The organism is Nocardioides humilatus (assembly GCF_008373755.1).
GTDB classification, from domain to species: Bacteria; Actinomycetota; Actinomycetes; order Propionibacteriales; family Nocardioidaceae; genus Nocardioides; species Nocardioides humilatus.
In genome coordinates, this window is sequence record NZ_VUJV01000007.1 from 1 (window position 1) to 112,730 (window position 112,730).

The 112,730-nt window shown below is 69.6% G+C and carries 114 protein-coding genes (1 of these 114 running past the window's edge); 77 read left to right on the forward strand and 37 right to left on the reverse strand.

Annotation, left to right across the window (positions count from 1 at the left end; all coding sequences use genetic code 11):
* Positions 1-78 precede the first annotated feature (78 nt).
* On the reverse strand, positions 79-1,437 hold the full coding sequence (locus tag F0U44_RS18425; protein WP_149729848.1) for a DNA polymerase IV: 1,359 nt from the start codon (positions 1,435-1,437) through the stop codon (positions 79-81).
* Positions 1,438-1,553: 116 nt separating this feature from the next.
* Here F0U44_RS18425 and F0U44_RS18430 point away from each other — a divergent pair, with 116 nt between their 5' ends.
* Positions 1,554-2,570 carry a DUF4192 domain-containing protein gene (locus F0U44_RS18430; protein WP_149729849.1) on the forward strand — a complete coding sequence of 339 codons (1,017 nt, stop codon included), beginning with the start codon at positions 1,554-1,556 and terminating at the stop codon, positions 2,568-2,570.
* Positions 2,571-2,592: 22 nt separating this feature from the next.
* Positions 2,593-4,053 (forward strand): glutamate-cysteine ligase family protein, encoded by a 1,461-nt coding sequence (locus tag F0U44_RS18435; protein WP_149729850.1) that lies wholly within the window; start codon positions 2,593-2,595, stop codon positions 4,051-4,053.
* Positions 4,054-4,071: 18 nt separating this feature from the next.
* On the opposite strand, the gene F0U44_RS18440 is transcribed toward F0U44_RS18435, so the two are convergent.
* Genes F0U44_RS18440 through F0U44_RS18450 form a run of 3 tightly spaced genes read right to left on the reverse strand, consistent with a single transcriptional unit; the run spans position 4,072 to position 6,135 of the window.
* A complete protein-coding gene (locus tag F0U44_RS18440; RefSeq protein WP_149729851.1) occupies positions 4,072-4,503 on the reverse strand; it encodes a hypothetical protein in 432 nt (143 codons plus the stop codon).
* A 55-nt stretch (positions 4,504-4,558) separates the two neighbouring features.
* Positions 4,559-5,728, reverse strand: a complete 1,170-nt coding sequence (locus tag F0U44_RS18445) for an RNA polymerase sigma factor (RefSeq protein ID WP_223163752.1) — start codon at positions 5,726-5,728, stop codon at positions 4,559-4,561.
* Positions 5,728-6,135: a YciI family protein gene (locus F0U44_RS18450; RefSeq protein ID WP_149729852.1), complete on the reverse strand. Its 408-nt coding sequence runs from the start codon at positions 6,133-6,135 to the stop codon at positions 5,728-5,730. Before F0U44_RS18450 ends, F0U44_RS18445 begins: the two co-directional genes overlap by 1 nt.
* A 136-nt stretch (positions 6,136-6,271) precedes the next feature.
* Here F0U44_RS18450 and F0U44_RS18455 point away from each other — a divergent pair, with 136 nt between their 5' ends.
* Both F0U44_RS18455 and F0U44_RS18460 read left to right on the forward strand, forming a co-directional pair.
* Complete coding sequence (locus F0U44_RS18455) at positions 6,272-6,664, forward strand: universal stress protein (protein ID WP_149729853.1); 393 nt, start codon at positions 6,272-6,274, stop codon at positions 6,662-6,664.
* Positions 6,661-7,476 (forward strand): sulfurtransferase, encoded by an 816-nt coding sequence (locus F0U44_RS18460; protein ID WP_223163753.1) that lies wholly within the window; start codon positions 6,661-6,663, stop codon positions 7,474-7,476. Before F0U44_RS18455 ends, F0U44_RS18460 begins: the two co-directional genes overlap by 4 nt.
* A gap of 15 nt (positions 7,477-7,491) precedes the next feature.
* Here F0U44_RS18460 and F0U44_RS18465 read toward each other — a convergent pair whose 3' ends face one another.
* From F0U44_RS18465 to F0U44_RS18490, 6 genes are all read right to left on the reverse strand, one after another.
* A complete protein-coding gene (locus tag F0U44_RS18465) occupies positions 7,492-9,561 on the reverse strand; it encodes an SDR family oxidoreductase (RefSeq protein ID WP_149729854.1) in 2,070 nt (689 codons plus the stop codon).
* 90 nt (positions 9,562-9,651) lie between these two features.
* Positions 9,652-10,569 carry a septation protein SepH gene (gene sepH / locus F0U44_RS18470; RefSeq protein WP_149729855.1) on the reverse strand — a complete coding sequence of 306 codons (918 nt, stop codon included), beginning with the start codon at positions 10,567-10,569 and terminating at the stop codon, positions 9,652-9,654.
* 152 nt (positions 10,570-10,721) lie between these two features.
* Positions 10,722-11,066 carry a hypothetical protein gene (locus F0U44_RS18475; protein ID WP_149729856.1) on the reverse strand — a complete coding sequence of 115 codons (345 nt, stop codon included), beginning with the start codon at positions 11,064-11,066 and terminating at the stop codon, positions 10,722-10,724.
* A gap of 11 nt (positions 11,067-11,077) precedes the next feature.
* Positions 11,078-11,461 (reverse strand): YchJ family protein, encoded by a 384-nt coding sequence (locus F0U44_RS18480; RefSeq protein WP_281292653.1) that lies wholly within the window; start codon positions 11,459-11,461, stop codon positions 11,078-11,080.
* A gap of 1 nt (position 11,462) precedes the next feature.
* On the reverse strand, positions 11,463-12,794 hold the full coding sequence (locus F0U44_RS18485; RefSeq protein ID WP_149729858.1) for a D-arabinono-1,4-lactone oxidase: 1,332 nt from the start codon (positions 12,792-12,794) through the stop codon (positions 11,463-11,465).
* Positions 12,748-13,992, reverse strand: a complete 1,245-nt coding sequence (locus F0U44_RS18490) for an MFS transporter (protein ID WP_149729859.1) — start codon at positions 13,990-13,992, stop codon at positions 12,748-12,750. The genes F0U44_RS18485 and F0U44_RS18490 overlap by 47 nt, the downstream gene beginning before the upstream one ends.
* Before the next feature lie 32 nt (positions 13,993-14,024).
* On the opposite strand from F0U44_RS18490, the gene F0U44_RS18495 reads away from it, so the two are divergent.
* The 3 genes from F0U44_RS18495 (at position 14,025) to F0U44_RS18505 (ending at position 16,308) form a co-directional block, all read left to right on the forward strand.
* Complete coding sequence (locus tag F0U44_RS18495; RefSeq protein ID WP_306461723.1) at positions 14,025-15,059, forward strand: ferrochelatase; 1,035 nt, start codon at positions 14,025-14,027, stop codon at positions 15,057-15,059.
* On the forward strand, positions 15,056-15,868 hold the full coding sequence (locus F0U44_RS18500) for an inositol monophosphatase family protein (RefSeq protein WP_149729860.1): 813 nt from the start codon (positions 15,056-15,058) through the stop codon (positions 15,866-15,868). The genes F0U44_RS18495 and F0U44_RS18500 overlap by 4 nt, the downstream gene beginning before the upstream one ends.
* Positions 15,869-16,017: 149 nt before the next feature.
* Positions 16,018-16,308, forward strand: coding sequence for a DUF4193 domain-containing protein (locus tag F0U44_RS18505; protein WP_149729861.1), 291 nt, complete (start codon positions 16,018-16,020; stop codon positions 16,306-16,308).
* A gap of 49 nt (positions 16,309-16,357) precedes the next feature.
* Here F0U44_RS18505 and F0U44_RS18510 read toward each other — a convergent pair whose 3' ends face one another.
* Both F0U44_RS18510 and F0U44_RS18515 read right to left on the reverse strand, forming a co-directional pair.
* Positions 16,358-16,645: a DUF4235 domain-containing protein gene (locus F0U44_RS18510; RefSeq protein WP_149729862.1), complete on the reverse strand. Its 288-nt coding sequence runs from the start codon at positions 16,643-16,645 to the stop codon at positions 16,358-16,360.
* A gap of 10 nt (positions 16,646-16,655) precedes the next feature.
* Complete coding sequence (locus tag F0U44_RS18515) at positions 16,656-17,117, reverse strand: DUF3093 domain-containing protein (RefSeq protein WP_149729863.1); 462 nt, start codon at positions 17,115-17,117, stop codon at positions 16,656-16,658.
* 102 nt (positions 17,118-17,219) lie between these two features.
* Between F0U44_RS18515 and dut the strand changes: the two genes are divergently transcribed.
* From dut to F0U44_RS18535, 4 genes are read left to right on the forward strand one after another with little or no spacing between them, the layout of a single operon-like run.
* Positions 17,220-17,672 carry a dUTP diphosphatase gene (dut, locus tag F0U44_RS18520; RefSeq protein WP_438616534.1) on the forward strand — a complete coding sequence of 151 codons (453 nt, stop codon included), beginning with the start codon at positions 17,220-17,222 and terminating at the stop codon, positions 17,670-17,672.
* Positions 17,669-18,376 (forward strand): DUF3710 domain-containing protein, encoded by a 708-nt coding sequence (locus tag F0U44_RS18525; protein ID WP_149729865.1) that lies wholly within the window; start codon positions 17,669-17,671, stop codon positions 18,374-18,376. The genes dut and F0U44_RS18525 overlap by 4 nt, the downstream gene beginning before the upstream one ends.
* Before the next feature lie 42 nt (positions 18,377-18,418).
* On the forward strand, positions 18,419-18,778 hold the full coding sequence (locus tag F0U44_RS18530) for an OB-fold nucleic acid binding domain-containing protein (RefSeq protein ID WP_149729866.1): 360 nt from the start codon (positions 18,419-18,421) through the stop codon (positions 18,776-18,778).
* Complete coding sequence (locus tag F0U44_RS18535) at positions 18,775-19,557, forward strand: DUF3159 domain-containing protein (RefSeq protein ID WP_246160644.1); 783 nt, start codon at positions 18,775-18,777, stop codon at positions 19,555-19,557. The genes F0U44_RS18530 and F0U44_RS18535 overlap by 4 nt, the downstream gene beginning before the upstream one ends.
* Here F0U44_RS18535 and F0U44_RS18540 read toward each other — a convergent pair.
* From F0U44_RS18540 to F0U44_RS18550, 3 genes are read right to left on the reverse strand one after another with little or no spacing between them, the layout of a single operon-like run.
* Positions 19,554-20,237 (reverse strand): potassium channel family protein, encoded by a 684-nt coding sequence (locus tag F0U44_RS18540; protein WP_149729867.1) that lies wholly within the window; start codon positions 20,235-20,237, stop codon positions 19,554-19,556. The two genes, F0U44_RS18535 and F0U44_RS18540, sit on opposite strands and share 4 nt — an antisense overlap.
* Positions 20,238-20,248: 11 nt before the next feature.
* Positions 20,249-20,899, reverse strand: a complete 651-nt coding sequence (locus F0U44_RS18545; protein ID WP_438616535.1) for a potassium channel family protein — start codon at positions 20,897-20,899, stop codon at positions 20,249-20,251.
* A 51-nt stretch (positions 20,900-20,950) separates the two neighbouring features.
* Positions 20,951-21,898, reverse strand: coding sequence for a helix-turn-helix transcriptional regulator (locus F0U44_RS18550; RefSeq protein ID WP_149729869.1), 948 nt, complete (start codon positions 21,896-21,898; stop codon positions 20,951-20,953).
* Between the two features lie 86 nt (positions 21,899-21,984).
* On the opposite strand from F0U44_RS18550, the gene F0U44_RS18555 reads away from it, so the two are divergent.
* From F0U44_RS18555 to F0U44_RS18565, 3 genes are read left to right on the forward strand one after another with little or no spacing between them, the layout of a single operon-like run.
* On the forward strand, positions 21,985-22,275 hold the full coding sequence (locus tag F0U44_RS18555; protein ID WP_149729870.1) for a hypothetical protein: 291 nt from the start codon (positions 21,985-21,987) through the stop codon (positions 22,273-22,275).
* Between the two features lie 43 nt (positions 22,276-22,318).
* Complete coding sequence (locus F0U44_RS18560; protein WP_223163754.1) at positions 22,319-24,355, forward strand: APC family permease; 2,037 nt, start codon at positions 22,319-22,321, stop codon at positions 24,353-24,355.
* The gene (locus tag F0U44_RS18565; protein ID WP_149729872.1) at positions 24,352-25,455 is read left to right on the forward strand and encodes a class I SAM-dependent RNA methyltransferase; all 1,104 of its coding nucleotides are present in this window, start codon (positions 24,352-24,354) and stop codon (positions 25,453-25,455) included. The genes F0U44_RS18560 and F0U44_RS18565 overlap by 4 nt, the downstream gene beginning before the upstream one ends.
* A gap of 10 nt (positions 25,456-25,465) precedes the next feature.
* On the opposite strand, the gene F0U44_RS18570 is transcribed toward F0U44_RS18565, so the two are convergent.
* On the reverse strand, positions 25,466-26,122 hold the full coding sequence (locus tag F0U44_RS18570) for a hypothetical protein (RefSeq protein ID WP_149729873.1): 657 nt from the start codon (positions 26,120-26,122) through the stop codon (positions 25,466-25,468).
* Positions 26,123-26,245: 123 nt separating this feature from the next.
* Positions 26,246-29,395, reverse strand: coding sequence for an Ig-like domain-containing protein (locus tag F0U44_RS18575; RefSeq protein WP_188113553.1), 3,150 nt, complete (start codon positions 29,393-29,395; stop codon positions 26,246-26,248).
* Positions 29,396-29,650: 255 nt separating this feature from the next.
* Here F0U44_RS18575 and F0U44_RS18580 point away from each other — a divergent pair, with 255 nt between their 5' ends.
* On the forward strand, positions 29,651-30,382 hold the full coding sequence (locus tag F0U44_RS18580; RefSeq protein WP_149729875.1) for a TetR/AcrR family transcriptional regulator: 732 nt from the start codon (positions 29,651-29,653) through the stop codon (positions 30,380-30,382).
* A gap of 17 nt (positions 30,383-30,399) precedes the next feature.
* On the opposite strand, the gene F0U44_RS18585 is transcribed toward F0U44_RS18580, so the two are convergent.
* The 5 genes from F0U44_RS18585 to F0U44_RS18605 are packed head-to-tail and all read right to left on the reverse strand — an operon-like array spanning position 30,400 to position 34,093.
* The gene (locus F0U44_RS18585) at positions 30,400-31,095 is read right to left on the reverse strand and encodes a TetR/AcrR family transcriptional regulator (RefSeq protein ID WP_149729876.1); all 696 of its coding nucleotides are present in this window, start codon (positions 31,093-31,095) and stop codon (positions 30,400-30,402) included.
* Between the two features lie 35 nt (positions 31,096-31,130).
* Positions 31,131-32,093: a carboxypeptidase-like regulatory domain-containing protein gene (locus tag F0U44_RS18590; RefSeq protein ID WP_149729877.1), complete on the reverse strand. Its 963-nt coding sequence runs from the start codon at positions 32,091-32,093 to the stop codon at positions 31,131-31,133.
* Entirely contained in the window at positions 32,086-32,595 is a 510-nt protein-coding gene (locus F0U44_RS18595; protein ID WP_246160645.1) for an RNA polymerase sigma factor, read from the reverse strand. The genes F0U44_RS18590 and F0U44_RS18595 overlap by 8 nt, the downstream gene beginning before the upstream one ends.
* A gap of 60 nt (positions 32,596-32,655) precedes the next feature.
* The gene (locus F0U44_RS18600; RefSeq protein ID WP_149729878.1) at positions 32,656-33,504 is read right to left on the reverse strand and encodes a DUF4232 domain-containing protein; all 849 of its coding nucleotides are present in this window, start codon (positions 33,502-33,504) and stop codon (positions 32,656-32,658) included.
* 13 nt (positions 33,505-33,517) lie between these two features.
* Positions 33,518-34,093, reverse strand: coding sequence for a dihydrofolate reductase family protein (locus F0U44_RS18605; RefSeq protein ID WP_149729879.1), 576 nt, complete (start codon positions 34,091-34,093; stop codon positions 33,518-33,520).
* Between the two features lie 140 nt (positions 34,094-34,233).
* Here F0U44_RS18605 and F0U44_RS18610 point away from each other — a divergent pair, with 140 nt between their 5' ends.
* Positions 34,234-36,114 (forward strand): ABC transporter ATP-binding protein, encoded by a 1,881-nt coding sequence (locus F0U44_RS18610; protein WP_149729880.1) that lies wholly within the window; start codon positions 34,234-34,236, stop codon positions 36,112-36,114.
* 7 nt (positions 36,115-36,121) lie between these two features.
* Here the strand turns inward: F0U44_RS18610 and F0U44_RS18615 are convergent, their stop codons facing one another.
* Positions 36,122-36,424, reverse strand: a complete 303-nt coding sequence (locus F0U44_RS18615) for a response regulator transcription factor (protein WP_149729881.1) — start codon at positions 36,422-36,424, stop codon at positions 36,122-36,124.
* Between the two features lie 325 nt (positions 36,425-36,749).
* On the opposite strand from F0U44_RS18615, the gene acnA reads away from it, so the two are divergent.
* The 4 genes from acnA (at position 36,750) to F0U44_RS18635 (ending at position 41,132) form a co-directional block, all read left to right on the forward strand.
* On the forward strand, positions 36,750-39,422 hold the full coding sequence (gene acnA, locus F0U44_RS18620) for an aconitate hydratase AcnA (RefSeq protein WP_149730012.1): 2,673 nt from the start codon (positions 36,750-36,752) through the stop codon (positions 39,420-39,422).
* A gap of 79 nt (positions 39,423-39,501) precedes the next feature.
* A complete protein-coding gene (locus F0U44_RS18625; RefSeq protein WP_149729882.1) occupies positions 39,502-40,194 on the forward strand; it encodes a hypothetical protein in 693 nt (230 codons plus the stop codon).
* Between the two features lie 18 nt (positions 40,195-40,212).
* Positions 40,213-40,515, forward strand: coding sequence for a thiamine-binding protein (locus F0U44_RS18630; protein WP_149729883.1), 303 nt, complete (start codon positions 40,213-40,215; stop codon positions 40,513-40,515).
* Positions 40,512-41,132, forward strand: a complete 621-nt coding sequence (locus F0U44_RS18635) for a thioredoxin-like domain-containing protein (RefSeq protein WP_149729884.1) — start codon at positions 40,512-40,514, stop codon at positions 41,130-41,132. Before F0U44_RS18630 ends, F0U44_RS18635 begins: the two co-directional genes overlap by 4 nt.
* A gap of 1 nt (position 41,133) precedes the next feature.
* Here F0U44_RS18635 and F0U44_RS18640 read toward each other — a convergent pair whose 3' ends face one another.
* Complete coding sequence (locus F0U44_RS18640; RefSeq protein WP_149729885.1) at positions 41,134-41,925, reverse strand: helix-hairpin-helix domain-containing protein; 792 nt, start codon at positions 41,923-41,925, stop codon at positions 41,134-41,136.
* Positions 41,926-41,974: 49 nt separating this feature from the next.
* Between F0U44_RS18640 and F0U44_RS18645 the strand changes: the two genes are divergently transcribed.
* From F0U44_RS18645 to F0U44_RS18670, 6 genes are all read left to right on the forward strand, one after another.
* Positions 41,975-42,430 carry an NUDIX domain-containing protein gene (locus tag F0U44_RS18645; RefSeq protein ID WP_149729886.1) on the forward strand — a complete coding sequence of 152 codons (456 nt, stop codon included), beginning with the start codon at positions 41,975-41,977 and terminating at the stop codon, positions 42,428-42,430.
* A gap of 18 nt (positions 42,431-42,448) precedes the next feature.
* Complete coding sequence (gene dxs / locus F0U44_RS18650) at positions 42,449-44,377, forward strand: 1-deoxy-D-xylulose-5-phosphate synthase (RefSeq protein ID WP_149729887.1); 1,929 nt, start codon at positions 42,449-42,451, stop codon at positions 44,375-44,377.
* Positions 44,340-45,647: a hypothetical protein gene (locus F0U44_RS18655; RefSeq protein WP_149729888.1), complete on the forward strand. Its 1,308-nt coding sequence runs from the start codon at positions 44,340-44,342 to the stop codon at positions 45,645-45,647. The genes dxs and F0U44_RS18655 overlap by 38 nt, the downstream gene beginning before the upstream one ends.
* 102 nt (positions 45,648-45,749) lie before the next feature.
* Positions 45,750-46,691, forward strand: coding sequence for a proteasome assembly chaperone family protein (locus F0U44_RS18660; RefSeq protein ID WP_246160647.1), 942 nt, complete (start codon positions 45,750-45,752; stop codon positions 46,689-46,691).
* Positions 46,688-47,557, forward strand: coding sequence for an acyl-CoA thioesterase (locus tag F0U44_RS18665; RefSeq protein WP_246160649.1), 870 nt, complete (start codon positions 46,688-46,690; stop codon positions 47,555-47,557). The genes F0U44_RS18660 and F0U44_RS18665 overlap by 4 nt, the downstream gene beginning before the upstream one ends.
* A 91-nt stretch (positions 47,558-47,648) precedes the next feature.
* Positions 47,649-49,277: an MBG domain-containing protein gene (locus F0U44_RS18670; protein ID WP_149729889.1), complete on the forward strand. Its 1,629-nt coding sequence runs from the start codon at positions 47,649-47,651 to the stop codon at positions 49,275-49,277.
* 67 nt (positions 49,278-49,344) lie between these two features.
* Here F0U44_RS18670 and F0U44_RS18675 read toward each other — a convergent pair whose 3' ends face one another.
* A complete protein-coding gene (locus F0U44_RS18675) occupies positions 49,345-50,190 on the reverse strand; it encodes a MaoC family dehydratase (protein ID WP_149729890.1) in 846 nt (281 codons plus the stop codon).
* Position 50,191: 1 nt separating this feature from the next.
* Entirely contained in the window at positions 50,192-51,526 is a 1,335-nt protein-coding gene (locus F0U44_RS18680; RefSeq protein ID WP_149729891.1) for a 3-oxoacyl-ACP reductase, read from the reverse strand.
* 173 nt (positions 51,527-51,699) lie between these two features.
* Between F0U44_RS18680 and F0U44_RS18685 the strand changes: the two genes are divergently transcribed.
* Entirely contained in the window at positions 51,700-52,983 is a 1,284-nt protein-coding gene (locus tag F0U44_RS18685; protein ID WP_149729892.1) for an acetyl-CoA C-acetyltransferase, read from the forward strand.
* A 61-nt stretch (positions 52,984-53,044) separates the two neighbouring features.
* Here the strand turns inward: F0U44_RS18685 and F0U44_RS18690 are convergent, their stop codons facing one another.
* From F0U44_RS18690 to F0U44_RS18700, 3 genes are all read right to left on the reverse strand, one after another.
* Entirely contained in the window at positions 53,045-53,731 is a 687-nt protein-coding gene (locus tag F0U44_RS18690; RefSeq protein WP_149729893.1) for a TetR/AcrR family transcriptional regulator, read from the reverse strand.
* A gap of 67 nt (positions 53,732-53,798) precedes the next feature.
* On the reverse strand, positions 53,799-55,316 hold the full coding sequence (locus tag F0U44_RS18695) for an ATP-dependent DNA ligase (RefSeq protein ID WP_149729894.1): 1,518 nt from the start codon (positions 55,314-55,316) through the stop codon (positions 53,799-53,801).
* Between the two features lie 52 nt (positions 55,317-55,368).
* Positions 55,369-55,956 carry a TetR/AcrR family transcriptional regulator gene (locus F0U44_RS18700; protein WP_188113554.1) on the reverse strand — a complete coding sequence of 196 codons (588 nt, stop codon included), beginning with the start codon at positions 55,954-55,956 and terminating at the stop codon, positions 55,369-55,371.
* A gap of 79 nt (positions 55,957-56,035) precedes the next feature.
* Here F0U44_RS18700 and F0U44_RS18705 point away from each other — a divergent pair, with 79 nt between their 5' ends.
* From F0U44_RS18705 to uvrB, 15 genes are all read left to right on the forward strand, one after another.
* On the forward strand, positions 56,036-56,977 hold the full coding sequence (locus F0U44_RS18705; protein ID WP_246160651.1) for a DNA-3-methyladenine glycosylase family protein: 942 nt from the start codon (positions 56,036-56,038) through the stop codon (positions 56,975-56,977).
* A 76-nt stretch (positions 56,978-57,053) separates the two neighbouring features.
* The gene (locus F0U44_RS18710) at positions 57,054-57,569 is read left to right on the forward strand and encodes an SCP2 sterol-binding domain-containing protein (RefSeq protein WP_149729896.1); all 516 of its coding nucleotides are present in this window, start codon (positions 57,054-57,056) and stop codon (positions 57,567-57,569) included.
* 64 nt (positions 57,570-57,633) lie between these two features.
* Entirely contained in the window at positions 57,634-58,461 is an 828-nt protein-coding gene (locus F0U44_RS18715; RefSeq protein WP_149729897.1) for an MlaE family ABC transporter permease, read from the forward strand.
* A 3-nt stretch (positions 58,462-58,464) separates the two neighbouring features.
* Positions 58,465-59,337 carry an MlaE family ABC transporter permease gene (locus F0U44_RS18720; protein WP_246160653.1) on the forward strand — a complete coding sequence of 291 codons (873 nt, stop codon included), beginning with the start codon at positions 58,465-58,467 and terminating at the stop codon, positions 59,335-59,337.
* 48 nt (positions 59,338-59,385) lie between these two features.
* Positions 59,386-60,387, forward strand: coding sequence for an MCE family protein (locus F0U44_RS18725; RefSeq protein ID WP_188113555.1), 1,002 nt, complete (start codon positions 59,386-59,388; stop codon positions 60,385-60,387).
* A complete protein-coding gene (locus F0U44_RS18730) occupies positions 60,384-61,424 on the forward strand; it encodes an MCE family protein (protein ID WP_188113556.1) in 1,041 nt (346 codons plus the stop codon). Before F0U44_RS18725 ends, F0U44_RS18730 begins: the two co-directional genes overlap by 4 nt.
* Positions 61,421-62,398, forward strand: coding sequence for an MCE family protein (locus tag F0U44_RS18735; RefSeq protein ID WP_149729900.1), 978 nt, complete (start codon positions 61,421-61,423; stop codon positions 62,396-62,398). The genes F0U44_RS18730 and F0U44_RS18735 overlap by 4 nt, the downstream gene beginning before the upstream one ends.
* Positions 62,398-63,507, forward strand: a complete 1,110-nt coding sequence (locus F0U44_RS18740) for an MCE family protein (protein ID WP_149729901.1) — start codon at positions 62,398-62,400, stop codon at positions 63,505-63,507. Before F0U44_RS18735 ends, F0U44_RS18740 begins: the two co-directional genes overlap by 1 nt.
* Positions 63,507-64,727 carry an MCE family protein gene (locus tag F0U44_RS18745; RefSeq protein ID WP_149729902.1) on the forward strand — a complete coding sequence of 407 codons (1,221 nt, stop codon included), beginning with the start codon at positions 63,507-63,509 and terminating at the stop codon, positions 64,725-64,727. The genes F0U44_RS18740 and F0U44_RS18745 overlap by 1 nt, the downstream gene beginning before the upstream one ends.
* A gap of 1 nt (position 64,728) precedes the next feature.
* The gene (locus F0U44_RS18750; protein WP_149729903.1) at positions 64,729-65,826 is read left to right on the forward strand and encodes an MCE family protein; all 1,098 of its coding nucleotides are present in this window, start codon (positions 64,729-64,731) and stop codon (positions 65,824-65,826) included.
* Complete coding sequence (locus F0U44_RS18755; RefSeq protein ID WP_149729904.1) at positions 65,823-66,389, forward strand: Rv1363c family protein; 567 nt, start codon at positions 65,823-65,825, stop codon at positions 66,387-66,389. Before F0U44_RS18750 ends, F0U44_RS18755 begins: the two co-directional genes overlap by 4 nt.
* A gap of 49 nt (positions 66,390-66,438) precedes the next feature.
* Positions 66,439-67,701 (forward strand): phospholipase D-like domain-containing protein, encoded by a 1,263-nt coding sequence (locus tag F0U44_RS18760; RefSeq protein ID WP_246160654.1) that lies wholly within the window; start codon positions 66,439-66,441, stop codon positions 67,699-67,701.
* A gap of 4 nt (positions 67,702-67,705) precedes the next feature.
* A complete protein-coding gene (locus F0U44_RS18765) occupies positions 67,706-68,590 on the forward strand; it encodes an SDR family oxidoreductase (RefSeq protein ID WP_149729905.1) in 885 nt (294 codons plus the stop codon).
* A complete protein-coding gene (locus F0U44_RS18770; protein ID WP_149729906.1) occupies positions 68,587-69,129 on the forward strand; it encodes a carboxymuconolactone decarboxylase family protein in 543 nt (180 codons plus the stop codon). Before F0U44_RS18765 ends, F0U44_RS18770 begins: the two co-directional genes overlap by 4 nt.
* Positions 69,130-69,162: 33 nt before the next feature.
* Entirely contained in the window at positions 69,163-71,292 is a 2,130-nt protein-coding gene (gene uvrB, locus F0U44_RS18775; protein WP_149729907.1) for an excinuclease ABC subunit UvrB, read from the forward strand.
* A 10-nt stretch (positions 71,293-71,302) separates the two neighbouring features.
* On the opposite strand, the gene F0U44_RS18780 is transcribed toward uvrB, so the two are convergent.
* A complete protein-coding gene (locus F0U44_RS18780) occupies positions 71,303-71,983 on the reverse strand; it encodes an ion channel (RefSeq protein ID WP_149729908.1) in 681 nt (226 codons plus the stop codon).
* Positions 71,984-72,231: 248 nt separating this feature from the next.
* Here F0U44_RS18780 and F0U44_RS18785 point away from each other — a divergent pair, with 248 nt between their 5' ends.
* The 15 genes from F0U44_RS18785 (at position 72,232) to F0U44_RS18855 (ending at position 85,893) form a co-directional block, all read left to right on the forward strand.
* A complete protein-coding gene (locus tag F0U44_RS18785) occupies positions 72,232-72,954 on the forward strand; it encodes an MlaE family ABC transporter permease (protein WP_188113557.1) in 723 nt (240 codons plus the stop codon).
* A gap of 1 nt (position 72,955) precedes the next feature.
* On the forward strand, positions 72,956-73,795 hold the full coding sequence (locus F0U44_RS18790; protein WP_149729910.1) for an MlaE family ABC transporter permease: 840 nt from the start codon (positions 72,956-72,958) through the stop codon (positions 73,793-73,795).
* Positions 73,795-75,108: an MCE family protein gene (locus tag F0U44_RS18795; protein WP_149729911.1), complete on the forward strand. Its 1,314-nt coding sequence runs from the start codon at positions 73,795-73,797 to the stop codon at positions 75,106-75,108. The genes F0U44_RS18790 and F0U44_RS18795 overlap by 1 nt, the downstream gene beginning before the upstream one ends.
* Positions 75,105-76,193 (forward strand): MCE family protein, encoded by a 1,089-nt coding sequence (locus F0U44_RS18800; RefSeq protein WP_149729912.1) that lies wholly within the window; start codon positions 75,105-75,107, stop codon positions 76,191-76,193. The genes F0U44_RS18795 and F0U44_RS18800 overlap by 4 nt, the downstream gene beginning before the upstream one ends.
* Positions 76,190-77,179: an MCE family protein gene (locus F0U44_RS18805; protein WP_149729913.1), complete on the forward strand. Its 990-nt coding sequence runs from the start codon at positions 76,190-76,192 to the stop codon at positions 77,177-77,179. The genes F0U44_RS18800 and F0U44_RS18805 overlap by 4 nt, the downstream gene beginning before the upstream one ends.
* On the forward strand, positions 77,179-78,411 hold the full coding sequence (locus F0U44_RS18810) for an MCE family protein (protein ID WP_149729914.1): 1,233 nt from the start codon (positions 77,179-77,181) through the stop codon (positions 78,409-78,411). Before F0U44_RS18805 ends, F0U44_RS18810 begins: the two co-directional genes overlap by 1 nt.
* Before the next feature lie 5 nt (positions 78,412-78,416).
* Positions 78,417-79,763 (forward strand): MCE family protein, encoded by a 1,347-nt coding sequence (locus F0U44_RS18815; RefSeq protein ID WP_149730018.1) that lies wholly within the window; start codon positions 78,417-78,419, stop codon positions 79,761-79,763.
* Positions 79,760-81,028 (forward strand): MlaD family protein, encoded by a 1,269-nt coding sequence (locus F0U44_RS18820; RefSeq protein ID WP_188113558.1) that lies wholly within the window; start codon positions 79,760-79,762, stop codon positions 81,026-81,028. Before F0U44_RS18815 ends, F0U44_RS18820 begins: the two co-directional genes overlap by 4 nt.
* Positions 81,029-81,087: 59 nt before the next feature.
* Positions 81,088-81,687, forward strand: a complete 600-nt coding sequence (locus F0U44_RS18825) for an Rv1363c family protein (RefSeq protein ID WP_149729916.1) — start codon at positions 81,088-81,090, stop codon at positions 81,685-81,687.
* Positions 81,688-81,694: 7 nt separating this feature from the next.
* Complete coding sequence (locus F0U44_RS18830; protein ID WP_149729917.1) at positions 81,695-82,498, forward strand: hypothetical protein; 804 nt, start codon at positions 81,695-81,697, stop codon at positions 82,496-82,498.
* Between the two features lie 73 nt (positions 82,499-82,571).
* Complete coding sequence (locus F0U44_RS18835) at positions 82,572-83,549, forward strand: NAD(P)/FAD-dependent oxidoreductase (RefSeq protein ID WP_246160655.1); 978 nt, start codon at positions 82,572-82,574, stop codon at positions 83,547-83,549.
* Positions 83,550-83,553: 4 nt separating this feature from the next.
* Positions 83,554-84,021, forward strand: coding sequence for a pyridoxamine 5'-phosphate oxidase family protein (locus F0U44_RS18840; protein ID WP_149729919.1), 468 nt, complete (start codon positions 83,554-83,556; stop codon positions 84,019-84,021).
* A gap of 11 nt (positions 84,022-84,032) precedes the next feature.
* Positions 84,033-84,233, forward strand: a complete 201-nt coding sequence (locus F0U44_RS18845; protein ID WP_149729920.1) for a ferredoxin — start codon at positions 84,033-84,035, stop codon at positions 84,231-84,233.
* A complete protein-coding gene (locus tag F0U44_RS18850; RefSeq protein ID WP_149729921.1) occupies positions 84,230-85,126 on the forward strand; it encodes a 3-oxoacyl-ACP reductase in 897 nt (298 codons plus the stop codon). Before F0U44_RS18845 ends, F0U44_RS18850 begins: the two co-directional genes overlap by 4 nt.
* An 11-nt stretch (positions 85,127-85,137) precedes the next feature.
* Positions 85,138-85,893 carry a glucose 1-dehydrogenase gene (locus F0U44_RS18855; RefSeq protein ID WP_149729922.1) on the forward strand — a complete coding sequence of 252 codons (756 nt, stop codon included), beginning with the start codon at positions 85,138-85,140 and terminating at the stop codon, positions 85,891-85,893.
* Here F0U44_RS18855 and F0U44_RS18860 read toward each other — a convergent pair.
* The 3 genes from F0U44_RS18860 to F0U44_RS18870 are packed head-to-tail and all read right to left on the reverse strand — an operon-like array spanning position 85,827 to position 89,811.
* Positions 85,827-87,701 (reverse strand): N-acyl-D-amino-acid deacylase family protein, encoded by a 1,875-nt coding sequence (locus F0U44_RS18860; RefSeq protein WP_149729923.1) that lies wholly within the window; start codon positions 87,699-87,701, stop codon positions 85,827-85,829. The two genes, F0U44_RS18855 and F0U44_RS18860, sit on opposite strands and share 67 nt — an antisense overlap.
* Before the next feature lie 14 nt (positions 87,702-87,715).
* Positions 87,716-88,966, reverse strand: a complete 1,251-nt coding sequence (locus F0U44_RS18865; RefSeq protein ID WP_149729924.1) for a hypothetical protein — start codon at positions 88,964-88,966, stop codon at positions 87,716-87,718.
* Positions 88,963-89,811, reverse strand: coding sequence for an LLM class F420-dependent oxidoreductase (locus F0U44_RS18870; protein ID WP_149729925.1), 849 nt, complete (start codon positions 89,809-89,811; stop codon positions 88,963-88,965). The genes F0U44_RS18865 and F0U44_RS18870 overlap by 4 nt, the downstream gene beginning before the upstream one ends.
* Positions 89,812-89,879: 68 nt before the next feature.
* On the opposite strand from F0U44_RS18870, the gene F0U44_RS18875 reads away from it, so the two are divergent.
* From F0U44_RS18875 to F0U44_RS18915, 9 genes are read left to right on the forward strand one after another with little or no spacing between them, the layout of a single operon-like run.
* Entirely contained in the window at positions 89,880-90,467 is a 588-nt protein-coding gene (locus F0U44_RS18875) for a TetR/AcrR family transcriptional regulator (protein ID WP_149729926.1), read from the forward strand.
* Entirely contained in the window at positions 90,467-91,741 is a 1,275-nt protein-coding gene (locus F0U44_RS18880) for a cytochrome P450 (protein ID WP_149729927.1), read from the forward strand. The genes F0U44_RS18875 and F0U44_RS18880 overlap by 1 nt, the downstream gene beginning before the upstream one ends.
* Positions 91,741-92,517, forward strand: a complete 777-nt coding sequence (locus tag F0U44_RS18885; protein ID WP_149729928.1) for an SDR family oxidoreductase — start codon at positions 91,741-91,743, stop codon at positions 92,515-92,517. Before F0U44_RS18880 ends, F0U44_RS18885 begins: the two co-directional genes overlap by 1 nt.
* The gene (locus F0U44_RS18890) at positions 92,514-93,911 is read left to right on the forward strand and encodes a cytochrome P450 (protein WP_246160656.1); all 1,398 of its coding nucleotides are present in this window, start codon (positions 92,514-92,516) and stop codon (positions 93,909-93,911) included. The genes F0U44_RS18885 and F0U44_RS18890 overlap by 4 nt, the downstream gene beginning before the upstream one ends.
* A complete protein-coding gene (locus F0U44_RS18895) occupies positions 93,908-94,114 on the forward strand; it encodes a ferredoxin (RefSeq protein WP_149729929.1) in 207 nt (68 codons plus the stop codon). Before F0U44_RS18890 ends, F0U44_RS18895 begins: the two co-directional genes overlap by 4 nt.
* 1 nt (position 94,115) lies before the next feature.
* The gene (locus F0U44_RS18900; protein WP_188113559.1) at positions 94,116-94,769 is read left to right on the forward strand and encodes a nuclear transport factor 2 family protein; all 654 of its coding nucleotides are present in this window, start codon (positions 94,116-94,118) and stop codon (positions 94,767-94,769) included.
* A complete protein-coding gene (locus tag F0U44_RS18905) occupies positions 94,766-96,226 on the forward strand; it encodes an aldehyde dehydrogenase (protein WP_149729930.1) in 1,461 nt (486 codons plus the stop codon). Before F0U44_RS18900 ends, F0U44_RS18905 begins: the two co-directional genes overlap by 4 nt.
* Before the next feature lie 25 nt (positions 96,227-96,251).
* The gene (locus F0U44_RS18910) at positions 96,252-97,007 is read left to right on the forward strand and encodes an SDR family oxidoreductase (protein WP_149729931.1); all 756 of its coding nucleotides are present in this window, start codon (positions 96,252-96,254) and stop codon (positions 97,005-97,007) included.
* Between the two features lie 11 nt (positions 97,008-97,018).
* On the forward strand, positions 97,019-97,402 hold the full coding sequence (locus tag F0U44_RS18915; protein ID WP_149729932.1) for a carboxymuconolactone decarboxylase family protein: 384 nt from the start codon (positions 97,019-97,021) through the stop codon (positions 97,400-97,402).
* Positions 97,403-97,415: 13 nt separating this feature from the next.
* On the opposite strand, the gene F0U44_RS18920 is transcribed toward F0U44_RS18915, so the two are convergent.
* Positions 97,416-98,036 (reverse strand): TetR family transcriptional regulator, encoded by a 621-nt coding sequence (locus F0U44_RS18920; RefSeq protein ID WP_149729933.1) that lies wholly within the window; start codon positions 98,034-98,036, stop codon positions 97,416-97,418.
* A 207-nt stretch (positions 98,037-98,243) separates the two neighbouring features.
* Here F0U44_RS18920 and F0U44_RS18925 point away from each other — a divergent pair, with 207 nt between their 5' ends.
* From F0U44_RS18925 to F0U44_RS18935, 3 genes are read left to right on the forward strand one after another with little or no spacing between them, the layout of a single operon-like run.
* A complete protein-coding gene (locus F0U44_RS18925; RefSeq protein ID WP_149729934.1) occupies positions 98,244-99,545 on the forward strand; it encodes a glycosyltransferase family 4 protein in 1,302 nt (433 codons plus the stop codon).
* Positions 99,532-100,290 carry a class I SAM-dependent methyltransferase gene (locus F0U44_RS18930; protein ID WP_149729935.1) on the forward strand — a complete coding sequence of 253 codons (759 nt, stop codon included), beginning with the start codon at positions 99,532-99,534 and terminating at the stop codon, positions 100,288-100,290. The genes F0U44_RS18925 and F0U44_RS18930 overlap by 14 nt, the downstream gene beginning before the upstream one ends.
* On the forward strand, positions 100,287-101,456 hold the full coding sequence (locus F0U44_RS18935) for a prenyltransferase/squalene oxidase repeat-containing protein (protein WP_246160657.1): 1,170 nt from the start codon (positions 100,287-100,289) through the stop codon (positions 101,454-101,456). Before F0U44_RS18930 ends, F0U44_RS18935 begins: the two co-directional genes overlap by 4 nt.
* Here F0U44_RS18935 and F0U44_RS18940 read toward each other — a convergent pair.
* Complete coding sequence (locus F0U44_RS18940) at positions 101,430-102,092, reverse strand: class I SAM-dependent methyltransferase (RefSeq protein WP_246160658.1); 663 nt, start codon at positions 102,090-102,092, stop codon at positions 101,430-101,432. The genes F0U44_RS18935 and F0U44_RS18940 overlap by 27 nt on opposite strands.
* A gap of 54 nt (positions 102,093-102,146) precedes the next feature.
* Between F0U44_RS18940 and F0U44_RS18945 the strand changes: the two genes are divergently transcribed.
* A complete protein-coding gene (locus F0U44_RS18945; RefSeq protein WP_149729936.1) occupies positions 102,147-104,135 on the forward strand; it encodes an acyl-CoA dehydrogenase family protein in 1,989 nt (662 codons plus the stop codon).
* Here the strand turns inward: F0U44_RS18945 and F0U44_RS18950 are convergent.
* A complete protein-coding gene (locus tag F0U44_RS18950; RefSeq protein ID WP_149729937.1) occupies positions 104,132-105,376 on the reverse strand; it encodes an alpha/beta hydrolase in 1,245 nt (414 codons plus the stop codon). The genes F0U44_RS18945 and F0U44_RS18950 overlap by 4 nt on opposite strands.
* Positions 105,377-105,435: 59 nt before the next feature.
* Here F0U44_RS18950 and F0U44_RS18955 point away from each other — a divergent pair, with 59 nt between their 5' ends.
* Positions 105,436-106,851: a WS/DGAT/MGAT family O-acyltransferase gene (locus tag F0U44_RS18955; protein ID WP_149729938.1), complete on the forward strand. Its 1,416-nt coding sequence runs from the start codon at positions 105,436-105,438 to the stop codon at positions 106,849-106,851.
* Between the two features lie 6 nt (positions 106,852-106,857).
* Here the strand turns inward: F0U44_RS18955 and F0U44_RS18960 are convergent, their stop codons facing one another.
* Positions 106,858-107,778, reverse strand: coding sequence for an alpha/beta fold hydrolase (locus tag F0U44_RS18960; protein ID WP_149729939.1), 921 nt, complete (start codon positions 107,776-107,778; stop codon positions 106,858-106,860).
* Between the two features lie 34 nt (positions 107,779-107,812).
* Here F0U44_RS18960 and F0U44_RS18965 point away from each other — a divergent pair, with 34 nt between their 5' ends.
* The 6 genes from F0U44_RS18965 to F0U44_RS18985 form a co-directional block, all read left to right on the forward strand.
* Entirely contained in the window at positions 107,813-109,996 is a 2,184-nt protein-coding gene (locus F0U44_RS18965; protein ID WP_149729940.1) for an acyl-CoA dehydrogenase family protein, read from the forward strand.
* Positions 109,993-110,502 (forward strand): FAS1-like dehydratase domain-containing protein, encoded by a 510-nt coding sequence (locus F0U44_RS23100; protein ID WP_188113561.1) that lies wholly within the window; start codon positions 109,993-109,995, stop codon positions 110,500-110,502. The genes F0U44_RS18965 and F0U44_RS23100 overlap by 4 nt, the downstream gene beginning before the upstream one ends.
* Positions 110,502-110,891, forward strand: coding sequence for a Zn-ribbon domain-containing OB-fold protein (locus F0U44_RS23105; protein ID WP_246160659.1), 390 nt, complete (start codon positions 110,502-110,504; stop codon positions 110,889-110,891). The genes F0U44_RS23100 and F0U44_RS23105 overlap by 1 nt, the downstream gene beginning before the upstream one ends.
* Positions 110,888-111,286 (forward strand): MaoC family dehydratase, encoded by a 399-nt coding sequence (locus F0U44_RS18975; protein ID WP_281292654.1) that lies wholly within the window; start codon positions 110,888-110,890, stop codon positions 111,284-111,286. Before F0U44_RS23105 ends, F0U44_RS18975 begins: the two co-directional genes overlap by 4 nt.
* Positions 111,283-112,455 carry a lipid-transfer protein gene (locus F0U44_RS18980; protein WP_149729941.1) on the forward strand — a complete coding sequence of 391 codons (1,173 nt, stop codon included), beginning with the start codon at positions 111,283-111,285 and terminating at the stop codon, positions 112,453-112,455. The genes F0U44_RS18975 and F0U44_RS18980 overlap by 4 nt, the downstream gene beginning before the upstream one ends.
* A 69-nt stretch (positions 112,456-112,524) precedes the next feature.
* Positions 112,525-112,730, forward strand: partial view of an ATP-binding protein gene (locus F0U44_RS18985; protein WP_149729942.1) — the 5' portion only. It continues 1,780 nt past the right edge of the window; 206 of the gene's 1,986 nt are visible here — the first part of the coding sequence; it begins with the start codon at positions 112,525-112,527; its stop codon lies beyond the right edge, outside the window.

Genomic DNA, 112,730 nt, shown 5'->3' on the forward strand with positions numbered 1-112,730 from the left:
CATTCTGGCCGCTAACCCCTTTTTTGCGAGCGTGTCGCTGGGACCATGGTCGCGGTTGAGCGGCCCCGGGGCAATGCACTAGTCGTGACGGTCGTGTGAACTCTGGTCATGGGAGTTCTGGACCCAGCGTTCGAGGGCGGGGTCGTCGGCGGGGAACGACCGCACGGGTCCCGGCGGAGTCTCGGCCGTCTCGAAGCGCACCGTCACGACCCCCTTGCCGGCCCCCCACACCCAGCCGCGTCCGTGCTCGGCGTGGACGACGTCCATCCCGGGGCGGTAGCCGCCGGACGGGTCGGGGGCGGCCGATCCGGGCTCCTCGGGAGCGGGTGGCGCGTCGATGTCCTCCTCCGCCTCGGGCTCCTCGTCGGTGCCGAACAGCTCGTCCTGCACCCAGTCGGCGAGTCCGGAGACGCCGACCCCCAGAAGTCGTACGCCGCCGGAGGTGTCGAGGTCCTCCAGCAATCGTCGGGCCAGCCGGCCGATGGCGGTCTCGTCGTCGGTCGGGGACGGCAACGTGCTCGACCTGCTGAGGGTCGTGAAGTCGTAGAGGCGGACCTTGATCGACACGGTGCGCCCCGAGAGTCCGTGCTTGCGCATCCGGCGGGCGACCTCTGATGCCTGGCGGGTGAGCAGGCTCTCCATCAGCTTGCGGTCGGTCAGGTCCTGCTCGTAGGTGCCCTCGACGCTCACCGACTTGGTCTCGCGCTCGGACTCGACGCGGCGGTTGTCGCGAGCGAAGGCGAGCTCGTGGAGGACGTGCCCGTGGGCCTTGCCGAGGATCCGGACCAGCTCCTCCTCGCTGATCTCCTGCAGGTCGGCGATGGTGTGGACCCCGGCCCTGCGCAGCCGGTCGACGGTGGCTGGCCCAACGCCGGGGATGACCGACACGTGCATCGGGCGGAGGAGGTCGAGCTCGGTGCCCGGGGCGACGACGACGAGGCCGTCGGGCTTGTCGAGGTCGCTGGCGACCTTGGCGAGGAACTTCGAGCTGGCGACCCCGACCGATGCCGTGAGGCCACCGGTGACCTCGTGGACGCGCTCGCGGAGCCGCTCGGCGAACGCCGACACCGTCGCGACCTCGAGATCGGGGAGGTCGGCATGGAGGAGGTCGACGAAGGCCTCGTCGAGCGACAGCGGCTCGACCAGGGGCGAGCAGGAGCGGAGCAGTTCCAGCACGGCCTGGCTCGTGGACCGGTAGGCCTCGAACCGTCCCGAGAGGTAGGCCGCGTGCGGACAGCGCGCCCGCGCCTCCCTGGTGGACATCGCAGAGCGGACGCCGAAAGCGCGCGCCTCGTAGGAGGCCGTCGAGACGACGCCCCGCATGCCGACACCACCGACGACCACGGGCTTGCCGCGAAGCGACGGTTTGTCGCGCTGCTCGACGGCGGCGAAGAACGCGTCGAGGTCCAGGTGGAGGACCGAGGCCTGCGCGCGCACGGACGAACCGTACGACGGCCCACCTACCGTCCACAGCGCCGCTCCCGGCGCGGGTGGTCCACAGGCCCGCCTCGTGACAGGCGCCAGGGTCGGGCCTGCCCACCAGCGTGGGCTCCATGAACTCGACACCGACCTCGACACCGACCTCGACACCGATGACCCTCCGCGCCCGTTGCGCGGACGACCTGATCGCCGCCGCACCGCTCGTGCTCGGCTTCCACCCCACCCACTCGGTCATGATCATGACCAGCGACGGCGACCGGCCGTTCCACGCGCGCACCGACCTCCCGGGCGCCCCTGCCCCCGTCGAGGACCAGCGGGCGGTCGCTGCGATGCTCGTCGACGCCGCGCGACGCAACGGAGTGCGATCCCTGGCCGTGCTGCTCTACGGCGGCGAGCGCGCGACCCGGCCGACCTGGCAGGCGCTGCGTCGAGCCTGCCGCCAGTCTCGCTTGCAGATCGTGGCAGCGTTGCGGGTCGACGATCGTCGCTACTTCCCCCTGCTGGGCGATCGGGCCGCGCGGGAGATCGGGATCGCCTACGACATCTCGGCGCACCCGTTCCTGGCCGAGGCGATGTTCAGGGGCATGGTCATCCAACCTGACCGTGCGTCGTTGGCGACGACCTTGGCCCCTGACGCCGTGGCGCAGGCCGCAGTGCAGGCCATGCTGGACGACCGCCCGGTGCCGCGGATGGCGACGCCCGGTGAGCGGAGCGACCAAGTGGCGTGGCTGTCGGGCTTCGTGAGCACCTTCGTCTCCGGCGGGCAGCGGCCCAGCGACGAGGACGTGGCGCGGGCCCTGTGGCTGGTGCAGGACGTCCGGCTCCGCGACCACGCGTGGGCGCTGGTCCTGCGGGACAACGCGAGCAGGCACCAGGAGCTCTGGCTCGACGTCGTACGGCGCAGCCCTGATCGCTACCTGCCGGCGCCGGCGGTGCTGCTCGCGTGGGCGGCCTACCGCGCGGGCAACGGGGCGATGGCGTGGTTGGCCATCGACCGCTGCCAGACGGTCGATCCCGACCACCGGTTGGCCGACCTCCTGGCTCGCTGCCTCGACGGCGCGCTGCCTCCGGACGCCTTCGACGACCACGCCGACGACCACCTGGAGCGGGAAGAGGGGTTGCCAGCCTGAGGATGGGCACTAGCCTCGCGACATGGGCCAGGAGGTCGACGCACAGGAGTTCACCGGCGCGGATCGCACCCGCCACCGGGAGAAGGTGCGGCGCTGCCTCGACGTGTTCGAGCGGATGTTGCGCGAAGCGGCGTTCGACACCGACGACCCGATGACCGGTCTCGAGGTCGAGCTCAACCTGGTCGACGAGGTCGGGGACCCGGCGCTGCGCAACAACGAGGCGCTCGAAGCGATCGCAGACCCCGACTTCCAGACCGAGCTGGGCCGCTTCAACGTCGAGATCAACGTGCCGCCCGCGACCCTGCGGGAAGGCGGGCTCGAAGGATTCGAGGCGGGCCTGCGGCGCAGCCTCAACGAGGCCGAGCGTCGCTCCGCGGAGATCGGCGCCCACCTGGTGATGATCGGCATCCTGCCGACCCTCGCCGACGCCCACCTCTCGCTCGACGCGATCAGCGACAACCCGCGCTACCGGCTGCTCAGCGATCAGGTCCTGCGGGCGCGGGGCGAGGACATCAGTATCGACATCAGTGGTGCCGAGGTGCTCCGCACCACCGCGGACTCGATCCTGCCGGAGGCGGCGTGCACGAGCACGCAGTTCCACGTCCAGACCCCTCCAGAGCGCTTCGCGGCCTACTGGAACGCCTCGCAGGCGATCGCCGGGGTGCAGCTGGCCCTGGCCGCCAACTCGCCGTACCTGCTCGGGAAGCAGCTGTGGCGCGAGACCCGGGTGCCCCTCTTCGAGCAGGCCACCGACACGCGCAGCGAGGAGCTCAAGGCCCAAGGCGTACGGCCACGGGTCTGGTTCGGCGAGCGGTGGATCACCTCGGTCTTCGACCTGTTCGAGGAGAACGTGCGCTTCTTCCCCGCGCTGCTCCCGGTGACCGACGACGAGGACCCGCTGACGGTGCTCGAGGCTGGCGGCACCCCGAACCTCTCCGAGCTCCGGCTCCACAACGGCACGATCTACCGGTGGAACCGGCCGGTCTACGACATCGCGGGCGGGCGCCCGCATCTGCGCGTCGAGAACCGCGCGCTCGCCGCAGGTCCCACGGTCGTCGACATCGTCGCCAACGCGGCGTTCTACTTCGGCCTGGTGCGCAGCCTGGCCGAAAGCGAGCGGCCGCTGTGGTCGCAGATGTCCTTCAGCGCCGCCGAGGAGAACTTCCACATCGCCGCGCGCGACGGCATCGAGGCCGAGGTCTACTGGCCCGGCGTCGGTCGCGTCCGCGCCACCGAGCTGGTGCTCCGGCGGCTGCTGCCGCTCGCCCGGGAGGGCCTGGTCGCCTGGGGCGTCGCCTCGGAGACCATCGAGCGCTACCTCGGGATCATCGAGGGCCGGTGCCTGAGCCACACCAACGGCGCCGAGTGGTTCATCCGCCGGATGGCCGATCGTGAGGACAGCGACCGCTACGACGCGATCCGCGCGGTGCTCGCGGAGTACCGCGAGCGGATGCACGCCAACGCGCCGGTGCACACCTGGTGATCTGCGCGTCGGCCAGCGTCAACGCTCGCGGATCCGCTTCCAGGTGCGACTGACGCCGGTGCGCGGGTCGTGCCAGCTGTGCCGGGTCACGATGACCAGGCCCAGCGTCAGTCCGAGCTCACCGCCGGCCGCCTGCACGGCTGCCGACCACTCCGCGTCGACGTCGTGCGGCTCGGTGTCGCCACGACGGGTGAGCCACAGCAGCGGCACCACGCCCTTCCCGACCGCCGGCCGCAGCATCGCCTCGACGGCATCGGTGCGCAGGGTGTGGTCGAGCGGCGCCTCGATCTCGAACTGACGGGACCGGACGCCGGGCACGCCCACGTGGAGCACCGGCGGGTAGAGCTTGCGGTGCTCGTTGGTGGCGTGGTCGAGCACGGCGCGGCGCAGCAGTCGCTGGACGGTCCGGTCGATCGGCTCGCGGAGTCCACCTGCTCCGTCGTACCCCATGCGTCCAGCCTGCCGGATCGGGCCGCCCGGCAGGGGTGCCCCTCCACAGGGGCGGTCAGCCTTGCAGCGCTGCGTTGAGCCGCGCGGCCTGGCGGGTCAGATGGTCGCGCTCGGCGAGGTTGGAGGCGGCGGCTGCGGCGTCGACGTAGAGCCGCGCCGCGGTCGCGAGGTCACCGCTGCGCTCGTGGAGGTACGCCGACACCGCCGTGTAGCGCGGGAGGGCGGTGTCGAGCCCGACCAGTGCCCGCAGGCCGGCCTGGGGGCCGTCGGCCTCGCCGACGGCGACGGCCCGGTTGAGACGGGCGATCGGGCTGTCGGTGAGGCGGACCAGCTCGTCGTACCACTCGACGATCTGGACCCAGTCGGTCTCCTCGGCCCGGGGCGCGTCGGCGTGGAGCGCGGCGATCGCGGCCTGCGCCTGGAACTCGCCCAGGCGGTCGCGTGCCAGTGCTGTCTGGAGGACGTCGACACCCTCGGCGATCAATGCGGTGTCCCAGCGGGACCGGTCCTGGTCGACCAAGGGCACCAGGCTGCCGTCGGGCCGGGTGCGGGCGGCGCGTCGGGCGTGGTGGAGCAGCATCAGTGCCAGGAGGCCCGCTACCTCGGGATGGTCGGTGAGCGTCGTGAGCTGCCGGGTCAGGCGGATCGCCTCGGCCGCCAGGTCGACATCGCCCGAGTAGCCCTCGTTGAAGACCAGGTAGAGGACCCGGACGACCGTCGCGACGTCGCCGTTCTGGTCGAACCGGACGTCGGCGACGGTGCGCTTCGCTCGACTGATCCGCTGCGCCATCGTCGCCTCGGGCACCAGGTAGGCCTGGGCGATCTGCCGGGTCGTCAGGCCGCCGACGGCCCGCAGCGTGAGGGCGACGGCGGAGGCGGGCGTGAGCGAGGGGTGGGCGCACAGGAAGTAGAGCTGGAGGGTGTCGTCGGTCGCGCCCCCTGCGCCTGGTGACGGCTCGGCCTCGACCCGCTCCTCACGTCGGCGTCGCGAGGCGTCGGCGCGTGTCGCGTCGATGAACTTGCGCCAGGCGACCTTGACGAGCCAGGGCTTGGGATCCCGGGGCGGAGCGTCCGGCCAGACGCGCAGCGCCTCGAGGAGGCTCCCCTGCACCGCGTCCTCGGCCGCCGCGAAGTCGGCGCCACGGCGGACGAGGATCCCGATGACGGCAGGGGTGAGCGAGCGCAGGAGCGCCTCGTCCACCTGAACCGCCACCCGCCCTGCCATCAGTCGGTGACCGAGGGCGGCTCGTGCATGAAGGGCCGGATCTCGAGCCACTCGTGGATCGGCTCGCCTCCGGCGCCGGGCGCTGCGGACAGCTGGCCGGCGAGCTCGAGAGCGCGGTCGTAGCTGTCGACGTCGATGACCATCCACCCGGCGATCAGGTCCTTGGTCTCCGCGAACGGGCCGTCGGTGACCGGCGGCCGGCCTTCGCCGTCGTAGCGGACCCAGGTGCCCTCGGCGGCGAGTGCCTGCCCGTCGACGTATTCGCCGGTGCTCTCCAGCTGGGCGGCGAAGTCGCGCATGTACTGGATGTGGTCGGAGATCTCCTCCGGCGTCCACCGGTCCATCGGCACGTCGTTGACCGCCGGGGGAGCGCCTCGGTAGTGCTTGAGCAGCAGGTACTTGGCCATCGTGTGTCTCCTCGGGTGCGGTACGGCCCATTCTGGCCGCGTCTGCACCAAGGACGGAGCAGCGGACGGCTTCTCGACATCGTCGCGGAGAAAATTTCTGGCGACCTGTTCAGGCGGCCCGCCTAAGGTGACTGGCATGGCGACGGTGGTGATCGGGTACGTCCCGAAGCCGGAGGGAGACGCGGCCCTGCTGGCCGGCATCGAGGAGGCGCAGCGCCGCAGTGCGCGTGCGGTGGTCGTGCACGCGATGCTCGACCACGAGGAGGACGAGCCGGCCTACGTCGGCGAGGTCCGTTCGGTCCTCGACCACTCGGGGGTCGACCACGACCTGCGCGTGCTCGACCGTGGCGTGGAGGCGTCCGACGGGCTGATCGGGGTCGCGGAGGAGGTGGAGGCGGAGCTGATCGTCATCGGGCTGCGCCGGCGCTCCCCGGTCGGCAAGCTCATCCTCGGCACGAACGCGCAGCGGGTCATGCTCGACGCCCCGTGCCCGGTGTTGACGGTCAAGCCGCGAGCGGGGCGGCATTGAACGCCGGACCCCTCGTGGGCGTCGACGAGCTCGCAGCGCTGCTCGGCACGGTCACCGTCCTCGACGTGCGCTACAAGATGGGCGGGCCTGCCGGCCCGGAGGAGTACGACGCCGGCCACGTCCCCGGCGCTGCCTACGTCGATCTCGACAGCGCGTTGGCTTCCGCGCCCGGTGTCCGGGGCCGCCACCCGCTGCCGGAGGCAGCGGTCTTCGAGCCCGCGATGCGTGCCGCGGGTGTCTCGGCCAACTGTCCGGTGGTGGTCTACGACGACTGGGCCGGCCACGCCGCAGCGCGCTGCTGGTGGCTGCTGCGCTACCACGGCCATCACGACGTGCGCGTGCTCGACGGCGGCTGGGCGGTCTGGCGGGCCGCGGGGCAGCCGGTCGAGACCGGGCCCTCGCCCGCCGTCGCGCCGGGTGACTTCGTCGCCACACCCGGAGGAATGTCCGTGGTGTCGGCCGAGGATGCGCAGGACGTCGACGTACTCATCGACGCGCGAGCGCCCGAGCGCTATCGGGGCGAGGTCGAGCCGATCGACCCGGTGGCCGGTCGGATCCCGGGGGCGGTCAACGTGCCGACCGGGCGCAACCTCGCCGCCGACGGCCGCTTCAGGTCGGCCGAGGAGCTGCGCGAGATCTACGCCGCAGTCGGCGCGGTCGACGGCGCATCGGTCGCGGCCTACTGCGGCTCCGGCGTCACGGCCGCGCACGACGTGCTCGCCCTGGAGGTCGCGGGCCTGCGGGCAGCGCTCTACCCGGGCAGCTGGAGTGAGTGGATCGCCGACCCCAGCCGTCCGGTCGAGACCGGCTGAATCAGTCGGTGCGGGTCACCAGTGCACGCCCGGGAACAGCCGGGCCATGAGGATCTGCTCGGACTCGCGACCCCCGGCTCCCTCGGTGCCGGCCTCGGGAGCTGGCGCGACCTCTGGGGCGGCCTCGGTCGGGCCGGTCTTGGCCTTCGCCGCGGCGCTGTCCGGGAAGACCTGGTAGGCGAGGTTGAGCACGCGGAACGCGGCCTTCGGCGCGAAGGTGTGGGCCACCGCGCCTGCGTTGCCCGCCAGCGTGTTGATCTCGTGCGGCTTCTCGACCATCGCCTTGATGACCAGGTCGGCGGCCTGCGCGGGGGAGAGCGTGGGGAACTTGTCGTACATCTTGGTAGGGGCGATCATCGGCGTCCGCACCAACGGCATGTGGATGTTGGTGAACGAGATGCCGTGGCCGACGACCTCGGAGGCCACCACGTTGCTCCACGCGTCGAGCGCGGCCTTGGAGGCGACGTAGGCAGAGAACCGCGGCGGGTTGGTCTGCACGCCGATCGAGGAGATGTTGACGATGTGGCCCGAGCGCTGCTCGTGGAGCTTCGGCATCAGGCCCATGATGAGCCGGATCGCACCGAAGTAGTTGAGCTGCATCGTGCGCTCGAAGTCGTGGAAGCGGTCGTGCGACAGCTTGAGCGAGCGCCGGATCGACCGGCCCGCGTTGTTGACGACGAAGTCGACCGAGGGCAGCTCGGAGGACAGCCGCTCGCACAGGTCGTCGATGGCGCGCAGGTCGGACAGGTCGCACGGGAACACGTGGGCCTGACCGCCGCGAAGCTCGATCGTCGCCTTGGTCTCCTCGAGCTTGTCCTTGCCGCGCGCGACGAGGACCGGGATGCCGCCGGCCTGGGCGACCTTCAGGGCGGTCACCTTGCCGATGCCGGACGAGGCGCCCGTGATGACGACGTGCTTGCCCTTGAGGGCCGAGCGGGTCTTCTTGTCCTTGGCGGTCGAGTCGTCGAGGTTCTCCTCCCAGAACGACCACAGGGCGCGGGCGTAGGACTCCAGGTCCGGTACGTCGATCCCGCTGCCGGCGAGCGCCTTGGTCGTCGCCTTCGAGTCGAAGACGGCGGAGAACGAGGAGTGTCCGACGACCTCGGCGGGGATGCCGGCACGGCCGAGGGTCTGGTCGAGGATCAGGTGGGCCGGCGCGGTGCGCACCAGGGCGTTGAAGATCCGGTTGGGCCGCAGCGCGCTCGGCAGCAGGCCGGTCGCACCGGCGGTGAGGCTCCGGTCGATCGGCGTGGCGAAGCGAGGAGCGCCGGCGGCCGCGCAGAACGAGTTGATCATCTCGATCGTCGACTGCGGCTCGGGGTTGACCAGGTGGAAGGCCTCGCCGTTGCGGTCGGGGAGGTGGGCGATGTGGTCCATCGCCTTCGCGACGTAGTCGACCGGCACCAGGTTGGTGTCACCCAGGTCAATGCCGACCAGCGGCAGCCAGGAGGGCAGGTTGTCGCGCATTCGCTTGATCAGCGGGAAGAAGTAGTAGGGCCCGTCGATCTTGTCCATGGCGCCGGTCTCGGAGTGCCCGACGACGATCGCCGGGCGGTAGACGCGCCACGGGACCTTCGACTCCTCGCGGACGATCTTCTCCGACTCGTACTTCGTCCGGTGGTAGGGCGACGGGAGCGGCTGGCCCTCGTCGAACATCGACTCGTCGAACCGGCCGTGGTAGTCGCCGGCGGCGGCAACCGAGGAGACCTGGTGGAAGCACTTCACGTCGAGCGCCTCGGCGAGCTCCAGCGCGTAGCGGGTGCCGTCGACGTTCATCGCGTCGTTGGTCGCGTCGTCGGCGGTCATGTCGTAGATCGCCGCGAGGTGGAAGAAGTGCTCGATCTTGTTGGCGTGCTCGGCCACCCAAGCGGGGTCGACCCCGAGCCCGGGCTGGCTCAGGTCGCCGACGACCGGGATGACCTTCGTCTTGGTCGACCCGGCGGTCCACTGCTGGATGAGCGTCTCCATGCGGTGGATCGAGGACTGGCGCACCAGCACGAAGATCGGGCCTTCGCGGTGGTCGACCAGTTCACTGACGAGAAAACGACCGATGAAGCCGGTGGCGCCGGTCACGAAGGAGGACATGCGGGCAGCGTAGTCCGGTTGACCGCGCTTGAGGGCGGGTGTCGACAGACGTCTCAGCGGTGCTGGACAAGGCGCCCCGCCGCGTCAAGATCAGTCGCCCGAGCCGCCGAACATGATCTCGTCCCAGGTCGGCACGGAGGCGCGACCACGCTTCTTCGACACCGGCCGACGGTGCTTCGACCCGTCGCCCACCGCCTCGTCTGACGCCTCCGCTACGGCGGCGGCCTCGGGCTCGACCGCCGCGGACGTGTCGCGCAGCGGGTCGTCGTAGGTCGGGCGCGCCGGCGGCTCGTCGAGGAACATCTCGGCGGTCTCGCTGATCGCCAGGTCGAGGGCGTCGTCGCCGAGCGGCAGCTCGTCGGTGACGACGACCGCAAGGCGACGCTCGCGCACGTGCTGGAGGTCGTCGCGCTGCGGCTCGGTGTGGATGACGAGGTCACCGACCAGCCAACGAGCGTCGTCGTTGTCGGCCACGACGTAGTTGCCGGGAGGGTCGAAGGTGAAGCGTGCGGTGCCGCTGCGCGGGCCGGTCTCGAAGGCGCCCGCGAGTTCCCAGCGCCCGTCGTCGCGGCGGAAGGCGTCCCAGGTCACGGCCTCGACCTTGACCTGGTTGTTCGCGAGGTGGGTCGCGACCGCGTCGCCCAGCTTGCGGGTGCCGCCGGTGCCGTCGCCCACGGGGCGTCGCAACGAGGACTTCTGAGCCCGCTCAGCGATGTGTTCGCGCTCGGCGAGCACCGGCGCGACGAACGGCATGATCGCCTCGACCGTGGTCTGAGCCGCGGTAGCCACCGCTTCGGGCGTCTCACCGCCCCGGATCCGGATCTGGATCTCGCGGGGGCGCAGGGTGCTCGTCATCTGGATCTCCAACTGGCCGATGCGGGTGGTCTCGCCGCGGAGCGCGGCACGCAGAGCAGGGGTGATGGCGAGCGTGAACTCCTCGCCCTGCTGACCCACGAGGAGCAGACGTCGACCATCGGCGCTGACTCCTGCGAGATCGAGGTGCGCCATGCTCCGTCCTTCCGGACCCGGTCGCGGGCCCGTCGTGCTCTTCAGTGGTGATACTCCGGTGCCGCCGAGATTACGCCCGGGGGCCGCGCGATTCGGGATGCCTCTCCGGCGTGTGGCGATGTGTCGACAATTACTGCCGACGCCGCCGAGGACTATCCGCTGAGCGACCAGCGGTCGGCGGCGACGAACGGGATCGGCAGCAGGGCTGCCACCAGGCCGCCGCCGAGGCCCACTTTCGGGATCGACAGCGTGCCGACCACGACGTCGATGCTGTCGCTCGCCATCGCGGCCTTGGCCCACAGCCGCCCGCCCGGTTCCGCCCCGCCGAGCAGGGCGCCGGTGCCGAGCACCAGGTCCCGCACGCCGATCGTCCGCATGAGCAGCGTGAAGTCAGCGTCGTCGTTGCGGGAGATCGCCTTGGGCGCCGCGAGCAGGGCGATGCCGACGGCTGCCCGCACAGCGCCGACGGCACGGATCCGGGAGCCAGAGTTCGCCATGGCTGGGGACCCTACGACCGGCCGCGGACGTAGGTCCAGGCCCCGTCGTGCCGGCGGAACCGGCTGACCTCGTGGAGCACCGCAGGGTCACCGCCCATCGTGTGGTGGGCGCGGAACTCCACGACGCCGTTGACGTCGTCGGGGCCGCCCGCCTCTGTCGCGAGGACCTCGAGGCCGGTCCAGCGCAGGTCCGGGTCGAGGTCGAGGGACGCCGGGCGGGTCGCCGGGTGCCAGCTGCGCAGCAGGTAGTCGACCTCGTGCAGCACGAACGCGCTGTAGCGCGACCGCATCAGCTGCTCAGCAGTCGCCGCCGCCCGATCGCCGCGGTGCAGCGGGGCGCAGCAGTCGTCGTACGACATGCCTGTCCCGCAGGGACAGATCCGGTCTCTGGCCACGCTACGAACCCAGGACCTGGCGCAGGTAGTCGTTGGTGAAGACCCGGGCGGGGTCCAGCCGGTCGCGGAGGGCGAGGAAGTCGCTGAAGCGCGGGTAGAGGGCGGCGAGGTCGTCGGCGGTGCGGGTGTGGAGCTTGCCCCAGTGGGGTCGGCCGCCGTGGTCGCGCATGACGGCCTCCATCAGGGCGAAGTAGCGCGCGTGTTCGGCGGCGTGATGAGTGTGGAAGGCCAGGTAGAGGGAGTCGCGCCCCGAGGCGGTCGACAGGGGTACGTCGTCGGCGGGCGCGACCCGGATCTCGACCGGGAACGACACCGTCTGGCCGGATGCCTCGAGCATCCGCCGGGCCTCGCGCAACGCGGTCAGGCCGGCTTCGCGGGGGACGGCGTACTCCATCTCGCGGAAGACGACGCGTCGCTCGGCGGTGAAGACCTTGTGGGCGACGTCGGTGTAGGTGCGCGCGCCGAGGAGGCGTGAGGCGAACCGGTTGGCGCGGGGGATCGCCCGCGGGACCCGGTTGAGAGCAGCGGTCTGGAGGCCGAAGACAGTGTTGGAGAGGAGCTCGTCGTCGAGCCAGTGGCGCCAGCGGGGGAGCGGTGCGGCCTGGGAGAGGTCGGTGCCGACGCGGGTGTTGCGCTTGGTGAGGAGCCGGTCGGAGTGGGGGAACCAGTACAGGTCGACGTGGTCGTGCGCCGCGACGATCTCGTCGAAGGTCGCCAGGCCCTCGTCCCAGCTCATCGGCTTCTCCTCGGCGCGGAGGAGGAAGAGCGGCTCGACGGCGAAGGTGACCGAGGTGATGACGCCGAGGGCACCGAGCCCGACCCGGGCGACCTCCAGGATCTCGGGGTGCTCGGTGGCCGATGTCGTCACGCGCTCGCCGGAGCCGGCGACGAGCTCGAGCCCGACCACCTGCGCCGCGAGCCCGGCGGCCCGACCGCCGGTGCCGTGGGTGCCGGTCGAGATCGCACCGGCGAGGGTCTGCTCGGCTATGTCGCCCATGTTGTGCAGGCTCAGGCCCCGTCGCTCGAGCTCGGCGTTGAGCACCTTCAGCTGCGTGCCGGCGTGGGCGGTGACGGTCATCGCGTCGCGATCGACCTGGGTGATGCCGGTGAGCCCGGGCAGGAGCATCGTGTGGCGGGGACGGGCGATGCCGGTGAAGCTGTGACCGGTCCCGGCGACCTTCAGAGTCTCGCCGAGGTCGGCTGCGCGTCGTACTTCCTCGACCACGTCGTCGACGGAGCCCGGGTCGACCGTGCGTACGCCGCTGGCACGCTCCAGTCCCGACCAGTTACGCCAGGTTGCGCTCGACCCCGTCGACGTCTGCGACCTCGTCATGAGACGGCACGGTAGCGGGCACCCGCGTCGCGAGCGCGGCGACGAGCGCGAGCAGGCCGCCGCCGAGAGAGACGAGGTAGGCGGCCGAGGCGCCGGCGTCGTCGATCACGACACCTGCCAGAGCGGCGCCCGGCGCGAGCCCGAGGGCGATTCCGGTCTGGAGCAGCATCATCCCCTCGGTGAGGCGCTGCGCGGGCAGCACGCGCTCGGCCAGCGACATCGCGGCGATCAGGGTGGGGGAGATGGCGAAGCCCCCGAGCAGCAGCACCACACCCATCGCGGGGATCGAGGACACCAGGGGCAGCGGCGCCATCGCGGCCGCCATCCCGAGCGCGCCCCAGCGCAATCGCACCAGCGGTCCACGCTTCCAGGAGATCGCGCCGGAGATGAGACCAGCGACCAGGCTGCCGAGCGCCCAGACGGCGAGGAGGAAGCCGGCGGCACCTTGATGGCCCTCGTCCTCGGCGAACGCCACGGTCGCCACCTCGGCAGCACCGAAGAGGACACCCAGCGCGAGGGTGAGGAGGGTGAGTGGCCCGATCGCGGCCCACGGCATCCGTGGCCGGTCGCTGACGTCGGCTGCTGCAGGGTGGACCGGAGGCTCGGTGGAGCGCAGGCCCGCGAAGACGTAGGTCCCGACGAGACCGAAGACGAGTGCGGCGCTCAGACCGGCGACCGGGTGCACGGCGGTCGCGAGGGTGGTCACGATGATCGGGCCGAGCAGGAAGACGGCCTCGTCGGCCACGGCCTCGAAGGAGAAGGCGGTGTGGAGGTCGGCGGGCTCGTCCTTGAGGCAGTACGACCACCGGGCGCGCACGCAGGTGCCGACGGACGGCAGGGCGGCACCGGCGACGGCAGCAAGGGCGTAGGTGATGAGGACGGGCCAGTCGGCGCTCAGGGAGTACATGCCCCCGGCCAGGCCGAGCCCCCACAGGGTGATGAGCAGCGGGAGCACCCGCGCCTGCCCGAGCCGGTCGAGCAGGCGGCCCTGCGGCACGGCGAAGCCCGCGTTGGCGATCAGCGCGGTGGCCGACACTGCGCCGGCGAAGGCGTAGGAACCGGTCTCGTGCTCGGCGAGGAGCACGATCCCGAGGCCCACCATCGAGATCGGCAGTCGTGCGACCAGGCCCGTGAGGCTGAAGAGGGCGGTCGCGCGCGTGAAGATCCGCCGGTAGGGGGCGAGGGCAGTCTCGATCATGGCTTCCTGATCGTCCTCCCTACGATGGTGCAGTGACGAATCCTTATCCGGTGCCACCCGCCGACATGGACGCCGACGTGGCCTACGACGCCGTGCTGCTCCTCAGCTTCGGTGGGCCGGAGGGGCCCGACGACGTCGTGCCGTTCCTCGAGAACGTGACCCGGGGCCGCGGGATTCCGAAGGAGCGCCTGGTCGAGGTCGGCCAGCACTACTTCCTGTTCGGCGGGCGCTCGCCGATCAACGACCAGAACAAGGCGCTGATCGCGGCTCTCGAAGCCGACCTCGCCGCCGAGGGGATCGACCTGCCGGTCTACTGGGGCAACCGCAACTGGGCGCCCTACCTCGTCGACGCGGTGCGGCAGATGGCCGCCGACGGTCGGCAGCGGGTCGCCTGCATCGCGACGAGCGCCTACTCCTCGTGGTCGAGCTGTCGGCAGTACCGCGACAACATCGAGGAGGCGGTGGCTGCCGTCCCCGGAGCGCCGCGGATCGACAAGATCCGCTGGTTCGCCGACCACCCCGGCTTCGTCGCCGCGGTCGCCGACCGCACTATCGAGGCCATCGACGACCTGCCCGAAGCGACCCGGGCCGATGCCCGACTGGTCTTCGTCACCCACTCGATCCCGACCGCCATGAACGCCGAGAGCGGTCCGGACGGTGACGCCTACCTCACCCAGCACCTCGGGGTCGCCGCGACCGTGGCAGCCCGGGTCGCCGAGATGACCGGCCAGCACCGCGATCACGAGCTGGTCTTCTGCTCCCGGAGCGGCTCGCCGCGCACGCCGTGGCTCGAGCCCGACGTCAACGACCGGCTCGAGGAGCTCGCAGCGGACGGGGTGCGGGCCGTCGTACTCATCCCGGTCGGGTTCGTCTCCGACCACATGGAGGTCGTCTACGACCTCGACACCGAGGCACTCGCCACCGCGGAGAAGCTGGGGATCGAGGCGCGCCGGGCGGGCACCGCCGGAGTCGATCCCCGTTTCGTCGCCGCGCTGCGCGAGCTCGCGCTGGAGCGCCCCATCGAGACCTGCGCGGCGCACTGCTGCCTGCCGCGGTCGACCCCGTGACCGTCGCCGCGCGTGCTCTCGCCGACCTGGCCCTGGCCGCGGCACGCGAGGCAGCGGCGCTGATCAGGGGGTACGCCGAGCAGGGCGTCGCCGTGGCGGCGACCAAGACGAGCGACGTCGACGTGGTCACCCTCGCCGACCGCGCGTCGGAAGAGCTGATCCGCGCCCGGCTGCTGGCCGCTCGTCCGGACGACTCGATCCTTGGCGAGGAGGGCGACGACGTCGTCGGCACCAGCGGGGTGCGGTGGATCGTCGACCCGATCGACGGCACCGTCAACTTCCTCTATGGGCTGCAGGAGTTCTCGGTGTCGATCGCCGCGGAGGTCGACGGAGAGGTGGTCGCCGGCGTCGTGCTCGACGCGGCCAACGACCGTGCCTACGTCGGCTTCGTCGATGCAGACCTTCCCGGCGGCGGCTCCGCGACCCGCGACGGTCGCCTGCTCCAGGTCCGGGGTCCGGCGCCGGTCGCGCAGCGGCTGATCGCGACCGGCTTCTCCTACAGCGCCGAGAAACGTGCCGTCCAGGCCGCGGCGACGGCTCGGCTGCTCCCGCTGGTGCGCGACATCCGCCGCCACGGGTCGTGCGCGCTCGAGCTCTGTCACCTGGCCGAAGGATCCCTCGACGGCTACGTCGAGGAGGGCGTGATGCTCTGGGACCACGCCGCCGGCGGACTCATCGCCCGCCTCGCCGGCGCCCGCCTGGAGGTGCTGCCCGGAGCGGGCGGGACCGACCTGGTCGTGTGTGGGCCTCATCACGGGTTCACTGAGCTTCTGGAGCTCATTCGGTCGGTAGGTTTCACCCGGGAATAGCGGGCGTTCGCTGACTGTTCGAACGACTCGCCCGGGGTCGAGGTATCGCCCCGGCCACGGATAGTGCACAATCTGCCGCGCCGATCACGAACTTCGCCGCTTCGGGGCGGCGGGGGATGATCTGCGGCGACTGAAGGGGAGTGAGCGTCATGGCGACCGATTACGACGCACCGCGCAAGAACGAGGACGAGCAGTCCGAAGAAAGCATCGAAGAGCTCAAGGCGCGCCGCCACGACAAGAACTCCGGCAAGGTCGACGAGGACGAGACGGAAGCCGCTGAGTCCTTCGAGCTGCCGGGGGCGGACCTCTCCCACGAGGAGCTGGCCGTCGAGGTGAAGCCCAAGCAGGAGGACGAGTTCACCTGCATGAGCTGCTTCCTGGTGCATCACCGCAGCCAGCTGGCCGACCCGAAGAAGATGATCTGTCGCGACTGCGCCTGAAAAATGTGAAGAGCGTGCCGCACCCGTCGGGTGCGGCACGCTCTGCTTTTCAGTCCTTGCGCAGCGGAGGCGGCAGCGCGCCGGTCGACTTGTAGTAGTAACCGGCCGCGCGACGCTGGGCATACATCTTCGCCAGCGCGACGGCGGCTCCGGTCGTCGCTGCCCACGCCACGGCCTCCCACAGGTCGACGTCGGGGTCGGCCGGGTTCTCCGGGGGCTTCTTGCCGGTGCTGATCTTCCACGACTTGTCGATCGCCTGGCGCGCCGCTGCGGCGCCGCCGAGGGCCGCGACCATCGAGAAGATCGACCACATCTTGGAACTGTCGCCCTTTGCCATGCGACCGACCTTATCGAGTCTTCGGCAGAGCGGTGAGCGCGTCCGCGAGTGCCTCCGGGTGCCGCGAGCTCACCAGCCAGTACGGCGTCGGGTCGGCCGGGTCGACGACCTCGACCTTCACGGCTCGGTGCAGGTAGGGGCGGAGGAGCAGGTAGGCGCGGGCATCGGCGTCGCGACCGGCGACGAGCCTGGTCTGCTCGGCATCGAGGGCGGCGACCTCGCCGACGTACTCCGCTTCGATGCGGGCGCGGCCGGCCTGGAACCAGCCGTCGCGGACCACGACCCGGGCGTCGCCGTAGGACCACAGCAGCAGGGCCAGGAGGGCCAGCGCGACGCCGGTGACGACCCACGCGGTCGGGCCGGGGACGGCGACGACGACGGTCAGCCACAGGGTGGCGACGAGCATCGTGCCCTGGGCCCACCAGCGCAGGGGTACGGCGAGACGCTCGTCGTAGCCCTGGCTCTTGCTCACGGGAGGAAGGATCCCATCCGGCTGCCGGCGGGGGATCTCTAGGGTGGGTCCGTGCCTTTCGACGACCCTGCCGATGCTGCTGAGGCAGCCGCCGACCTCGAGATCCCGGTGACCCTGCTCGACCCCGAGCTCCCACCGCCGACCTACGCCCACCCGGGTGACGCGGGGGCCGACCTCGTGACGACCGTCGACCTGGTCCTCCAGCCGGGCGAGCGGATGCTCGTGCCGACCGGGGTGGCGATCGCGCTACCCGACGGCTACGCGGCGTTCGTCCACCCGCGCAGCGGCCTGGCCGCGCGGCATGGGCTCTCGATCGTCAACACTCCCGGCACGATCGACGCGGGCTACCGCGGTGAGATCAAGGTGATGCTGATCAACCACGACCCGGTCGAGGCGATCGTCCTGAGCCGCGGTGACCGGATCGCCCAGCTGGTCATCCAGCGCTTCGAGCGGGCCCGGTTCGTCACCGTCTCCGACCTTCCCGAGAGCGTCCGAGGCACCGGCGGCTACGGTTCTACTGGAGGCTTCGGTCAGGTGAAGGAGAGCAAGTCGTGAAGTTGCGTCGCAAGTCCGGTCGAGATGCCGAGGAGGCAGCGCCGGAAGAGGTCGCCGGCGAGACCGTCGTCGACGCCAGCGACGACGTCACCGACGTGCCGGCCGCCGTCCCCGCGGACACCGACGAAGGTCCCTACGACGCCGACGACCTGCCCGACGACGGCGTGGGTCGCGTCGACCTCGGTGCGCTGCTGGTCGCCCCGGTGCCCGGCCGCGACCTGCGGGTCCAGGTCGACGAGAAGTCCGGTGAAGTGAAGTCGGTCGTGCTCGCTGGCCAGGACGGCGCCGTCGAGCTGCGTGCCTACGCGGCTCCGCGCCACGGTGACCTGTGGAGCGAGGTGCGGCCGCAGATCGCCGCCGACGCCGCCCGACGCGGCGGCACCGCGACCGAGCAGGACGGCCCCTTCGGGACCGAGCTCTTCTGCGAGGTGCAGGTCAAGACCGCTGAGGGGCAGGTCGGCAACCAGGCCTCGCGCGTGATCGGCTTCAACGGCCCGCGCTGGCTGCTGCGGGCGACCTTCCTGGGCCGCCCCGCCGTCGACGCCGACGCACTGGCGGAGTGGCGCGGTGCGGTGACCTCGGTCGCCGTACGCCGTGGTGCCCAGGCGATGCCGGTCGGTGAGGCCCTGCCGCTGACCCTCCCCGAGGAGATCAAGGCGCAGGCCCAGCGCGCCGCCACGCCGGGCCAGCAGACCGGAGCCTGACGGACCCACCTGACCAACCTGACCGACGAGAGGGGGACGGACATGGCGACGAAGAGCCGACTGCGGCGCACGATCAGCAAGTGGGCGAGCCCCGCCGAGGCGGAGGCGCGCGACCTGCGCAAGACCTTCGCCAGCAGCGGAGTCGTGTCGATCGCCGACGCGCCCTCGCGCACCCCCGTCCACCTGCGCGGCACCCTGCGCACCGTCACGCTCCGCCCACGCGGTGGAGTCCCGGCGCTCGAGGCCGAGCTCTATGACGGCACCGGCACCCTGATCGTGATCTGGCTCGGGCGTCGGCGGATCGCCGGCATCGGCCCGGGCCGCGCCATCGAGGTGTCGGGACGGATCGGTGAGCACGAGGCCGATCGCGTGCTCTACAACCCGCGCTACGAGCTCCTGTGAGCGAGGAGAGCGTGGCGGACCCGGCACACGAGGACCACTCGCTGACGACGTCGGCGGCCAAGAAGATCGGCGTCGACACGGTCGAAGCCCTGGTGCGGCACCAGCTCGCCGCCTCGCTCGGCGGCAAGCGCGGCATGCTCGAGGCCGCCATCCCCGGCGTGATCTTCAGCGGCATCTGGCTCCCGACGAAGGATCTGCAGCTCGCCCTCATCGCCAGCCTCGCCGTGGCGGGCGTGGCGCTGGTCGCGCGGGTCATCCAGAAGAGCCCGACGCAGTACGTCTTCAACGCGATCTTCGGCATCGGCATCGGCTGGGTCTTCGTCCGCTGGGCGGAGTCCTCCGGCGGATCGGAGTCCGACCAGGCGCTGGCGTTCTTCCTGCCCGGCATCTTGATCAGCCTCGCCTACACGATCGTGATGGGCGCCTCCTGCCTGGTCGGCTGGCCGGTCCTGGGCTTCATGCTGGGCGCTGCCACCGAGGACCCGGTCGGCTGGCACGCCAACAAGCAGGTCGTGCGGCTCTGCAACCGGCTGACCTGGGTGATGCTCCTGCCGGGTGCCATCGGCGTGCTCGGGCAAGGGCCGATCTGGCTGCTCGGCCACTCCGGCACGATCGACGCGGACACCGCCGTCGTCATCATCCTGGTGCTGCGCACCGGGCTGGGCTGGGCGCTGCGCATCGGGTCGTGGACGCTGATGATCTGGCTGCTGGCGCGCAACGCCACACCGCTCGAGGCGCCGCCAGAGACGGCCCCCGAGACAGCTCCCGAGCCGACCTAGCTCGGACCCGGCCCCGGGTGGGACATCGGGGCCAGCAGGCGCTCGAGCGCGTCCTCGGCCTCAGCAGGTACGACGAACAGCAGCTCGTCGCCCGACTCGACCGGCTGCTCGGGCGTCGGCACGTAGACCTGGCCGTCGCGCAGGATCGTGACCAGCGCGCAGTTGTCGGGGAGCGGGATCAGGCCGGAGGCCTTGCCGACGTAGGGAGAGTCGGTGGGCAGGGTCATCTCGACGAGGTTGGCGTTGCCCTGGCGGAAGGTGAAGAGCCGCACCAGGTCGCCGACGGAGACCGCCTCCTCGACCAGGGCCGACATGATGCGCGGGGTCGACACGTTGACGTCGACGCCCCAGGCCTCGGTGAAGAGCCACTCGTTGTTGGGGTGGTTGACCCGGCCGACCGTGCGGGGCACGCCGAACTCGGTCTTCGCGAGCAGCGAGGTGACCAGGTTGGCCTTGTCGTCGCCGGTCGCGGCGATCACCACGTCGCACTTGTCGAGGCGCGCCTCCTCCAGGGAGGAGAGCTCACAGCTGTCGGCGAGCAGCCACTCCGCGTCGGGCACCCGCTCGGGACGGATCGACGTGGGGGACTTGTCGATGAGGAGGACCTCGTGGCCGTTCTCGATCAGTTCGCGGGCGATCGACCGGCCCACGGCACCGGCGCCGGCAATGGCGACTCGCATCTCAGTCTCCCTCAGTCCCCGTGCTCAGGGCCGGCCTCGAGCACGTCGTAGGCGTGGCCCGCGTTCTCCTCGCGGACCACGACGTGCAGCAGGTCGCCCTCCTGGACCACGCTGTCGCGGGTCGGCAACATGCCCTCGCCGAGCCGGTCGATCCAGGCGACCCGGGCGCGGGCCTGCTCCTGGAACGCTCCGACCGTCGAGCCCACCCAGCGCTCCGGCACCATCATGTGGTCCATCCGGATCGTGCCGGACGGGTCGCGGAAGTCGGGCTCGGCGCCGACGGGCAGCAGCCGGCGCAGGACCTGGTCGGCGGTCCACTTCACCGTCGCGACGGTCGTGATGCCGAGGCGCTGGTAGACCTCGGCGCGACCGGGGTCGTAGATGCGGGCGACGACCTGCTGGATGCCGAACGTCTCGCGCGCCACGCGGGCGGCGATGATGTTGGAGTTGTCACCGCTGGACACCGCGGCGAAAGCGTCAGCGCGGCGAATACCGGCCTTCTCCAGGACCTGCTGGTCGAAGCCCATCCCGGCGACCTTGTCGCCGTTGAATCCCGGCCCGAGGCGTCGGAAGGAGTCGGGCTCGGTGTCGATGACGGCCACCGTGTGGTTCCGGTCCTCCAGACTGCGCGCGAGCGTCGAACCGACGCGGCCGCAGCCCATGATCACGACGTGCACAGTTGAACGCTATAGCAGCGGCGGGCGAAGCGAAGGTCAGGCACCCAACGCGCGCGCAACGAGCACCTGACGGTTCGGGGATCCGGTCTTGGCGAGCAGGGCCTTGAGGTGGTCCTCGGCGGTGGTGCGGGCGATGACGAGGAGGTCGGCGACCTGGCGGGAGTCGAGTCCGTGGACGGCCAGGCCGAGCACCTCGGTCTCCCGAGGAGACAGGCCGTGGGCCCGGGCGAAGAGGTCGGTGCGCTCGTCGGTGGTCGCGGGCGAGATCGCCACGGCGATGTCGGTGCCGAGCCGCGCGGCCCGCACCGTCACCCAGCGGTTGCCGCCGAGGTGGACGCGTGCCGAGGGTTCGGTCGCCCACCTTCCTGCTTCGACACCGATCAGCGCTGCCCCCGCGTTGTAGGCCGCGGCCGGGATGGGCGGCATCGGCTCGTCAGGCGGCAGGAGCTGGAGCAGAGCCGCGGCCGCGGCGTCGGTCTGGCCGCGGACCCGCAGCCGGTCGTCGAGGACGACGACCCCGGGCTCGAGCGCATCCAGGCCGGCGCTGCCGTCGGAGAAGGTCCGGGCAGCCGCGGCGCGCAGGCCCGCCGTGATCGCGGGTGCGAGTGCGTGGGCAAGCGCACGGGCGCGGTCGTCGTACTCATTGCTGGTGCGCCACAGCTCGAGGAACCCCCAGGTGCCGTAGCGGTCCTCGAAGGGCACGAGGAGGGTGTCAGTGACACCCAGGTGCGCGAGCATCCCCTTCCACTCGGCGCGGTCGGCCGCGAGGTAGCGCCGCCGGATCAGGTCGGGCAGCTCGTCCCAGGGGAGCATCGGGACCGTCGCGTGAGGGGAGGCGGCGACGCCGGTGACCGGGTCGGTCAGGGCGAACACGTGCGCGTCGAAGGACAAGGGACCGCGCAGGGCCTCGACGAGGCGTTCGCGGAGGAGGCGGTCCGAGCACTGCTCGGCGCAGATCCTCTCGATGCGCCGGAGCAGGTCCACCGTTCCAGGTTAGGGGTTGGCGAGCCTCCGGAAGATCCCCGATGTCGGGGATGTCCGCGACCGTGGTGCGCGACCACGCTGTCCGCATGACCACCTTGCACATCGACAACACCGTCCACGACTACGACTCCTGGAAGGAGGCCTTCGACCGCTACGAGTCGTTCCGGAAGGAGCGCGGCGTGCGGTCCTACCGGATCGCCAGGGACGCCGCTGACCCGCAGCGCGTGTTCGTCGACCTCGACTTCGACGACGCTGGTGCGGCCACCGAATTCCGCGGCGCGCTGGAGAAGATCTGGGCGACGCCGCTCTCGCAGAGCCAGATGATCGGGCACGGCGCTCCGATGCTCCTCGACGTCGTGGTCAGCCGGACCCTCTGACCAAACCTTCTGATTGGGGACCGATGCCCTAACGTTGTCGCCCGTGGGAGTCGGCGACGTCGCGAAGCGGATCGTGCTCGGGCAGAAGCTCCGGAGCGCACAGCTCGGGGAGACGCTGCTTCCGAAGCGGATCGCGCTCCCGGTGTTCGCGAGCGACGCGCTCTCGTCGGTGGCCTACGCACCCGACGAGGTCTTCATCATGCTGGCGGTGGCCGGCGCCTCGACCTACGTCTGGTCCTGGAAGATCGCCGTCGCCGTCGCGCTCGTGATGGCCGCGGTGATCGCGTCCTACCGCCAGACCGTGCACGCCTATCCGTCCGGTGGTGGCGACTACGAGGTCGCCACGGTCAACCTGGGCAAGATGGCCGGCACGACCGTGGCCAGCGCGCTTCTCGTCGACTACGTGCTCACGGTGGCGGTGTCGATCTCGTCCGGCGCCCAATACGCGGCGGCCGCGATCCCGGCCTTCCTCGACCACGAGGCCGTCGTGGCCGTCGTGATGGTCATCGTCTTGATGGCCATCAACCTGCGCGGCATCCGTGAGTCCGGCACGTTCTTCGCCGTGCCGACCTACCTCTTCATGGTCGCCATCCTCGGCATGTGCGCCTGGGGCTTCATCCAGATGGCCAGCGGCAGCCTGCCCGACGTCGAGAGCTCACACCTCGACATCTCGCCCCAAGAAGGCTGGGACCAGCCGCTCAGCACGATCGGACTGCTGTTCCTGCTCGCGCGGGCCTTCTCCTCCGGCTGTGCGGCGCTGACCGGTGTCGAGGCGATCTCCAACGGCGTGCCGGCCTTCCAGCGGCCCAAGAGCAAGAACGCCGCGACCACGCTGCTCCTGCTCGGCATGATCGCCATCTCGATGATGGTGAGCGTCATCGTGCTGGCCAAGCAGATGGGGTTGAAGTACGTCGATCCCCACGAGCTCGAGCGCCTCACCCGCGACGGCGGGCCGCTGCCCGACGGCTACGACCAGCACGCGGTGATCGCGCAGATCGCCCGCGCCGTCTTCACCGACTTCAGTCCCGGCTTCTACTTCGTGGTCACCGTGACCGGCATCATCTTGGTGCTCGCTGCCAACACCGCTTTCAACGGCTTCCCCGTGCTCGGCTCGATCCTGGCCAAGGACGGCTACGCCCCGCGCGCTCTGGGGAGCCGCGGTGACCGCCTGGCCTACAGCAACGGCATCGTCTTCCTCGCCGTGATGGCGATCGCGCTGATCATCGCCTTCGACGCGCAGACGACCAAGCTGATCCAGCTCTACATCGTGGGCGTGTTCGTGTCCTTCAACCTGAGCCAGCTCGGGATGATCCGGCACTGGACCCGGGCACTGGCGACCGAGCGCGACCCGGCCATCCGGCGCCGGATGTTCAACTCCCGCATCATCAACGCGATCGGCCTCACCTTCACCGCGGTCGTTCTCGTGGTCGTGCTGATCACGAAGTTCCTCGCAGGTGCGTGGATCACCATCCTCGCGATGGCGTTCTTCTTCATGCTGATGCGCGGGATCAAGGGCCACTACGACCAGGTGGAGCACGAGCTCGCGGCCGACGAGACCGACAAGGCGCTGCCCACCCGCGTGCACGCCATCGTGCTGGTCTCCAAGCTCCACAAGCCGACGCTGCGGGCGCTCGCCTTCGCGAAGGCCACCCGCCCCAACTCCCTCGAGGGCGTCTACGTCTCGATCGACAACGCCGAGACCGCACGCCTGATGGAGGACTGGGACGACCGCAACATGGGCGTGCCGCTCAAGGTGCTCCACTCGCCCTACCGCGAGGTGGTCAAGCCGATCGTCGAGTACGCCAGCGCCATCCGCAGCGCCAACCCGCGTGGTGTCGTCGCGGTCTACATCCCCGAATACGTCGTCGGTCGTTGGTGGGAGCAGTTGCTCCACAACCAGACCGCGCTGCGCCTCAAGGGCCGGCTCCTCTTCACGCCCGGCGTCATGGTCATCTCGGTGCCCTACCAGCTGAGGTCCTCCCAGATCGCGCGCGAGCGGGAGGAGCGCGAGGAGACCCGGGTCCGCCCGGGTGACCTCCGCCGGGGCCGGACGAGCAACCGCGACCGGCAGATCCAGTGAGTCGACAGCCGCAGCGGCGGCCCCGCGCCCGCAAGGAACGCGGAGAGTCGGCGGTCGGGCAGCGGTTCGAGGCCGAGGTCGGTCCGGTCGCGCACGGGGGCCACTGCGTCGTACGACATGCCGACCGGGTGGTCTTCGTCCGTCACGCCCTGCCGGGCGAACGCGTGCTCGTCGAGATCACCGAAGGCACCGCAGGTGACCGGTTCTGGCGCGGCGACGCGGTCGAGGTGCTGTCGGCGTCCCCCGACCGGGTGACGGCGCCGTGCCCCTACGCCGGTCCGGGCCTCTGCGGCGGTTGCGACTTCCAGCACGTGTCCCTGTCGCGTCAACGATCGCTGAAGGGCGAGGTCGTCGCCGAGCAGCTGCGCCGCCTGGCCAAGCTGGATGTCGAGGTGGTCGTCGAGGCCGTGCCCGGAGACACCGAAGGACTCGGGTGGCGCACCCGGCAGCGTTACGTGCCCCTGCCCGGCGGGCGTCAAGGGATGCGGCAGCACCGGTCCCACGAGGTGGTGCCGGTGGAGAAGTGCCTGCTCGAAGCGACCTCGGGTCCGACCTTCGAGGCGCGCGGCACCCACTTCGACGTCGCCGACGGTGGCTTCTGGCAGGTGCACCCGGGCGCGCCGGACACCCTGGTCGGTGCCGTGCTTGAGGCGCTGGCGCCCCAGCCGGGGGAGCGGGCGCTCGACCTCTACGCCGGCGTCGGCCTCTTCAGCCGCTTCCTGCTCGACGCCGTCGGCGCCGACGGGCGGGTGTGCGCGATCGAGGGTGACGCTGCCGCGACCAAGCTCGCCAAGCGCAACTGCCCGGGTCTGCACGCGACCGCGGGCGACGTGGGTGAGGTGCTCGCGACGACGTACGACGAATCCTTCGACCTCGTGGTCCTCGACCCGCCCCGCGTCGGCGCGAAGCGCAAGGTCGTCGAGCAGATCGTCGACCGCCGACCGCGTGCGGTCGCCTACGTGGCCTGCGATCCCGCTGCCTTGGCCCGCGACCTCGCGATCTTCGCCGAGCACGGCTACCGGCTGACGAGCCTGCGCGCCTTCGACCTCTTCCCGATGACCCACCACGTCGAGTGCGTTGCGCTCCTGGAGAAGGACTGACTTCTTCCTGTCAGGCGTCCGCATGGATGCGGCGGACCAGGCTGGCGCTCGGCCAGTTGCGCCACTCGTCGGTGCTCATGGTTTGGAGGCCGAGGACGAGCGGGCTGAGATCGTCGATCTCGGAGGGCGGTGCCGGCAGGCTGCGCGCACCGAGGTGCAGCTCCATCGCGGACGGGATCGAGGTCAGGGCACCGTCACAGTCGAGCCAGGCGAAGGGGTAGCGCTCGAGCTCGGCATCGGTGGCCGGGGCGTGCAACGAGTCCGCGCAGACGCCCCCGACGGCTTCGACGGCCTCTCGTGCCACGGTGAGGGCCTGTTCGGCCACGCTCGGGTCGGTCGACCTGAGCGCGACGATCGCCGCCATCTGAGCGAGCCAGAGTCCGCCGTACGCACGCCAGGCCGGGTGCAGGCCGCAGGACTCCTCGACCGTCAGGATCCGAGCGAGCTCGGCGACCAGCCAGCTGGCCGCCGCCCCGCCTCGGGGGACGTTGATGAGGGCGACGGTGTAGTGCAGAGGAGCTGAGCGGGCCATCGCCACGTCGACGTGGTGGTCGTGGTCCGCCCAAGCCGCGACGGCGCGGAACCGAGAAGGAGAGTCAGCGTCGACGAGCGCGCCCGCCTGGACGCAGACGGCCGTCTCGACGATGGTGTTGAGGCACTCGCACATGACGCAGCCCCTTTCGACGATGAGATCGGGATCCCCGTGTGGATGGGCGGGGTCGGCGGATCGGGTCCGCCGACCAGGAGTGCGCACCGCGTCCGGGGATCCGAGGTGCGCACTCCTCAACGGTCAGCGCAGCAGCGGCCCCGTTCCTCGCGACGCGGTCGCGGTGGCGTCCTTGGCGAAGATGGCCGTGTACAGCTTCTTGTACCGCGTCGACACCGAGGGCACCTGGGCGGTGCATGTCGCCACACCGGCGGCGTTGGTCACCGCGGTGCACGCCTTGTTCGGCCCGACCTTGAAGGTGATCGTCTTGCCTGCCACGGGCCCAGCCGGGCTGGTCAGCGTCGCCGATGCCGGGAAGGTGAAGTACGGGCCGGCCTGGGTACCCGTGGCCGAGGTGACAGCGAGCGTCGTGACGTACTTCCCGATCGTCACCGGCGTCGCCGGCGAGGTGCTGGCTGCGAACGCGGGGCTCCCGAGGTAAGCGGCGGTGACCGCGTGCCCTCCGGTGGGAAGCGGCGTGACGAGTTCCGCATGGCCGTCGGTCAGGGGAACGGGCGACCCGATCGGGGACCCGTCCACCTTGAACTGCACCTGACCACCGGTCGGCACACGAGCGCTCGCCGGATTGGTCACCACCGACGCCTTCAGCGTCGCTGGCCCGGTCAGGAACTGTGCGCTCGTGGACGAGGCACTCGTCGTGGTCGCCGACTGGACCTGCTTCTCGACCGTGTTGGAGTAGTTGGCTCCGACGGACAGGTTGATGCCGTTGACGGTGATCGAACCACCCGAGTGACGCGCCCTCAGCTGGTGCTGGCCGCCGGGGAGATTGCCCGTGTTCAGCACGGCCTTCCCGGAGGTCACCGGCACTACGCCGAGGCTGGTGTCGCCGTCGAAGAACTCGACCTGCCCACCGGTCGCCGGCCGCACGTCCGCGGTCAGCGTGACCTGATCGCCGAGGCTCGCGACGCCTCCGGGGGTCACCGTGAGGCGGGTGCCAGCGACGGTCACCGTCGCGAGCCGTGCAGGCTCACCGAGCGGCTCGCACGTCCCCGGAGCGCCGATGCCGTTGAGGAAGACGAGGCTGTCCAGGGTGACGTCGACCTGGTCGCCGGGTTGGCCGCTGATCGTCGTGCTTCCCGTCATGCCCGTGGAGGTGACGAGCAGTTCTCTCTGGGTGGCGGTGGGGTTGGAGAACGTGGCGAAGGAGGCAGTTGCCGGCGGTGAGAACGGCTTCGACACCGAGCCGCCGGGCAGCTGAGCCGTCAGGTTCCGGACGGGACTCTGAAGGTTCGTCCCGCCGCCTGCGTTGTAGACCGTCGTCCCCATCTTGATTTCTGCATCCACGAACGATGCGGTCGTTCCGGACATGACGACCGCGGGCAGCGACGCTGTGCCGGACACCAGTGCGCGACCTCGGTAAACACCGCCCGCAGGGGGGTTGAAGACGCAGGTGTAGACCTTGCCCCAGGCAGGCGCGACGGTGAAGGTCGTGACCGGCGAGAGTCCGCCCTTGTAGTTGGTGTCGCCGAAGTAGTTCAACTGGAGCGTGTGAGTGCCGGTGGTCAGGGCCTTGGTGTCGATGAACTCGCGGAAGAAGCCGCCCGATCCGCCCGGGACCACGGTCGACGGATTCGTCGCGGCTCCCGATCCCGGGACGATCGGAATGCGGAGACCACCGGGGGCGACACCGTCCTGCCACTGGATCGTGGCAGTGGGGATGCCATCAACGAGAAGTTCGGCTACGCCGAGCGGAGCGGGGTTGACCGGCTGTCCGGCGACGTTGGCCGCAGGTGCGATGACTGCTTTCAAGGCGAGGTAGTTGCCGCGGGTGACCGAGTCACCAGGGACGGCGCTCGCGCCCGTGCCGGTGCCCAGGGTCGACACGGTGATCGAGCCGACGTCGACGCGAGAGGCCGGCGGGACGATGGTCGTGCCGACGATCTGGGCGACGTTGGCGCCGACCTGCGAGCCGGTGGTGGCGTCGACCTGCTTCAGCACCGCAGTCGTCGTCAGGGTGCGCTTGGGCGTCCCGACCGCACTGGCCATGCGGAACAGCACTTCCCGAGTTTCTCCGGGGGCCAACGCAAAGCCGTTCTGGGTGCCGTAGGAAGCCGTCATCGCCGCGAACGTGCTGCCGGTCTGGGTCAGGCCGACGGGGGTCCAGTCGCCGTTGCCGTCCTGGTATTCCATCGACAGCTGCGACGGAGTCACGTTGAGGCCACCAGCAGCGGTGTCCGTGGGCGTCTGGGCAATGCTGAAGTCGACCCGCAGGTTCGAGGGCAGACCGTCGTCGGGGTTCGTGATGGTCAGGGGGAACACCTGGGCCTCAGCGCCCGGGACCAGGATCGCCGGGAAGGCTGCACCGAAGTCGGGCTTGGCCTGCACGACGAGCTCGGTCGGGTCGGACGTGCTGCCGGCGAACTCGGAGCTGCCGGTGTAGCGGGCCGTCAGGTGGTGGGTGCCTGACGGAAGCGTCCTCGTCAGTGTGGCGACGCCGTTGGCATCTGCCGGCGACGTGCCGAGGTAGGTCTCGTCGTCGTAGAAGTCGATGGAACCGGTGGCTTCGACCGGGGTGACGGTGGCCGTCATCGTCGTCGAGGTGCCGAGGACGAGAGGACCGGGGTTGTTGACCGTCATGGTCGTGGTCGACTCGTTGAGCACCGCGCCAAGGTCGCCCTGCAACGTCAGCTCGAGCCGGTTGTTGGTGCCGGCGAACTGGCCACCCGCGCTGTTGGTGATCAGCGAGGAGCACTGCGGGCTGGTCTGGAGGTTGGGGATGTTGAAGCCTTCGGCCTTCAGGGTCACGAGGTCGGTGTCGGCGTCGTAGGGCGCGGTCGACCTGAGCTCGACGTCGATCGGCTCGGACCAGCAGTCGCCGGTGGCGACGCTCGCGCGGATCTTGACGTGGAGCTTGAACGAGAGGTTGAGCGTCATGTCGCCGTTGGCGTCGAGCTGGCCGCTACCCGGCGCGAGCGGGATCAGCTGCTGGTCGATGAAGACGTCGAGCTCCTGGGGAGAGGTGACGTGCTGGACGACGTGCATCTCGGGGGAGGCGAAGCTGACGTTGGTCATCGCACCGGTCGAGGAGTCGAAGCTTCCGCTGACCGAGGTCGGCGTGCCGAGCGGGGCGCCCGGTTCGTTGCCAGCGATCATGAAGCGGCCCGTGTCCGGAACCATGCTCATGCCGAAGGCCTGAGGCGCGGCCGAGGCGGGGTCCGGACTGACGAGGCCGATCGAGAGGCCGGACGCAACGAGCGCGAGGAACGCGATCATGCTGCGCCGTTTGCCATGAACCCTTCTGCGATGGGTCGGCTTGGAGGCGTTCTGGTGCATGGTGATTGACCTTCGGGGGGAGGGAGGTGTGGCGTCTGCCACGCTGACGACCAGCCCCGAGAAGAGCTAACAAGCACCTGCTTGGCAGGGCTATGTAACGGTGGTTATTCAACTCCTGTCAATCGTTACTGAGTGGTAGTCTCGGATTTGGATAACTTCGCTTACATAACATCCATTCCGGATTAGGTCGGGCCGATGCAGCCAACGCCTCACACCCAGGACGACAGGGGTCGCGCGCTCCCAGCCGTCCTGCTCCCCGGAGCTCGCGACGCCCGGGATGCGCGTCTGACCCCGGTCGGCCACGGTTACACCCGCGAGGAGGTCGTCGAGCTGCAGAAGAACCGGCTCCGCGATGCGATCGTGCAGGTCGTCGCCGAAGAGGGTTTCGATGGCGCTGGGATCAAGACGATCTGTGCTCGCGCAGGCGTGGGGCTGGCCACTTTCTACGAGCACTTCCACACGAAGACCGAGTTGCTTTTCGCGGCCTACGACGCGGGGGTCGCCGTCCTCTTCGACTACGTCAGCGCGGCGTACGAGGCGCCGCCTGAGGGCACCGAGAGCATCGCCCGAACCGAGGCCGGAATCCTTGCCTTGCTGGAGATCCTCGCCGACAACCCGGCGTTCGCGACGTTCCTGCTGGTCGAGTTCGAGAAGGGCGGCCAAGAGGCTCACGGGCGGGTCGAGGACGCCCTGGAGGCGGCGTTCCTGCTCTTCAACGACGTTGAGGCGGTGGGTGCGTTCGGCGCCCCCGACCCGGAGCTGGTGCCGATGCTCGTCGGCGGCATCTACTCACACCTGTCCCGGACGGTGCGGATCGGGCGAACCGCCGAGCTGCCGTCGCTGCTGCCGGCCTTGATGAAGTTCAGCGAGGCAGTGCTGGCAGGAGCGGGAGTCAGCACGATCAACCTGAGGCCGCCGACGCACTGAGTCGGCGCATGCCGTCGCTAGAAGTCGAAGAGCACGAAGGACGTCAGCACGGGCAGCAGGTCGGGGAGCTCAGCAGTCCGGCCGGCTCGGATGTAGAAGTAGATCCGCATGTAGGCCCCACCGATCACCAGCGGACCGACGTCATCGGCTGGGGTGTGGTGGTTGGCCGCCAACTTCGACCTGGCGAAGAGGCTGAAGGCTTGTTCGAAGGTCTCGTCTACCCGGTCCTGAGCCTCGGCCCCGGCCTTGTGGATCTCGACCGCGAAGAAGCGTGCGAACAGCGGGTTGTCGGCGAGGGCGTTCAGGATCGCCCCCAAGCCGGACTCGACGCGAGCGCGCAGGTCGTCGGGGTCTGCCGGAGCCGGCGCGTTGCGGACCGAGTCGATCAGGATCGCGATGCCGGCGTCGTACGCCGCGAGGAACAGCTGCTCCTTGGACTCGAAGAGGTCGTAGAAGGTGGTGAAGGCGACGCCGGCCCGCTTGCAGATCGCCTTGACGCCCGCGGATTCGTAACCGTGCTCGGCGACCACTTGGACGAAGGCGTCGAGGAGTCGGTCGCGCTGGACCTGGGAGACGTGCTCGCGGGGCAGCTTGTGTGGGCCGACTGCCAACGCGCGGGACGGATCCCGGGCCGAGCGGTATCCCGGAAGCACAACGGGAGGCAGGTCAGCCCTGTTGCCGCCAGCGGCCGCGGTCCCACGCTCGTCGTCCATCACGACCCATTGTCGACTGATCGGCCCCGGAGGGTTCACCTGATCGGGATGTGGATGTCGAGCGTCGCGGTGGTGCCGCCGGTGACGCCGTACTTCCCGTCGGAGTAGGTCTGCCCGCCGTTCCAGTCGGGCGTGGAGACGGTCACGTCGTATTCGCCCGGAGCGAGCTGGACCTCGTAGGTCCCGCCGGGGTCGATCGAGGCGCCCGCGCCCGACGACTCGCCGTCGAACGTGATCTCGCCCGAGGTCACCGGGATGCTCTGGCCCGGCGCCGGTCCGCCGTCGAGCGTGATGGTGCCGGAGACGGTCGCGGGGGCTGCCTCGAGGAGCGGCGCGCCCTCGGCGCTGATCGGCAGCACCTCGATCATCAAGATGGCGTCGCGACCCGGCTCGCACACCCCGCCGATGCCGGCCAGCTCGCCCGCGTCGCCGTTGGGCAGCGTCACCTCGACCGCGTCGATGGACGCTGTCAGGCAGTCGAGACCGGACAGCTGCACCCGGGCGGTCACGACCGCCCGCGACTTTGGGGTGAGGAGGACGGTCGCGGGTGGGTCGTCCGGGGCGAGGTACTGCACAAGGCTGTTGTCCAGGCCGGTGCCGCGCGGTATCGCTTTCGGGTATCCGCTCAACGTGCAGGGCTGGTCGCCCTTGAGGCCGATCACGCCGGTCGTGGACCGGTAGTTGCGGCGCTCTTCCACGACGCTGCCCACGATCTCGAGGGATCCGCGATCGCACGGCGTCGGTGACACTCCGGAGTGGGCCGGGTCCGGCATGAAGGTCGCTCGGTCGTTGTCGTGGCTGATCGCCACGAACGAGGCGCCGCCGATCGCAGCAACTGCAGCGGCGGCGGTGAGCGGCACGAGCCACCGGCGCGGATTGCTCGAGGGAGCGGCGACCGGAGGAGGCAGCGGTAGGCCGTCCCTCCAGTTGGTGCCGGCCTCGCGGAGGCGTCGGTCCATCTGCTCGTCGAGCAGATCGGGGCCGGTGGGGTCACTCATGGTCGTCTCCGATCTGGGCACGGAGGGCCGCACGGGCCTGGTGGAGGGTGGCGCGCACGGTGCCGGGGGCGCAGCCCATGACCGCGGCGATCGCGGCCACGTCGAGGTCGACGAAGTAATAGAGGTCGACCGCCTCGCGCTGGCGCGGCGGGAGGGCGCGGATGGCGCGTTCGAGGTCGAGGTCGGGATCGCGGGCCGCAGCGGGTCCGTCCGCCGCAGCGAGCTCGAGGTGGTCGCGGCGCCGCGTGCGGTGACGTCCGGCGCGGTCGCGCACGATGGCGATCAGCCAGGGGAGCGGGGTGCCGCGGCGCTCGTCGTAGGTCGATCGGCGGCGCCACGCGCGCACGAGCGCCTCCTGGAGGACGTCGTCGGCATCGGCCGGACCGACCAGTCGGGCGGCGTAGCGGTGGAGGACCGGCAGGTGCGGGCGCGCCCAGGCGTCGAAGTCGTCCGGGACCTGCCCGCTCCGCGCCATCGAGCCTCCGGCTGTGAGTGCCTCCACGAAGGGTCTACACCGGCGCGGAGGCGATCCGCTTAGTCGCCGCGCCGATCAGCTCGAAGGTCAGCGCGCGGGCATCGGGATGTTGATGACGCTGAGCTCGCCGCCGGGCACGTCGAACGGTCCCGCCTCGTAGGTCGCCCCCGCGTGCCACTGGTGGGTCGAGACGCGCACCTCGTAGTGACCGGCGGGCACCTCGACGTCGTAGGAACCGGTCGCGCCGATCGCGGTGCGGTAGGTGTCGGTCACACCGACCAGCTGGACCTCGCCGGAGTGGGCGTACTCGCCCGTCCCGGGCTCGGGGCCGTCGTTCAGCGTCACGAGCCCGGTCACGGTCCCATGCTCGTCGCGCGGGTTGACGTAGGTGAAGGCGCCGACCCGGACGGGCGGTCGGCCCTCGGATCCACCACACCGGCTCCGGCCGAACCCTGGCAGCTCCAGCGGCAGGTCGGGGGCGACCCACAACCGGACCGCGTCGTTGTCGACCGGGCCGCAGTAGTGGGCGCCCGACCAGGCCAAGGTGACCTTGGCCGAGCGGTCGGGGAGCACGGTCAGCTGCTCGGGCCGTCCGAGCGTCTGGTCGGGGACCGTGGCGACGCCGGCCGGGCGCCCCTTCGCCAGCACGATCGTCTCCGGATAACCGCGGACCGTGCAGGGCTCGGTGCCGCGGGTGAGGCGCAGGGTCACCGTGCGGTACGCCGTCCCGCGCGCCTCGTCCGGCTCGACCAGCGCGACGACAAGGTCACCGTGGCCGCAGGGAGCGGGGCCGGTGCGGGTGGTGGCGGGGGTCGGCGTCGTAGTGCTGGCGTCGTCGTGGTTGCGGACGACGACGAACGCCACCCCGAGGAGCACCACCAGCGCCGCGGTGACCGCGGCGGCGATGGTGTCCCTGCGGGGCGCGTCAGTCGGCATCAGGGGCCATCGGTCATCGGACGACCTCGTAGACGAGCTTCTGCACGCCGTTGGCGTAGCTCTCGCTCTCGGCGAGGTGCAGCTTGTGCTTGTCGGCGCTGGAGTCGGAGAACAACCGCTTGCCCGAGCCGAGCACGACGGGGAAGACGAGCAGGTGGTAGCGGTCGACGAGGCCGGCCGCGGCGAGCGACTGAGCGAGGTTGCCGCTCGCGTGCACGCTGATCGGGCCGCCCTCGGTCTCCTTGAGTGCAGCGACGTCGTCCATCGTGCGCAGGATGGTGATGTCGCCCCAGTTGGAGACCAACTCGTCGTCCTTGAGGGTGGAGGAGACGACGTACTTGGGCATCGCGTTGTAGAGCGGGAACTCCTCGGTCATCGACGGCCACACCGGAGCGAACAGGTCGTAGCTGACGCGGCCGAGCATGAGCGCTCCGGCCTCCTCCTGCTCCTGGCCCTTCATCGCGTAGACCTCGGGCAGGAAGTCGACGTCCTTGAAGGACCAGCCGGCGTGGGGGTGCCCCTCGTTGCCGCCGGGGGAGTCGATGACGCCGTCGAGGGTGATGAACTCGGTGACGTAGAGCGTGCGCATGGGGTTCTCCTCAGGTGGGGTGGTTTTACCTCACCACGAACGAGATCGATTCGAAACGACAGCCCTGATCGGATTTCTTCGAGGTCGCGCCATCGCCGCCACTTGCGTTCAAGTCGACTTCAAGTCCTAGGGTCCAACGCATGAGCATGGAGTCGATCGCGTGGAACCAGCTGTACCGGCGGATGGCCGCGCCCGACGACCGACGTGCGTTCAGCAGGGCGACGGCACGCCGGATCCTCACCTTCGCCCGGCCCCACCGCAGCAAGCTCATCGGCTTCATCCTCCTCAGCATCGCGGGCGCTGCGCTCGCCGTGGCGACTCCCGTCCTGGCCGGCCGGGTGGTCGACGCGATCGTGGCGGGGGACGCGACCCGGACGGTCGTGAACCTCGCCCTCGTGATCGCCGGGGTCGCCGTGCTGGACGCGGGGATCGGCCTGGTGACGCGCTGGTTGTCGGCCAACATCGGTGAATCGCTGATCCTCGACCTGCGCAAGGCCGTCTTCGACCACGTGCAGCGGATGCCCGTCGCGTTCTTCACGCGGACCCGCACCGGAGCGCTCGTCAGCCGCCTCAACAACGACGTGATCGGTGCCCAACGGGCGTTCAGCACCACCCTGTCCGGCGTGGTCGGCAACTTCGTGATGCTGATGCTCACCTTGGTGGTGATGCTCGGCATCTCGTGGCGGGTCACGCTTCTCGCCCTGGTGCTGCTGCCGGTCTTCGTCCTGCCCGCGCGTCGGATGGGCAACAAGATCGCCGGCATCCAGCGCGAGGCGGCCGACCACAACGCCGCCATGGGCAACCAGATGACCGAGCGCTTCTCCGCGCCCGGTGCGACCTTGGTCAAGCTGTTCGGGCGTCCTGAGCAGGAGTCCGCCGAGTTCGCGGCCCGGGCCCGCCGGGTCGCACAGATCGGCGTGCGGACCGCGATGGTGCAGACGACCTTCGTCACCGCGCTGACGCTGGTGTCGGCTCTGGCGGTCGCGCTGGTCTACGGGCTCGGTGGCTACTACGCCCTGACCGGTGGGCTCGATGCGGGCGACGTGGTGGCGCTGTCGCTGTTGCTGGTGCGCCTCTACGCCCCGCTCACCTCCCTCGCCAGCGCGCGGATCGACGTGATGTCGGCGCTGGTGAGCTTCGAGCGGGTCTTCGAGATCCTCGACCTCGAGCCGCTGATCCAGGACCGGCCCGACGCGCGGACCGTGCCGGCGGGGCCGGTCGCGGTGGAGCTCGACGACGTCCGGTTCTCCTACCCCTCGGCCGACCGGGTCTCCCTCGCGTCCCTGGAGGAGGTCTCGACCCTCGACACCCGTGGTGGCGAGGAGGTCCTGCACGGAGTGTCGCTGCGGGCCGAGCCCGGGCAGGTGATCGCGCTCGTCGGCACCTCCGGTGCCGGGAAGTCCACGATCGCCCAGCTGGTGTCCCGGCTCTACGACGTCGACTCGGGCGCCGTACGACTGGCCGGTGTGGACGTCCGGGACCTGAGCGCCGAGGCGATCCGCGCCACGGTCGGCATGGTCACCCAGGACGGACACCTCTTCCACGACTCGATCCGCGACAACCTGCTCTTCGCCCGACCCGAGGCGACCGAGGAGGAGATCTGGGACGCGCTCGAGCGGGCGCGGCTGGCCGACCTGGTGCGGAGCCTCCCCGACGGCCTCAGCACCGTCGTCGGCGAGCGCGGCTACCGGCTCTCCGGCGGCGAGCGGCAGCGGTTGACCATCGCCCGGCTGCTGTTGAAGCGACCGCAGGTCGTGGTCCTCGACGAGGCGACGGCGTCGCTCGACTCCACGTCCGAGGCAGCCGTGCAGGCGGCTCTTTCGGAGGTGCTCGCGGGGCGCACGGCGCTCGTGATCGCCCACCGGCTCTCGACGATCCGCACCGCCGATCGCATCCTCGTGATCGAGGACGGTCGCATCGCCGAGCAGGGGACCCACGCCGAGCTGCTGGCGGCCGGGGGTCGCTACGAGGAGCTCTACCGCACCCAGTTCGCCGAGGACGGCGACGGGGTGCCGGCCTGACGCGGCTTCACTCGACCCGGACGAACCCGCTGCGGTAGGCGGCGATCACGAGCTGTACGCGGTCGCGGACGCCGACCTTGGCGATCAGCCGGGCGACGTGGCACTTGACGGTCGCGGGGGAGATGAAGAGCGTCGTCGCGATCTCGCCGGTCGACTGGCCCTCGGCCAGGCAGCGCAGCACGTCGGCCTCGCGGCGCGAGAGCCGCTCGGTCCAGGGGGCGATCTGGAAGGACGGCGGGATCGAGTCGGGCGGACGGACGACCGTGAGGTGGCGGTACGCCGCCTCGTCGGTGCGCTGAGCCTCGCTCATGCTGTTCCCCTTGGTCTCCGCCCCCCACGGTCGCAGACAGCCCTGGAGTCCGGGCCTGCGCCGAGGCTAGGGAGCCCCACGTCGCGCTTGCACACGAAGCAGGGCAACGTGAGACCGATCTGAGACGCGGCGCGCACCTCGTGGAAAGGGGTGGTGATCGGGTCCCGAGTGATGTATCTTGACGTCAAGAGACCTTGTTCGGTCGAGATACTGACCGAGGTCTGAACACTTAGGACAGCCTCACTATCCCTGCGCTGGTGCCCAGCGGCAGGATGGGACGGCAGACTTACGCGACGCACAGATGTCGACGAGGACGGAGACGCGGATGGCCAGCAAGGACAGCTTCGGCGCCAAGAGCACCCTGGACGTGGATGGGAAGGCCTACGAGATCTTCCGCCTCGACGCGGTGACCGGAGAGGGCCTGGACCAAGCGTCGTTGCCCTTCTCCCTCAAGGTGCTGCTCGAGAACCTCCTCCGCACGGAGGACGGTGCCGACATCACTGCCGAGGACATCAAGGCCCTCGCCGGGTGGGACGCAGACGCCCAGCCCGACAAGGAGATCCAGTTCACGCCGGCGCGCGTGATCATGCAGGACTTCACCGGTGTGCCCTGCATCGTCGACCTGGCGACCATGCGTGAGGCGATGGCCGACCTCGGTGGCGACGCGACGAAGATCAACCCGCTCGCGCCCGCCGAGATGGTGATCGACCACTCGGTGATGGCCGACGTCTTCGGCACGCCGGAGGCGTTCGAGCGCAACGTCGAGATCGAGTACGAGCGCAACCGCGAGCGCTACCAGTTCCTGCGTTGGGGCCAGGGCGCCTTCGACGACTTCAAGGTCGTCCCCCCGGGCACCGGCATCGTCCACCAGGTCAACATCGAGCACCTCGCCCGCACGATCTTCACCCGCGAGGTCGGCGGCGTGCTGCAGGCCTACCCCGACACCTGCGTCGGCACCGACTCCCACACCACGATGGTCAACGGCATCGGTGTCGTGGGCTGGGGCGTGGGCGGCATCGAGGCCGAGGCTGCGATGCTCGGCCAGCCCGTCTCCATGCTCATCCCGCGCGTGGTCGGCTTCAAGCTCAGCGGCGACCTGCCCGAGGGCACCACCGCGACCGACCTGGTGCTGACCATCACCGAGATGGTCCGCAAGCACGGCGTGGTCGGCAAGTTCGTCGAGTTCTACGGCCCCGGCGTCTCCGCGCTGCCGCTGGCCAACCGCGCGACCATCGGCAACATGTCGCCGGAGTTCGGCTCCACGATCGCGGTCTTCCCGATCGATGAGGAGACCATCAAGTACCTCAAGCTGACCGGTCGCTCCGAGGAGCAGCTCGCGCTCGTCGAGGCCTACGCCAAGGAGCAGGGCCTCTGGCACGACCCGTCGGCCGAGCCGCGCTACTCCGAGAAGCTCGAGCTCGACCTCGCCTCGATCGTTCCGAGCCTCGCCGGCCCGAAGCGCCCGCAGGACCGGGTCCAGCTCTCCAACGCCGCCTCTGCCTTCGCCAGCGACGTGACCACCTACACCAGCAACGTCGACGCCAAGATCCCCGTGACCCTGGCCGACGGCACCAGCTTCGAGCTGGAGAACGGCGCGGTCACGATCGCGTCGATCACCTCCTGCACCAACACGTCCAACCCTTCGGTGATGATCGGTGCGGCGCTGCTGGCCAAGAAGGCCGTCGAGAAGGGGCTGACCCGCAAGCCGTGGGTCAAGACCACGCTCGCTCCCGGTTCCAAGGTCGTCAGCGACTACTACGAGAAGGCCGGCCTGACTCCCTACCTGGACAAGCTCGGCTTCAACCTCGTCGGCTACGGCTGCGTGACCTGCATCGGCAACTCCGGACCGCTCATCCCCGAGGTGTCGCAGGCGATCAACGACAACGACCTCGCGGTCGTCTCGGTGCTTTCGGGCAACCGCAACTTCGAGGGTCGGATCAGCCCCGACATCAAGATGAACTACCTGGCCTCGCCGCCGCTGGTCGTCGCCTACGCGTTGGCCGGCTCGATGAAGGTCGACCTGTTCAACGACCCGCTGGGTCAGGACCAGGACGGCAACGACGTCTATATGCGCGACATCTGGCCGACGCCGACCGAGATCGAGGAGACGATCGCGATGGCGATCAACTCCGAGATGTTCGACGACTCCTACGCCGACGTCTTCGCCGGTGACGACCGCTGGCGTTCGCTGCAGACTCCGGAGGGCAACACCTTCGAGTGGGACCCGACCTCGACCTACGTCCGGAAGGCTCCCTACTTCGACGGCATGCCGGACGAGCCGACCCCGGTCACCGACATCACCGGAGCCCGGGTGCTGCTCAAGCTGGGCGATTCGGTCACCACCGACCACATCAGCCCGGCCGGTGCGATCAAGAAGGACAGCCCGGCGGGTCGCTACCTGACCGAGCACGGCATCGAGCACCGCGACTTCAACTCCTACGGCTCGCGCCGCGGCAACCACGAAGTCATGATCCGCGGCACCTTCGCCAACATCCGACTGCGCAACCAGCTGGCGCCGGGCACCGAAGGTGGCGTCACCCGTGACTTCACCGCCGGCGGCGAGGTCACGTCGGTCTACGAGGCCAGCGAGAACTACATCGCCGCGGGCATCCCGCTGGTGGTCCTCTCTGGCAAGGAGTACGGCTCGGGCTCGTCGCGTGACTGGGCGGCCAAGGGCACCTCGCTGCTGGGCGTCAAGGCCGTCATCGCGGAGTCCTACGAGCGGATCCACCGGTCGAACCTGATCGGCATGGGTGTCATCCCGCTGCAGTACCCCGAGGGCCAGAACGCGGAGTCCCTGGGCCTGACCGGCGAGGAGACCTTCTCGATCAGCGGCATCACCGAGCTCAACGAGGGCCGCACGCCGAAGACCGTCAAGGTCACGGCAGGCGACGTCTCGTTCGACGCGGTCGTCCGCATCGACACCCCTGGTGAGGCCAACTACTACCGCAACGGCGGCATCATGCAGTTCGTGCTGCGCAACCTCCTGCGCGGCTGATCAACCTCTCGATGGCCCGTCCCTCGCCCTCACGGCGCGGGGGCGGGCCATTGGCCTTTTCGCTTGCCACGATGGACCTATGCGCAGCTTTCGACGCGTCCGTACGGCGGCCCTGCTCCTCGCCCTCGCGGCGCCGATCGGGCTGACGGCCTGCGGAGCCGGCGGTGGCGACGCCGACGACGCGCCCACGCTCGACACCCGCCCGACGCGCCACGCGACGCACAAGCCGAAGCCGACGAAGACCGCCGACGATCCGACCGCGTCCGCCAGCATCCCGGAGACGACGGCCACCTCGGCGCCGCCCGCGACCGAGACCACGGACAGCGGGCCCTCGCCCGAGCCGCCGACCGACAAGCCGGGCGGGCCGACGTCGTACGACGAAGCGCGCGCGCGGATCGAGGGCGACCACGGGGGCGAACCCACCTACGTGCCGCGGTTCTCGACGGCGAAGGACATCGTCTACTGCCTGCTCGACGACCCGGTGATCGGCCCGGCGTGCGAGCTGCGGACCGGATTCATCAAGGACGACGACGTCTGCGGCGGCGACATCGCCGACGGGGTCGGGCGGGTCGAGACCTACCAGGGCGAGGCCCGGCCGGTCTGCAACACCGACACGATCCGCGAACCCGGCGCCAACGTGGTCGACGGTGAGGGCAGCGTGGTCATCAGCGATGACGTCGAGTGCCTGGTCGAGTCGATCGGCGTGACCTGTGTCGACCTCGGGCAGCACACGGGGTTCTTCATCGGCCCTCGCGAGTACCACGTCTTCTGAGCCGACTACGGTGACCGGATGCTCGTCGCCTTCAGCATCTCCCCGTCCGACGCCGCCGATAAGACCGGCAGCGTCAGCGAGGCCGTCGCGGCTGCAGTGCGCGTGGTCCGCGAGTCCGGTCTCCCCAACGAGACCAACGCTATGTTCACCAACATCGAGGGGGAGTGGGACGAGGTGATGGCTGTCGTGAAGCGTGCCGTCGAGGTGGTCGCCGAGGTCTCGCCGCGGGTCGGGCTGGTCCTCAAGGCCGACATCCGACCCGGGTTCACCGGGCAGCTGACCGCGAAGGTCGAGCGGGTCGAGCGGGCGCTCGAGCAGTGACCGAACCGACGGGGGAACCGACCTCCAAACGTCCGCTGGGTGTCGCCGTCGCGGTGGGGGCCGGTGTGCTCGTCGTGGTGGGTGCGGTCGTGCTGCCGTCGGTGCTCGGCGGTGACGATGAATCGGAGTCGCAGGCCCCGCCCGCGAGTCCGGGTGCGACGGTCGACACCAGCAACCTCGCGCTCGTGCAGGAGTACGACCTGCCGCCCTGGCACCACACCAGCGACGACGTCGACTATCCCCAGTCCCCGCCGGTCGGCGGTGACCACTTCGACCCGTGGCTCGAGTGCGGCGTCTACGACGTGCCGGTCTCGGACGAGCTCGCCGTCCACGACCTCGAGCACGCCTCGGTGTGGATCACCTACCGACCCGACCAGGTCGACGCCGAGGGTGTCGCGGAGCTCGCAGGGGCGTTGCCGCAGAACGGCATCATGTCGCCCTACCCCACGCAGGAGGCGCCGGTCGTGATCACGGCCTGGGCCCGCCAGCTCGCCCTGATCGGGCCGGACGATCCACGGATCGCGCTCTTCATCGACAAGTACGGCGCCGGGGAGACGGCTCCGGAGGCGTTCGCCTCGTGTGCGGGCGGCACCACCGAACCAACGCCGGGCGCCTGACTCAGACGGAGTAGCCGAGTCCGATCGCGGCGAGCGCCGCCTCGATGCGGTCGAGGGCGATCGGTCCGACGCCGTGGAGCGCGGCGAGGTCGCCCCGGGTCCAGGACGCAGCGGCTTCGAGGGTGTGGACGTCGACAGCCCGCAGGGCCCGGGTCGCCGGAGCCCCGATAGTGCGGGGGAGCGGCGTGCCGTCGCGCTGCGGAGCGCGCTCGCGGGGGCCGTCCTCGTGATCGACGACGGCCTGACCGCGCGGGGAGAGGCGGTAGCCGATCGCGAGCGACTCGGTCAGGCCACGCTCCTTGAGCTTGCGGACGTCACGCTTGAAGTCCGCGGTCGGTCGGCCGAGCTGGTCGGCGAGCTCGGGCGCGCGCACCTCGGGGTGGGCGTCGATGATCCGCAGGGTGGTGCGGGTCCACGGGCCGGTCGTCGAGGACGCGTCGAGCCGGTCGAGCCCGGTGATGATCGCGGCGATCTCGTCGGGGCCCGGCACCGACTCGCGCAGCGCGTCGCGGGGGTCGGCGCCGGCGTACTTCAACCCGACGCGGTAGGCAGGCCGGTCGGCCTTGGCCGCGAGGGCGCTCTTGAGCGCGGCCAGTGACGACGCGCCGGCCCGGCGGGCATCCTCGGCGCGGAGCGTCGACGGGGTGACCCGGTCGACGGTGACCACCTCGATGAGACCGACCGCGGTCCGCAGCTTGGTGCCGACCCGCACGCGTGGCCGGTCCCAGCGCCGGAAGGCGAGGTCGACGTCGCCTCGTCGGATGGCGTCGAGCTCGGCGGGTCGCATCAGCACGCTTCGGAGGATAGGGCGTCGGTGTGAACCCCGCGGCTACGGTGACCGCGTGCGTCGCTTCGCCTCGATCCTTCTCGTCGACCCGCGCGGCTGGGTGTTGCTCCAGGAGCGCGACGAGCACCCGGTGATCGACCCGGAGCGCTGGGGCTTCGTCGGCGGGCACGTCGACCCCGGCGAGCAGCCCGGCGATGCCGCCTACCGCGAGCTCGAGGAGGAGACGGGGCTGGTGATCGCACCGCCGGGCCTGCCCCTGTGGCGCGAGTTCTCCGTCCACCACGCCGCCTATGGCTCTGACGACGACGTGTTCGTCTACGCCGCCGCGACGACGGCGACCGACGACGACGTCGTGCTGGGCGAGGGGCGCCAGATCGTCTTCGTCGACCCGGACCGGCTCGGAGAGCTGCCGCTCACAGCGTCGGCGGCGAGGATCCTGCCGGACTTCCTCGGCTCCGACCGCTTCCGGAGCCTCGTCGAGGAGGCCGCGATCGCGGCCAGGAATCGCTGACCGCCTAGACTCGGCCCCATGGCCATCCTCGACCGGATCACCTCGCCCCGCGACCTGCGGGACCTCTCCGAGGCTGAGCTGGCGACGCTGGCGGCCGAGATCCGCGACCTGCTGATCCGCACGGTCGCGACCAACACCGGCCACCTCGGTCCCAACCTCGGCGTCGTCGAGCTGACGCTCGCGATCCACCGGGTCTTCGACAGTCCGCGCGACCGCGTGGTCTTCGACACCGGCCACCAGTCCTACGTGCACAAGCTCGTCACCGGTCGCGCTCCCGAGTTCGGCACGCTGCGCCGTGAGGGCGGGATCAGCGGTTACCCGAGCCAGGCCGAGTCCGACCACGACATCGTCGAGAACTCCCACGCGTCGACCGCGCTCAGCTATGCCGACGGCATCGCCAAGGCCTACGCCATCCGCGGCGAGGACCGCCACGTCGTCGCCGTGATCGGTGACGGCGCCCTCACCGGCGGCATGGCCTGGGAAGCGCTCAACAACATCGCGATCGCCCGCGACTCGCGCCTGGTCATTGTGGTCAACGACAACGGTCGCTCCTACACGCCGACGATCGGCGGTCTCGCGACCGCGCTCGCCGGGCTGCGCACCAACCCGCGCTACGAGCAGGTGCTCGACATGGTGCGGAAGCGGGTCAACGCGGTGCCGGCCGTGGGTCCGACTGCCTACGACGCCCTTCACGCGGTCAAGAAGGGCCTCAAGGACGCGCTCGCCCCGCAGGGCCTCTTCGAGGACCTCGGCCTGAAGTACGTCGGTCCGGTCGATGGTCACGACCGCCACGCCATGGAGCAGGCGCTCGCCCAGGCGAAGCGCTTCGGTGGTCCGGTGATCGTGCACGCCATCACCCGCAAGGGATTCGGCTACGACCCGGCGGAGCGGCACGAGGCCGACCAGTTCCACGCGCCCGGGCCGTTCGACGTGCAGACCGGTCTGGAGAAGCCGAAGGGGCTCATCTGGACCGACCACTTCGCCGAGCACATCGTGCGGATCGGCGAGCGCCGCCACGACATCGTCGGCATGACGGCCGCGATGATGCACCCGGTCGGGCTCGACAAGTTCCAGGCCCGCTTCCCCGAGCGCACCTTCGACGTCGGCATCGCCGAGCAGCACGCGGCCACCTCGGCTGCGGGCCTCGCCATCGGCGGCCTCCACCCGGTCTTCGCGGTCTACGCGACCTTCCTCAACCGGGCTTTCGACCAGGTCCTCATGGACGTGGCGCTCCACAAGTGCGGGGTGACCTTCGTCCTCGACCGCTCCGGCGTGACGGGCGACGACGGCGCCAGCCACAACGGCATGTGGGACATGTCGATCCTCCAGGTCGTGCCGGGCCTCCGGTTGGCTGCACCGCGTGACGTCACCCGGATGCGCGAGCTGCTCGACGAGGCCGTCGAAGTCTCCGACGCGCCCACGGTCGTGCGGTTCCCGAAGGGTCCGCCGCCCGAGGACATCGACGCGATCGACCGGATCGGCGGAGTCGACGTGCTCGTCCGCAAGGGGAGCAAGGACGTCCTCGTGGTGGCAGTCGGCTCGATGGCCGGCACCGGCGTCGAGGTCGCCGACCGGCTCACCGCGCAAGGCATCGGCGTCACGGTCGTCGACCCCCGCTGGGTCAAGCCGGTCGACCCCGCACTGATCGACCTCGCCCGCGACCACCGTCTGGTCGTGACGATCGAGGACAACGGCGTCATCGGCGGCGTGGGCGCGGTGCTGCTGCAGACCCTGTCGGCGGCCCACGTCGACACCCCCGTCCGGGTGCACGGCATTCCCCAGGAGTTCCTCGACCACGCCAAGCGCAACGTGATCCTCGAACGGATCGGCCTGTCCGCCCAGTCGATCGCCTTCGACGTGCTGCACGAGATCGCCAGCGCCGATCCCTCCAAGGCGACGTCGACGGTCGATGACCGGACGCTCCTCGATGTCGACGGGACGCACTAGCGCTCCCGACAGCAGATACCGCCGACTCGCGGCGCTGCTGTCCCTCGCCCTGCTGGGCCCTGCCTTCGCCGCCTGCGGCGATGACGACGTGCCGGTCAGTCCCGACGATCCCGAGCGCTACGTCGTCGAGGCGATCGAGCGCACGCTCCACCAGCGTGCGCGAGCGATGCTCAACGGTGACTCGGTGGGCTTCGACCGCAGTCTTGCGCGACGTGATGCTGCGTTCGTCGAGGCCCAGGACCGCTACTACGGCAACGTCACCCAGCTTCCACTCGGCGCCGTCCGCTTCACCCTCGGCACCGAATCCCTCGAGCCCGATGGCCCCGATGGCGGAGATGGCGGGGCCTACTGGGCCGAGATCACGATCCGCCTCCAGATCGAGGGTTACGACGTCGCGCCGGTCGTGACGCGCGACCGCTGGCGCTTCGTGCCGACCGCCAACCAGCGCCGCTACCTCCTCGCGTCGACGACCGACCGCGCGTGGGAGGCCGACCACCCCTCGCAACCCCAGCCCTGGGACCTCGACGAGGAGATCGAGGTCCGGGACGCTCCGGGCGTGCTCGGCATCTTCGACGACGACTCGCTCGGCAGCGCGAGCAGCGTGCTCGACGCCGTGTCGCTGGGTCGCTTCCAGGTGAAGTCGGTGCTCCCCACCGAGCTGTCCGACCCCGGTGGTGTGGTGCTCTACGCACTGTCGGACCCAGCGTTCGTCGACTCGCTGTCGGGGCTGCCGTTCAGCGATCCCGACCGCCTCGACGGCGCGACCATCCCCGTCCCGCGCGATGCGACGGACGCCGACGGGCGGGTGGCGTCGTACCGGATCCTGCTCAGCCCGCACGTGCTCGACCAGGGCGAGGAAGTGCTCGACCGATTGGTGCGCCACGAGCTCACCCACGTCGCTCTCGGTGAGCGCGCGCAGGGGGTGCCGCTGTGGCTCACCGAGGGGATCGCCGAATACGTCTCGGTCCAGCCGATCGCGCCCGCCGAGCGCCGGCTGCAGACCGACGCCCTCAACCTGGCCGCCTCCGGCGTCGACGACCTGCCGTCCGACGCCGACTTCGGCGGTGAGCACGCCGAGGGCTGGTACGCCGTCTCGTGGTGGGTCTGCGAATACATCGCCGCGACCTACGGAGCCGACGCGCTGTGGCTGCTCCTCGACGCGCTCCACGACGGCGGCGACCAGGCGAGCGTCATCTCCCAGCAGCTCGGCATCTCGACCTCGGCGCTGGCCGAGCAGGGCGTCGCCCTGATGCGCCGTACCTACGGCTGACTGATTGGCCGAGCGTGTCTACGGCGACACGTGGAGCGAGCAAGCTTCCCGCGGTCGCCTCCCGCCACGCTGCCGGCTGACCATGCTCAGTATCGTGGGCGCGTGACCTCCGCACCCCGCCTCGTGCACATCGTCGACGACGTGCCGGAGCTCGCGGGGGTGGAGGGCCTGCGCATGGTCATCGCTCTCGACGGGTTCCTCGACGCCGGCAACGCCGGTGCCATCGCCTGCCGACACCTGGTCGCTGAGGGCTCTGACGGCGGTGGCGTCGTGGTGGCGACCTTCGACGTCGACCAGCTCCACGACTACCGCGCCCGCCGGCCTCCGATGTCCTTCGTGCGCGACCACTACGAGGGCTACGACGCTCCTCGCCTCGTGGCGCGGCTGCTGCACGACGTGGGCGGGGCGCCGTACCTCCTGCTCCACGGCCCCGAGCCCGACATCCGGTGGGAGGCGTTCAGCCGCGCTGTGCTCGAGGTGATGGAACGGTTCTCCGTCTCGCTCGTGGTCGGCATGGGTGCCGTGCCGATGGCGGTGCCGCACACCCGCCCGATCGCCATCACCCACCACGCCAACAACGCCGACCTGCTGACGGGCAGCTCGCCGTGGCGCGGCGAGCTGCGCATCCCGAGCAGCGCGCAGGCGCTCCTCGAGCTGCGCCTGGGGGAGTGGGGCCACGACGCGGTGGGCTTCGTCGCGCACGTCCCCCACTACCTCGCCCAGCTCGACTACCCGCGCGCCGCGATCGCGCTCCTCGAGCAGGTCGAGCTCGCCGCTCGTCTCACGATCGACCTGTCCGCCCTCGGCACTGAAGCCGACGAGCGCGAGGAGGAGATCGCCCGCTACCTGTCGGCCAACTCCGAGGTCGATGACGTGGTGACGGCGCTCGAGCAGCAGTACGACGCCTTCGCCCGGGCCGAGGAGAGCGGCACCAGCCTGCTCGCCGAGGACCAGCCGCTGCCCACGGGCGAGGAGATCGGGCAGCAGTTCGAGCAGTTCCTGGCCGGCCTCGAGGGGCCCGACGAGACCGGAGGCCCGGCATGACCCCCAACCCACCCGAGATGGCCGATGCCACCCGACAGCTGGTCTCGTTGCTCGACCTCGAGCAGCTCGACACCGACCTCTATCGCGGCAAGCAGCCCGACACGGTGCGGCAGCGGGTCTACGGCGGCCAGGTGGCCGCCCAGGCGCTGATCGCGGCGACCCGGTCGGTCGACCCGGGCTTCCAGGTGCACTCGCTGCACTCCTACTTCCTGCTGCCCGGCGACTACAACGTCCCGATCATCTACGACGTCGAGCGCATCCGGGACGGCAAGTCGTTCGCCACCCGCCGGGTGCTCGCACGTCAGCACGGCCGCCCGATCTACTACCAATCGCTCAACTTCCAGCGCGCCGAGGACGGCCTCGAGCACCAAGACGTCATGCCGGAGGTGAAGGGCCCTGACGAGGGTCTCAACCTGATGGACCTGATGCAGGAGCGCGGTAGCGACGACGGCCTCTCCAAGGAGTGGGCTGCCCTCGACGTGCGCTGGCTCGGGAGCTCGCGCTACGGCCTCGATCCCGATCCGGCCCACCCGTCGAAGGCCCAGGTGTGGATCCGCATCGACGGTCGGCTCTCGGACGATCCGCTCGAGCACCTCGCGATGTTCACCTACGCCAGCGACGTGTCACTGCTCGGGGCGACGCTGGCCGCCCACGACACCGACGCGAGCGCGGTGCAGATGGCCTCGCTCGATCACACGATCTGGTTCCACCGGCCGTTCCGCGCCGACGAGTGGTGGCTCTACGACCAATGGTCGCCGTCGGCGAGCGGTGCACGCGGCCTGTCGCTGGGGCGGGTCTTCACCCAGGACGGCACCCTCGTCGCCACGGTCGCCCAGGAGGGCCTGATCCGGCCCCGGACGCGCTAGCGACCGCGGCGCCGTCGGCTGGTTCGGGGGACGTCGGACGTCCTCCAGTGCTAAGTTCCCCACGCCAGTTGTTGCATGGGGAGGGAAATCCATGAAGGTTCGTACGTTCGTCGCGCCCATCGCGACCCTGATGGCTCTGGGTGGCGTCGCTGCGCTTCCGGCGCCGACTCACGCCGTCACCTCGGTGACGGTCAAGGTCTTCGGCTCCCAGACCTACGGAGGCACGACGAACTTCGTCGGCACGACCGGCACCGCGGGTGTCACCGTCAGCGGCATCACCTGCACCGGGTTGACCGGCGGCGCTGCGATCGCGCCGACGCTGACCGCGGGCGGCACCTACACGATCGACGGGGCCACCTGCAGCGGCGGCGTGCTCAACAACCCCAACTACGTCATCGGCAGCTACTCGGGCCAGAAGCTCACGGTCAACAAGGCGACCATCGGGGTCACCGCCGACAACGCGTCGCGCGCCTACAAGGACGACAATCCGACGTTCACCTTCTCGGCGACCGGCCTCAAGAACGGCGAGGACACCTCGGTCCTGACCGGCGCCCCGACCATTACGACGGACGCCAAGTCCTCCTCGGTCCCCGGCGACTACGCCATCAAGATCTTCCGCGGCACGCTCGGCGGCGGCGACAACTACACGATCAACTCGTTCACCGACGGCACCCTCACGATCACGGCCAAGCCGATCACGGTCAGCGTCACCGGCATCCAGGTCTACGGCGGCACGCCGGTCTGGACCGCCTCGACCGGTATCGCCGGGCTCTCGGTCTCCGGCCTGGGCTGCACCAAGCTCAACGACGGGCGTGACGTCGCGCCGACCCTGGGGGTCGGCAACACCTACGTGCTCGACACGACCACGTGCAGCGCCACGCTGTCCAGCGACTACTACACGATCGCCGGGTTCACCTCCAACCGGTTCGTGGTGCAGCGCGCGGAGCTGACCGTCACCGCTGACAGCAAGAGCCGCATCTACGGCTTCAACAACCCGGCCCTCACCTACACGGTCACCGGCCTGCAGAACGGCGAGACGACCGCCGCCCTCAATGGCGCGCCCGACGTGACGACCACGGCTGTGGTGAAGAGCAACGTCGGCGACTACCCGATCGAGGTCAAGACCGGCACGCTGTCCTCGCCCAACTACCGCTTCACGCTGGTCGACGGCACGTTGACGATCAACAAGCGACTCCTGACGGTGACGGCCAACCCCGCGACGCGCGGATTCCGTGCCGCCGACCCGGCCTACACCGCGACGATCACCGGGTTCCGCAACGGCGACACCATCGACGTGGTCACCGGTGCTCCGGCCTTCAGCACGACCGCGACGGTGGACTCCTCGCCGGGCGTCTACCCGCTGAGCGTGGCGGTGGGCACCCTCGACGCGACCAACTACGGCTTCACCGGGTTCGTGGGCAGCACGCTCACGATCTCCGAGGCGCCGGCGATCATCACGACCAAGAAGATGAAGCTCGGCGTGATCGAGGCGACCGTTACCTACGGCGCGACCAACACCCCGGTGGTCGGCTCGACGATCACGTTCACCGTCGGCAGCAGCGAGGACGTGGCCTGCACGGCGGTCACCGACGCGACCGGCCGGGCGGCATGCACGGTCAGTGGCTCGATCCGCACCGGGATCAGCCTGCGCGGCTACACGGCGCACTTCCCGGGCAGCCCGGGTGTGCTGGCCGGCGAGCAGCACCAGGGCATCTTCTAGCTCTCAGAAATGACAGCGGCCCGGCACCCCGAGAGGGGAGCCGGGCCGTTGTGTCTGTCGCGGCAGGTCAGAGCGCCGTCGTACGTCCCACCAGGTGGGGGGCGCCCGACTTCGGGTTGACCAGCGTGAAGTCCCATCCGGCCGGGTTGGCCTCGGCGCCGAACTGCGCCTTGCCCGGCAAGAAGATCGGCTTCTTGAAGGCGACGTCGACCCGGACGTGGTCGGGCAGGCGGTTCTCGAGAGCCGCGATGCACCGGGCCTTGCTCCACATGCCGTGGGCGATGTGGCGCGGGAAGCCCAGCGCCTTCGCGGTCAGCGGGTAGAGGTGGATCGGGTTGCGGTCACCCGACACGGCACCGTAGGTGCGGCCGAGGTTGTCGGGCAGGCTCCACACCGGGCCCTTGGCCTGGACGGTGTTGAACGACATGCCCGGGTCGCCGTTGTCCTTGTCGCCCTTGCCGACACGGAGGTACGTCGACACCGACTCCCACACGACCTCGTCACCGACCTTGCCAGTGACGTTCATGTCCCAGGCGCGGCCCTTGGTGCTCATCCGCAGGTTGTCGGCCGTGAGCGAGAGCGAGACGCTCTCGCCGATCTGGACCGGACGGTGCTGGGTGATGGAGTTCTCCAGGTGCACCGAGCCGATGGCCGGGAAGGGGAACTTCGCGTCGGTCATCAGCTGCATGTGCAGCGGGAAGGCCAGCATGTGCAGGTAGGGCACCGGCGCGACGTCACGGTTGGGGAAGCCGCAGACCGCTGCGTAGCGGTCGACCGCGGAGCGCTCGACGAGGACGTCGTTGCGCTCCAGGGTCACCGCAGGCAGGTCGCCGCCGGTCTTCTTGATGCCGGGCAGCTGGTTGATGCCGGGGACCGCCGGGAGGGCGGCCTTGAGCATGACGGGGAGCGCCATGTCAGGCACCCAGCATCATCTGGCCGCAGACCCGGACGACGTTGCCGTTGACGGCGGTCGACGCGGGGGAGGCGTACCAGGCGATCGTCTCGGCGACGTCGACCGGGAGACCACCCTGTGACATCGCGTTGAGCCGCTGGCCGACCTCGCGGGTGGCGAACGGCACGGCAGCGGTCATCTGGGTGATGATGAAGCCGGGCGCGACGGCGTTGATCGTGATGCCGTCCTTGAGCGCGTCGCTCAGCGAGTCGACGAAGCCGATGACGCCGGCCTTGGAGGCGGCGTAGCTCGTCTGGCCGAGGTTGCCCGCGATGCCGGCGATCGACGCGACGCCGATGATGCGACCGTTGGCGTTGACGACCTTCTGGGCGAGGAGCTCGGCGGTGATCTTCTCCGGCGCCTCGAGGTTGATCTGCAAGACCTTGCCGAAGCGCTCGGGCGACTGGTTGGCCAGCTTCTTGTCCATGGTCACACCGGCGTTGTGCACGACGATGTCGACGCCGCCGTGCTTCTCCTTGAGGTGGTGCGCGATGCGCTGCGCGGCGTCGGAGGAGGTGATGTCGAGAGTGAGCCAGTCACCGTCGATCTCCTTCATGACCTTCTGGAGGTCGTCGGCCGCCTGCGGCACGTCGAGGCCCACCACGGTGGCGCCGTCGCGGTGCAGCACCCGGGCGATCTCCTCGCCGATGCCGCGGCTGGCGCCGGTCACGAAGGCGACCTTGCCGGCCAGCGGCTGGGTCCAGTCGGCCACGTCGGTGGCCTTCTTCTCCTTGTGGGCGCCGATCCGGACGACCTGGCCCGAGACGTAGGCGGACTTCGGGCTCAGGAGGAAGCCGAGCGTCGAGACGACCGAGCCCTCGTAGCCCTCGGCGACGTAGACGAGCTGGACGGTGCCGCCCTTGCCGACCTCCTTGCCGAGGCTGCGGGTGAAGCCCTCGAGCGCGCGCTGCGCGATCCGCTCGCTGCCTTCGACCTGCGCCGGCGGGGTGCCAATGACGACGATGCGCGCGCAGTTAGAGAGGCTGCGCATCAGGGGCGTGAAGAACTCCTGGAGGTCGCCGAGCCCCTCGACCGTGGTGATGCCCGTGGCATCGAAGACCAGGCCCTTGTACTTCTCGCCGTCGGCCTGCGTCGTGGTGGACGCGATGCCGAGCGTGTCGAGCAGGCCGGGCAGCGACTCGCCGAGGCGGCCGTTGCCGCCGGTGACGATGGTGCCCTTGACCAGCGGGTCGCCCGCGGAATAGCGGTCGAGCTTGGTCGGGTTGGGGAGTCCGAGGTTCTTGACCAGCAACTTGCCGATCGGGGACGAGGCGAAGCCCTGGTACTTGTCGCTCATGATGGTGCAAAGCCTCCGAAGCTGAGGTCGTGGTGCTGACGAACGTGGTGAAGGGGTCCGCGGGACGGGCCCGCTCGACCTTATGTAACCCGATGTGTAACTCTGAGTCCACATTTCGTGATCTGGCCCTCAAACGGTTCTCTTGAGGTGCCTGTTGGAAGAGGATAGGAAACATGGCAGATTCTGTTCGTCGGGCCGCCGTCATCGGTGGTAACCGCATCCCGTTCGCCCGCTCCAACGGGGCCTACGCCTCCGCCTCCAACCAGGAGATGCTCACCGCCGCGCTCGACGGCCTGGTGGCTCGCTTCGGGCTCGAGGGTGAGCGCATCGGTGAGGTCGCTGGTGGCGCGGTGCTCAAGCACAGCCGCGACTTCAACCTGGTGCGTGAGTCGGTGCTGAGCACCAAGCTCGCCCCGGAGACCGCCGCCGTCGACCTCCAGCAGGCCTGCGGCACCGGGCTCCAGGCGATCAACTACATCGCCAACAAGATCAAGCTCGGCCAGCTCGACTCCGGCATCGGCGGCGGCGTGGACACCACGTCCGACGCGCCGATCGCGATCGGCGAGAAGCTGCGCAAGAAGCTGATCCAGCTCAACAGCGCCAAGATCGCCAAGGACCGGCTTGCGATCCTCGCGACCATCCGCCCCGGTGACATCTCGCTCGCGATCCCGTCCAACGGCGAGCCGCGCACCAAGCTGTCGATGGGTGAGCACCAGGCCCTGACCGCGCTCGAGTGGCAGATCGCCCGCGAGGCGCAGGACGAGCTCGCGGTCAACTCGCACCACAACCTCGCGAAGTCCTACGACGAGGGCTGGCAGGACGACCTGATCTCGCCCTTCCGTGGGCTCGAGCGCGACAACAACCTGCGCGGAGACTCCTCGCTGGAGAAGCTCGCCACGCTCAAGCCGGTCTTCGGCAAGGGCGAGGCCGCGACGATGACCGCCGCCAACTCCACCCCGTTGACCGACGGCGCCTCCGCGGTGCTGCTCGCCTCCGACGAGTGGGCTGAGGCGCACGGGCTCACCCCGCTGGCCTACTTCGTCGACTCCGAGGTCGCCGCCGTCGACTTCGTCAACGGTCACGAGGGCCTGCTCATGGCTCCGGCCTACGCCGTCCCGCGGATGCTCGCGCGCCACGGCCTGACCCTGCAGGACTTCGACTACTACGAGATCCACGAGGCCTTCGCCTCGCAGGTCCTCTCGACGCTCGCTGCGTGGGAGAGCCCGGTGTTCTGCAAGGAGCGCCTCGGCCTCGACGCGCCGCTGGGCTCGATCGACCGCAGCAAGCTCAACGTCAAGGGCTCCTCGCTCGCCGCGGGTCACCCGTTCTCCGCGACCGGTGGCCGCATCGTCGCCAACACCGCCAAGCTCCTCGCCGCGAAGGGCAAGGGCAGCCGCGCGCTGATCTCGGTCTGCGCCGCCGGCGGCCAGGGCGTCGTGGCGATCATGGAGGCCTGACGGCCTGACGTCATACGTTGTGAAGGGCCGTCCCGGAGAGATCCGGGGCGGCCCTTTCGCCTTAGGCGGTGACGAGCGCCAGGGCCGAGGAGACCACGTAGTTGCGCACCTGGTCGGCGGAGAGCTCGGCGACCGTGGGGACACCGGGGGAGGTCTCGGTGACCAGGATCCCGAGCCGGGCCAGCTGGAGGGCGCCGAGGCCGCTGGCATACATCGTGTTGGCGACGATGGCGGGGTCGCCGGTCACCGTGAAGGCGCCGGCGCTGATGCCGCCGGTCAGCACCTCGGTCAGGATCGCCATGCAGGACGTGATGCCTCGCCCGAGCCGGAAGAGCGCGCCCTCAGAGATGTCGTCGAGCAGCTCGTCGCCCGGGCGCACCATCAGCGACAGGGCGCAGTCGACGAACGCCGGGTGGGCGACGCCGTAGTCGAAGAAGGCTCCGACGACGGCGGCCAACTGGGCCTTGGCGTCGGGGGAGGAGTCGGCTGCGGTGCGCATCGAGGCGTGGAGCTCGTCGAGGTAGCCGACGAGCGTCATCGCGAAGAGCTCTTCCTTGCCGGTGAAGTGCCGGTAGACGATCGCCCGGTTGATCCCGACGGCGGTCGCGATCTCCTCGATCTGCACGTCGCGCACACCCCGGGAGTCGAAGAGCTCGCGAGTGGCGGCGATGATCTGTTCCTTGCGCGCACGACGGCGCGCTGCAGCCGCCTTTCGACGTCCGTCGATCTGCGGGGCCCGGGTCGCCATGTTCGAAACTGTACGCGATGTGCAACTCGGTGTGACACGACTGTGACGAGATTGACTGCTCCGACGCTCATTCGAGGTAGGACTGAACGGTCGAGATGGTGTCGACCTCGGCCGGGCGCTTGTCGTCGCGATAGCGGAGGACCCGGGCGAACCTCAGCGCGACGCCGCCGGGGTAGCGCCTCGACCGCTGCACCGCGTCGAAGGCGATCTCGACCACCTGCTCGGGGCGCACGTGCACGACCCAGTCGTCCTCGGTGGTCTTGAGCTCGGTGAACCGTTGGGTCTGCCAGGCGAGCATCTCGTCGGTCATGCCCTTGAAGGTCTTGCCCAGCATCACGAACTTCTCCGGGTCGGCGTCGTCGCGGGCGCCGAGGTGGATGTTGGAGAGGGTGCCGCGGCGGCGACCGGAGCCCCACTCGACGGCGAGCACGACGAGGTCGAGGGTGTGGACCGGCTTGACCTTGATCCAGGAGGCGCCGCGGCGGCCGGCGGCGTAGGAAGCACCGGCCGCCTTCACGACGACACCCTCGTGGCCGTCGGCGAGCACCTGCCGGGAGAAGGCACGCGCGCTGGCTGGGTCGTCGCCGCGCCACCGCGCCACCCGGTGCGGCTCGGGGACGAGTGCCTCCAGCGCCGCCCAGCGTTCGGTGGCGGGGAGGTCGAGGAGGTCGCGGCCGTCGAGGTGGAGGACGTCGAAGAAGTACGGCGTCACGCGGGCCTCGCCCGTGAACGCCGATGCCGTGCGGGAGGCCGTCTCCTGGAACGGCCGTGGGCGACCGCGGTCGTCGAGCGCGATCGCCTCGCCGTCGAGCACGAGGTCGGTCGCTGGCAGGGCCCGGACGACCTCGACGACCTCGGGCAGTCGGGCGGTGATGTCGTCGAGGCTGCGGGTCGCGATCACCACGTCGTCGCCGCTGCGATGCACCTGGATCCGGATGCCGTCGAGCTTGGCGTCGACCGCGAATCCCGCAGGGGCTGAGCCCAGCTTCTCGATCGCCGCGTCGAGGTCGGGCGCCGAGGATGCGAGCATCGGCTGGATCGGCCGCCCGACGCTCAGTCCGATCGCAGCCAGGGCCTCAGTGCCGGCGAACGCGGCGTCGACGACGTAGGTGGCGCCACCGGCCAGCATCGCGGCTCGCCGGACGTCGGCGACGGGGACTCCTGCCGCCTGGGCGACACCCTCGGTCATCACGGCCTCCAAAGCGCCCTGGCGGACGTTGCCGAGAGCCACGGCGCGCAGCCACTGCTGCTCCTCTGCGGTGGCGCTCCCGAAGAGCGCTGCGACGGCGGTGGCCCGCGCAGCGACCGAGCCTGCGCCGGAGAGCGAGGCGAGGTGGTCGAACGCGCGGTCGACCTCGTCGACCGCCAACGTGGGCGTCTCGGCGGGGTCGGGCATCGTCTGCAGGCCGCGCCAGCCGAGGCCGGTGCGGCGCTGCCGCAGGCTGCCGCTGAGGTAGCGCGCGACGAGCTCGCGCTGCTCGGGCTCGGTGCGCGCCAGCAGGCCGGCGATCTCGCCGGCCTTCAGGTTGCGTGACCGGGTGGCGGCGACGCGGGACGACACCTCGACGACCTCGTGGAGCAGCACGCGTCCGACGCTAGCGGCGACCGCCCCCAGCCGATGCTGTCGAACCGAGCCGTCAGTGGGTCACTTCGAGCACGGCAGCCGTCACGGCGCCGCGGATGACCATGTCGTAGACGCCGTCGAGGTCCTCCTCGATGTCGCCGAAGTAGCCGGCGGCCTCGAGCGACACGAAGCCGTGGAGGGCTGCGAAGACGGCCATGCCGGTGGTGAGCACCTGCTCCTCGGCCAGACCAGCCGACCGGACCATGACCGCCAGCGCCTCGAGCGTCTCGAGGGCGGCCGCGAAGAACGCGTCGCGGTCGATCGGCGGCCGGGTGATGGCGGCGTAGCGCTCGGGCATCGCGCGGGCGAAGGCGCGCAGCTCGTGGCTGAGGACACGGAGGCCGTCGGCGCCGGCGTGGCCCATGGCCGCGCGGCGGACGTGGTCGCCGAGCAGGCGCATCGCGCGGACCTGGATCGAGGCCCGGAGATCCTCGAGGTTGGCGACGTGGTTGTAGAGCGACGAGACCCGAGTGTCGAGCTCGGCAGCGAGCAGCGTCATGGTGAGCGCGTCGTAGCCGTCGCGGTCGACGAGCGTCTCTGCGGCCTGCAGCACGGCCTCCTGGTCGAGGCGCGCTCGGCGCGGTTCGTGGGCTGCGGTCACGTCTGCCTCCTCCCGGGATGTCTTCTCGTGTTGCAACGAATGACTTTCGTGTCGGTGACACACCTTAGTGTTTCTGCTCGTGGACGGCTCGGACGCGACGCGGGTGTGGCGCCCCGACTGGCCGTGTGCGGTCCGTTCGACGCTCGCGCAGCACCGGCGCGGAGGCGGCGACCCGACGCTGCGGCTGGCGCCGCCGGGGGAGCGGGGTCCGCACTGGCGGGCGAGCCGCACCCCTGAGGGTCCGGTCACCCTGGCCGTCGAATCCCGCGACGCTGCGGGGGAGGTGCGGGCCGAGGCGTGGGGCCCAGGGGCCCGCTGGGCGTTGGACCAGCTCCCCGATCTCCTCGGAGCGGCCGACGACTGGACCGGGTTCGAGCCGCGCCACCCGGTGGTGGCCGAGGCGCAACGGCGCCACCCTCACGTGCGGATCGGCCGCACCGGCCGACCTCTCGAGGCGCTGGTGCCGGCCATCATCGAGCAGAAGGTCACCGGCAAGGAGGCCTTCGCCGGCTTCCGCGCGCTCACCCGCAAGTACGGCGACCCGGCCCCTGGGCCGGGCAAGGAGCTGGGGCTCTGGGTCCAGCCCGGCGCCGAGGTCGTGGCCCAGGTGCCGTCGTGGGAGTGGCTCGGTCTCCACGTCGACCCGGCGCGCTCGCGTGCCCTGGTCACGGCCGCGCGGCACGCCCCTGCATTCGAGCGCCTCATCGAGCGCTCTGCCGGGTCGGAGGCGCTCGACCGCGCACTGCGGAGCCTGCCCGGCGTCGGGACCTGGACGAGCGCCGAGGTCCGCCAGCGGGCGCTGGGGGACGCCGATGCCGTCTCCTTCGGCGACTTCCACGTAGCCAAGGACACGGGTTGGGCGTTGGTCGGACGAGAGATCGACGACGTCGAGCTCGCAGCGCTCCTGGAGCCGTGGAAGCCCCATCGGGGGCGGGTGATACTGCTTCTCGGCGCTGCCGGATTGAGACGTCCGAGGCGTGGTCAACGCACGTCTCTTCGTGGACACTTTCCCCACGTGTGACGTTTTCTCGTGATATCTGTTACACCGAGCAACAGGCAAACGCCTGGGGCGGGTGATCCAGCGACAGGGGTGGCGCATGGGAGCGGTGACGCTTGCTCTGCTGTCCCTGTCGACCACCGACGAGGCGGCCGACCTGCTGGCCGGCGCCGAGACCTCCGAGCTCCTCGCAGCCGTCGCCGACGCCTCTGACGCCGAGATCCACCACGCGCTCGGCACGCCCCTGCGCGACGTCGTCCTCATCGAGATCCTTCGTCGGCTGCCTGCCTTCGTGAATGCGCGCAAGGCGAGCGACCTCCGCATCACCGTGGCGTTCCGCGTGGCCGGCCGACCCGATGGCGGCGTCGACCGGTTCGTCGTACGTCTCGACCGCGGAGCGGCGGCCGTGCTGACCGGTGCCGCCGCTGACGCCGTGGGCCGCGCTGGGCGCAATGCGACGGTGACCTGCTCCTCCCTCGACTTCCTGATGCTGGTCACCGGGCACCTCAGCCCGATCACCGGCGTGCTCCGCGGCCACCTCCGGGTCCGTGGTGACAAGGCAGCGGCGCTCCGGCTCGCTGGCGCGTTCGACATCCCCACGGCGGTGGCTGGATGACCCCTGCTGCGAAGTTCAGCTCCCGACCTTCGTACGACCGCACAATGAATGAGAAGGGACCGCGATGACGGCAGTAGTCCTCGGCGGACGGTCGATCTTCGACAACCTCGTCAAACGAGCGAAGACCGGTATCGAGACCACCGGACAGCTCGTGGTCCTGTCGGTGGAATCGACGAAGTTCATCGCGACCGACATCGTCGCGCGGCGCTTCTCCTGGACGGAGTTCCTCCTCCAGGCCTGGTTCATGACGCGGGTCTCGCTGCTCCCCACGATCCTGGTGTCGATCCCGTTCGGCGTCATCACGTCGGTCCAGATCGGCGCGGCGGCCAACCAGATCGGTGCCCAGTCGTTCATCGGCGCGGTCAATGGCATCGGCGTGCTCCGTCAGGGCGCGCCGCTGGTCACCTCACTGATGATCGCCGGCGCCGTCGGTTCGGCTATCTGCTCCGACCTCGGTGCGCGGACGGTCCGTGAGGAGACCGACGCGCTCATGGTCATGGGCATCTCCCCGACGCAGCGCCTGGTCGCCCCGCGCGTGCTGGCCGCGCTGATGGTCGCGATGCTCCTCACCGTGATCGTCGCGATGACCGCGATGACCACAGCGTTCGCGCTGGTCGTCGGAACCGGGCAGATCTCGTCGGGCACCTATCTCGACTCGTTCGTCGGACTCGCTCAACCCACGGACCTCTACCTAGCCGAGCTCAAGGCATTGATCTTCGGCTTCATCGCGGTCATCGTCGCGGCCCACAAGGGCCTCCAGGCCAGAGGCGGCCCGAAGGCGGTCGCTGACGCCGTCAACCAGGCCGTCGTCCTGAGCGTGATCCTGCTCGCCGTGGTCAACGTCGGGATCACCCAGGCCTACGTGATGCTCGTTCCTCAGGGGGTGGCCTAAGCCATGGCTAGTGTCCAACCAAGCGCGCGAGGAGCCGGCGCACGAGTCTCTGACAGCCTGGTCGGCGTCGCCGACTCGGTGATGAAGACCCTCGCGGTGGTCGGCTACTTCGCGTCGTTCTCCCTGGATGTCTTCAAGAACATCCCCTCGACGCTGGCGCTCTATCCCAAGGAGATGCTCCGGCAGCTCAAGGACATCGCCTGGGGCAGTGGCGCGCTCCTCGTCGGTGGCGGCACCGTGGGGATCATGGCCCTGTTGTCGGTCGCTGCCGGCACGTCGATCGGCATCGAGGGCTTCAACGGCCTCGAGATCGTCGGTCTGGCGCCGCTCACCGGCTTCATCTCCGCCAGCGCCAACACCCGTGAGCTCGCTCCGCTCATCGCTGCCCTCGCGCTCGGAGCGCAGGTCGGCTGCCGGTTCACGGCCCAGATCGGCTCGATGAAGATCTACGAGGAGATCGACGCCCTCGAGGTCATGGCCGTCAACCCGATGCGCTACGTCGTGACCACCCGCGTGATCGCCTGCATGCTCGCGATCCTGCCGCTTTACCTGGTCGGTCTGATCGGCAGCTACGCCGCCTCGCAGGTCTCGGTCGTGGTGCTCTTCGGGCAGTCACCGGGGCAGTACGACCACTACTTCTCGACGTTCATCCAAGGTCGAGACGTCTTCTTGTCCGTGATCAAGATCCTCATCTTCGCGCTCGCGATCGCCCTGATCCATACGTGGTACGGCATGAAGGTGTCCGGCGGACCGGCGTCGGTGGGTGAAGCCACCGGTACGGCGATCCGCGCCAGCATCGTGTCCATCGTCATCCTCGACATGGTCATGACTCTTGTCTTCTGGGGCGGCGACCCCGGCTTCAGGATCTCGGGGTGATGGCAGATGTCTAGAGAACTTCCTCGTCACACCCTCGCCAGGCGCGGCGTGATCGTGCTGGTGGCGTTGGCTGTCATCGCTGTGCTCATCTCGTTGCGCACCAACGGCACGTTCGGCTCCAAGCCGCACGTCTCGGCGGTCGTCGCCGACGCCGGCGGCGCACTGCGCAAGGGTTCGGACGTCAAGCTCGGCGGCGTCATCGTGGGCAAGGTCAGCTCGATCGAGCGTGACAAGTCCGGCGGTGTGCTCGTCGACATGGAGATGTCGGCAGACGACATGGACCACGTGCCTGCCAACGTGGTCGCGCGGATCCTGCCGGCCACGGTCTTCGGCACCACCTTCGTCGACCTCGTCGTGCACGGCACCCCGTCGAAGGAGAAGCTGAAGGCGGGTGCTGACATCAAGGCCGACAGCACTCAGGAGACGCTCGAGTTCCAGCAGGCGCTCGACGACATCGACCGTCTCGTGAAGGCGCTCGGCCCGGCCGAGCTCGCCTCGGCGATCGGTTCGGCGTCGCAGGCCCTGCAGGGCCGAGGCGCCCAGCTCGCGGCGACGACCAACACGCTCAACTCCTACCTGGCTCGGCTCAACCCGCGGATGCCCGCGGTGCGCGCCGACCTCGACGACCTCGCGACGAGCCTCGACGTGCTGGACGACGTGGCGCCTGACCTGCTCGACGCCACCGACGACAGCCTGGTGTTCCTCAACAGCCTGGTCCGGCAGGAGGCGTCGCTGACCTCGCTCATCGCGGGCGGCACCGACCTGGCCGACGTCGCCAACGAGTTCCTGTCGCGCAACCAGCAGCGTCTGGTGCGGTGGATCAACGGCACGGGCGGCTTCGTCGACGTGCTCTACGACAACCGGCGCGTCGGCATCACCGACGCGATCAGCGTCAACCTGGCCCTGGGCAAGCTGCTGCCCACGACGGTGAGGCACGGGTTCGTCCACTCCGACATCACGCTCAACACCGACCTGCCGGCCTATTACGGGAGCGGCGACCGCCCCTCCTACCGCACCAGCTTCGGTTCCATGGTCGGAGGGACTCAGTGACCGGCATCAAGACAGTCGCCGCCAAGGTCGCGGCGTTCGCCGTGGCCAGCATCGTGTTGCTGGCCCTGCTGATCAACACCATGCAGAACGGCGTCTCGGGCGACAAGCACAGCTTCAAGGCGGAGTTCGCCGACGTCAGCGGCCTGCGGGTCGGCGACGACGTCAAGGCCGCGGGCGTCCGCGTCGGTCAGGTGACCGGCATCGAGGCGACCAAGGAAGGCGCGGAGGTCGACTTCGTTCTCGTGTCGGAGCAGAAGATCTACGACACCACCAAGGTGATCATGCGCTACCAGAACCTCCTGGGGCAGCGTTACCTCCAGCTCCGGCAGGAGGGCGTCCGGGGCGACGAGCTCAAGGACGGCGCCAAGATCCCGGAGTTCGTCGATTTCGGTCCGCGCAACGACCGGTGGCGCACCAGTGCCGGCTTCGACCTGACCGAGCTGCTCAACGGCTTCCGGCCGCTCTTCGAGATCCTGCAGCCGGCCGACGTCAACAAGCTCGCGACCTCGATGGTGAAGGTCCTCCAGGGCGAGGGCGGCACGATCGAGGGCCTGCTCCAGCAGACCGCGGAGCTGACCAACTTCGTCGCCGACCGCGACGACCTCATCGGCAACGTGATGACCAACCTGACCCCGGTGCTGCAGAACCTGGCCGGCCAGGGTGACGAGCTGCGCGGGACCGTCGTCGAGCTGGAGAGGTTGATGACCGGCCTCGCGAAGGACCGCAAGTCGATCGGCTCCTCGATCGACGGGATCAGCCAGCTGGTCGGAGCCACGAGCTCACTGCTCAAGCAGGTGAAGGTGCCGATGACGCGCACGACCGACCGTCTCGCGACGGTCGCCGACATGTTGGCCAACTCCCGCGGGGACCTGGACGACGCGCTCGGCGCCTTCGGAGACATCTTCGAGACGCTCGGTCGAGCGGGTTCCTACGAGAACGCGCTCAACGTCTACGCCTGTTCGTTCGCGATCGCCATCGGCGACCTCGCGGTCAACCCGGCCGGCAACAACGGCCCCTGGTCGGAGGTGTGTCGATGAAGCCGATCACCCAACGTGATCCCTACAAGATCGGCCTGGTGGCGGTCGGGGCTCTCGGCCTCGTCGTCGCGCTCGTCGTGATCCTCAGCGTGTCGAACTTCGGCAAGAAGTCCTACACCGCGGTACTCGAGCACACCGGCGGCCTCCGCTCGGGTGAGGACGTCAAGGTGCACGGGGTGCCGAACGGCAAGGTGACCGGCATCGAGCTCGACGGCGACAAGGTCATCGTCTCGTTCGTGCTCGACAACGACATCGACCTCGGTTCGACCACCGAGGCGACCGTCAAGGTCGCGACGCTCCTGGGCACGCACTACCTCGAGGTCGACCCGAGCGGTGGCGGCGAGCTCGCCGACGACCGGATCCCCCTCGACCGGACCTCGGTGCCCTACAACCTCCAAGACGTCCTGGAGAGCGGGGCCGGTGCGCTCGAGGAGCTCGACCCCGACCTCCTGGCGCAGGCGCTGACCCAGATGGCCGGCACCCTCGGCGCGTCTCAGGACCAGATCCGACCGGCGCTCGAAGGCGTCGCCCGGCTCTCCGACGTGATCGCCACCCGATCCGGCCAGACCGGTGAGCTGCTGACGGCGGCGCGGAGCGTCACCGACCAGCTGGCGGCCAGCAGCGACGACATCGTCGGGCTGATGAAGCAGACCAACGTGGTCGTCACCGAGGTCACCGCTCGTCGGCAGGCGATCCACACGTTGCTGGTGGAGACGACCGACCTGTCCCGCGCTCTCGAGGAGATCGTCAACTCGACCAAGGGCAAGCTGGAGCCGGCGCTTCGCGACCTCAACGACGTGATCGACTTCCTCAACCAGCAAGACGACGAGCTGCAGCGCGTGCTCGACGTGATGGCACCGGCCGTTCGCTACGTCGCCAACGCAGCGGGCAACGGCCCGTGGGTCGACCTGTTCCTCCATGATCCGGGTGTCCCGGGCGATGACGTCTTCTGCCACACGCGAGGTAACTGCTGATGACGACCCAGGTGAAGAGGCAGACGAAGGGGATGACCGTGCGGGTCGTCAACGATGTGCCCCCGCGCCGCAGCGCGCCCGCCCGCCTGCTCGGCATGGTCATGCTCGCGGTCGTGGTGCTGCTCACCACGTCGTGCAGCGCGCTCCCGGGCGGCCTGGGCGGCGGCAAGATGGAGGTCACCGCCTACTTCGAGGACTCGGCAGGTCTGTTCGTCGGCAACGACGTCGGCATCCTCGGCGTCGTTGTCGGGAAGATCACCTCGATCGAGCCCGACGGTGAGCAGGTCAAGGTCACCATGGAGATCGACGACGACTACGACGTCCCGGCCGATGCCGGCGCTGTTGTCGTCGCCCGGTCCGTCGCGACCGACCGTTACGTCGAGCTGACGCCGGTCTACAAGAAGGGTCCGAAGCTCGAGGACGGGGCCGAGATCCCGATCGCGCAGACCCGTACCCCCGTCGACTTCGACCAGCTGCTCGCCGCCCTCAACGAGTTCTCGACCGGCATCGCCGGTTCGAAGACCGCGAAGGACGCGATCGCCAACTTCATCAACAAGGGAGCGGGCGCACTCGAGGGCAACGGACCGCTGGTCAACCAGACGATCCACGCGCTTCAGGAAGGGGTCAACGGACTCCACTCCCAGCGCGACAACGTGGCCTCGACGCTGAAGTCGCTCGACGTGCTGCTGGCGGCGATCTCGCAGAACGAGTCGACGGCACGCACCTTCATCCACCAGGTGTCGGAGGCATCCGACCTGCTCGCCGACGAGCGGGAGAACTTCCGCTCGGCCCTGCGTGCGCTCAACGACGCCGTGACGGTGGTCGCTGAGTTCGCCGTCGACAACCGCCAGCAGATCGTCGAGGCGCTGGGCGGTTCGACGAAGGTGGTCAAGACGATCATGGCCAAGCAGGACCAGCTGACCGAGATCCTGCGAGTGATGCCGCTCGCGCTGCAGAACCTGCAGCGTGCTCGCCGGGGCGACCGGGTCGCGGTCACCGCCGACCCGATCGCGCTGCTGCCGCTCGGCGGAGTCCTGAACCAAATCTGTGACCAGCTGCCGCCGGCGATCTGCCAGCTGATCGGCACCGACCCGCTGGGGGGCAACTGATGAAGACCCGCACCCTGCGAGCCGCAGCAGCCAGCCTGGCGACAGTGGGCGTGCTGCTGGCCGGCACCGGCTGCTCGACCACGATGCGTGACCTGCCGATCCCGGGCACGGGCGTGTCGGGCGACACGATCGAGATCAAGGCCCGCTTCGCCGAGGCGCTCAACCTCGCCGAGGGCGCACCGGTCAAGGTCAACGGCGTCGACAGCGGCAAGGTGAAGTCGATCGACATCGACGACTACACCGCCGTCGTCACGATGACGGTCCGCAAGGACGCGAAGATCCACCAAGGTGCGACGGCTCGCCTGCGCTACACCACGCCCCTCGGTGAGCTGTTCGTCGACGTCAGCAACCCCAACGACGGCGCTGACCTGGCCGACGGCGCGGTCCTCGACCTCAAGCAGACCGAGACGGCACCGACGGTCGAGGACGCTCTGTCCGAGGCTTCGCTGCTCATCAACGGTGGTGGTCTGGCCCAGCTCCAGACGATCACCGAGGAGCTCAACACCGCGATGGGCGGCAACGAGGACGACATCCGCCTCCTGCTCAACCAGGCGGCGACGTTCCTCACCCAGGCCAACGCGACCTCGTCCAGCATCGACGCCGTGCTCAACTCGCTCGACTCGCTGTCGGGCACCCTCGGCAAGCGCGAGGACGTCATCAACCGGGCGATGAAGGAGATCCGTCCGGCCGCTGCCGTCCTGCGGCGCGCGACACCGGGTCTCACGAAGCTGCTGAAGTCGGTCGAACGGTTCTCCGGTGCCGCCAACCAGACCGTGACGGCGACCCGCACCCAGCTTCTCAACCTGCTCAGCGAGGCGGAGCCGGTGCTGGCCGAGCTCGCGTCCAACAAGGGCCGGTTCAACGAGATGCTCCAACGGCTCACCGACGCGGGCGCCGCGCTGAAGTCGGTGGCATCGAGCGACTACGCCAACCTCGACATCTACCTGCACCTCGACGGCATCCAGGCGGGCAACCTGGCCGTCCTGCAGCCGTTGCTCGACCTGCTGGGCATCACCGCGCCGATCGGCGACGTGCTCGACCAGCTCGGACTCGGCGACCTGTTGGGCGGGGTCCTGGGGGGCGTGGTCGGAAACCTGCCCAAGACCCCGGGACTGACCTCAGGGAGCCCCACCGGTCAGTCCGGTGGAACGGGCACTGCTGACAACGATCCGCTGTCGCTCGGGGGCCTGCTCAACGGGCTGCTCGGGGGAGGGAACTGACATGCCGAGTGTTCGTAGCATCCTCACCGATCGGCTCTACCTGAGCGCTGTGGGCGTTGTCCTCGTCTTCCTGGTCGCGATCGCCTACCTGTTCGCCGCTGTGCTCGACCAGCCGCTCACCTCGCGGCCGATCACGCTCAAGGTCGAGCTCCAGCAGACCGGTGGCCTGTTCGAGGGCTCGGTCGCCACCTACCGCGGCATCAAGGTCGGCAAGGTCACCGAGATCGTGCCGACCGACGAGGGTGTCGTCGCGACCGTCCGGCTCAGCTCGGGCACCGACATCCCGAAGGACTCACTCGCGCGCGTGCGGAGCCTGTCGCCCGTCGGCGAGCAGTACCTCGACTTCCAGCCGCGGACGTCCAAGGCACCGTTCCTCGAGAACGGCGACGTCATCCCGGCAGAGTCGACCGACCTCCCGGAGAGCCTGAGCTCCACGGTCGTCGCAATCAACAAGGTGCTGCGGCAGATCGACGACAAGAAGCTGAAGCTCGTGCTCGGTGAGCTGAGCACGGCGCTGGCCGGCACGGGCGACGACATCGGCCGGATCCTCGACCAGGGCACGGACCTGCTCGCGACGCTGGACGAGGTGTGGCCCGAGACCAACCGCGTGATCGACAACGCGGGCACGGTGCTGCCGATCATCAGCGACAACGCCGGTGAGCTCCGCAACCTGGGGGTGAAGGCCAAGCAGTTCGCCGCCTTCCTCCGTGACTACGACCCGGAGTGGCAGCAGGTGCTCGAGCGCACGCCCGGTCAGATCGAGGACCTGAAGGCGCTCATCCAGGATGCCGACGAGGTGCTGCCCGGATTCCTCGACGCGGGCGTGAGCTTTACTGACCTCGTGATGTCCTTCGAGCCCCACCTGCGGGCGCTCCTCCAGGAATACCCGAAGGGCCTGGGAGTGCTGGTCGCAGCCGTCCACGACGGTGCCCTCAACATCGAGGCCATCCCGGTGCGGACGGCGAGGTGTGACTACGGCACCCCGCGGCACGTCCCGTGGGACCCGGAGCGCTACGCGTTCAACAAGGACGCCCACTGCGCCCCGTCGTTCGCGCGACTGCAGCGCGGCGCTGCCCACGCCCCTGGCCCGGTCCGATGACGGTGGTGCAGAAGGGGGAGTCGCCGGACAACAGCGTGGAGCGGCGCTACCAGCTCGCGATCCTCGTGCTGGTCGTCATCGTGCTGGTGGGCGCGGTCTCCTCGGTGTGGCTGGTCTCGAAGAAGAACAGCGCCGAGGACGACCTCAAGGATGCCAACGAGAAGGTCGCGACCTATGCGGCCGGCCCGGAGGCACGCGACGCGGCTGAGGCGATGCTGCTGGACATGTTGTCCTACGACTACAAGAGCATCGACGACGAATACAGCTGGCTCGACAACTTCACGAGCGACGAGCTGCGGAAGCGCTACGCGCAGCAGATCCCGAAGCTGAAGAAGATCATCAAGGCGTCGAAGGCCTCCGCGCAGGGCGAGGTCGTCTCGTCGGCCTACAACACCGTCGACGACGACTCCGCCACGGTGCTGGCCTTCGTCCGCCAGGTCCTCAAGGCCAACGGCAAGAAGTCGGCGGTCGAGGACCAGTGGACGACGCTGAAGATGGTCCGCGACGGCGACGACTGGAAGATCGACGACATCAACATCGTCTCGGTGCCGCCGTCGTCGTGAGCAGCGGGTCGCGGAAACGCGGCGCAGGGGTCCGACTAGATTGACTGCCGTGGGACAGGACGAGCAGCGTGGTGGGTGGGACCTGTCCCGGACCCTCCGTCGCACGCTGCTGACGATCCTCGGGGTCCAGGTGGGCCTGGCGGTCGTGATGTCGCTCGTCGACTCCTACCGGCGTCGCGGCAAGAAGCCGAAGCCGTTCCCGACGCGCGCCCCTGAGACGGTCGCGGTCGGCGAGGGCGAGGTAACGACCTACACCTACGGTCGCGACCTCTACGACGACATGATCGCCGCGATCGACGGCGCCCAGCGCCAGATCCTCTTCGAGACCTACATCTGGAAGGGCGACGCGATGGGGGAGCGGTTCAAGCGCGCTCTCGCCGCGGCCGCCGACCGGGGCGTCGAGGTCTACTGCATCTACGACAGCTTCGCCAACCTGGTGGTGTCGCCGACCTTCAAGCGGTTCCCGTCCTCGATGAAGGTGCTGCCCTACCCGGTCTATTCGGCCGGATGGCGTTTCTTCGACCTGCGCCGCTACGGCCGCGACCACCGCAAGATCCTCGTCGTCGACGACCACACCGGCTTCATCGGCGGCTACAACATCGGGTCGGCCTACGAGACCGAGTGGCGCGACACGCACGTCCGGGTGACCGGGCCGGCCGTGTGGGACCTCAAACGCGCGTTCGCCGACTTCTGGAACCTCAACCGTCGCCGCCGGATCCGCAGCTCCGAGCGGCCGCTCCTCCTGGAGACCGCGTCGACCTGGGAGCCCCAGATCCGGATCCAGCGCAACGTGCCGCGGCTGTGGGTCTTCCCGATCCGCGGCATGTACCTCGAGGCCATCAACCGCGCGAGCCGCAACATCTGGTTGACCCAGGCCTACTTCATGCCCGACCAGGACTTCGTCGACGCCCTCAAGGACGCCGCGCGGCGGGGGGTCGACGTCCGGCTGCTCCTCCCGTTGAAGTCCAACCACATCGTGGCCGACTGGATCTCTCGCGGCTACTTCAGCCAGCTGCTCGACGCCGGCGTGCGGATCCTCCGGTTCCGTGACGCGATGGTCCACTCCAAGACGGCGACCGTCGACAGCACCTGGTGCACGGTCGGCACGGCCAACATCGACCGGCTCAGCCTTCAGGGCAACTACGAGATCAACCTCGAGGCGATCGACGAGACGCTGGCCAAGGAGCTCGAGGAGATCTTCCTCGTCGACCAGTCCAACTGCCTCGAGCTGACCAGCGGCGAGTGGGAGGCGCGCGACCTCCACCGCAAGTTCACCGAGGCCTTCCTCAAGCCGCTCCGAACGCTACTGTGACCCGATGCTGAGGCCCCCCGTCCGCGATCTCGCGGGCAAGAACGTCTTCGTCACCGGTGCCGCGAGCGGCATCGGCCGAGCTGTCGCCCTCCAGGCTGCGCGGGAGGGTGCCGTCCTCCACCTGACCGACATCCAGGCCGAGCAGCTCGCGCAGGTGGCCGACGAGGCACGTGCCGCCGGGGGCCGGGTGGTCGTGGCCGAGGCCGCCGACATCACCGACCACGACGCCGTACGTCTCCTCGCGAAGCGGGTGACCGAGGCGTCCGGCGCGATGGACGTCGTGCTCAACGTCGCCGGCATCGCCATCTGGGGCACGGTGCGCGGGCTCGAGCACGAGCACTGGCGGTCCCTGGTCGAGGTCAACCTGATGGGCCCGATCCACGTGATCGAGGAGTTCCTGCCGCCGATGATCGACGCGGGCCGCGGCGGCCAGCTCGTCAACGTCTCTTCCGCAGCCGGCATCATCGCGATGCCGTGGCACGCCGCCTACAGCGCGACGAAGTTCGGCCTGCGTGGGATCTCCGAGGTGCTCCGCTACGACCTGCGCCGTCACAAGATCGGGGTGACCCTCGTCGCCCCTGGAGGCGTCGACACCGGGCTGGTGCAGACGATCCGGATCGCGGGCGTCGACTCGACGGATCGCCGGTTCCAGAAGGCACGTCGGCAGTTCCAGCGCCACGCGGTCTCGCCCGAGAAGGCGGCCGAGGCCATCTGGAAGGGCGCCCTCCGCAACCGCTACTGGGTCTACACCTCCGCCGACATCAGGCTCGTGCACCTGCTGCAGCGCTACTTCCCGCCGGGCTACGCGCTCGCTATGCGTGGATTCAACTGGGGCGCCCACCGGGTGCTGCCGGTCGTCGACCAGGCCCGCCGTTCGGACCTCCAGTGAGCACCGAGCCCCGGGTCGCTCCCGGCACCTGGCGGCAGACGGGTCCGTTCGTCGCCGCCTTCGCCTACGCCGCAGGGCGGGTCGCGGGCACCGAGTCGCCGGCGGTGTTTCGCACCCTGGGTCGCAACCGCGGGCTCTTCTGGGGCTGGCTGCACTTCGCGGGCCGGATGATGCCCGGGGGCCGGCTGCCGCGGCGGGAGTCGGAGCTGCTGATCCTGCGGGTCGCCACCGCGTGCGGGTCCGACTACGAGCTCGCCCAGCACCGCACGCTCGCCCGGCGGGCCGGGCTCACCAAGGACGAGATCGCGCGGGTCGAGGCCGGTGGGCTCGACGGATGGGATCCGGCCGACCGGACCCTGCTGGCGGCGGCCGACGAGCTGCTGGCCACCGAGGACCTCAGCGACGACGGTTGGGCAGCGCTGGTCGCCGACCACGACGAGCGCACCGCGATCGAGATCGTGATGATCGTGGCGCACTACCGGATGCTCGCCACGGCGCTGCGCACCTTCCGGGTGCAGCCCGACCGCCCCCGCTCCTGACCCACCGTCGGTGGGCGCCCGTAGGCTCGACACATGCGCCCGATCACCGACCTCGAGCGTCGCGTCGCCCCGTTCAAGGTGGAGTCCGACTACCAGCCCTCCGGCGATCAGCCCGCCGCCATCGCCGAGATCACCCAGCGCATCGAGAACGGGTCCCAGGACGTCGTACTCCTGGGTGCCACCGGCACCGGCAAGACCGCAACGGTCGCCTGGGTGGCTGAGCAGGTCCAGCGTCCGCTGCTGGTGCTCCAGCCCAACAAGACACTTGCCGCGCAGTTCGCCAATGAGCTGCGCCAGCTCTTCCCGAAGAACGCGATCGAATACTTCGTCTCCTACTACGACTACTACCAACCCGAGGCCTACGTCCCTCAGACCGACACCTACATCGAGAAGGACAGCTCGATCAACGAGGAGGTCGAGCGGCTGCGTCACTCGGCCACCAACAGCCTGCTGACGCGTCGCGACGTCATCGTGGTGTCGACGGTGTCGTGCATCTACGGCCTCGGCACGCCCCAGGAATACGTCGACCGCATGGTGCGGCTGCGGGTGGGCGAGGAGCACGACCGCGACAGCGTGCTGCGCCGCCTCGTCGACATCCAATACACGCGCAACGACCTGTCCTTCACCCGCGGCACCTTCCGGGTGCGCGGTGACACCCTGGAGATCTTCCCGGTCTACGAGGAGCTCGCGGTGCGGGTGGAGTTCTTCGGCGACGAGATCGAGCGGCTGATGACGCTCCACCCGGTCACGGGGGAGGTCCTCACCGAGGACACCGAGCTCCACGTCTTCCCGGCGAGCCACTACGTCGCGGGTCCGGAGCGCATGGAGCGCGCGATCAACGGCATCGAGGCCGAGCTGGCCGACCAGCTCGCGACCTTCGAGCGCCAGGGCAAGATGCTCGAGGCCCAGCGGCTGCGCATGCGCACCACCTACGACATCGAGATGATGCGCCAGATCGGCACCTGCTCGGGCATCGAGAACTACTCGATGCACATCGACGGCCGGTCCCGGGGATCCGCGCCCAACTGCCTGATCGACTACTTCCCGGAGGACTTCCTCCTGGTCATCGACGAGTCTCACGTCGCTGTCCCGCAGGTCGGGGGGATGTACGAAGGCGACATGTCGCGCAAGCGCAACCTCGTCGAGCACGGCTTCCGGCTGCCGAGCGCGATGGACAACCGCCCGTTGCGGTGGGAGGAGTTCCTCGACCGGATCGGTCAGACGATCTACCTGTCGGCCACGCCGGGTGATTACGAGCTCGACAAGGTCCAGGGCGACGTCGTCGAGCAGATCATCCGTCCGACCGGGCTGATCGATCCCGAGGTCGTCATCAAGCAGACCAAGGGCCAGATCGACGACCTCATCCACGAGATCCGGCTTCGCACCGAGCGCAACGAGCGGGTGCTGGTCACGACGCTCACCAAGAAGATGTCGGAGGACCTGACCGACTACCTGCTCGACGCCGGCATCCGCACCCGCTACCTGCACTCCGAGGTCGACACGCTCAAGCGGATCGAGCTGCTGCGCGACCTGCGACTGGGCGCCTACGACGTGCTCGTCGGCATCAACCTGCTGCGCGAGGGCCTCGACCTCCCCGAGGTCTCCCTGGTGTCGATCCTCGACGCCGACAAGGAGGGGTTCTTGCGCTCCGACAAGTCGCTGATCCAGACGATCGGGCGCGCGGCCCGCAACGTGTCCGGCCAGGTGCACATGTATGCCGACCGGATCACCCCCTCGATGGCTTCCGCCATCGACGAGACCAACCGGCGGCGCGCCAAGCAGGTCGCCTACAACGAGCTCCACGGCGTCGACCCGCAACCGCTGCGCAAGAAGATCGCCGACATCACCGAGATGCTCGCCCGCGAGGACGAGACGACCCAGGAGCTGTTGCAGACCTGGGCCGATGCCGGGGTCCGTGGTCGCGCCGGGGGAGTGAAGGGTCGGCGGGCGCCGGTGCCGACCCTCGGCGAGCGGGCCGCGGGCGAGCACGCCGCCGAGCTGGCCGGACTGCCGAGCTCCGACCTCGCCGAGCTGATCCAGGACCTCACCGACCAGATGAAGGGCGCTGCTGCCGAGCTGCAGTTCGAGCTCGCGGCGCGGTTGCGCGACGAGATCAACGAGCTCCGCAAGGAGCTGCGGCAGATGGTCGAAGCCACGAAGTAGCGCGCCGGCGCTACTGCTCGATCCTTCGCGCGTGGCTGAGGCCGACCAACCGGGCGATCACGAGGGCGACGTAGAGCACGCCGGCGACCTGCTCGATCATCACGAGTGATCGAGCGTGGTCGAGCACGGGGTAGACGTCGGACAGGCCGACGCTGGTGAGCGTGGTGAAGGACAAGAAGAGCAGCTCGAACCAGCTGACAGCGTCGCCGGCCTCGGTGCCGTAGCCGATGAACGACCCGGGCCACAGCACCTGCGCGGCGGCGTAGACGTAGGCGAAGGCCCACGCGACCACGGTGAACGCCGCGCCGACCGCGTAGAGCTCGTCGCGGGTCACGACGTCGTCGTGGAAGAGATAGCGGATCATCGCGTAGGAGACGAAGAGGTAGAAGGGCACGTGAAAGGCGGCCGACGCGAGGATCACCGCGTCGGGGTCGCCGGTCACGGGCTCGAGGATCGCGAACACCATCGCCGGGAGCCCGAGGACCACCGCGACCCAGCTGAGCGCCGGGGTCGCCCGGACCGCCCAGGCGGCGATGAGGACAACCCCCATCTGCACCACCCCGACGACGGCTCGCCCGGCGGTGGAGCCGTCGAGGAAGGGGTAGAGGAGCACGACGAAGAGCTGCGCGGCGAGCAGGACGGCAGAGGGGTGTCGGGCGACGGCGCGGAGTCCGGCCTCGGGGGTGGTCACGGTCGGGAATCGTACGGCGGCCGGGTCCGGATCCAGGAAAGAACCATCTCCAGGTCATTTGACCCGCTAGCGTGACCGACGGCGACACGCTGTCGTTACGAGTTGTGTAACGGGTCACAATGTGGTTCGTTTACCCAGGAACGAGAACACGTTCTAATATTGGCCCGACGTCAGATCAACAAGGGGAGGTGGCCGGGTTGGCGTTCAGCGCTGCTTCGGTCATTCGTGGACCCGGTGAGATCGCCGTCATGGCGGTCGAGATCACCAAGAGGGCTTTCACTCGGCCCTTCCAGTTCCGAGAGTTCGTCGAGCAGGCCTGGTTCATCACCAGCGTCACCCTGATGCCGACGATCCTGGTCTCCATCCCGTTCGGCGCTGTGATCTCGCTCCAGGTCGGCAACCTGACCGGCCAGCTCGGCGCGCAATCCTTCGCTGGTGCGACAGCCGTGCTCGCCACGGTCCGTGAGGCCGCGCCGATTGCCGCAGCGATGATCATCGCCGGCGCCGCGGGCTCCGCGATCTGCTCCGACCTCGGCGCGCGCAAGATCAGGGAAGAGATTGATGCCATGGAGGTCCTCGGCATCGATCCGCTCGAACGGCTGGTCGTGCCGCGCGTGGTGGCGACGATGTTCGTGGCCTTCATGATCAACGGCATCGTGATCACCGCCGGCATCGGCGGCGGCTACTTCTTCACCGTGATCGTGCAGGGCGGATCGGCGGGAGCCTTCCTCTCCTCCTTCACAGCTCTGGCCTCGCTCCCCGACCTCTACATCGCCATGGTCAAGGCGATCATCTTCGGCTGGCTCGCTGCCATCGTGGGCGCCTACAAGGGCCTGGGCGCCGGCGGCGGACCGCTGGGCGTCGGCCGGGCGGTCAACGAGGCCGTGATCGTCGCCTTCATGCTGCTGTTCTTCCTCAACGCGGTCATCTCCGCGATCTACTTCCAGGTCGTTCCTCCGGTGGGGCTCTGACATGGCCGTGATCACCGACCTCGTCTCGGGCGCCGTCCAAGGGCGTCGCAAGTCGCTGGAGCAGTACGGCGACCAGCTTCTGTTCTACGTCAAGGCCGTGGTCTGGGTCCCTGCCGCGATCAAGCGCTACCCCCGCGAGATCTGGAACACCCTGGCCGAGGTCGCGTTCGGCGCCGGTGGCCTCAGCGTCATCGCCGGCTCGGTGGGCGTCATCGCCTTCATGTCGTTCTTCGCGGGCACCGAGGTGGGTCTGCAGGGCTACGCGTCGCTGAGCCAGATCGGTGTCGCGAAGTTCAGCGCGTTCATCTCGGCCTACTTCAACACCCGCGAGGTGGCACCGCTGGTGTCCTCGATCGCGCTCGCGGCGACCGTCGGCTGCGGTTACACCGCTCGGCTCGGCGCGATGCGGATCTCCGAGGAGATCGACGCCCTCGAGGTGATGGCGATCCCGTCGCTGCCCTTCCTCGTGACCACTCGGATCATCGCGGCGTTCGTGGCCGTGATCCCGCTCTACATCGTGGCTCTCTGCGCGTCGTACCTCTCTCCGCGACTGATCGTCGTCTACATCTACGGGCAGTCCGCCGGCACCTACGATCACTACTTCCTGCAGTTCCTGCCACCCATCGACATGCTTTGGTCGTTCTTCAAGCTGCTCTTCTTGGCGGTCGCGGTCATCCTCATCCACTGCTACTACGGCTACACGGCCTCGGGCGGTCCGGCCGGCGTCGGTCGAGCCGTGGGTCAGGCGATCCGCACCAGCATCGTCACGATCGTGGTGGCCGACTTCTTCCTCAGCTTCGCGATCTGGGGATCGACGACGACGGTGAGGATCACCGGCTGATGCTCGTCAACATCCACCACGACTCCGCCAAGGAGCACAACCGACTGTTGATCGCCGGCATCGGTTTCATCCTGACGATCTCGCTGCTCGTGTACTTGTCGATCGCGATCTACAACAAGGACTTCGACCGGACCACGACGATCACGATCAAGGCCGACCGTGCGGGCCTCCAGCTCGCGAAGTTCGGCGACGTCCGGATGAACGGCGCCCTCGTCGGCCAGGTCCGCAAGGTGGGCCAGGACGGCGAAGAGGCCTCGATCGAGGTCGCGCTCGACCCCGACGCTGCGAAGAAGATCCCGGAGAACATCACCGTCGAGATCCTCCCGACCACCCTGTTCGGCCAGAAGTACATCGCGCTTGAGCGGCCCGCATCGCCGTCCTCGACCTCCCTGAGCGACGGCGACGTGATCTCGTCAGACCGGGTCAACACCAACGTCGAGCTCAGCCAGATCATGGCCGACCTCTTCCCGCTGTTGCGGGCGGTCCGGCCGGCCGACCTCAACGCGACGCTCAACGCGCTGGCGACAGCGCTCGAGGGCCGCGGCGAGCAGATCGGCGAGACGATGGACTCGCTCGGCTCCTACCTGTCGGTGATCGACGACGAGCTCCCGACCCTGCGCGAGGACCTGATCGCGCTGGCCGACGTGGCCGACGCCTATGACCTCGCTGCACCCGACCTGCTCGACACGCTGGACAACGTGACGGTGACCAGCCGGACGATCGTGCAGAAGCGCAAGGACCTCGACGTCTTCTTCTCCGACCTCGCTGGACTGGCCCGCACGTCGACCCGGATCCTGAGGGACAACGAGCAGAACATCATCGAGGTCGGACGTGTGACCGAGCCGGTCCTTGCCCTGCTCGACACCTACTCGCCTGAGCTCCCGTGCCTGCTCAAGGGCGCGGCCGCCTACGCCCCGATCCTGTCCAAGACGTTCGAGGGCAACGTCGTGAAGCAGTACATGGAGTTCGGCCAGTTGCAGTACCGGCACTTCGACGAGAGCGACCTCATGGAGTACGGCGAGGTCGGCCACGGGCCGTGGTGCCTCGGACTCCCGCGATTCAAGATCCCCGGCGACCGGGTGCCGCTCGACAACGGCAGCGACATCGACGAGTCGCCTCCGACGAGCATCCTCCCCAACTTCGGCGCTCTCCCTGACATCAACCTCACCAGCGGCTTCGCCGGGAGCGAGGGCGACCAGGAGGTCGTCAACGCGCTGCTCGCCGACCGTTCGGGCAAGGAACCCGACGCCTACGGAGCCCTCGGGTCGCTCCTCTACGGGCCCGTCGTGCGGAAGGGGGAGCACGCCGGATGACCGCCACCCACAGCCGTAACTCCGTCTTCCTGGCCGCCGCCATCAAGCTCGGGTTCTTCAGCATCGTCTCGGTCCTCGTCACGGGCCTGCTCGTGGTGATCATGGGCAACATCGGCCTCGGCCCCGGCAAGACCTACAAGGCGATCTTCACCAACGCGAGCACGCTCAAGAAGGGTGACGACGTCCGCGTCGCGGGCGTCAGTGTCGGCGAGGTCAAGAACGTCGAGCACTACGAGCGCTCGATGGCGCTGGTCGAGTTCCGGATCGACGCCGACATCGAGCTGACGACCTCCTCGACGGCTGAGATCCGGTTCCTCAACCTCGTCGGCGCCCGCTACCTGGCGCTGGAGCAGGGCCACAACGCCGACGCCGCCGCTCCGATGAAGGAGGGCGACACGATCCCGGTGCAGCACACGAGCCCGTCGCTCGACCTCACCGTGCTCTTCGACGGCTTCAAGCCGCTCTTCCAGGCGCTCACGCCCGACCAGGTCAACGAGCTCAGCCTCAACCTGGTCCAGGTGCTGCAGGGCGAGGGCGGCACGGTCCGCGGCCTGCTCGAGCACACGGCATCGCTCACGACCGCGCTCGCCGACCGGGACCAGCTCATCGGTCAGGTCGTCACGAACCTGTCCGAGACCCTCGACACGGTCAGCAAGCGCCGCGAGCAGCTCAGCGACCTGGTCATCGAGCTCAAGGACTGGATGACGGACCTCGCCAAGGACCGCGAGACGATCGGCGGATCGCTCGACAACATCTCCGACCTGACGGTCACCGTCGCCGACCTGCTCCACCGCGGCCGGCCGCTGCTCAAGCGCGACATCTCGGCCCTCCACGACCTCGCCGCGTTGCTCAACGACCCTGACCAGCGCGCCGAGGTGGTCGACCTGCTCGACCGCATGCCCGAGGTCATGTCCGACCAGATCCGCACCGGCACCTACGGCTCCTGGTACCAGTACTACGTCTGCGGAGCGTCGGTGAAGCTCGATCTGCCGGCCCTCGGCAACATCCCGATCATTCAGCAGATCCAGAACGCGTTCGCCAACTTCGAGTTCACCTCGACCGCCCCGAGGTGTCAGGACCGATGAGAGCCAGCCAGTCCCGCACGATGCGCTACGGCGTCATCACCTTGGTGGTGATGGCGATCATCACTGCTGCGACGTTCAACCTGAGCAAGTTCCCGGGCTTCCGCGGCACGACCTACTACGCGGAGTTCAGCGACGCCAGTGGCATCCACAAGGGCAACATCGTCCAGGTCGGCGGGATCCAGGTCGGCCGCGTCACCGACGTCTTCATCGACGACAAGACCAAGGACCGCGTGGTCGTGAAGTTCGAGGTCGACGGCGGCGACGTCGACTTCGGACCCGACTCGACCGCGTCGATCGAGGTCCTCAACCTGCTCGGCGAGAAGTTCCTCGACCTCCAGCCCTCTGCCGAGGGTCAGCTGAAGAGCGGCGGCACCCTCCCGCTGGACCAGACCGAGGCGGCCTACGACATCGTCGGGGTGTTCAGCGATCTGACGACCACGACCGAGAAGATCGACACCAACAAGCTCTCCGAGGCGCTCGACGTGGTGGCGGGGACGATGAACGACTCGGCCCCGGAGATCGCGGCCGCCTTCGACGGCATCGCCCGGCTGTCCCGCAGCGTCTCCCAGCGCGACGAGCAGATCCAGACGCTCTTCGAGAGCTCCCAGGAGGTCACCAAGGTCCTGGATCGGCGCAGCGCCGACATCGTCGACCTGATGCGCAACAGCGACCTGGTCTTCAAGGAGCTGCGCTCGCGCAAGGAGGCGGTCCACCGGCTCCTGGTCAACGCGCGGACGCTGGCGATCGAGCTGCGCGGCGTGGCGACCGACAACGAGGCGGAGATCGGCCCGGCTCTCAACGAGGTCAATGAACTCCTCGGCGTCCTGGTCGACAAGCGCAACGAGCTCAAGGCGACCTTGCACCAGGTAGGCCCGTACGTGGAGATCCTCAGCAACATCATCGGCACCGGCCCGTGGTTCGACGCCCTGGCGATCAACATCCTCGGTTTCCCGACCGGCGAGTTCGTCCCCGGAACGAGGCCGTGATGGCGAAGAAGATCTGGGACCGCATCGACCGGAGGATCATCCTCCTGGTCGTCCTGCTCGTCGCCGTCGGCGCGGTGCTCAACGTGACCGTGTCCGGCCGAGAGACCAAGACCGTGACCGCGATGTTCCCGCGGGCCGTGAGCGTGTTCAAGGGCACCGACGTGCGGATCCTCGGCGTCAACGTCGGCGAGGTCACCGCGGTGACTCCGGCGGGCAACGCCGTACGGGTCGACATGGAGTACGACGCGACGTACGACATCCCGGCCGACGCGCAGGCCGTCATCGTCACCCCGACCCTGGTCGCGGACCGCTTCATCCAGCTCACGCCGGTCTACCGGGCCGGCCCGACGATGGCGGACGGCGCGACGATCGAGCTGCCCGACACCGGGGTTCCGGTGGAGCTGGACCGGATCTACAGCAGCCTGCGTGATCTCACGGTGGCGCTGGGTCCCAACGGGGTCAACAAGGACGGCACGCTCAACCACCTGCTTCAGGCCGGCCAGAAGGCGCTGCAGGGACAGGGTGCTGCGGGCAACGAGATGATCCGGGAGCTCGCACTCGCGGCAAAGACCTTCGGTGACGGTGCCGGTCCCCTGTTCGAGACGGTCACCAATCTCGCGTCGTTCACCGAGACCCTCGCCGACAACGACGCCCTCGTGCGAGCGTTCATGGAGGACCTCGCCGGGGTCTCGCAGACGCTGGCTGACGAGAGCGACGAGCTCCAGCAGGCCGTCGCCGCGGTCGCGAGCGCCGTCGGCTCCGTGGAGAGCTTCGTGCGGGACAACCGTGACGGACTCTCCAAGTCGATCCGCCAACTCAGCTCGGTGATGTCCGCGATCGCCTCGGAGAAGGACAACCTCCGCAAGGCGCTGGAGATCGCGCCGACGGCCATGGACTCGCTGCACCTCGGCTTCGACCACCGCACCGGATCGCAGAACTCCCGGGTCGGCATCGCCGGCAACATCTGGACGGCCGACGGCTTCATCTGCGGTCTGCTCCAGCAGGCGCCGGGCGTGCCGCGTGCGCTCAAGGACGTTGCGTGCGACCTGATCGCCCAGCTGATCAGCCCGATCGTCGACAACCTGCCGCCGCTGCCGCCGGGTTATGAGCAGTACGTCCCGAAGCCCGCGGTGTCCAAGAACGGAGTCGTCAACGTGCCGGACGTCCCGGACATGACCTACGTCCCGGCGACCGATCCGTCCCTGGCCGGCATGCTCGGGGGTGCGTCGTGACGACGATGACCAAGCCCGTGCGCTGGTTGCTGGCGAGCGCGCTCGGCGCGACGCTGCTCACCGGGTGCGACTTCGACGGTGCCTACGACCTGCCGCTGCCCGGCTCGCCGGTCGACGCCGACGACGCCTACGAGGTGACAGCGGAGTTCGCGGACGTGCTCAACGTCGTGCCGCGCTCACCGGTGATGGTCGACGACGTCGTCGTCGGCGAGGTGACCGAGGTCGAGCGGACCGGGTGGCACGCCACCGTCACCTTGCGGATCCGCGAGGACGTCGTCCTGCCCGACAACGTCATCGCCGACATCCAGCAGGTGTCGCTGCTGGGCGAGAAGTACGTCTCGCTGGAGGAGCCGACCGAGCAGGAGCCCACGGGCCGGCTGGGCCAGGACGACAAGATCGACCTGGCGAGGACCGGCCGCAACCCGGAGGTCGAAGAGGTCCTCGGAGCGCTGTCGTTCCTGCTCAGCGGCGGCGGGGTGGCCCAGCTCGGCACGATCACCCGCGAAGCCAACATGGTGATGTCGGGCCGGGAGGACCGCCTCAAGGCGCTGCTCGGCTCGCTCGAGGGCGTCGTCGGGACACTCGATGACCAGAAGGTCGACATCATCCACGCGCTGGAGTCGATGAACAACCTGACCGCGACGCTCAACGCCGAGAAGGACGTCATCGGTGACGCGCTCGACGCGGTCGGTCCTGCGATCGACGTACTGGCGGACCAGCACGACGAGCTGATCGACATGCTCGGCGCCCTGCAGGAGCTCGGCCGGGTCGGCACGCGGGTCATCAACGCGAGCAAGGAAGACGTGCTCAAGATGCTCGAGCACCTCTACCCGGTGCTCGACGGCCTCCACCAGGCGGGCCACACGCTAGGCCCCGGTCTCAACCTGCTGATCAGCTTCCCGTTCCCCAAGGCTGCCAACGACATCGTCGAGGGTGACTACGCCGACACGACGATGACGGTGGACCTCAACCTCGACAACCTCCTGCGCGGGATCGGGCTCCCCGACATCAACCTCCCCGACCCGGGCGAGGTGCTCGACGCGGTCGCTCGCTGCCTGCGCAGCGGGAGCCTCACCAGTGCGGCCTGCGCGCAGGTGCTCCAGAGCGCCAACCTCCTGGCCGACCTGAAGCGGCAGTGCCGCAACGACGAGGTCATCCACGACAGCCCGGTGTGCGTGCTGCTCAACGCGCTGCCCGACCTCGATCTCGGCAACCTGCTCGGTCGCGGCGCGGTCAACGGCGTCCGGGGCGGTCTGACCGGCGGTGTCACCGGCCTCTCCGAGGAGCTCGTGCGAGGTGCCGATCCGGCGACCGCCGACGATCCGTCCGACGTCTTGGGGGTGACCACGTGATCAGCCGCGGCGTCCGGGTCCGGCTGGTGGCGTTCGTCATCCTCAGCGCGGTCGGCATCACCTACATCACCGCCACCTACCTCGGCCTGGTCGACCGGGTCACCGGGAGCGGGCACACGATCACCGCCAAGCTCCCCGGCTCCGGCGGCCTCTTCGAGGGCAGCGAGGTGACCTACCGCGGCTTCAAGATCGGCAAGGTCACCAAGATGACCCCGACGACCGAGGGCATCGACATCGAGATGCTCATCGACGAGGACATCAAGCTCCCGACCGACTCTTCGATGCACGTCCACAACCTATCGGCGGTGGGGGAGCAGTACCTCGACTTCCAGCCCGAGGACGAGGACGGTCCCTACGCCAAGGACGGCACCGTCTTCGAGGGTGACGAGTCCTCGCTCCCGGTCGACGAGGCCGACCTCTTGGTCGATCTCAACGACTTCGTCGGCTCGGTCGACAAGGAGAGCCTGCGGGTGCTGGTCAAGGAGCTCGGCACGCTCTTCGGCGACACCGGCCGTGACCTCCAGACGATGCTCGACAGCGGTTCGGCCTTCATCGACGAAGCTGCCGCTCACACCGACGAGACGATTGCGCTGCTGCGCAACGGTCTGACGGTCCTGCGCACCCAGCAGGGACAGCGCGAGAACATCCGCTCCTTCGCCCACGACCTGGCCACGATCACCGCAGCGTTGCGGGGGAGCGACAAGGACCTGCGGACGGTGCTCTCGGCCACGCCCGGCGCGTCGCGCGAGCTCCAGAAGCTGCTGGAGGACCTCGAGCCGACCCTGCCCGTGCTCCTCGGCGACCTCGTCAGCGTCGACCAGATCGTCCTGGCCAACATCGCCGGGCTCGAGCAGCTGCTGGTCACCTATCCGACGCTCATCGCCGGTGGTCCCACCGGGAGCACGCGCGACGGCTACGGTCACATCAACCTGCAGTTCGACTACTCGGTTCCGCCGTGCACCGACGGCTTCTTGCCGCCGAGCCAGTGGCGTGACCCCCAGGACCGGACCGACGCGCCGTACTTCCACGCCAAGTGCAACTCTCCGGCGCCGTACGTGATGCGGGGCCCCAAGTATGTCCCGGCCCGTCGTGGCAACGCCTCGACGCCTCGCGTCTACAGTGGCGCCTACGACCCGGCTACCGGGCTGGTCCCCGGGCTGCGTGATGACGAGGACCGCCAGATGCTGTTCCGGCAGCCGGGGAACTTGTCCGTCCTGGGAGGGGATGCGTGGAAGTGGCTGCTCGTGGGTCCGGTGACCCGTTGACACCTGGCTCGGCCGGGAAGGGAGAAGCGCGCAGCAGGTCCCGTCTGAACCAGGTCCTCGTGGCCGCGGTCGTGGTCTGCGCGCTGACCGTGACCGCCTTGGCGTGGCTGATGGACGAGACCTACGGCAACCGGTCCGACGCGGCCGACACCGACGGCTTCTTCGACCGCATCGGCTCGGTGGTGACGATCGAGCGCCAGAGCGAGGGGAGCGCCCGGGCGGGTGAGGACGTCGGCAACGGCGTCGTCTCCGCGATGGAAGCCGCGCCCGAGGCCGAGCAGGTGCGCACCGCCGACCAGATCGAGGCGGCCACCAAGATGGCCAACGCCTTCCTCAACCTCGACCACGACGAGATCGAGGCCAACATCGAGGCGGTCAAGGCGCTGGCGACCGGCCCGTTCCTCAAGCAGTACACCGCAGCGGCCGCCGACCTGGCCAAGCTGGTCAGGCGGGCCGAGGCCACGCAGACCGGCGAGGTCGAGTGGGCCGGCCTGGTCGCCGGTGACGAGGACAGTGCCACCGTGGTCATCGCGACCAATGGCACGGTCGCCAACAAGGAGACCGACTTCGAACCCGTCGCCCGTACCTACCGGCTCCAGCTCGAGGTCGCCCTCGTCGATGGCCAGTGGTTGACCCGCGACCTCCAGTACGTCAGGTGATCCTCCGATGAGCCGCTCGACCCCCCGCCGTCCGTCGCGCACGACCACGTCGCGACCGCGCAAGATCGCCGGACGTGACGACACCGTCGCCGACGCCGGCGCCGAGACCACGGCGCCTGACACCGACGCGACGTTGCCCAGCGCGCCCAAGAAGCCGGAGCCGGTCGAGCTGACCAAGCCGATCGAGCCGGCGAAGCCGGCGCCGCCCGCCCCGTCGGCGAAGCCGGTCGTCCCGCCGGACGGTCCCTCCGGCCGCACGTCCACCTTGCTGGCCGTGGTCGGCATCTTGGTGCTGCTGCTCGTCCTGCAGTGCGGTTGGTTCATCTGGAGCGCCGTGCGCGACGAAGCCGTCTCCTCGACGCCGTCCAGCACCGAGGACAAGTCGGACGGCCCGATCGCGGTGCCGCCCGGTCGCCCGGTCGTGCTCAACGAGGTCTCGGTCCAAGGTGGCGTGGAGGCCGCGGCTGCGGCCGCACAGGTGATGTTCGCCCGCAACTGGAAGACCTACGACGAAGGGGTCGATGACGCGGTCGCGCTGATGACCGAGGACTTCGGCGCTGAGTTCAAGACGACCGCCGAGGACGTCAAGGCGGAGTTCGTCCGCAAGAAGACCGAGGTCCAGGTCCGGGTCGTCGCCCAGAGCGTCGTGCGGGCCAACGAGACCACCCTCGAGGCGCTGATCTTCCTCAACCAGTACGTCTTCCGTGGCGAGGGCAAGGACGGCACCTCGACCTACACGCCCTATCGGGCGCTGATGACCATGGTCCACACCGACACCGGCTGGCTGGTCGACGGAGTCGACACCAAATAGGTCGGCACCCAACTACGAAGACGGAGGGTGGGACATGCCCCACGAAGAAGTAGAACACGTTACAGTTTCTTCCGTGGAGCATGACCTGGTCATCGTGGGCGCCGGCCCGACCGGGCTGTTCGCTGCCTACTACGCGGGCTTCCGTGGCCTGCGGGTAGCGGTCGTCGACTCGCTGCCGGAGCTCGGCGGCCAGATCACGGCGATGTATCCCGAGAAGGCGATCCTCGACGTCGCTGGCTTCCCCAACGTCAAGGGCCGCGACCTGGTCGCGGGACTGGTGGAGCAGGCCGCGGCGGCATCGCCGACGTACTTGCTCGACCGGACGGCCACGACGCTCGAGCACGACGCCGACGGCGTCACGCTCGGCCTCGACGACGGCAGCTCGGTGCGTGCGAAGGTCATGATCATCACGGCGGGCATCGGCAAGTTCAGCCCCCGACCGCTCCCGGCCGGTAGCGAGTGGCTGGGGCGCGGTGTTGAGTTCTTCGTGCCGAGCTTCGAGCCGTACGTCGGCAAGGACGTCCTCATCGTCGGCGGTGGCGACAGCGCCTTCGACTGGGCACTGCACCTCGAGCCGGTCGCCAACTCCGTGACCCTCGTGCACCGACGCGACGCCTTCCGGGCCCACGCCCGCACGGTGGAGCAGGTGCGCGCATCCTCGGTGGAGATCATCACCAAGGCCGAGGTCACCGCCCTGCGCGACGCCGCCGGCGGGCACGAGGGAGCCCTCGCCGAGGTGGAGATCACCGTTGACGGCGAGGCCACGACCCGCAAGACCCAGGCGGTCGTCGCCGCGCTCGGTTTCATCGCCGACCTCGGCCCGCTGCAGCAGTGGGGCATCGAGACCGTGAAGCGACACCTGGTCGTCGACTCGTCCATGCGGACCAACCTCGACCGCGTTTTCGCCGCGGGCGACATCACCGACTACCCCGGGAAGGTCCGGTTGATCGCGGTCGGCTTCGGCGAGGCGGCCACCGCCGTCAACAACGCCGCCGTCGTCATCGACCCGTCCGCGCACGTCTTCCCCGGACACTCCTCGGAAGGATCCTGAACCCATGGCCAGTGGACGCGACGCGGTCAAGCTGACGGACGCGGAGGTGACCGAGCTCCTCGGGGAGAACCTCAAGGTGCAGGTCGCGAGCAACGGCCCCGACGGCGTGCCGCACCTGACGACGCTGTTCTACATCGTGCGCGACGGCAAAATCGCGTTCTGGACCTACGGTCGCAGCCAGAAGATCCTCAACCTCGAGCGCGACCCGCGGGTCACTGCGCTCGTCGAGGACGGGGTCGACTACTTCGAGCTGCGGGGCGTCTCGATCCAGGGCAAGGCCGAGATCGTGCGCGACTACGACGCCATCTTCTCGATCGGCTCGGAGGTCGCGACCCGGATGCTCAATGCCGAGTCCTTCGAGGCGCTCGGGGACTTCGGCCGGGAGACCGTCGAGAAGCAGGCACAAAAGCGCGTGGCCGTGATCATCCACCCCGATCATGTCGCCACCTGGGACCACCGCAAGATGGTGTGAGGAGACAAGAAATGAAGATCAAGGTCGACTTCGACCTCTGCGAGTCCAACGCGATGTGCGAGGCGCTCGCCCCCGACGTGTTCGAGCTGGACGACGACGACTTCCTGCAGCTCAACACCGACGACGTGACCGCCGAGAACGAGCAGCGCGTCCGGCAGGCCGCTGCCGCGTGCCCGCGCGCCGCCATCTTCTTGGTGGAGGACGGCGAGTGAGCACGGATCTCGACGGCAAGGTCGCGATCGTCACCGGTGCCGGAGCGGGTCTGGGGCGCGCCGAGGCGCTGGCCCTCGCCGACGCCGGCGCGCGGGTCGTCATCAACGACCTGCCCGGTGCGGGCGAGGAGGTCGCGGAGGAGATCCGCAGCCGTGGTGGCGAGGCGACGGTCGTCGCCGGCGACGTCAGCCAGCGGGAGACCGCTGACGCGATGGTCGCTGCCGCTGTCGACGGTTTCGGCAGTCTCGACATCGTCGTCAACAACGCCGGGATGACGCGCGACCGGATGCTCTTCAACATGGCCGATGAGGAGTGGGACGCCGTTATCGCGGTGCACCTCCGGGGTCACTTCTTGCTGAGCCGCAACGCGGCGTCCTATTGGCGGGGCAAGTCGAAGGAGTCGGGGGCTGCCGTCTACGGCAGCGTCATCAACACGGCGTCCGAGGCCTTCCTCGGCGGCTCCCCGGGCCAGCCCAACTACGCCGCGGCCAAGGCCGGCATAGCCGCCCTGACTCTCTCGACGGCGCGGGGTCTGTCGCGGATCGGCGTGCGCGCCAACGCGATCTGCCCGCGCGCCCGCACGGCCATGACGGCCGACGTCTTCGGTGAGGACCAGTCCGGCCAGGCGGTTGATCCCTACTCGCCCGACCACGTCGCGCCGCTCGTCGCCTACCTGGCCTCACCGGCGGCCGAGCGGGTGACCGGGCAGGTTTTCGTCGTCTACGGCGGCATGGTGGCCGTGGTCGCCGCACCTGTCGTGGCGCAGCGGTTCGACGCCTCCGGCGACCTCTGGACGCCGGATGACCTCGACAAGCAGCTCGGCGGCTACTTCGCCGACCGCGACCCCTCCGACGGCTTCGCCGCGGACTCGATCATGCAGCTCACGGTTTAGAAGGACTCGAAATGGGACGTCTCGACAACAAGGTCGCCATCGTCACCGGCGGCGCGATGGGACAGGGTGCGGAGATCGCGCGCGCCTACGTGGCCGAGGGGGCCAAGGTCGTCATCGCCGACGTGGCGAAGGAGGCCGGCCAGGCGCTCGCCGATGAACTGGGCGCCAACGCACACTTCGCCCACCACGACGTGAGCGACGCGGCCTCCTGGGCGACCCTCGTCGAGGACACCAACGAGCGGTTCGGTCCGGTCAACGTGCTGGCCAACAACGCGGGCCTGCTGCGGTTCGGGCGGATCGAGGACATGCCCCTCGAGGAGTTTCAGCTCCTGGTCAACGTCAACCAGATCGGCGTCTTCCTCGGCATGCAGGCTGTCGCGCGCACCATGCGCAAGAACGGCGGCGGTTCGATCATCAACGCCTCCTCGGTGGAGGGCTTGGCCGGGATGCCGTCGTGCACGGCCTACGCCGCCACCAAGTGGGCGATCCGCGGCATGACCAAGTGCGCGGCGATGGAGCTCGGCCCGAAGAAGATCCGGGTCAATTCGGTGCACCCCGGCATGATCGACACCCCGATGACGCGGGTGCACGGCGGCGACGCTGCGATGGAGTTCGGTGCGTCCAAGGTGCCGCTGCGCCGCGTCGGCACGCCCGAGGACATCGCTCCGGTCTACGTGTTCCTCGCCAGCGACGAGGCGTCCTACATCAACGGCGCGGAGATCGCGGTCGACGGGGGAGTGACCTCCACCCACGCGTTCGGCGCCTGAGCCTCCGCGGTCTGGGCCAGGGTCTCAGCCGCCACCGGGTTGGCCTGGCCGGCCCGGAGGAAGACGCCGGTACGACGGCGGCCGACCAGCTCGGTCGGCTCGCCGTCGAGGAAGACCGGCTCACCGCCGACGAACACTGCTGCGACGGTGGCGTCGTTGCGGTTGACCATGCGCGCCAGGCCGCCGTACTCCGGCGCCGGAGCCTCGTGGTAGTCCTCCAGCGAGCTGTCGAGGCGCTCGGGGTCGAGGACCATCAGGTCCGCCCGGTCGCCCTCGCGGATCCGGCCGGCGTCGAGGTCGTACCACTCGGCGAGCTCGCCGGTGAGCCGGTGCACCGCCTGCTCGGCCGTGAGGAACGGCTGGCCGGCGCGCTCGGCGTCGCGCACGTGCTTGAGCAGGCGTAGGCCGAAGTTGTAGAACGCCATGTTGCGCAGGTGGGCGCCGGCGTCGGAGAAGCCCATCTGGACGCCCTTCTCCTGGGCGATCTTGCGCAGCACCTTGGGTCGGTGGCCCGAGATCGTGGTGCGCCAGCGGATGTCGGTGCCGTGCTCGAGCACGAGGTCGAGGAACGCATCGACAGGGTGGGCGCCGCCGCGCTCGACGCCGACCTGGCCGAAGGACTTGCCGATCACCGAGGCGTCGGGACACGCCACGATCTCGGCGTCGAAGAAGTCGCGGTGCCACACGCGGGGGCCGTACTTCGACTCGTAGTCCTTGCGGAAGCGGGTGCGGTAGGCGGGGTCGCGCATCAGCTCGTCGCGGGCCAGCTTCTCGGAAAGGTGGAGGGCCTGGGCGCCCGAGCCGAACTCCTCGAAGATCACCAGGTCGATGCCGTCGGCGTAGACCTCGAACGGCACCGGCAGGTGCTGCCAGCGGAAGTCGGCGTCGAGACGGTTGACGGTGCCGGCCAGGCCGCGCATCAGGTGGATGACGAACGGGATCGCCTTGATGTCCGCGGCCGAGAGCAGGCTGGTCTTGAGCGGCTTGCGTCGCGGCCCTCCGATTGAGGCCAACGCCTGCAGCAGGATCGTGTGGGGGTGGGAGGCGTCCGGGCCGGCCTGGATGACGCGGCCGCGCTCGCGCAAGACCTTGCGGAGCCTGCGCATCTCGCGGCCCTTGGCGTAGGTCGACGGCAGGGTCCGTGAGCGGCACCGGTCGCCGTCGAGCTTGTCGAAGAGCAGCTGCTGGGCCGACATGCCGACGAACCCGGCATCGAGGGCCTCGGTCAGCCACTGCTCCATCTGCGCCTGCTCCGCGGCGCTCGGGCGCACTTCGGGCCGGGTCGCGCGGTCGAGCCCCATCGTCGCCGTCCGCAGGTCGGAGTGGCCGACGAAGGCCGCGAGGTTGGGTCCGAGGGCAAGCCGCTCGAGGGCGTCGACGTAGTCGCTCGCGGACGACCAGTCCGCCGATTGTCGAGCGGCCGTGAGGTGGTCGATCACGTGTCGCCGCGGGATCGCCTCGACGCGCCCGAACAGGTCGCCCGCGTCGACCGGGTCGACGTGGACCGTCGAGAGCGAGCACGAGCCCAGCAGGATCGTCGTGACTCCGTGGCGCAGGGACTCGGTCAGGCCCGGCCCTCGCAGCACCTCGACGTCGTAGTGCGTGTGGATGTCGACCATGCCCGGCAGGACCCAGCGGTCGGTCGCGTCGATGACGCGCGGGCACCCGGTCTCGTCGAGCGGCGCGGCGGACACGGCGGCCACCCGGCCGTCGCGGATGCCGACGTCGCGGATCGGCGCTGGCGCGCCGGTGCCATCGAAGTAACGGCCGTTGCGCAGGATCGTGTCGAACGGGCGAGCATCGGTCATGGGGTGACCCTTCCTCAGACGGGGCTGATGGGCAACGACCGGCGGGTCTCGAACGCGAAGTCGGTGCCCGTGCTGAACTTCACCACGGCGACCTCCTTCGCCTCGGGTGCGGCCTCGGCGGAGCGCACGACGGTCAGCGACCAGCCGTCGCCCTCGGCGTCGACGCGGACGTCGAGGTGCGGGTCGAGCGCCTGGACCGTTGCCGCCAGGGCGCCGGTCCACGCGGGGCCGCAGAGCGAGATCCACGCGGCGTCGTCGTGCGCCGGCGACCGGCGTACGACGAGGCGCCCGTCGGCCTCGAAGGTGGAGTCGACGTAGGCGCTCGGGTTGAGCAGCGGGTGGAGGGCGAGGACCCGGCGGGCGCCGTCCTCGTCGAGGCTGATCCGCAACGCACGGGCGATCCGCATCGCGGCGACGCCGGCGAGGCCGGTGAGCTGCTGGCGGCGGATCCGGGTGAGCTGCTCGCCGTCGGCGCAGCGCTTCTCCAGCGCCAGCACGAACGCCCGGTCGAGGAGGTGCATCTGCAGGCACACCTCCTCAGCGATCCGGACCAGCGCCGAGTGCGAGAAGGCGGTGAAGTCGAGGTCGCTGACGAGCGGCCCGGTGTAGTCGCCGGCGCCCTCGTCCGCCGGGTCGATCGGCGTCAGCGCCAGGGTGGCTGCTCGCGAGGCCTCGTTGACCGCGAGGGCGGGGATGCCCTCGGCCTCGGGGTAGGACTCGTCGATGATCACGGTCCAGGCGCAGTGGGGGCTCCGGTCGGCCGCCATCTCATCGACACTGCGGGGTGGGCGGTGGATCGGCCGGACCTGCGCCTTCGGGTTCGACGCGATCGCCGTGGCGTCGAACGTCGGGTCCTCGATGTCGTGGCACATGCCCTTGACGTAGTCGGGCCCCATCGGTTCGACGTCCATCAGCGCGCCGCAGTGGTCGAGGTGGAACTCGCCGTGCCACGGGTCGTGCACCGTGTAGCGGAAGTCCATGAACTGCGGGGGAGCACCGATGTCGAGCTGGAGCCCCTTGAAGATGGTGATGACGTCGCCCTGACCCGGCGCCGCGGGCGCGTAACCGAGCGCCTGCTGCATCCGCCGGGTGTAGATCGGGCTCGCGGCGGCCCACTCCTCGATGGCGATCTGGAGCATCTCGTCGCGGCCGAACTCCGAGATGCACCACGCCATCCCGGAGCGGTCGATCAGCTGCCCGATGAGGAGCAGCTCGGGCACCAGGGCCGCCAGCTCCTCCCGGGTCAGGTCGGCATAGCTGCTCATGTGGCGAGGCCGAGGCGGGTGGACATCTTGTCCAGGTAGGTGAGCACCGCGTCCTTCTCGGAGTCGGGGACGCCCCAGATCAGCTCGGAGGCGCCGGCGGCCATCCAGTCCGCGAAGTCCTCGGCAGTCGGCTTCTTGGCGACCAGGATCCTGATGTCGGGCTCGCCCTCGCGGCCCGCGTCGGCCCAGGCCTTGCGGAGCTTGTCCGCGTTGGCGGCCACGTCGCTCGTGGTGGGGGTGGTCATCCAGCCGTCGGCGTTGCGGGCGATCCACTCGAAGGTCTTCGGCCCGGCGCCGGCGCCGATGATGACCGGCACGCGTCCCTGCGGGGGCTTGGGGTAGGCCCAGGACGGTCCGAACGAGACGAACTCGCCGTCGTACGCCGCGTCCTCCTGGGTCCACAGGGCCCGCATGGCCTCGAGGTACTCGCGCAGGACGGTGCGGCGCTTGTCGGCCGGGACGTGGTGGTCGGTCAGCTCGTCGGTGTTCCAGCCGAAGCCCGCGCCGATGGTGACCCGGCCGCCGGACAGGTGGTCGAGCGTCGCGATGGTCTTGGCGAGGGTGATCGGGTCGGACTCCACGGGGAGGGCGACGGCGGTCGACAGGCCGATCCGCTTCGTGACGGCCGCGCACGTGGCGAGCGAGACCCACGGGTCGAGCGTGCGCAGGTAGCGGTCGTCGGGCAGCTCCTCGCCGCCGGTCGGGTGCAGCGCGTCGCGGCGCACCGGGATGTGGGTGTGCTCAGGCACGTAGATGGTGTCGAAGCCGCGGTCCTCCGCGGCGACGGCGAGCTCGGCCGGCGTGATGCCGCGGTCAGAGGTGAAGAGAACGATCCCATTGCGCATACGACCAGAATAAGAACACGTTCTAGATATGTCTTGCGTGGTCACGAATTGTCTCCTATGTTGGACACATGTCCAGCCAAGTGTCCGAGGTGCCGCGACGCGGCCTCAACGCGCGTCAGGTCGACACGGTCGAGAAGCTGCTCGCCGCGGGGCTCGAGGAGCTGCGTGCCGTTGGCCACGACACGCTCACCGTGCGGACGGTCGCCCAGCGGGCCGGCGTGTCGCCCGCGACGGCCTACACCTACCTCGCGTCGAAGAACCACCTCTTCGCCGAGCTCTTCTGGCGCCACCTCGCCGACGCGGAGCCCCCGGACGCACCCTCAGGCGCGACCGCGGTCGTGCGGGTTCAGGCGACGGTCCGCGCGCTGACTGCCCGGATCGTGGAGGAGCCGACCCTCGCCGCGGCGGTGACCCCCGCGCTGCTCGGGACCGACCCCGACGTCGAGCGGCTGCGCCTGCGGATCGGCGGCGAGTTCGTGAGTCGCTTCGAGGAAGCCCTCGCCGAGCCCGGCCGACCGGCTGACCCGGCCGTGCTGGAGGTCTTGGTGCTCACCTTCTCCGGCGCACTGCTCCAGGCGGGCATGGGACTGATGACCTACGACCAGATGGCCGAGCGACTCGTGTCGGCCGTCGACGTGATCCTGCGAGGCAACTGATGACCGTTGTGTCCACCGACTCCGACGGGTCGGGCGCTGTCGAGGCGCTCCACTTCGACCCCTACGACTACCACTTCCACGAGGACCCCTACCCGACCTACCGGCGGCTGCGCGACGAGGCGCCCGTGCACCACGCCGTCGACGACGACATCTGGGTGATCTCCCGGCACGCCGACGTCTTCGCCGCACTGCGGGACGACGAGACCTTCTCCAACCGGATGGGGGTCTCCCTCGACGCCACGGCGTGGAGCCCGGATGCCCACCGCGTCATGTCCTTCCTCGGGCTCGACGGCGCCGAGCAGAGCCGGGTCCGCAAGCTCGTGTCGGCCGCCTTCACGCCGCGCCGGGTCCGTGAGCTCACGCCCGAGGTCGAGTCGCTCACCGCGCGCTACCTCGCCTCGACCTTGGCGACCAACGCCGAGCAGGGCGAGGCCGACTGGATCCGCGACTTCGCCGGCAAGCTCCCCATGGACGTCATCTCCGAGATGATGGGCGTGCCGGTGCCCGACCGCGACGAGGTACGACGCCTCGCCGATCTCGTGGTCCACCGCGAGGACGGTGTCCGGGACGTGCCGCAGGCCGGCATGGAGGCGTCCATCGAGCTGATGACCTACTACTCCGACATGGTCAAGCAGCGTCGGCGGCAGTCGACCGATGACCTGACGTCCGCGCTGATCGCGGCCGAGGTCGAGGGGGAGAAGCTCCGCGACGGCGAGATCATGGCCTTCCTCTTCCTGATGGTGGTCGCGGGCAACGAGACGACGACCAAGCTGCTCGGCAACGCGCTCTTCCACCTCTCGGCCCACCCTGACCAGCGCACCGAGGTCCTGGCGGGTGGCGCGGATGCGTCCCGAGAGCCCGCGCTCGTCGTCCCGTGGATCGAGGAGACGCTGCGCCACGACACCTCGAGCCAGATGCTCGCGCGCTACGTCGTCGCCGACACCGAACTGGGCGGCGTCACCATCCCCGGCGGGTCGAAGGCGCTGGTGCTCCTCGGCTCGGCCAACCGCGACGAGCGCGTGTTCACCGACCCCACGCGGTTCGACATCCACCGCGACAAGAGCGAGCTCAGCCAGATCCTCAGCTTCGGCACGGGTCGGCACTTCTGCCTGGGCGCCAACCTCGCGCGGCTGGAGGCCAAGGTCGTGCTCGCGGAGCTGGTGCGCCGGGTCGATCACTTCGAGGTCCATGCCGACCGGGCGGTCCGGGTCCACTCCACCAGCGTGCGGGGGTTCGCCTCGCTGCCGGTCACGTTTGTCGAGCGGAGCGTTTGATGGCCAAGTACGAGCAGCCGACCCGTCGCCCGGCCGTGGTCGCGGGCGCGTCGTCGGGGATCGGCGCGGAGACCGCGCTGGCGCTGGCCGCCGCTGGCTATCCGGTCGCCCTCGGCGCGCGCCGGGTCGACCGCTGCGAGGAGCTGGCGGCGCAGATCCGCGCCGACGGGGGAGAGGCGGTCGCCCACGCGCTCGACGTCTCATCCGACGAGGCCGTCGCCGACTTCGCCGCGAAGGCTGCTGCCGACCTGGGCGACATCGAGGTCGTCATCAGCAACGCCGCGCTCATCGGTCCGGGCGGTCTGCTCGAGACCGACAGCGAGCGGCTCGCCCGCGAGGTCGACGTCAACCTGCTCGGCCCGCACCGGCTGGTCCGCGCCTTCGTCCCCGGGATGGTCGAGCGTCGCCGTGGCGACATCGTCTTCGTCTCCTCCGACGTCGCCGTGCGTCCGCGCCCCTTCATGGGCGGCTACAGCGCGACCAAGGCCGGCCTCGAGGGACTCGTCGGAGCCCTGCAGATGGAGCTCGAGGGCAGCGGCGTGCGAGCGTCCGTCGTACGCCCGGGACCGACGTGGAGCGAGATGGGCATGGACTGGGACGCCGATGCGGCCGCCAAGGTCCTCAACTCATGGATCAAGTTCGGCCAGGCGCGCCACTCCCACTTCCTCAAGGCCCGCGCCATCGCGGACGCCATCGCCACCGTCGTCAGCGCGCCTCGGGGCGTCCACCTGAGCCCTGTCGACGTCAACCCCGAAGCACCTCTGGAGGAGCAGTGACCACCATCTCGCCAGGATCGATGACCGCGATCCCCGAGGTCTCGACGGTTCTCGACGACCAGAGCCCCGAGGTCCCCGCGATCATCAAGGGCACCGGGCACCTTCCCGAGATGCGGGTCGACCCGATCCGGCTCTTCCACCGGGTGCGGGAGGAGTGCGGTGACATCGGCCGGTTCCGCCTCGCGGACAAGCAGGTCGTCCTCGTCACCGGTGCCGACGCCAACGAGGCGTTCTTCCGGGCTCCCGAGCACGTGCTCGACCAGGCCGCGGCCTACCCGTTCATGACCCCGATCTTCGGCAAGGGCGTCGTCTTCGACGCCTCGCCCGAGGAACGCCAGCAGATGCTGAAGAACCAGGCGCTGCGCGGCGACATGATGCGCGGCCACGCGCAGACCATCGAGGCGGAGATCCGCCGGATGGTCGCCGACTGGGGCGACGAGGGCGAGATCGACCTGCTCGACTTCTTCGCCGAGCTGACGATCTACACCACGTCCTCGTGCCTGATCGGCAAGCCGTTCCGCGACCAGCTCGACGGCTCGTTCGCCGAGATCTACCACCGGCTCGAGCACGGCACCGACGCGATCGCCTACGTCGACCCCTACGCCGACATCGAGAACTTCCGGGTGCGCGACGAGGCCCGCGAGCAGCTGGTCGCGAAGGTGCAGGCCATCCTCGACGCCCGCATCGCGCGCGGCGAGGTGCCGCGTGAGGAGCGCGACCTCCTCGACGTGCTGATCGCTGTCGGCATGGATGCCGACTACATCACCGGCATCTTCATCTCGATGATGTTCGCCGGCCACCACACCTCCTCGGGCACCGCGTCGTGGGCGATGATCGAGCTGCTGCGCCATCCCGGCGTGATGGCCGACGTCGTCGATGAGCTCGACGAGCTCTACGCCCCCGACGCCGACGGCACTGCTCCCGAGGTCTCCTTCCAGGCCCTGCGCTCGATCCCGGTGCTCGAGTCCGCGCTCAAGGAGACGCTGCGGCTGCACCCACCGCTCGTCATCTTGATGCGCCTGGTCCAGGAGGACTTCGACCTGCTGGGCCACACGATCCCGGCCGGCACCGTGCTCGCCGCGTCGCCGCGCGTCTCCAACCGGATCGAGGACGACTTCCCGAAGGCCGACGAGTTCGACCCGGGGCGCTACGTCGACCCGCGCCAGGAGGACCTGCAGAACCGGTGGACCTGGATCCCGTTCGGTGCCGGCAAGCACCGCTGCGTCGGCAACGCCTTCGCGATGATGCAGATGAAGGCGATCTTCTCGGTCATCCTGCGGGACTTCGAGTTCGAGGCCGTGCAGCCGCTCGACTCCTACCAGGACGACGTCACCAAGATGGTGATCCAGCTCGCCCAGCCCGCCAAGGTGCGCTACCGCCGGAGGCAGCGATGAGCAGCTACCGGGTCGTCGCCGACACCGCCATCTGCCAGGGTCACCAGCTCTGCCAGGGGGAGGCCCCCGACGTCTTCGGTTTCGACGAGGACGCCGACGTCGTCCGCCTGCTCGACGAGCACCCCGACGAGTCGCAGCGGGCAGCTGTGACGACTGCCGTGAAGTACTGCCCTGCTTTCGCACTTTCGATTGAAGAGGACTGAGATGGTTTCGACGAGCTCAACCGCCGGAGCGCTGACCCGGGCCGAGATCGAGGAGTTCTGGGACTCCTGGCTCGACGTCAACCGCCGCGCCGAGCAGAGCGGCGACTGGCGCGTGATGGCCGAGTGGTACGCCGAGGACGCCACCTACGGCTGGATGTACAGCCACGACGAGCACTTCATGGCCGTCGGTCGCGACCAGATCCGCGACTGGGCGATCGGCATCGAGATGGACGGCTTCGACGGCTGGCACTACGACTACGTCTGCACGATGATCGACGAGCAGAAGTCCATGGTGCTGGGCTTCTGGAAGCAGAAGTCCGGGATCACCAACGACGAGACCGGTGGGGAGTACGAGATCCTGGGCATCGGCGGCTCGTGGTTCGGGGTCGAGCGGCAGACCTCCGGAGCGGACGCCGGGCAGATCAAGATCGCCTGGCAGCGGGACTGGTTCGACATGCCGTCGACCACCCACACGTTCATGGAGATCCTCAAGGCCGACAAGGCCTCCGAGACCCTGCTGAAGCGGATGTCGGTGTTCGGACACGGGGTGCCCGGGCACTACCACCTCAAGGACATCCCCTCGACCGTCTGGCCGCCACCCGTGGAGGCCGGCGACTACGTCACCCAGGCTCCCGCGCCGGAGGTGTCGGCATGACCGCCCTCCCTCCCGCTGCCCAGCAGCTGATCGACGGCAAGCTCGTCGCGGCATCCGACGGGTCGTCGTACCCGATCCTCAACCCGGCCACGGGCGAGGAGATCGGCCACGCGCCCGACGGCACCGCTGCCGACATGGAGGCGGCCATCGGTGCCGCCCGCCGCGCCTTCGACGAGTCGACCTGGTCCACCGACCGCGACCTGCGGGTGCGCTGCCTGCGGCAGCTCCACCAGGCGCTGCTCGACAACGCCGATGCGTTCCGAGCGCTGACCACCGCCGAGGTCGGGATGCCGGGCTTCATGATGATGGCCGCCGGCTTCGACGTGCCGGTGGACGGCCTCAAGTGGGTCACCGACCTGGCAGAGACCTATGAGTTCGAGTCCGACCTCGGGGTCGCCTCGCCGATGGGCATCCGGTCGCGCCGGACCGTGCGCCGCGAACCTGTCGGTGTCGTCGCCGCGATCACGCCGTGGAACGTGCCGACCCAGATCAACCTCGCCAAGATCGGCCCGGCGCTCGCTGCGGGGTGCACGGTCGTGCTCAAGCCCGCGCCGGACACCCCGTGGGTCGCCGCCGAGCTGGGGCGTCTGATCGCCGAGCACACCGACATCCCGGCGGGCGTCTTCAACGTCGTGACGCCGCGATCCAACGATGTGGCGGCCCTGCTGACCACCGATCCGCGGGTCGACATGGTCTCCTTCACCGGCTCGACCAGCGTCGGCAAGGCGATCATGGCCGCGGCAGCGCCGACCCTGAAGAAGGTCTTCCTCGAGCTCGGTGGCAAGTCCGCCGCGATCGCTCTCGACGACGCCGACGTCGCCGCGGTCGCGGGAGGCACCGCGTTCGCCGCCTGCATCCACGCCGGCCAGGGGTGCGCGATCACGACTCGGCTGATCGTCCCGCGGGACAAGTACGACGAGGCGGTGCAGGTCGCCGCCGCGACCATGGAGTCGATCGGGGCCAAGGACCCGGCCGACCCCGGCGCGATCTGCGGCCCGGTGATCTCGGCCGTGCAGCGGGAGCGGGTGGCGGCGTACTTCGACATCGCCCGCGCCGAGGGTGGCACCTTCGCCACCGGCGGCGACATCATCGACCAGCCCGGCAACTGGATCCAGCCGACCGTCGTCGCGGGTCTCGACAACTCCTCGCGCCTGGCGCAGGAGGAGATCTTCGGACCGGTCCTGGTCGTCATTCCGCACGACGGTGACGACGACGCGGTCCGCATCGCCAACGAATCGGCGTACGGGCTCTCGGGCTCCGTCGACTCCGCCGACCTCGAGCGCGCGAAGGCGGTTGCCCGCCGGATCCGCACCGGGACCCTCGCCGTCAACGGCGGCGTGTGGTTCAGCCCCGACGCACCCTTCGGCGGCTACAAGCAGTCCGGCCTCGGCCGCGAGATGGGCGTGGCCGGCTTCGAGGAGTACCTCGAGATGAAGACCATCGCCGAGCCGGCCTGATCCTCCCCAAGAACTGGAGAAAGACATGAGCAACCGTTTCGAGAACAAGGTCGTCGTCGTCACCGGCGCGGCGCAGGGGATCGGCGAGGCCTACGCCCGGGCGCTGGCCAGTGAGGGCGCCGCGGTCGTGGTCGCCGACATGAACGAGGAGTCGGGCGCCAAGGTCGCCGCGTCGATCAACGAGGGGGGCGGCCGCGCGATCTTCGTGTCCTGCGACGTCTCCTCGGCCAGCTCGGCCGAGGCGTTGGTCGCGCGCGTGGTCGAGGAGTACGGCGGCATCGACCACCTCGTCAACAACGCGGCCATCTACGGGGCGATGGAGTTCAACCTGCTGATCTCCGTCGACTGGGACTACTACAAGAAGTTCATGAGCGTGAACCTCGACGGGGCGCTCGTCATGACCCGCGCGATCTATCCCGAGATCGCCAAGCGCGGCGGGGGAGCGATCGTCAACCAGAGCTCGACGGCCGCTTACCTCTACTCGGGCTTCTACGGCCTGGCGAAGGCGGCGACCAACAGCCTCACTCAGCAGCTCGCCCACGAGCTCGGTGGCCAGGGCATCCGGGTCAACGCGATCGCACCGGGCCCGGTCGCCACCGAGGCCACGAGGATCCAGGCCGGCGACGCCGCCAAGGACATCGTGCGCAACTCGCTCGCCATCAAGCGGATGGGCGAGGTCGGCGACATGGTCGGCGCCCTGCTCTTCCTGCTCTCCGACGACGCGTCGTGGGTCACCGGCCAGGTGCTGCCGGTCGACGGCGGCCAGACCTTCCGGCTGTAGGGGGAGACCTGATGGGCAAGTTCGACGACCTCCCCGAGACCCGACGCAAGGGCCTGGAGAAGATGGAGGAGGTCTACGGCTTCGACATGAGCGACGGCGAGGGCGACTTCTTCCGCTACACCGCCGACCACCTGTTCGCCGACATCTGGAACCGTCCCGGCCTGTCCAACCGCGACCGGCGGCTGTTCCTCATCGGCATGCTCGTCGGCCAGCGCGCCAACGACGTGCTGGGCATCCAGGTCCCGGCAGCGCTGAAGAACGGCGAGCTCGACGAGGACGCCCTGCGCGAGCTGGTGATCCTCGCCTGCCACTACGACGGCTGGCCCAACGGCTCCCGGATGAACGCGGTGGTGGAGGACGCGATCGGCAAGGCGAAGCGTGCTGCGGGTTCCTGACCCGTTCCTGGGGTCAGCGCAGGATGAGGCGGACCGCGGTCTCCATGTGGGACGCGGTCTCCGGGGCGGACTGACGTCCGGTGACCCACGCCATCAGGGCGGAGAGCCAGACGTCACCGATCACGCGAGCGAGGGTGACGTCCTCGTCGGTGATGGCGTCCTTGTCGACCGCGCCGCCGTGCATGGCGTGGGTGACGATCGTCGTCATGGACATGCCGACCGCGTGGATCTCGTTGGCCACCGTGCTGTCGGCGAACATGAAGGCGCGGGTCAGGGCCTCGGTGAGCTTGGGGTCACCCTGCATGCCGCGGGTCAGGCGCTTGAGCACGTAGAGGACCCGCTCCGCCGGGGTGTCGCCCGGGATCTCGCGGTCGTTGAGCTTGGCCTGGGAGTCCTCGAACTGCCGGTCCAGCGCCGAGACGAGCAGGTGGATCTTCGAGGGGAAGTAGCGGTAGAGCGTGCCGAGGGCTACGTCGGCCTGCTCGGCGACAGCGCGCATCTGGACGGCATCGAAGCCGCCGTCCTTCGCCAGGTCGTAGGTGGCGTCGAGGATCCGCTTGCGGCGGTCGCGCTGAGCGGCGCTGCCGGCGGTGTCGGAACGCTCGTCGGTGCTGAGCGAGTTGGCGGTGGTCACGACGGTCTCCCCTGTAGACGTCGGAGGAGTCGGGTGTGCGTCACGTCACTGGAATGGCACACCCGAGCCCCCTTGTTCAGTTCATCGGCCTCCGCCCGCGAATCTCGCGGGCGGAACCCAGGAATATAGGCTACTCGTACGTAACCCATAATAGGAACACGTTCTAGGTTGTGTCGGCCCATCCGGCATCACGGAGAAGGAGTCGGCATGCGGATCGCGATGCTGTCCTATCGCAGCAAGCCCCACGTGGGCGGGCAGGGCATCTACATCCGACGGTTGAGCCGCGAGCTCGTGGCGCTCGGCCACACCGTCGAGGTCTTCTCCGGGCAGCCCTACCCGGAGCTCGACGAGGGCGTCGTCCTCACCAAGGTGCCGAGCCTCGATCTCTACCGACCGGGTGACGAGTTCCGCAACCCGCGCCCCAGCGAGTACCGCGACCTCATCGACGTCGAGGAGTGGCTCCGCATGCGCAGCGGTGCTTTCCCCGAGCCCATCACGTTCGCCAAGCGCGTGGTCAAGCTGCTCAAGGCACGCCGCGACGACTTCGACATCGTCTTCGACAACCAGACCCTGGCGACGCCGATCCTCGAGGTCGAGCGTCACGGGCTGCCGCTGGCCTCGACGATCCACCACCCGATCACCATGGACCGCGCTATCGAGCTCGAGGTCGCGCCGTGGTTCCGCCGGAAGTCGAAGGGCTCGCGCAAGCGGTTCACCCTTCCCGTCGAGTTCCCGAAGATCGGCGTCTGGCGCTGGTACTCCTTCCTCAACGAGCAGAAGAAGACCGCGCCCCAGCTGCGCCAGGTCCTCGTGCCGTCCGAGTCGTCCAAGCGCGACGTCGCGCGTGAGTTCGGCGTCGACCCGGCCCGCATCGAGACGATCCTGCTCGGCGTCGACGACCGCTTCAGCGCGCCGACCCAGCCGCGGGTGAAGGGCCGGATCCTCGCCATGGCGAGCGCCGACGCCCCGCTGAAGGGCATCCACATCCTGCTGGAGTCCTTCGCGAAGCTGCTCACCGAGCGCGAGCTCGAGCTGGTCTTGGTGACCAAGCCCAAGGAGGGCGGCGTCACCGAGAAGCTCATCGAGAAGCTCGGCATCTCCGAGCACGTGAGCTTCGCCAACGGCCTCACCGACGACGAGCTCGTGGCCCTGATGGGCTCCGCCGAGCTCGCGTGCGTCCCGTCGCTCTACGAGGGCTTCTCGTTGCCGACCGCGGAGCTGATGGCCTGCGAGACCCCGCTCGTCGTCTCCCGTGCCGGCGCCATCCCGGAGGTCGTCGGCCCCGACGGTCTCTGCGCCGACGTGGTCGAGCCCGGCGACGTGGGTGCGCTGGCGCACGCCGTGGGTGCGCTGCTCGACGACCCGGAGCGGCGCGCGCGCATGGGCGCCGCGGGCCGCCAGCGGGTGTTGGACCTGTTCAGCTGGTCGGCCGTCGCGGTGAAGACCGCCGCCGTCCTCGAAGACGTGATCGTGCAGTACCAGGAGGAGCACAGCGATGCTGACCGTTGATTTCGACCGACTCGGCCTCAAGCCGGGTGACCGCGTCCTCGACATGGGTGCCGGTGCCGGCCGCCACAGCTTCGAGATGTACCGCCGCGGCGCCGACGTCATCGCGTTCGACATGGACGCCGACGAGCTCGAGAACGTGCGCAACCTCTTCGCCGCGATGAAGGAGGCGGGCGAGGTGCCGGAGGGCGCCGAGGCCGACGTCAAGCAGGGCGACGCGCTCGCGCTGCCTTTCGCCGACGACGAGTTCGACCGGATCGTCGCCGCCGAGGTCCTCGAGCACATCTGGGAGGACGTCGCTGCCATCAAGGAGCTCGTCCGCGTGCTCCGTCCCGGCGGCACCCTGGCGATCTCGGTGCCGCGCTGGCTGCCCGAGGTCATCAACTGGAAGCTGTCAGCGGACTACCACAACGCCGAGGGCGGCCACATCCGCATCTACACCGACCACGAGCTCGTCGACAAGGTCACCAAGGGCGGTCGTCCCAACGACGGCACCCCCGGTGACGCGATGGTCTTCGAGGGCAAGGGCTACGCCCACGGCCTCCACTCGCCGTACTGGTGGATCAAGTGCGCGGTCGGCGTCGAGAACGACAAGCACCCGCTCGCGAAGGCCTATCACCAGCTCCTGGTCTGGGAGATCATGAAGCAGCCCAAGGCCCTGCAGCTCGCCGGCAAGGTGCTCGACCCGATGATCGGCAAGAGCATGGTGCTCTACTTCCGCAAGCCGGAGTCGGTGGAGCCCCGGTGACCCAGGAGATCTCCATCCTCGGCCTCGAGGTCCCGCTGGCGCGGCTTCCGTACGTCGACGGGGTGCTCAGCGCTGTCGAGATCGCTGAGACCGCAGCGTCGATCGCGGCCATGCAGGAGCCCTGCGGAGCGATCCCGTGGACGGTCGGCGAGCACGTCGACATCTGGAACCACGTCGAGGGCGCGATGGCGCTGCTCGTCGGCGGCCAGGTGGCCGCCGCGGAGCGCGCCTATGCGTGGATCCCGACGATGCAGCGCGCCGACGGTTCCTTCCCGATGAAGATGGTCAACGGCGAGGTCGACGACGACCGTGGCGAGGTCAACATGTCGGCCTACTTCGCCGTCGGCCTGTGGCACCACTGGCTGGTCCGTCGGGACATCCGGTTCGTCGAGCGTTACTGGCCCTCGGTGCGCGCGGCCCTCGACTGGGTCGTGTCGCTGCAGGACCCGTTCGGCGGCATCCGCTGGACCCCGGTCGACGACTACTGCCTGCTCACTGGCAACTCATCGATCTACCACTCGCTCCGGGCCGGCGTCGCGCTCGCCGACCTGATGGACGACCCCCAGCCCGAGTGGGAGCTCGCCGGCGGGCGGCTCGGCCACGCGCTGCGGGTCCACCGCGACCTGTTCGCCGACAAGAGCAAGTACTCGATGGACTGGTACTACCCCGTCCTCGGCGGTGCCGTGCGCGGCCGCGACGCGTTCGAGCTGCTCGAGACCCGGTGGGACGACTTCGTCGTGCCCGGCCTCGGCATCCGCTGCGTCGACACCAACCCGTGGGTCACCGGTGCAGAGACCTGCGAGCTCGCGATGGCGCTCGACACCCTCGGCGACCACCGTCGGGCCCGTCAGCTGTTCGCCGACATGCAGCACCTGCGCGGCGAGGACGGCAAGTACTGGACCGGCTGGGTCTACGGCGACTCGTCGCAGTCCGCCGAGGTCGTCAACGTCGACGGGGAGCTCGAGCCGCGCAACGTGCACTGGCCCGACGAGCACACCACCTACACGGCGGCCGCGGTGATCCTCGCCGCCGACGCGCTGGGGGAGACCCTCGGCCACAGCACCCCGGGCTCCGGGATCATGCGCGGCACCTCGCTGGCGCCGCACTTCCAGGAGATCGCCCTGGAGTGCGACTGCAGCTCAGAGAGCCTCGCCGGCCGCGCCTGAGGTGCGCCGCAACACCCGCATCGAACCGACAGCGTCGACCTCCTCGAAGGCGCCGCTGGCGAGAGCCGGCAGGTAGATCAGCTCGTACGGCGGCCGCCCGCCCTTCGCAGGGTCCGGGAAGACGTCGTGGATGGCGAACAGGCCGCCGCGCATCACCCAGTGGGCCCAGCCGGCGAAGTCGTCGCGCGCGGGCTGCTCGCCGTGGCCGCCGTCGATGAAGAGCAGGCTGAGCGGGGTGCGCCAGTGGGCGGCGACGGTCGTCGACTGGCCCACGATGGCCACGACCTGGTCCTCGAGGCCGGCGCGGGCGATGTTCTTGCGGAACTGGCCCAGGGTGTCCATGAGGCCGAACTCGGGGTCGACGACGCTGGTGTCGTGGTGCTCCCAGCCGGCCTGGTTCTCCTCCGAGCCGCGGTGGTGGTCGACCGTGAAGACCACGCTGTTGCCACCCGCCTCGCGAGCAGCAGCGCCCAGGTAGATGCCGGACTTGCCGCAGTAGGTCCCGACCTCGAGCGCGGGGCCGTGGGGAAGACGCTCCCGCGCGACGCGGTGGAGCAGCTCACCCTCGTCGGGGGGCATGAACCCCTTCGCGGCCAGCGCGTGCTCGAGCAGGTCGGGCGGCATCGTGTCGGTCACGGGCGAAGTCTAGTAGTCTTAGAACACGTTCTAGTTTTCTGCTTGAGGAGAACCATGTCGATCGGCATCACCGACGAGCACGAGGAGCTCGCTGCGAGCCTGCGCAAGTGGGCGGCCAGCCTGGGGGCCCTCGACGCCGTACGTGCGGCCGAGGCCGGTCCGGAGGCGCGCTTCGACGACGTCTGGGCGGCCATCGAGGAGATGGGAGTGGCGTCGATCGCCGCACCCGAGTCTGCCGGTGGTGGCGGCGGATCGCTGCTCGACCAGGCCGTCGCGCTCGAGGCGTGCGCCTACGAGCTGGTCCCCGGTGGCCTGCTCGCTGCCGCGGTCGGATCGATCGTGACGGGTGAGCCCGGGCGCCACGGCGTGCAGGTCCACCCGGGCGGTGTCGTCTGGGACGGCGGCACCGCTGGTGCTGCCACCCCGATCGTCGGCATCGACCTCAGCGCACGGCACGGGGCGGCGACGGCGGAGGCTGTCGCGCTCGACGAGCGCGGTCGTCGTACGGCGATCACGCTGGCCGCCGCCGAGGCCTCCGGCGTCGCGCGCTGGTGTCTGGACACCGCTGTCGAATATGCCAAGGTCCGTGAGCAGTTCGGCAAGCCGATCGGCTCCTTCCAGGCGATCAAGCACCTGTGTGCCGAGATGCTCGAGACGGCCGAGGCGATCACCGCTGCCGCGTGGGACGCGGCTTCAGCCGCCGACGCAGGCGACGACGAGCAGTGGGGCTTCGCCGTCGACGTCGCGCTGGCGACCTGCTTCTCGGGTGCGGTCGACGTGGCCAAGGCCTGCATCCAGGTGCTCGGCGGCATCGGCTTCACCTACGAGCACGACGCCCACTTCTACCTTCGCCGCGCGGTGTCGCTGCGCGCGCTGGTCGGATCCGCGGACGACGCCGCCGCTCGCCTGACGGCTGCGGCCGTCACCGGAGTACGCCGGCGGGTCGACGTCGACCTCGGCGGACTCGACGACGCGATCCGTCCCGACGTGCGTGCTGTGGCCGAGCGGATCGCTGCGCTGCCCCAGGCCGAACGGCGCGCGGCCCTCGTCGAGTGCGGCTACCAGACGCCGCACTGGCCCACGCCCTACGGCTTGGCGGCCGACCCGGTCACTCAGGTCGTGATCGACCAGGAGCTTGGCGCCGCGGGTGTGGTGCGCCCCGACCTCGTCATCGCCGGCTGGGCGGTCCCGACGATCCTCGCGCACGGCACCGACGCCCAGCGCGAGCGCTTCGTGCGTCCGTCGCTGCTGGGTGAGCTCACCTGGTGCCAGCTGTTCTCCGAGCCGGGCTCCGGCTCCGACCTCGCGTCGCTGCGCACCAAGGCCACCAAGGTCGACGGGGGATGGTCGCTCTCGGGCCAGAAGGTCTGGAGCTCGGTCGCCGAGCGTGCGGACTGGGCGATCTGCCTGGCGCGCACCGACGCCGACGTCCCGCAGCACAAGGGCATCACCTACTTCCTGGTCGACATGCGCTCGGCCGGGATCGACGTACGGCCGCTGCGCGAGATCACCGGCGAGGCGCTCTTCAACGAGGTGTTCCTCGATGACGTCTTCGTGCCCGACGACTGCGTCGTCGCCGAGCCCGGCGACGGGTGGAAGCTCGCCCGCACGACGCTGGCCAACGAGCGCGTCGCCATGGCGAGCGCGCGTCTCGGCAAGAGCGTGGAGCGGGCCGTCGAGCTCGCCACCGCCGGCCTCGGCCCCGTCGAATCCGTCAAGGTCGGTCACGCCGTCGCGCTCGCCACGGTCTGCGGCCTCCTCGGTGTCCGCACCACGCTGCGCGCGATCGGCGGCCACGGCCCCGGAGCCGAGTCGAGCGTGGCCAAGCTGCTCGGCGTACGCAGCCGTCAGACGTCGTCGGCCCTCGTCGTTGAGCTCCAGGGCGACGCGGTCGCCGGTGTCGGCTCGATCGAGCGCGACACCCCCGGCATCGCCGCGGACGTCTGGGAGATGCTCAACACCCGCTGCCTGTCCATCGCCGGCGGCACCACCCAGATCCTGCGCAACGTCGCCGGCGAGCGGATCCTGGGTCTGCCCCGCTAGACCTCGGAGCGCTCGCGGCGCCAGGTGGTCCAGTGCCAGTGCAGGTAACGGTCGATGGCGCGCACGATGTGCTGGGAGCGGATCGACGGGAAGACGTCGAAGGCGTGCTGGGTGACCGGGAGCTCGGCGTAGACGACGGTGCGCTTGGAGGTCTCGCGCAGGCGCGCGACGAGCTGGCGGGCCTGGTCGACACCGACGAGGGTGTCGTTGCGGCCGTGGATGATGAAGAAGTCGGGCGCGTCCGCGGTGACCCGCAACAGCGGGGTGGCGGCCTCGAAGACCTCGGGGGAGTCCTGGTACTTCGTCTTCATGACCCAGCCCGCCAAGAACTCGTCGCGCATCAGCTCTACGTTGCGCAGGCCGCTCGCGCCGGACAGGTCGTAGACGCCGTAGTGCGGGACCGCGACCTGGACGGTGGTGTCGACGTCCTCGAAGCCGGGTTGGAAGTCCGGGTCGTTGGGGGTCAGTGCGGCGAGGGCAGTGAGGTGGCCGCCTGCTGATCCGCCGGTGATCGCGATGTAGTCGGGGTCGCCGCCGTAGTCGGCGATGTGGTCGCGGATCCACGCGATCGCCTGCTTGACGTCGATGATCTGCGCGGGCCACGGATCACGGGGCGCGAGGCGGTAGTTGACCGCGACGCACACCCATCCCTTCGCCGCGAGGTGCTCCATCAGCGCGAGGCCCTGCTCCTCCTTCTTGCTGATGATCCAGGCGCCGCCGTGCACCTGCAGCAGGACCGGAGCGTTCTTCGGCGGGGTGGTCGACGAGGTGTAGATGTCGAGCATCCCGCGCTTGCCGTACGGCGCGAAGGGCACGTTGCGGGTCACCTCGACGCCGGCCTTGCGCCGCTCGCGCCCGAAGGTGAACGGGTTGGCGACCCGTCGCCAGGGGGTGGCGAGGTCGGCCGGGGTCGGCGCTGCGTCGAGCTGCTCGATGTAGTCGACCCCGAGGCCCTCGACGAGGGCGTCCTCGGCGACGTGCACCGCCTTGCGGCTCTGCCCGATCAGGTAGCCGAGGCCGGCGGCGCTCACGGCAGCCAGCGCGAGCCCGGTGCGGCTGGTCCGGCCGCGCGCGAGCTGGGTGGCGGTGTCAGCGGCGGTCAACGCCAGGAGGTGCGGGGCGAGCTCGCCCGTCAGCCAGCCGGGGAAGAAGGCCGCGACGCTCAGCCGGAAGCCGGGGAGCGGCTTGATCGCGTTGGCGGTCAGCGCAGCAGTGACGGCCTGGCGCCGTGTGAAACCCATGATTCGAGCCTACCGGCCCTACTGGGTTAAATTGGAACACGTTCTACGGAGGATGAGACATGGATCGACTGTCAGGGCTCGACGCGAGCTTCCTCTACCTCGAGACCCCGGCGCAGCTGATGCACGTGTGCGCGGTCATGGTGCTCGACCAAAGCACGATGCCGACGCCGTACACGTTCGCCGGCCTGCAGGCGCGGATCGACGAGAGCGTCCACGACGTGCCGGCGTTCACGCGCAAGATCCGCGGCGTCCCGCTCGGCCTCGACCACCCGGTCTGGGTGCGCGACCAGCAGTTCGACATCGAGCGGCACGTGCACCGGGTCGCCGTGCCCAGCCCGGGCAGCTACCGCGAGCTGATGGACCTCTGCGCCCACCTCGCCGGCCTGCCGCTCGACCGCTCCCGCCCGCTGTGGGAGATGTGGGTCATCGAGGGTTATCGGCCCGACGGTGCCGAGGGCGACGAGAAGGTCGTGATCTTCTCCAAGATGCATCACGCGACGGTCGACGGGGTCTCCGGATCCAACCTGATCTCCCACCTGTGCTCCCTCGAGCCCGACACGGCGCCTCTCGCCCTGGGGGAGAAGCAGACCCACCCGCGCGACCCCGACCGACGCGAGCTGCTCGGCCGGGCCCTGATCGGTCTCGGGAGCAAGCCGGTCACGCTGGCCAAGGTGGTGGGGCCGTCGGCCCAGATGATCACCAAGAGCATCGCGCGGGCCCGGCAGGGCGTGGCGATGGCGGCGCCGTTCTCTGCGCCGCGCACGTCGTTCAACGGCACCATCACCGCGCACCGCAGCATCGCCGTGGCCGACCTGAGCCTCGACGACATCAAGCGCATCAAGAAGGCGACCGGCAGCACGGTCAACGACGTGGTGCTGACCCTGGCCGGTGGAGCGTTGCGCGCCTACCTCGACGAGCGCGGTGAGCTCCCGACCACCTCCCTGATGGCATCGGTGCCGGTGAGCGTCCGCGCGACCTCCAAGCGGACCCAGGGTGCCAACAAGGTCTCCTCGCTCTTCACCAAGCTCGGTACCGACATCGACGACCCGCTGGAGCGGCTCGAGATCATGGCCGAGCGCAACCGGCACGCGAAGGAGCACCACAACGCGATCAGCGCCGACGCGCTCCAGGACTGGGCCGAGTTCGCGGCGCCGCGGGTGTTCGGTCTCGCCGTCCGCACCTACGCCAACCTGCGACTCGCTGAGAAGCACCCGGTCGTGCACAACCTGGTGATCTCCAACGTCCCCGGGCCGCCGGTGCCGCTGTACTTCTCGGGCGCGCGCATCGAAGCGCTCTACCCGCTCGGCCCGGTCTTCCACGGTGCCGGTCTCAACATCACGGTGATGTCCAGCGCTGGCAAGATCCACGTCGGCGTGATCGCCTGCCGTGAGTCGGTCCCGGACGGCGACGCCCTGGTGAAGCACTTCCCGGTCGAGCTGGAGCGCCTCAACGACGCGGTCGCCGCGCTCGTCTGAGGTCGGTCACCCAGCGGGGTGGGGCCGGCGGAAGTCGCGCCGCCGCGCGTTGACCGTCTGCGTCGCCTCGAGGAAGGCCGGCACGAACCGCTCGGCGCTCATCACGCACGCGGCGTGGCCGGCCTTGACCTCGTGCATGGTCGCGCCGGGGATCGAGCGCGCGAGCCGCACCTGGCGCTCGGTGGGGATCACCTTGTCCTTGGTGTTGACGACCACGGCGGTCGGCACGTCGATCCGGCCGATCCACGGCCGCGAGTGGTGCCGGCCGAGCGCGGCGAGCGCCTGACCGATCGCCCACGGGCTCGTGGAGCGGAACTCGCGCAGTGCCCACGCGTGCATGTCGGAGCGGTCGAGGTCGAGCCGGTCGTAGGTGGCGCGGGCGGCGGCGGTCGCCGTGCTGCTGCGGGAGATGCCGCGGGCCGCGAGCATGCCCCCGCCCATGCCGGTGAAGAACGCCCGCTCGACCGGCGTCAGCTGGAAGCGGTCGGTGGTCGCGCAGAGCACCAGGCCCTCGACCTTGGTGCGGTGCTGGCGCCAGACCCGCTGCGCCACGATCGAACCCATCGAGTAGCCGGCGACGATGACCTGCTCGAGCTCGAGCAGGTCGATGAGCGCCGCGACGTCGTCGGCGCAGTCGCTGAGCGAGAACTCCTCGCTGCGGATGCCCTGCCCGTGCCAGCGCTGGTCGAGCGTCACGACGCGGAAGCGCTTGGAGAGGGGCCTGATCGCGGGGAACCAGGTCAGCAGGCCGGTGCAGCCCAGCGCGTGGAGGAGCACGATGGTCGGGGAGTGCGGGTCAGGTCCCGGCGTGTCAGTGACGTAGGTCGACCCACCGCGACCGGGCAGCTCGACGAGTCGCCCCTCGGGGATCGGCGCCCACGGGATATAGACCCGGTTGCGGATGACATCGAGCGGCGAGACCCCCATGCGCGAAATACTAGAACACGTTACAGTTCTGCTTGTGGATGCCGAAGAGATCAGTGCTGTTCGCGCGGTCGTGACCGAGGTCCTCGAGCGCTCTGCCGAGGCTGCCCCCGAGGGTGGCAACCCCTGGCGTGTCGACTGGGAAGCCTGGCAGGCCGCGGGCCTCACCGCACTCACGCTGCCTGAGGAGTACGGCGGCGACGGGCTCGGTCTCGAGGCCGCTGCTGTGCTGCTGAGCGAGTCGGGACGGCGGGCGCACCAGGTGCCTGCCTGGGAGACGCTGGCCTGCGCCGCGCTCACGCTCGGCGCGCACGGCACCGAGGCGCAGCGCAAGGAGCACCTCCCGGCGATCCTCGAGGGCGCCATCCTGTCGCCCGCGCTCCGCGACGTCCGCGGGACCACCGCGACCTTCGCCGACGGGCGCGTGAGCGGCCGCAAGACCGCCGTCACCTACGCCGACGCGGCCACCGCGCTGCTCGTGGTCGCCGGTGACGATGTCGTGCTCGTCGACCCGCAGGGCCCCGGCGTCACGTTGCTGCCTGCCAGCGCGTCGACTCCTGTCCCGACCTTCACCGTTGTGCTCGAGGACGCTCCTGCCGAGGCGCTCGAGACCGGCGCGGCGGCGTACCTCCGCGACGTCGCAGGCGCCAGCCTCGTCGTCATCGCGGCCGGCGTGCTCGCCGGCGCTCGTGACCTGACCGCCGACTACGTGAAGGGCCGCACCCAGTTCGGGCGCTCGCTCGCGGAGTTCCAGGCGGTCGCGCTGCAGATGGCCGACGTCTACATCGCCAGCCGCACGCTCGACCTCGCGGCCGACAACGCGATCTGGCGCGTGACCAACGGACTGCCGGCTGCCGAGGACCTCGCGGTCGCGGGCTACTGGGTGAGCAAGGTCGTCCCGACCGCGTTCCGCACCTGCCATCACGTGCACGGCGGCATGGGCGTCGACGTCACCTACCCGCTCATCGACCTCTCCAGCTGGGCGACCGACCTCGCCTACGCGCTCGACACCGCTGCGGGCGAGGTGCCGATCGAGGCCGAGGCGTCGAAGAACCTCGAGCTCACCGACGAGCAGCGCGCTCTCAAGGCCGAGCTCCGTGCCTGGTTCGCGGGCCTGTCCGCCGAGTTCGGGCACCTGTCGGACCCCAGCACCGTCGAAGGTGCGTGGGACCGCCACGGGCCCAGCTACACCAAGCTCATCAAGCGGATGGGTGCCGACGGCTGGATGGGCGTCGGTTGGCCGAAGGAGTACGGCGGCCACGGGCTCGGCGAGATCGAGCAGACGATCTTCGCCAACGAGGCGCAGTACCACGACGTGCACCTGCCTGCGGTGACGCTGCAGACCGTCGGTCCGACGCTGATCCGCTACGGCACGGAGAAGCAGAAGGAGATGTTCCTGTCGCGGATCCTGGCCGGCGACGTGCACTTCGCGATCGGCTACAGCGAGCCTGACGCGGGCACCGACCTGGCCTCGCTGCGCACCACGGCCAAGCGCGACGGTGACCACTACGTCGTCAACGGCCAGAAGATGTGGACCACCGGCGGCCACCACGCGGACTACCTGTGGCTCGCGGTCCGCACTGATCCCGACGCCCCGAAGCACAAGGGCATCTCGATCCTCATCGTGGACACCAAGGATCCCGGCTACAGCTGGACGCCGATCATCACCGCCGACGGTTCGCACCACGTCAACGCCACCTACTTCAACGACGTGCGCGTCCCCGTCGACATGCTCGTCGGCGAGGAGAACGAGGGCTGGCGCCTGATCACCACGCAGCTCAACCACGAGCGGGTCATGCTCGGCCCGGCCGGCCGCATCGAGGGCCTGCGCGACCGCGTCGTCCGCTGGGCCGACAAGGCTGGCGCGCTCGACGACCCCGGCTTGGTGAGCCTGCTCGGCGAGGCGACCGCGATCTTCCGCATCAACGAGCTCCTCAACTGGGAGGTCGCTCGCGCGGCGGCCGCCGGCGAGATCAAGGTCGCCGACGCGTCGTCGTCGAAGGTTTTTGCATCCGACCACGTGCAGCACCTCAACGCCGACCTGATCGCCGCCGTGCACCGGCTCGGCGACCCCGGTGACCCCGAGACCAAGGAACTGCTGGACTACCTGGACGCGCAGGCCAAGCGCAACCTGGTGCTGACCTTCGGAGGCGGAGTGCAAGAGGTGCAGCGAGAGCTGATCGCGATGTTCGGGCTCGGCCTGCCGCGGGTGCCCCGATGAGCGCCGAGCCGGTCGAGACCGACGAGCGGCACGAGCGCATCATGGCCGAGGCCGAGCGCATCATGGCGCTCGGCGAGGCCTCCGAGACGCTCGCCCGCTGGGAGGTCAACCAGCCGACGATCGGCACCTGGCTCGACGCCATGGGCTACGACAACGAGCGCTTCCTGAACGGCGAGGCGCCGCCCTCGATGGCGCAGGTGTGGACCATGCCCGGGCTCGGCCGCAAGCGCGCGTCCGATGACCCGCTGCACTCGATGATGGAGCTGCTCACCGCGGAGGGCTTCACCGCCGTGCTCGGCACCAACACCGAGCAGACCTACGAGCGCTACCTCCGCGTCGGTGAGCGGGTCAGAGTGACCACGGCGCTCGACTCGGTGGCGGGACCGAAGAACACCGGGATGGGGCTCGGCTACTTCGTGACGTCGCGCAACCGCTGGTACGTCGGCGACGAGCACGTCGCGACGATGCTGTTCCGCGTGCTCAAGTTCATCCCGAAGGAGCGCTGATGGCTGTCCGGCCGATGGTGAACCGTGACTCGACGTTCTTCTGGGAGGGCACCCAGGCGGGCGAGCTCCGCATCCAGAAGTGCAACGCGTGCGGTGCGAAGCGCTTCCCGCCCGGACCGGCCTGCCAGAGCTGCGAGGCCTACGACCGCGGCTACGACGTCGCGTCGGGTGAGGGCACGGTGTTCTCCTACGTCGTGCACCGGCACCCGCCCGTCCCCGGCAAGGAGCTCCCGATCGTGATCGCTCTGGTCGACCTCGACGAGGGCGTGCGGATGGTCGGCGAGGTCGCCGGGGTGACCGACGACGAGATCGAGATCGGCACCCGCCTGCGGGTGGACTTCAACACGATCGACGACGACCTGACGCTGCCCATCTGGAGGAAGCTGTGAAGACCCTCGAGGCCGGCCAGGTGATCCCTGAGTGGAGCCTGCCGATGACGCCGACGACGATCGTGAGCACCGCGATCGCGACCCGCGACTGGCAAGACGTCCACCACGACCGCGATGTCGCCCAGGCGGCGGGGTCGAAGGACATCTTCATGAACATCCTCACGACCAACGGGCTGGTCGAGAAGTTCGTCGCCGACTGGGTCGGCCACGACTGCGAGCTCAAGGGCATCGCGATCCGCCTCGGTGCGCCCGCCCACCCCTACGACACGCTGACCTTCAGCGGCAAGGTCGCCTCGGTCGAGGACGGCGTCGCGACGATCGACATCGTCGGCCGGGTGTCGCTCGGCGACCACGTGACCGGCACCGTCAAGGTCCTTCAGGGGACCGCACAGTGACGGGCACCCTCAGCGGCAAAGCCGCCATCGTCGGCATCGGCGCCACGGAGTTCTCCAAGGAGTCGGGCCGCTCCGAGCTGCAGCTCTCGGTCGAGGCGGTCCGCGCGGCACTCGCCGACTGTGGGCTGACCGCAGCCGACGTCGACGGCCTCACGACCTTCACGATGGACACGTCCTCGGAGATCGCGGTCGCCCGTGAGCTCGGCGTGCCCGAGCTGCGGTTCTTCAGCCGGATCAACTACGGCGGCGGGGCCGCGTGCGGCACCGTCCAGCAGGCCGCGATGGCGGTCGCGACCGGCGTTGCCGACGTCGTGGTGGCCTACCGCGGCTTCAACGAGCGCTCCGAGAGCCGCTTCGGCCAGTTCAGCGTCGCTGCCGCGACGCAGGTCAACACCAACGGCCTCGACAACGCCTGGTCCTACCCGATGGGCCTGGGCACGCCGGCGGCCACCGTCGCGATGCAGGCGCGCCGCTACATGCACGAGTACGGCGCCACCTCCGCCGACTTCGGTGCCGTCGCGGTCGCCGACCGCCGGCACGCGGCCACCAACCCCAACGCCTTCTTCTACGGCAAGCCGATCACGCTCGAGGACCACCAGGCCTCGCGGATGATCGTCGACCCGCTGCACCTCCTCGACTGCTGCCAGGAGAGCGACGGCGCCGTTGCCCTGGTCATCGTGAGCGCGGAGCGCGCTCGCGACCTGGCCAAGCCGCCGGCGTACATCACCGCTGCGGCGCAAGGGAGCGGTCGCGACCAGTTCGTGATGACGTCCTACTACCGCGACGACATCGGGATCCCGGAGATGGGCGTCGTCGGGCGGGAGCTCTGGAAGCAGTCGGGCCTGGTCCCCGACGACATGCCGATGGCAATCCTCTACGACCACTTCACGCCTTACGTGCTCATGCAGCTGGAGGAGCTCGGCTTCTGCGGCCGCGGTGAGGCACCCGACTTCGTCAAGGGCGGCGCCATCGAGATCGGCGGTCGCCTGCCGCTCAACACGCACGGCGGCCAGCTCGGCGAGGGCTACATCCACGGCATGAACGGGATCGCCGAGGGCGTGCGCCAGATCCGCGGCGCCTCGGTCAACCCGGTCTCCGACGCCCACCACGTGCTGGTGACCGCCGGCACCGGCGTGCCGACGAGCGGGCTGATCCTCGGCGCCTCCTAGGAAGAGGCTCGTGGAAAACTCGTCCGACCGGTTGATGCCCTGAGGCCGTACCTGCGGTCCAATGGGGGAGTGGAGCGCCGTCTGCCGCGCGGCAGGGTGACGTTCGCGTTCGTCGACGTGGTGGAGAGCACCCGGACGTTCGCGGAGCACGGTGACGCCTTCGTGACAGCGCTGGCGGTGCTGCAGGACCGCGTGGCCCGTCAGACCGAGCACCACGGCGGCACGGTCGTGAAGACCGAGGGCGACGGTGCGTTTCTCGCCTTCCCGGACGCCCG

Coding starts and splice junctions, on each gene's coding strand:
- F0U44_RS18430 (WP_149729849.1), top strand. CDS start 1,554: ATGAACTCGACACCGACCTCGACACCGACCTCGACACCGATGACCCTC.
- F0U44_RS18435 (WP_149729850.1), top strand. CDS start 2,593: ATGGGCCAGGAGGTCGACGCACAGGAGTTCACCGGCGCGGATCGCACC.
- F0U44_RS18440 (WP_149729851.1), bottom strand. CDS start 4,503: ATGGGGTACGACGGAGCAGGTGGACTCCGCGAGCCGATCGACCGGACC.
- F0U44_RS18445 (WP_223163752.1), bottom strand. CDS start 5,728: ATGGCAGGGCGGGTGGCGGTTCAGGTGGACGAGGCGCTCCTGCGCTCG.
- F0U44_RS18450 (WP_149729852.1), bottom strand. CDS start 6,135: ATGGCCAAGTACCTGCTGCTCAAGCACTACCGAGGCGCTCCCCCGGCG.
- F0U44_RS18455 (WP_149729853.1), top strand. CDS start 6,272: ATGGCGACGGTGGTGATCGGGTACGTCCCGAAGCCGGAGGGAGACGCG.
- F0U44_RS18465 (WP_149729854.1), bottom strand. CDS start 9,561: ATGTCCTCCTTCGTGACCGGCGCCACCGGCTTCATCGGTCGTTTTCTC.
- sepH (WP_149729855.1), bottom strand. CDS start 10,569: ATGGCGCACCTCGATCTCGCAGGAGTCAGCGCCGATGGTCGACGTCTG.
- F0U44_RS18475 (WP_149729856.1), bottom strand. CDS start 11,066: ATGGCGAACTCTGGCTCCCGGATCCGTGCCGTCGGCGCTGTGCGGGCA.
- F0U44_RS18485 (WP_149729858.1), bottom strand. CDS start 12,794: ATGACGAGGTCGCAGACGTCGACGGGGTCGAGCGCAACCTGGCGTAAC.
- F0U44_RS18490 (WP_149729859.1), bottom strand. CDS start 13,992: ATGATCGAGACTGCCCTCGCCCCCTACCGGCGGATCTTCACGCGCGCG.
- F0U44_RS18505 (WP_149729861.1), top strand. CDS start 16,018: ATGGCGACCGATTACGACGCACCGCGCAAGAACGAGGACGAGCAGTCC.
- F0U44_RS18510 (WP_149729862.1), bottom strand. CDS start 16,645: ATGGCAAAGGGCGACAGTTCCAAGATGTGGTCGATCTTCTCGATGGTC.
- F0U44_RS18530 (WP_149729866.1), top strand. CDS start 18,419: ATGGCGACGAAGAGCCGACTGCGGCGCACGATCAGCAAGTGGGCGAGC.
- F0U44_RS18540 (WP_149729867.1), bottom strand. CDS start 20,237: ATGCGAGTCGCCATTGCCGGCGCCGGTGCCGTGGGCCGGTCGATCGCC.
- F0U44_RS18545 (WP_438616535.1), bottom strand. CDS start 20,899: ATGGGCTGCGGCCGCGTCGGTTCGACGCTCGCGCGCAGTCTGGAGGAC.
- F0U44_RS18555 (WP_149729870.1), top strand. CDS start 21,985: ATGACCACCTTGCACATCGACAACACCGTCCACGACTACGACTCCTGG.
- F0U44_RS18570 (WP_149729873.1), bottom strand. CDS start 26,122: ATGTGCGAGTGCCTCAACACCATCGTCGAGACGGCCGTCTGCGTCCAG.
- F0U44_RS18575 (WP_188113553.1), bottom strand. CDS start 29,395: ATGATCGCGTTCCTCGCGCTCGTTGCGTCCGGCCTCTCGATCGGCCTC.
- F0U44_RS18580 (WP_149729875.1), top strand. CDS start 29,651: ATGCAGCCAACGCCTCACACCCAGGACGACAGGGGTCGCGCGCTCCCA.
- F0U44_RS18585 (WP_149729876.1), bottom strand. CDS start 31,095: ATGGACGACGAGCGTGGGACCGCGGCCGCTGGCGGCAACAGGGCTGAC.
- F0U44_RS18590 (WP_149729877.1), bottom strand. CDS start 32,093: ATGAGTGACCCCACCGGCCCCGATCTGCTCGACGAGCAGATGGACCGA.
- F0U44_RS18600 (WP_149729878.1), bottom strand. CDS start 33,504: ATGCCGACTGACGCGCCCCGCAGGGACACCATCGCCGCCGCGGTCACC.
- F0U44_RS18605 (WP_149729879.1), bottom strand. CDS start 34,093: ATGCGCACGCTCTACGTCACCGAGTTCATCACCCTCGACGGCGTCATC.
- F0U44_RS18610 (WP_149729880.1), top strand. CDS start 34,234: ATGAGCATGGAGTCGATCGCGTGGAACCAGCTGTACCGGCGGATGGCC.
- F0U44_RS18615 (WP_149729881.1), bottom strand. CDS start 36,424: ATGAGCGAGGCTCAGCGCACCGACGAGGCGGCGTACCGCCACCTCACG.
- acnA (WP_149730012.1), top strand. CDS start 36,750: ATGGCCAGCAAGGACAGCTTCGGCGCCAAGAGCACCCTGGACGTGGAT.
- F0U44_RS18625 (WP_149729882.1), top strand. CDS start 39,502: ATGCGCAGCTTTCGACGCGTCCGTACGGCGGCCCTGCTCCTCGCCCTC.
- F0U44_RS18630 (WP_149729883.1), top strand. CDS start 40,213: ATGCTCGTCGCCTTCAGCATCTCCCCGTCCGACGCCGCCGATAAGACC.
- dxs (WP_149729887.1), top strand. CDS start 42,449: ATGGCCATCCTCGACCGGATCACCTCGCCCCGCGACCTGCGGGACCTC.
- F0U44_RS18655 (WP_149729888.1), top strand. CDS start 44,340: ATGACCGGACGCTCCTCGATGTCGACGGGACGCACTAGCGCTCCCGAC.
- F0U44_RS18665 (WP_246160649.1), top strand. CDS start 46,688: ATGACCCCCAACCCACCCGAGATGGCCGATGCCACCCGACAGCTGGTC.
- F0U44_RS18670 (WP_149729889.1), top strand. CDS start 47,649: ATGAAGGTTCGTACGTTCGTCGCGCCCATCGCGACCCTGATGGCTCTG.
- F0U44_RS18675 (WP_149729890.1), bottom strand. CDS start 50,190: ATGGCGCTCCCCGTCATGCTCAAGGCCGCCCTCCCGGCGGTCCCCGGC.
- F0U44_RS18680 (WP_149729891.1), bottom strand. CDS start 51,526: ATGAGCGACAAGTACCAGGGCTTCGCCTCGTCCCCGATCGGCAAGTTG.
- F0U44_RS18685 (WP_149729892.1), top strand. CDS start 51,700: ATGGCAGATTCTGTTCGTCGGGCCGCCGTCATCGGTGGTAACCGCATC.
- F0U44_RS18690 (WP_149729893.1), bottom strand. CDS start 53,731: ATGGCGACCCGGGCCCCGCAGATCGACGGACGTCGAAAGGCGGCTGCA.
- F0U44_RS18710 (WP_149729896.1), top strand. CDS start 57,054: ATGGGAGCGGTGACGCTTGCTCTGCTGTCCCTGTCGACCACCGACGAG.
- F0U44_RS18715 (WP_149729897.1), top strand. CDS start 57,634: ATGACGGCAGTAGTCCTCGGCGGACGGTCGATCTTCGACAACCTCGTC.
- F0U44_RS18720 (WP_246160653.1), top strand. CDS start 58,465: ATGGCTAGTGTCCAACCAAGCGCGCGAGGAGCCGGCGCACGAGTCTCT.
- F0U44_RS18735 (WP_149729900.1), top strand. CDS start 61,421: ATGAAGCCGATCACCCAACGTGATCCCTACAAGATCGGCCTGGTGGCG.
- F0U44_RS18740 (WP_149729901.1), top strand. CDS start 62,398: ATGACGACCCAGGTGAAGAGGCAGACGAAGGGGATGACCGTGCGGGTC.
- F0U44_RS18745 (WP_149729902.1), top strand. CDS start 63,507: ATGAAGACCCGCACCCTGCGAGCCGCAGCAGCCAGCCTGGCGACAGTG.
- F0U44_RS18750 (WP_149729903.1), top strand. CDS start 64,729: ATGCCGAGTGTTCGTAGCATCCTCACCGATCGGCTCTACCTGAGCGCT.
- F0U44_RS18755 (WP_149729904.1), top strand. CDS start 65,823: ATGACGGTGGTGCAGAAGGGGGAGTCGCCGGACAACAGCGTGGAGCGG.
- F0U44_RS18765 (WP_149729905.1), top strand. CDS start 67,706: ATGCTGAGGCCCCCCGTCCGCGATCTCGCGGGCAAGAACGTCTTCGTC.
- uvrB (WP_149729907.1), top strand. CDS start 69,163: ATGCGCCCGATCACCGACCTCGAGCGTCGCGTCGCCCCGTTCAAGGTG.
- F0U44_RS18785 (WP_188113557.1), top strand. CDS start 72,232: ATGGCGGTCGAGATCACCAAGAGGGCTTTCACTCGGCCCTTCCAGTTC.
- F0U44_RS18790 (WP_149729910.1), top strand. CDS start 72,956: ATGGCCGTGATCACCGACCTCGTCTCGGGCGCCGTCCAAGGGCGTCGC.
- F0U44_RS18795 (WP_149729911.1), top strand. CDS start 73,795: ATGCTCGTCAACATCCACCACGACTCCGCCAAGGAGCACAACCGACTG.
- F0U44_RS18800 (WP_149729912.1), top strand. CDS start 75,105: ATGACCGCCACCCACAGCCGTAACTCCGTCTTCCTGGCCGCCGCCATC.
- F0U44_RS18805 (WP_149729913.1), top strand. CDS start 76,190: ATGAGAGCCAGCCAGTCCCGCACGATGCGCTACGGCGTCATCACCTTG.
- F0U44_RS18810 (WP_149729914.1), top strand. CDS start 77,179: ATGGCGAAGAAGATCTGGGACCGCATCGACCGGAGGATCATCCTCCTG.
- F0U44_RS18815 (WP_149730018.1), top strand. CDS start 78,417: ATGACCAAGCCCGTGCGCTGGTTGCTGGCGAGCGCGCTCGGCGCGACG.
- F0U44_RS18830 (WP_149729917.1), top strand. CDS start 81,695: ATGAGCCGCTCGACCCCCCGCCGTCCGTCGCGCACGACCACGTCGCGA.
- F0U44_RS18840 (WP_149729919.1), top strand. CDS start 83,554: ATGGCCAGTGGACGCGACGCGGTCAAGCTGACGGACGCGGAGGTGACC.
- F0U44_RS18845 (WP_149729920.1), top strand. CDS start 84,033: ATGAAGATCAAGGTCGACTTCGACCTCTGCGAGTCCAACGCGATGTGC.
- F0U44_RS18855 (WP_149729922.1), top strand. CDS start 85,138: ATGGGACGTCTCGACAACAAGGTCGCCATCGTCACCGGCGGCGCGATG.
- F0U44_RS18860 (WP_149729923.1), bottom strand. CDS start 87,701: ATGACCGATGCTCGCCCGTTCGACACGATCCTGCGCAACGGCCGTTAC.
- F0U44_RS18865 (WP_149729924.1), bottom strand. CDS start 88,966: ATGAGCAGCTATGCCGACCTGACCCGGGAGGAGCTGGCGGCCCTGGTG.
- F0U44_RS18870 (WP_149729925.1), bottom strand. CDS start 89,811: ATGCGCAATGGGATCGTTCTCTTCACCTCTGACCGCGGCATCACGCCG.
- F0U44_RS18875 (WP_149729926.1), top strand. CDS start 89,880: ATGTCCAGCCAAGTGTCCGAGGTGCCGCGACGCGGCCTCAACGCGCGT.
- F0U44_RS18880 (WP_149729927.1), top strand. CDS start 90,467: ATGACCGTTGTGTCCACCGACTCCGACGGGTCGGGCGCTGTCGAGGCG.
- F0U44_RS18885 (WP_149729928.1), top strand. CDS start 91,741: ATGGCCAAGTACGAGCAGCCGACCCGTCGCCCGGCCGTGGTCGCGGGC.
- F0U44_RS18895 (WP_149729929.1), top strand. CDS start 93,908: ATGAGCAGCTACCGGGTCGTCGCCGACACCGCCATCTGCCAGGGTCAC.
- F0U44_RS18900 (WP_188113559.1), top strand. CDS start 94,116: ATGGTTTCGACGAGCTCAACCGCCGGAGCGCTGACCCGGGCCGAGATC.
- F0U44_RS18905 (WP_149729930.1), top strand. CDS start 94,766: ATGACCGCCCTCCCTCCCGCTGCCCAGCAGCTGATCGACGGCAAGCTC.
- F0U44_RS18910 (WP_149729931.1), top strand. CDS start 96,252: ATGAGCAACCGTTTCGAGAACAAGGTCGTCGTCGTCACCGGCGCGGCG.
- F0U44_RS18915 (WP_149729932.1), top strand. CDS start 97,019: ATGGGCAAGTTCGACGACCTCCCCGAGACCCGACGCAAGGGCCTGGAG.
- F0U44_RS18925 (WP_149729934.1), top strand. CDS start 98,244: ATGCGGATCGCGATGCTGTCCTATCGCAGCAAGCCCCACGTGGGCGGG.
- F0U44_RS18930 (WP_149729935.1), top strand. CDS start 99,532: ATGCTGACCGTTGATTTCGACCGACTCGGCCTCAAGCCGGGTGACCGC.
- F0U44_RS18945 (WP_149729936.1), top strand. CDS start 102,147: ATGTCGATCGGCATCACCGACGAGCACGAGGAGCTCGCTGCGAGCCTG.
- F0U44_RS18950 (WP_149729937.1), bottom strand. CDS start 105,376: ATGGGTTTCACACGGCGCCAGGCCGTCACTGCTGCGCTGACCGCCAAC.
- F0U44_RS18955 (WP_149729938.1), top strand. CDS start 105,436: ATGGATCGACTGTCAGGGCTCGACGCGAGCTTCCTCTACCTCGAGACC.
- F0U44_RS18960 (WP_149729939.1), bottom strand. CDS start 107,778: ATGGGGGTCTCGCCGCTCGATGTCATCCGCAACCGGGTCTATATCCCG.
- F0U44_RS23100 (WP_188113561.1), top strand. CDS start 109,993: ATGAGCGCCGAGCCGGTCGAGACCGACGAGCGGCACGAGCGCATCATG.
- F0U44_RS23105 (WP_246160659.1), top strand. CDS start 110,502: ATGGCTGTCCGGCCGATGGTGAACCGTGACTCGACGTTCTTCTGGGAG.